The organism is Streptomyces sp. NPDC006643, assembly GCF_042870175.1.
In the GTDB taxonomy this organism is placed as follows: domain Bacteria; phylum Actinomycetota; class Actinomycetes; order Streptomycetales; family Streptomycetaceae; genus Streptomyces.
Genome location: NZ_JBIAHA010000008.1, coordinates 54,756 through 170,098, shown reverse-complemented (window position 1 = coordinate 170,098; position 115,343 = coordinate 54,756). Strand labels below are relative to the sequence as shown.

The window sequence follows — 115,343 nt, the reverse complement described above, 5'->3', positions numbered from 1 at the left end:
CTTTTGAGGTCATCAGCTCCTACCAGCCCAGCGGCGACCAGCCGACGGCGATCGCGGATCTGGAGCGCCGCATCCGCGCAGGTGAGCAGGATGTCGTCCTGCTCGGCGCGACGGGTACCGGCAAGTCGGCCACCACGGCCTGGATGATCGAGAAGCTTCAGCGCCCCACCCTGGTGATGGCTCCGAACAAGACGCTGGCGGCCCAGCTGGCGAACGAGTTCCGCGAGCTGCTGCCCAACAACGCCGTCGAGTACTTCGTCTCGTACTACGACTACTACCAGCCCGAGGCGTACGTCCCCCAGTCGGACACCTACATCGAGAAGGACTCCTCGATCAACGACGAGGTCGAGCGGCTGCGCCATTCGGCGACGAATTCGCTGCTCACCCGCCGTGACGTGGTCGTGGTCGCGTCCGTCTCCTGCATCTACGGCCTCGGTACGCCCCAGGAGTACGTGGACCGGATGGTGCCGCTGAAGGTCGGCGAGGAGTACGACCGCGACCAGCTGCTGCGCCGCTTCGTCGACATCCAGTACACGCGCAACGACATGGCGTTCACCCGCGGCACCTTCCGCGTCCGCGGCGACACCATCGAGATCTTCCCGGTCTACGAGGAACTGGCCGTGCGCATCGAGATGTTCGGCGACGAGATCGAGGCCCTGTCCACGCTCCACCCGCTCACCGGCGAGATCATCAGCGAGGACCGGGAGCTGTACGTCTTCCCGGCCAGCCACTACGTGGCGGGGCCCGAGCGCATGGAGAAGGCCGTCAACGGCATCGAGCGCGAGCTGGAGGAGCGCCTGGCCGAGCTGGACAGGCAGGGCAAGCTCCTGGAGTCCCAGCGGCTGCGCATGCGCACCACGTACGACATCGAGATGATGCGCCAGATCGGTTCCTGCTCGGGAATCGAGAACTACTCGATGCACTTCGACGACCGCTCGCCCGGCACCGCGCCCAACACCCTCCTCGACTACTTTCCCGAGGACTTCCTGCTGGTCATCGACGAGTCGCATGTCACCGTGCCGCAGATCGGCGCGATGTACGAAGGCGACGCGTCCCGTAAGCGCACCCTGGTGGACCACGGCTTCCGGCTGCCCTCCGCGCTGGACAACCGCCCGCTGAAGTGGGAGGAGTTCCAGGAGCGCGTCGGCCAGACGGTCTATCTGTCGGCCACGCCCGGCAAGTACGAACTCTCGCGCGGCGACGGGTACGTGGAGCAGATCATCCGCCCCACCGGGCTCATCGACCCCGAGGTCGTCGTCAAGCCCACCGAGGGCCAGATCGACGACCTGGTGCACGAGATCCGCGCCCGCACCGAGAAGGACGAGCGCGTCCTGGTCACCACCCTCACCAAGAAGATGGCCGAGGACCTGACCGACTACTTCCTCGAACTGGGCGTCCAGGTCCGCTATCTGCACAGCGACGTCGACACGCTGCGCCGTATCGAGCTGCTGCGCGAACTGCGCGCGGGGGAGTACGACGTCCTCGTCGGCATCAACCTCCTGCGTGAGGGTCTCGACCTTCCCGAGGTGTCGCTCGTGGCGATCCTCGACGCCGACAAGCAGGGCTTCCTGCGCTCGGGGACCTCGCTGATCCAGACGATCGGCCGCGCGGCGCGCAACGTCTCCGGCCAGGTGCATATGTACGCGGACAAGATCACCCCGGCGATGGAGCAGGCCATCGACGAGACCAACCGCCGCCGTGAGAAGCAGATCGCGTACAACACCGAGCGGGGACTCGACCCGCAGCCGCTGCGCAAGAAGATCAACGACATCGTGGCGACCATCGCGCGCGAGGAGGTCGACACCGAGCAACTGCTCGGCACGGGCTACCGCCAGGGCAAGGAGGGCAAGCAGGCGAAGGCCCCGGTGCCGTCCCTCTCCCGGTCGGGCCCGGCGGGCAAGCAGGGCGCGGTGGTCACCGACCGGCCCGCGGCCGAACTGGCCGGAATCATCGAGGAGATGACCGAACGCATGCGTGCGGCGGCGGCCGATCTGCAATTCGAGGTGGCCGCGCGGCTGCGTGACGAGGTGGGCGAACTGAAGAAGGAGCTGCGGCAGATGAGGGAAGTGGGGCTGGCCTGACGGCGCCGTACCTGGTGTGTTGCAAGACCGACACAAAAACGGCCGAAGTCTCCTGCGCTGTCAGTGCGACTGCGTAGGGTACGGGACAACCGCACACATGGACGGTTGCGGGGGAACTTCCGAGAGGGGACAGCGCGTGGTCGACGTATCCAAGGGCAGTGCCGGCGGCCCTGGGGTCAACCTGACCAAGGGGCAGGCCATCAGCCTGGAGAAGAGGGGCGGCGGCACCCTGACCGCGGTACGCATGGGGCTCGGCTGGCAAGCCGCCCCGCGTCGCGGCCTGTTCGGGTCGCGCACCCGTGAGATCGACCTGGACGCCTCGGCGGTGCTCTTCGCCGACAAGCAGCCGGTCGACGTGGTCTTCTTCCGCCACCTCGTCAGCGACGACGGCTCGGTGCGGCACACCGGTGACAACCTCGTGGGCGGCGCCGGACAGGGCGGCGACGACGAGGCGATCCTCGTCGACCTCCAGCGGGTCCCGGTGCACATCGACCAGATCGTCTTCACGGTGAACTCGTTCACCGGCCAGACGTTCCAGGAGGTGCAGAACGCCTTCTGCCGCATCGTCGACGAGACCAACGGCGACGAACTCGCCCGCTACACGCTCGACGGCGGCGGTCAGTACACCGCGCAGATCATGGCCAAGGTGCACCGCGCCGGCGCCGGCTGGCAGATGACCGCCCTGGGCAACCCGGCCAACGGCCGGACGTTCCAGGACCTGATGCCGGCGATCCTGCCGCACCTGTAGGCACGGCTCCCGCCAGCGCAAGCGCAGCTCCCGGAGGCAAGGCCGCCGGGAGCTGCACCGCTTGCCCAGGGCTTGTCGACAGACAGTCTCACCAGGCACCAGGCACCGGGCAGCGCCATCCGCACCACCCAGCAGCATCCAGCACCGGCCGAACGGTCTCACCGGGCGGTTCGGGCACGGCACCACAGAACGACATCACTACGGGGCACCGAAGCGGGACCGACGAGGGGACAGAGGCGATGACGGCCGAGCTGGTCCGGGGGCAGAACCATCCCTTGCCACACAGCCGACTGGAGATCCGGGTGACTGCCGGAGCACCGGTCCTGGCGTGCGCCACCCTCGGCGACGACCGCGGCACGGTCCTCGGCGTCGAGTGGATCGCCCACCCCGGTTCACCCACGCTGCCCGGCATCGAGGTGTCCCGGCAGGCCGCCGCCGGGCTGCGCTTCCATGTCGACCTGGGGGCCGTACCGGACCGCGCGCATCTGGTGCACGTCCTGCTCGCGCTCCCCGAAGGCGTCGGCGGACCGACCAGGTTCGGCACCACGGCGGCCCCGTTCGCGGCCGTCACCGCCACCGACGGCACCGAGATCGCCAGCTTCACCATCACCGGCCTCGAGGCGGAGTCCGCCGTCGTCGCCCTGGAGCTGTACCGCAGGCAGGGGGCCTGGAAGGTCCGCGCCGTCGGCCAGGGGTACGCGGGCGGGCTCGCCGAGCTGTTCGGCGACCAGGGCCTGCCGGGGGCCGTCGAGTTCGCCGCCGGGATCCAGGAGACGGTGGCCCGGCACATGGCCAGCGCGATCCAGACGCCGCTGACCGGCACACCGGACGGCGTACGTGTCCGCTCCGACCGGTCCGCCACGGCCACCCAGCCGGGCCAGACCGCGGGGGGCGCCGGGGGCGCCGCGGGCGCCGGCACCGGCGCGACGCCGCACCAGTTGCCGGGCACTCCCGGCCAGCAGCCCGCCGGTCCGGCGGACGGCCAGGGCCAGCAGCCCGCCGCCGCCTCCCACGGAGGCACCGCGGGCGGCCGGGTCAACTACACGCATCCGCGCCGGCAGACCACGGCTCCGCCCACCCCGCCGCCGCCCGCCGCCCCTCCGGCACAGCCCGGTCAGGCGCCCCGCCCGGTCGCGGGCGACGCGACCGGCTGGTCCATGGAGGAGCGCCTGTACAACCAGGTGTGGGGCATGTTCGAGGACCTGGCCCGCGCCACCGCCGCGTACCGCAGCGCCGTCGACTTCGCCGAGTCCCGCATGGATCAGGAGCTGGACCGGGTGCTGTCGGACCCGCGCAGCAGGATCGGCGGCACCGGTGACAGGGCCCGCGAGGTGGCCCGCGCCAAGCGCGACCAGCTCACCGACCAGGCCCGGGAGGCCCTCGACCGGGACCTCGGCCAGCTCGCCGCCGAGTCCGCGGTCGTCGAGCCCGCCCTGCCGCCCGCGTACGCCCGCTGGGACAACCCCGTCTGGCACGCCTACCGCGTCCCGATGGACAACCCGATGGCGCTGCGCCTCGGCGATCTCCATCTGCCCGAGCGCACCGACCTGCGGATCCCGATGCTGGTCAGGCTCCCGTTGGAGCGCGGCCTGTGGATCGACAGCGGCCGGTCGGGCTCGGAGGCCGCCCTGATGCTGGACGAGGGGCAGCTGCGCGCACTCGCCGTGGACAACGCGGTGAGTCATGCCGCACGCCTCCTCGCGGCGTACCCGCCGGGCGAGTTCACCGTGCATGTGATCGACGCCGCGGGCTCGGCAGCCATGTCCCTCGCCCCGCTGGTCGCCGCGGGCGTGCTGAACCAGCCACCGGCGCGCGGCGCCGCGGGTGTCTCCGCCGCGCTCGCGAAGCTCACCCAGCGGGTGGACCTCGTGCAGATGGCCATCAGGGGCGGCGCGGCCGACTCGCTGCCACCCGATCTCGACACCGGCGAGCAGTTGCTCATCGTCAACGACTTCCCGCACGGGTTCGACGACCGGGCGGTCACCCAGCTGCGCTATCTCGCCGACGAGGGCCCGGCCGTCGGTGTCCATCTGATGATGGTCGCCGACCGCGAGGACGCGAGCGCGTACGGCCCTGTGCTGGACCCGCTCTGGCGCTCGCTGCTGCGGATCACACCGGTCGCCGACGACCACCTCGCCGACCCGTGGGTCGGGCACGCGTGGACGTTCGAACCGCTGACGATGCCCCCGGGCAGCCAGATACTCCGGCAGGTGCTCGACCGGGTCGCCGAGGCGCGGCGCGCCTGGCGCCGTTGATCCACCCGTAGCCGGCCACATGGCAGCTGACCTGCACCTTGGCAACCGCTTGAACCGGGACTTTACCTTTTCTTGGTGTTTCCTGTACTCTCCATTGAACGGAGGGGAGTACTCCCGCACCGCGACGTACCCGTCAATACGGACCGCCATCGGTCCCGGGGCGTCGGCCCGCCGGCGCAGATGAGACGCTCGGGTGGAAGAGACCTCCGGCAGCGACGACGCTGATCAGTAGCCGTACGACGCCGGAGGCGCAGTGGACGTTTCATGGACTTTGTGGGCCCTGACCATTCTTGGTCTGTGTGCCCTGATCGCGGTCGACTTCCTCATCGGGCGCAAGCCCCATGACGTGTCGATCAAGGAAGCCGGTATTTGGACGATCGTCTGGATCGTTCTCGCCGTACTCTTCGGCATCGGCCTGCTGATCTTCGGCAACAGCCAGGCATCGGGCGAGTTCTTCGCCGGATTCATCACCGAGAAGTCGCTCAGTGTCGACAATCTCTTCGTCTTCATCCTGATCATGGCGAAGTTCTCGGTGCCCTCACACCTCCAGCAGCGGGTGCTGCTCGTCGGTGTGCTCATCGCCCTTGTTCTGCGTGCCATCTTCATCGCGGCCGGTGCGGCGATCATCGGCACCTTCTCGTGGGTCTTCTACATCTTCGGGGCGTTCCTGATCTACACCGCCTGGAAGCTCATCCAGGAGGCGCGCGCCGGTGAGGAAGAGGAGGAGATCGAGGACAATCGCCTGCTGAAGTCGGTCCAGAAGCGCTTCGGCGTCGCCGACAGGTACCACGGCACGAAGCTCTTCATCCAGAACAACGGCAAGCGCATCCTGACCCCGCTCATGGTGGTCATGATCGCCATCGGCACCACCGATGTGCTGTTCGCACTGGACTCGATCCCGGCGATCTTCGGTCTGACCCAGGACCCGTACATCGTCTTCACCGCCAACGCCTTCGCGCTGATGGGTCTGCGGCAGCTGTACTTCCTGATCGGCGGCCTGCTCAAGAAGCTGGTCCACCTCAGTTACGGCCTGTCGGTGATCCTCGGCTTCATCGGCGTCAAGCTGGTGCTGCACGCACTGCACGAGAACGGGGTGCATGTCCCGGAGATCTCCATCTCGTTCTCGCTCGCCGTCATCTGCGGTGTGCTGATCATCACCACGATCACCAGTCTGATCGCCTCCAGGAAGCAGTCGGAGCGCGAGGAGGCCGAGGGCAAGGTCGAGGGCAAGAACAGCGAGGGCAAGGCCGACATCGAGGCCTGACCGCGCCCCTCGTACGGGACACGACGTACGGGACGCGAGTACGAGACACCCGGACCGGGGCGAGTGGCTGCCAGCCGCTCGCCCCGGTCCCGTCCGTACGCCGGCCGGCCCCCGCGGTTCAGTAGGTGACGGTGACGCGCCGCGCCGGTCCGTCCACCCGCGCCGTACCGCCGTGGGGAATGACCAACTGCGGATCCGTGTGCCCGAAGTCCACGTCCAGGACGGCCATCGTGTCGGGGGCGTAGATGTCCAGTGCCCGCACCACCGCCGCGCGCTGGTCCCGCGCGTAGCGCGCCGACTGCTCCGGGCTGTTCCGCCGGTCCAGGGACCAGGTCTTGGGCCGTCCCATCAGCAGCGCGGGGAAGCGCCGCAGCAGCCCGCGCTCGCCCATGTCCCACAGCATCCGGAAGACCTCGTCGGCGTCCGGCAGTTCCTCCGAGGTCTCCAGCAGCAGCACACAGCCGTCGTACGCGCAGAGGTCGTGCTGGATCTCGCGGTCCGCCGTGAGCAGCCCGGACAGGGTCTCCAGATTTCCGCCCCAGGTCCGGCCCTCCACCACCCGCCGCGGCCCGTGCAGCGTCCATCCCGTGCCCGGCTGGGTCTGCGGCTCCGAGCGGAAGGTCTCCGGGTCGGCCCAGTCGCGGTCGGTGTCGCGAAAGCGTGTGGCGGGGGTGAGTTCGTACGGCCCCGAGGTGAAGAGCGCGGCGCGCAGCGACGCCTCCGTAAGAGGATCCATCGCGCCGGGCCGGCCCAGCTCGCACATCACGCTGCCGCCGTGGAAGGCGACGATCCCGGTGTTCCACAGATAGGCCAGCAGATTGGTGTTGTCGCTCCAGCCGAAGAACGGCTTGGGATGGGCGCGGATCAACTCGCGGTCCAGCAGCGGCAGAACGGTGATCTGGTCGTCGCCGCCGATGCTCGCGATGACGGCTCTGATCGTCGGATCGGCGAAGGCGGCGTGGATGTCGTCGGCCCGCTCGCGCGGTGTCGAGCCCATCTTCCGGGTGGTCGGATACTCCACCGGCACCAGGCCGAAGTCCTTCTCCAGCCGGGTCAGGCCGAGTTCGTACGGCAGCGGGAGCAGACCCGGCAGCCCGGACGAGGGGGAGAGCACGGCGATCCGGTCGCCGGGGCGGGGCTTCGGGGGATACGTCGGCGGCTGCATACGGCGGAGCGTAATGAGCGCGCCGAACGGGGCGCAGCCGGTTTTCCGGGCCCCGCCGACGCCCGCTACCAGCCGCGCTCGCGCCAGACGGGCAGCTGCGGGCGCTCGGCGCCGAGCGTGGTGTCGTCGCCGTGGCCGGGATAGACCCAGGTCTCGTCCGGCAGCCGGTCGAAGAGCTTCGTCTCGACGTCGTTGATCAGACTGGCGAAGGCGGCCGGGTCCTGGTGCGTGTTGCCCACGCCGCCGGGGAAGAGGCAGTCGCCCGTGAAGAGGTGCGGGTGGCCGTGCGGGTCGTCGTAGACCAGGGCGATCGAGCCCGGGGTGTGGCCGACGAGATGGCGCGCGGTCAGCTCGATCCGGCCGAACCCGATCGTGTCGCCGTCCTCGACCGGCACGTCGGTCGGGACGGGGATCCCCTCGGCGTCGTACCGCCCGGCGTAGGTCACGGCGCCGGTGGCGGCCACGACCTCGGCCAGCGCCTGCCAGTGGTCCCCGTGCCGGTGGGTGGTGACGACGGACACGATGCCGTCGTCACCGATCAGCGTCAGGAGCGTCGCCGCGTCGTTGGCCGCGTCGATCAGCAGCTGCTGCCCGGTGGCCCGGCAGCGCAGCAGATAGGCGTTGTTGTTCATCGCGCCGACGGCGACCTTGGAGATCATCAGGTCGGTCAACTCGTGCACATCGGCCGGTCCGTCGATCTTCACGGCTCCGCTGTATGTCATACGACTCAGCCTATAGCGGAGGCAGTACGGGCAGCGAGGAGTCCGATGTGCTCAGCGCCGATCCGTCGCGGCGGCCGGCGAGCCAGCCCATGAGGTCGGCCGCCGGGCCCGTGACGGTGGCCGGAGTGCCGTCGGCGCGGCCGGTGCGCCAGGTCCGTCCGTCGGGGGAGGTCAGGGCGAGCGGGGGTACGTCGGCGTGCCCGGCGAAGCGCTCGGTCAGGAAGTCGGTCTCGCGTTCGACGAAGTCGTCGGGGAGATCTTCGAGTTCCAGGCCGATGCCGAGGTCGACGTGGTGCAGCTGGACTTCTACGAGCCTGCGGAACGGGACCCGGGCGGCGACATCCGTCACACCGTTACGGAGTGCGACCGTGCGTGCCCAGTCGGCGGGGACGGCCGCCACCCGCAGGAAGCGCTCGGCGGTGGCGCGTACGTCCGCGACCTGGGCGTCCAGGGGGCGCGGGGCGTCCCGCTCGATGTCGGTGTCCCGGGTGACGGCGTCCGGGTACATGGGCCGGCCTTCGAGCACATTGACGAGCGCGTCGGCGTTCCTGGCCAGATGAGCCAGTACATGGCCACGGCTCCAGCCCGGCAGCCGTGACGGCTCGGCCACGGAGGCGTTGTCCAGTCGGGCGGCCGCGGAGAGAAGCCGCTCGGTCGCTTCACGCAGGGATTCCAGGTCGCGCACATGATCAAGCATGAGGGCGACGATAGTCCCACCACTCCTTCGGGTGAAGGCAGCGACAAGCAGCCGTAAATCGAATGCGCGTGCTATAAGCTCGGCGGAGGCATCCTGGTAAGGAGCCCTCGCAACCCGGTGCCCCAGTGACCCGGGTCATTCCTTCAGTCAGTCCATCGCTCTGGCGACCCCCATTACTCTGGGAAGGGGGCTCCGCCCCTGCTTCTCTCTAGAAAGGTGCGGACCGGCGTGGCCGACCGTCTCATCGTCCGTGGCGCTCGCGAACACAATCTCAAGAACGTCTCGCTCGACCTTCCCCGTGACTCCCTGATCGTCTTCACCGGGCTCTCCGGGTCGGGCAAGTCCTCCCTCGCGTTCGACACGATCTTCGCCGAGGGACAGCGTCGCTATGTCGAGTCGCTGTCCTCGTACGCCCGGCAGTTCCTCGGTCAGATGGACAAGCCGGACGTCGACTTCATCGAAGGCCTCTCGCCGGCCGTCTCCATCGACCAGAAGTCCACCTCCCGCAACCCCCGCTCGACGGTCGGCACGATCACCGAGGTCTACGACTACCTCCGGCTGCTCTTCGCCCGGATCGGCAAGCCGCACTGCCCCGAGTGCGGCCGGCCGATCACCCGCCAGTCGCCGCAGGCCATCGTGGACAAGGTCCTGGAGCTGCCCGAGGGCAGCCGCTTCCAGGTGCTGTCGCCGCTGATCAGGGAGCGCAAGGGTGAATTCGTCGACCTGTTCGCCGACCTCCAGACCAAGGGGTACAGCCGGGCGCGCGTCGACGGGCAGACCATCCAGCTGAGCGAGCCGCCGAAGCTCAAGAAGCAGGAGAAGCACACCATCGAGGTGGTCGTCGACCGTCTCACGGTGAAGGGCAGCGCCAAGCGCCGGCTGACCGACTCGGTCGAGACCGCGCTGGGGCTCTCCGGCGGCATGGTCGTGCTCGACTTCGTCGACCTCCCGGAGGACGACCCCGAGCGCGAGCGGATGTACTCGGAGCATCTGTACTGCCCGTACGACGACCTGTCCTTCGAGGAGCTGGAGCCGCGCTCCTTCTCCTTCAACTCACCCTTCGGCGCCTGCCCCGACTGCACGGGCATCGGCACCCGTATGGAGGTCGACCCGGAGCTGATCGTCCCCGACGAGGAGAAGTCGCTCGACGAGGGTGCCATCCACCCGTGGTCGCACGGCCACACACGGGAGTACTTCGGCCGGCTCATCGGCGGACTGGCCGAGTCCGTCGGCTTCCGTACGGACATCCCGTGGGCCGGGCTGCCGCAGCGTGCCAAGAAAGCCCTGCTGTACGGCCACAAGACCCAGGTCGAGGTGCGGTACAGGAACAGGTACGGCCGCGAGCGGGCGTACACGACCCCGTCCTTCGAAGGCGCCGTCTCCTTCGTCAAGCGGCGGCACTCCGAGGCGGAGAGCGACACCAGCAGGGAGCGCTTCGAGGGCTACATGCGCGAGGTGCCCTGCCCCACGTGCCACGGCACCCGGCTCAAGCCGCTCGTCCTCGCCGTCACGGTCATGGACAGGTCCATCGCCGACATCTCCGCGATGTCGATCAGCGAGTGCGCCGACTTCCTCGGCCAGATGACGCTGAACGCGCGGGACAAGAAGATCGCCGAGCGCGTCCTCAAGGAGGTCAACGAGCGGCTGAGGTTCCTGGTCGACGTCGGCCTGGACTATCTCTCGCTCAACCGCGCGGCCGGCACCCTCTCCGGCGGCGAGGCGCAGCGCATCCGGCTCGCCACCCAGATCGGCTCCGGGCTGGTCGGCGTGCTCTACGTGCTGGACGAGCCGTCCATCGGCCTGCACCAGCGCGACAACCACCGGCTGATCGAAACCCTCATCCGGCTGCGCGACATGGGCAACACCCTGATCGTGGTGGAGCACGACGAGGACACCATCAAGGTGGCCGACTGGATCGTCGACATCGGCCCCGGCGCGGGCGAACACGGCGGCAAGGTCGTCCACTCCGGGACGTTGAAGGAGCTCCTGGACAACGAGGAGTCCATCACCGGGCAGTATCTGGCCCGCAAGAAGGCCATCCCGACGCCGGACGTCCGCAGGCCGGGCGACCCCGGCCGGAAGCTCACGGTGCACGGCGCGCGGGAGAACAACCTGCGGGACATCGACGTGTCCTTCCCGCTCGGCCTGTTCACCGCCGTCACGGGTGTCTCCGGATCCGGCAAGTCGACCCTGGTCAACGACATCCTCTACACACACCTGGCCCGCGAGCTGAACGGCGCCAAGTCGGTGCCGGGGCGGCACACCCGGGTAGACGGGGACGACCAGGTCGACAAGGTCGTGCATGTCGACCAGTCGCCCATCGGCCGCACACCGCGGTCCAACCCGGCCACGTACACCGGGGTGTTCGACCATGTGCGCAAGCTCTTCGCCGAGACGATGGAGGCGAAGGTCCGCGGCTATCTCCCCGGGCGCTTCTCCTTCAACGTCAAGGGCGGACGCTGTGAGAACTGCGCGGGCGACGGCACGATCAAGATCGAGATGAACTTCCTGCCGGACGTGTACGTGCCGTGCGAGGTCTGCCACGGCGCGCGCTACAACCGGGAGACCCTGGAGGTCCACTACAAGGGCAAGTCCATCGCCGAGGTGCTGGACATGCCCATCGAGGAGGGACTCGACTTCTTCGAGGCCGTCCCGACGATCTCGCGCCACCTCAAGACGCTCAACGAGGTGGGCCTCGGCTATGTGCGGCTCGGACAGTCCGCGCCGACCCTCTCCGGCGGCGAGGCGCAGCGCGTGAAGCTGGCCAGCGAGCTTCAGAAGCGCTCCACGGGCCGCACGGTCTACGTGCTGGACGAGCCCACCACCGGGCTGCACTTCGACGACATCAGCAAGCTGATCAACGTGCTGTCGGGGCTGGTCGACAAGGGCAACACGGTGATCGTCATCGAGCACAACCTGGACGTCATCAAGACGGCCGACTGGGTCGTCGACATGGGTCCCGAGGGTGGCAACGGCGGCGGGCTCGTCGTCGCCGAGGGCACACCGGAGGAGGTGGCCGGGGTCGCGACCAGCCACACCGGGAAGTTCCTGCGGGAGATCCTCGACGCGGAGCGGATCAGTGACGCGGCTCCCTCGGGCCGGGCGAAGTCACCGGCCCGTAAGACGGCGGCCAGGGCGGCCGGCAAGACGGCCGGCAAGACGGCCGCCAAAACGTCGGCGAAGAAGACCGCGGCCACGAAGACCGCCGCCACCAAGACGGCGGCCCGGTCCCGGAAGGCCTGACACCGGTTCGGCCGGGGCGTCCCCCGGGGCGCCTCGGCCGAACGTATGCGCGGGATCTGGGTCAGAATGGTCACCTTCCATCAATCGGCAGGATGAGAGATGAAGGTGTCCGAGCAGCAGCGTGGCGACAGCGCTTCCGTCGTCCGGATCATGGCAGAGGTCCTCGGAGCCGATGAGTTGAAGCCCTCCGACAGCTTCTACGACTTCGGCGGCACATCCCTCCAAGCGGTACGCATATGCACCCGGGTCAAGAGAGAGCTGGGCATCCGGGTCTCTCCCGACACGGTCTTCGACAGCGAGACGGTCGCCGACTTCCAAGCCGCCGTGATCGCCCACGGCGAAGCCGTCTGACGGGGACGGAGACCGACTTCCCATGTCCCGCATGTCCCCCATGCCGCGCACGTCCGGCGCGCGGCTCATCCACGAGGCCGTCGCGCGGCAGGCCCGGCTCCGGCCGGACGCCACCGCACTCGTCTTCGCGGGCCGGTCCGTCAGCTACCGGACGCTCGACCTGGCGGCGGAGGCGTACGCCGTACGGCTCGGCGCGCTCGGGGTGGACCCCGGGCAGCTCGTGCCCGTACTGCTGCCACGCTCGCCCCAACTGGTGGCCGTGCTCCTCGCCGTACTCAAACGCGGCGCCGCCTACGCGGCGCTGGACCCGAAACTGCCCGCCGACCGCCTGCGGACCGTGCTCGACATGCTCGCGCCGCCGGTCGTCGTGGGCCCGTCGCGCGCACAGGACGCCGACGGCCGCGCCGTATGGGCGCCGCCCGCCGAGGAGTTGAGCGAGGCGGCCGGACGGGCCCCGGACCCGGCCCCGGGACCCACGCCCGATCAGGACGGGGCGGACGGGGCCGCGCCCGCCACCGTGTTCTTCACCTCGGGCACCACCGGCACCCCCAAGGGAGTTCTCTCGCCGCACCGTGCCACCACCCGGCTGTTCGGCCCGGACAGCTTCGCCGCCTTCGGCCCCGGCCGCGTGATGCCCCAGGCCGCACCCGTCTCCTGGGACGCGCTCACCCTCGAACTGTGGAGCATGCTGACCACTGGCGGCACGGTCGTGCTCGTCGACGGCGACTACTTCCTCCCCGACGACCTGGCCGAACTCGTCGAATCCACCGGCCTCGACACCGTCTGGCTCACCGCCGCCCTCTTCAACCTCTTCGTGGACGAGGACCCCGACTGCTTCACCGGACTGCGCCAGGTCTTCACCGGCGGCGAGCGGCTCTCCGCCCCGCACGTCAGGGCCTTCCTCGCCCGCCACCCGGGAATCACCCTGCTCAACGGTTACGGCCCGGTCGAGTGCTGTGTCTTCGTCACCACCCACCGGATCCGACCGGCCGACTGCGAGGCCGAGTACGGCATCCCGCTCGGCACACCGGTCCCCGGCACCGCCATTCATGTCCTCGACGGCGACACCGAGGTCCTGCCCGGCGCGCTCGGCGAGATCTGTGTCTCCGGGGAGGGCCTGGCCGACGGCTATCTCAACAACGAGCGCGCCACGGGGATGAGTTTCACCACATTCGACCCCGGCACCGGTCCCCTGAGGATCTACCGCACCGGTGATCTGGGCCGGCTCGACAGCCACGGCACACTGCACTTCCACGGCCGCGCCGACCGGCAGATCAAGATCTCCGGGCATCGCGTCGAGCCCGCCGAGACGGAGGCCGCGGCCCTGCGTCTGCCGGGCGTACGGGAGTGCGCCGTGCTTCCCGTAGCCGGTGAGAGCGGTGCGTACGAACGGCTCGCGCTGTTCTACACCGCGCAGCCGCTCGACGGGACGGACGGCGCGGTTGGCACCGTTGACGCCGACGACGCGGCGGACAGCGCGGCCGACACCGCGGCGGACGGCGCCGTACCGGAGCCGGACACCGTACGGAAATCGCTCGCCGCCGTACTGCCGCGCGCCCAGGTGCCGGACGAGGTCCGGCGGCTCCGGTCCTTCCCCCGGACCCCCAACGGAAAGATCGACATCGTCGCTCTGTTGGACCCACCGGGCCGATAGACGCATGATCGGTGTCTGAATATCGCCGCACCGGCCTCAGCCGCCACCCCCCAGAGGTCCGTCCCAGTCGTTCGCACCACGAAGCGAGAAGCGATGGAACCGCGCACCTACCCGATGTCGTTCGAGCAGGAGTCGATCTGGCTCAACGACCAGTATCAGCAAGGCACCTCGCGCTATCTGGAGTCGTGGGTCCACCGACTGCGCGGACGCCTCGACATCGTTGCCGTCGAGTCGGCACTGACCGGCATCGTGGCCCGGCACGAGGCGCTGCGCAGTCGGCTGACCCTGATGGACGGCGTTCCCCGGCAGATCGTCCTCCCGCCGATGCGGGTCCCCGTCGACGTACGGCGTGTCACGGCGGACCAGCGGGAGAAGGCGCTCAGGGAGGCCGTCACCCGGCAGACGGACCTGGCCGAACCGCCGCTGCTGAAAGCCACGTTGCTGGTGACCGCCGACGGCGCTCCCGGCGCGGACGAGGAGTCCGTCCTGGCCGTCGCGATCCACCACGCCGTGATCGACGGCTGGTGCTTCAGCCTCCTCGACCAGGAGTTCAGCGAGCTGTACAACGCCGAGGTGGCGGGCCGGAGCCCCCGGCTGCCCGAACTGCCCGTCCAGTCGGGGCCGTACGCCCAACGCCAGCGGAGCACCGGCGGCGAGTACCGCGCGCGGCTGGTCGAACACTGGCGGGCCGAACTGGCCGGCGCGCCCGACGAGTCGTCCTTCCCGGCCGACCGCCCCCGCCCACCGGCCCTCAGCCACCACGGCGGCCAGGTCGAGTTCCGCGTCGACGCCGCCACGGGCGCGCTGATACGCGGCCTCGCCGCCCGGCTGCGGACGACACGCTTCGTCGTGCTGGCCGCCGCGCTGACCGCGCTGATCGGCCGGCACACCGGCCAGGACGACCTCGTCATCGGTACGCCGGTGTCGCGCCGCGACGAGCCGGAGACCGAGGATCTCATCGCCTGTCTCACGGACGTGCTGCCGCTGCGCGGACGGCCGCGTCACGACCGGTCGTTCACCGACCTGGTCGGCGAGATGAAGCATCAGGTCCGGTCGACGGTCCGGCACAAGGACGTGCCGTACAGCCATCTGGTGCGCGAGCTGGGCGTCGAGCGCACGCTGAGCCGGTTCCCGCTGTTCCAGGTGGTGTTCGCGGTCGACGACGCGCCCCCGTCGGCGCTCTCGCTGCCCGGCGTCGCCGCCGAGCGCGTCCAGGTGCACGCCGGGACGGCCAAGTACGACGTCTTCCTGCATCTGATACCCGACGGGGACGGATACCGCGGGCTGTGGGAGTACTCGGCCGACCTCTTCGACCGTACGACGGTCGACAGCCTGGCCGCCCGTTTCCGTACGCTCCTCGCCGACGCCGTCGCCCGGCCCGGGACCGCGCTCGGGGACCTGGCCGTCATGCCGGCCGACGACGAACGGCGGATGCTCACCGAGTGGGCCCACGGCGCGCCGCCGCCCCCCGAAGTCCCCCTCGTGCACGAGGCGTTCGCGCGCTCCGCCCGGCTGACACCGGACGCGCCCGCCGTCGTCGCGGGCGGGCGGACCCTGTCGTACGCGGAGCTGGACGCCGCCGCCGGCCGGGTCGCCGCACTGCTGGTGGCGCGGGGCGCCGCACGCCGCCCCGTCGGCGTCTGCGTGGAGCGGACCGCGGACCTGCCGGTGGCCGTCCTCGGGGTGCTGAAGGCGGGCGGCAGCTGTGTGCCGATCGACCCGGAGCATCCGGCGGAGCGGATCGCGTTCACGGTGCGGGACAGCGGGATCGACGTCCTGCTCACGCAGCGCGGGTGCCGGCCGGCCGAACTGCCCGCCGGTGTCGAGGCGCTGCTCCTCGACGCCCTGCCGGATGTGCCGGATGTGCCGGGGCTTGGCGACGGCACCGGCCCCGTCGTCCCGGTGGGGCCCGACGATCTCGTGTACGTCATCTACACCTCCGGTTCGACGGGGCGGCCCAAGGGCGTCGCCATGGGACACGGCCCGCTCGCCAACCTCATCGAGTGGCAGCGCCGACGGTCGGAGACCGGGCGGGACCCGGCAGAGGGGGCGCGCACGCTTCAGTTCGCGCCCCTCGGTTTCGATGTCGCGTTCCAGGAGATCTTCGCCACCTGGGCGGCGGGGGGCGCGCTCGTCCTCGTGGACGAACACGTCCGCAGAGACCCGCACCAACTGCTCGACCTGATCGGGTCGGAACGGATCGAGCGGCTGTTCCTGCCGTTCGTCGCGTTGCAGCAACTGGTGGAGTACGCGTGCGCCACCGACCGCCGCTGCGACTCTCTCAAAGAGGTCCTCACGGCGGGCGAACAGCTCCATGTCACCCCCGCCCTGCGGCAGTTCTTCGGCTCGCTCACCTCCGCCACGCTGGAGAACCAGTACGGCCCCTCCGAGACCCACGTCGTGACGGCGGAACGGCTGGGCCCCGACCCGGCCGCCTGGCCCGATCTGCCGAGCATCGGACGCCCCGTCGACGGCGCGACCGTCCTGCTGCTCGACGAGCGGCTGCGGCCCGTGCCGGCGGGCGCCGTGGGGGAGATCTGCGTCGGCGGGCCGGTGATCGCGCGGGGCTACGCGGGACGACCGGAGCTGACGGCCGAGAAGTTCGTGCCCGGCACGATCCCCGGCACGGGCGCCGCTCCCGGCACGGTCACGGGCACGGACCCCGGAACGAGCGGCGCTCCCGGCACGGGCACGCCGCCGGGGAGCCGCTTCTACCGCACCGGCGACCTCGCCCGGCTGCTCCCCGACGGCCGGATCCAGTACATCGGCCGGAGCGACGGCCAGGTCAAGATCCGGGGCCACCGGGTGGAGACCGGCGAGGTCGAGGCCGCCGTACGCGCCCAGCCCGGCGTGGCCGACGCGGCGGTCGTCGCCCAGGACCTCGACCCGGGGGCCGGCAAGCGGCTCCTCGCCTTCTACATCGCGGGTGACCCGGACGCGGCCGGTCCCGAGGAGATACGGCGGCGGCTGCGCGCCCGGCTGCCCGGCCCGCTGGTCCCGGCCCGCTGTCTCCCGGTCGACCGCTTCCCGCTCACCCCGAGCGGCAAGGTCGACCGCGCCATGCTCGCCGAACGCGCCGGCCACGGCGCGTGGGACACCGGCCCGGCCGCCGACGGCTCCCGTACGGCCACCCAGGAGCGGATCGCCCATCTGTGGTCGGCGCTGCTCGGCGCCGGCACCATCGGCACCCACGACGACTTCTTCGCGCTCGGCGGCGATTCCCTGCTGGCGACCCGCCTCGTCCTCGCGCTCCGGGAGGAGCTGGACGTCACGCTCCCGCTCCGTTCGGTCTTCACCTCACCGACCGTCGCGGGCCTCGCCGCACTGGTGGACGCCGCCTCCGTAGGAGGACGTACGGAGGCCGCCCCCGACCTCACCGACGACATCAGGCTCGCCCCCGACATCGTTGCCGCCGACGAGGTCCGCACCGTCGTCCCCGACCCGCGGCACGTCCTCCTCACCGGGGCTACCGGCTTCCTCGGCGCCTTCCTGCTGAGGGAGCTGCTGCGCCGGACCGACGCCACCGTGCACTGCCTGGTGCGCGGCAGCGACCAGCTGAACGCCGAGAAACGGCTGCGTACGGCCCTGGAGTCGTACGGCCTCACGGACCCGTCCACCGACCACCGTGTCACCGTCGTCACGGGCGATCTGGCCCGGCCACGACTGGGCCTCCCGGTGGCCGGCTTCGACCGCCTCGCCCGCACCGTCGACGCCGTCTACCACTGCGGAGCCGCCGTCAACCTGGTCTTCTCCTACGAGCAGTTGAGAGACGCCAATGTGTACGGCACGCAGGAGATCCTGCGGCTGGCCGCCCTCCACCGCACCGTGCCCGTCCACCACATCTCCACCGTCGGTGTGTACGGGGGCGGCGCGGCCGAGAGCGCGTACGGCGCCGGCGAGGGGCCGGCCCGCCCCGTACGGCCGCAGGAGCCGACCGGACCGGTCGCCGCGCTCGAACACGGCTATACGCGCAGCAAATGGGCCGCGGAGCGGCTCGCCGAGGCCGCCCGCGCCCGCGGGCTGCCCGTCTCCGTCTACCGGCCCACCCGGATCACCGGCGAGTCGACCACCGGCGTCTGCCAGACGGGCGACTTCATGTGGCTGCTGCTGAAGGGCTGCCTCCAGGCGGGCGTGGCCCCGTCGGACGTCGACACGGCCTTCGACCTCGTACCGGTGGACTACGTCAGCGCCGCCGTGGTGGAGCTCTCCCGCCAACCGGGCGCGGCGGGGCGGACGTTCCACCTCGCGGGGGAGCGCACGCTGCGCATGGACACCGCCGTGGCGCGCCTGCGGGCACTCGGTCACACCCTCCGGGACGTCCCGGCCGCCGACTGGCTCGCCGCCACCGAGGCGGATCCCGGCAACGCCGCCTTCCCGCTGCTCCCGGCCATGGCCGCCGAGACGAGGGGCGGGGGCTCGGAGGGGAGCGTGATCTTCGACGCGGAGGAGACCCGGCGTGCGCTGGAGGGCACCGGGATCGGCTGCCCAGACATCGACGAACAGCTCTTCCGTACCTATGTCGCGTACTTCACCCGCACGGGCTTCCTGCCGCCGCCGTCCCGCGCGGCCGGCGCTCCCCAGCCGCCGTCCCCCTCGCCCTCCCGGCCGCCGTCCTCCGCTTCCGTACCGAGGCCGCAGCCGCAGCCGAAGACCCGGGCGACCCCGACACCTCCCCCCGCCGCGCCTCGGCCTCATAGAGAGGCTGAGCGCCGGTGCGGAAGCAGATGACGGCCGGGCGCCGGCGCCGCTCCCGGCTCCCGGGGAAGGCGGCCCAATCGCCACCGGTAGGGTCGGAGGCAGCGCCAGCCTTCTGACCAGTGGAGACACCATGCCCGCCCGGCCCACCCCCCGTCGTACCGTCCTGAAGGGCGTCGCACTCGCCGGTGCGGCCGGTGCCGGTGTGGCCGCCTGCTCCACCGAGTCGAAGCTGGGCCACGCCGAGGAGCCCACCCCCACCGCCCCCGTGGACCTCGGCGCGGCCGACGCGGTGCCGGTCGGCGGTGTGAAGCTCTACCGCGAGCAGCGACTGGTGGTGAGCTGTCCCGCCGAGGGCCAGTACAAGGCCTTCAGCGCGCAGTGCACCCACGCGGGCTGTGTGCTGGACAAGGTGGAGGGCACCGAGGGCAACTGTCCCTGCCACGGCAGCCGGTTCGACGTCACGACGGGCAGGGCGACAAAGGGCCCGGCGACGGTACCGCTGCCCGAGGTGCCGATCAGCGCGAAGGACGGCCGGCTCGTCGCGGGCCCCGGCGCCTGAGGACACCTGACGCGGCCACACTGTCGGTGCCCGCAAGTAGGGTGGAGGACATGGCCGACCCCTCCAGCTACCGCCCCAAGCCGGGACAGATCCCCGACTCCCCGGGGGTCTACAAATTCCGCGACGATCACCGCCGGGTGATCTACGTCGGGAAGGCCAAGAGCCTGCGCCCCCGGCTGTCCAGCTACTTCCAGGACCTGGCGAATCTCCACCCGCGCACCCGCACGATGGTCACCACGGCCGCCTCCGTCGAGTGGACCGTGGTGTCCACCGAGGTCGAGGCGCTCCAGCTGGAGTACTCCTGGATCAAGGAGTACGACCCCCGATTCAACGTCAAGTACCGCGACGACAAGAGCTATCCGTATCTCGCGGTCACACTGAACGAGGAATTCCCGCGCGTGCAGGTCATGCGCGGCGCCAAGAAGAAGGGCGTGCGCTACTTCGGTCCGTACGGCCACGCCTGGGCCATCCGCGAGACCGTCGACCTGATGCTCCGTGTGTTTCCCGTACGCACCTGCTCCGCCGGGGTGTTCAAGAACGCGGAGCGCACCGGACGCCCCTGTCTCCTCGGCTACATCGGCAAGTGCTCGGCGCCCTGCGTCGGCCGGGTCACGCCCGACGAGCACCGCCAACTGGCCGAGGAGTTCTGCGACTTCATGGCCGGCCGCACCGGCGCGTACATCCGCCGGCTGGAGCGGCGGATGACGGACGCCGCCGAGGACATGGAGTACGAGAGGGCGGGCCGGCTGCGCGACGACATAGGGGCGCTGCGCCGGGCGATGGAGAAGAGCGCCGTCGTCCTCGCCGACGCCACCGACGCCGACCTGATCGCCGTCGCCGAGGACGAGCTGGAGGCGGCCGTACAGATCTTCCACGTCCGCGGCGGCCGGGTCCGCGGCCAACGCGGCTGGGTCACCGACAAGGTCGAGGAGGTCGACACGGCGGGCCTGGTCGAGGACGCGCTTCAGCAGCTGTACGGGGAGGAGAGCGGCGACTCGGTTCCCAAGGAGGTCCTTGTCCCGGCCCTGCCGGACGACCAGGTGGAGACCGAGGCGCTCTCCCAGTGGCTGAGCGAGCGCCGGGGCTCACAGGTCTCGCTGCGCGTCCCGCAGCGCGGCGACAAGAAGGACCTGATGGCGACGGTGGGGCGCAACGCCCAGCAGTCCCTCGTCCTGCACAAGACGAAGCGCGCCAGCGACCTGACGACGCGCTCGCGCGCCCTGGAGGAGATCGCGCAGGCGCTCGGTCTGGACAGTGTGCCGCTGCGGATCGAGTGCTTCGACATCTCGCATCTCCAGGGTGACGACGTCGTCGCCTCGATGGTCGTCTTCGAGGACGGCCTGGCCCGCAAGAGTGAGTACCGCCGCTTCCAGATCAAGGGCTTCGAGGGCCAGGACGACGTCCGCTCCATGCACGAGGTGATCGGCCGGCGCTTCAAGCGCTACCTCGCCGAGAAGGAGCGCACGGGGGAGTGGACGGAGGAGAACGAGGGATCCGCCGCCCCCGAAGAGAACGGCCAGAACGGCCAGAACGGCCAGAACGGCGGGAACGGGCGGAACGGCGACGACACGGCCGACGACACGACCCCCCAGACCCCGGCCGCCCCCGGCGAGAACGGGCACGACGGCCACTCCGGCCCGTCGTCCCTCAAGGAGGACGACGGCCGGCCCAAGCGCTTCGCCTACCCGCCCCAGCTGGTCGTGGTCGACGGCGGACAGCCCCAGGTGGCCGCGGCCAAGCGGGCCATGGACGAGCTGGGCATCGACGACGTCGCCGTCTGCGGCCTGGCCAAGCGGCTCGAAGAGGTCTGGCTGCCCGACGACGACGACCCCGTGGTGCTCCCCCGCTCCAGCGAGGGCCTGTACCTTCTCCAGCGCGTACGTGACGAGGCCCACCGCTTCGCCATCACCTATCAGCGCGCCAAACGGGCCAAACGCATCCGGACCAGCCCCCTGGACGACGTCCCCGGCCTCGGCGAGACGCGGAAACAGGCGCTCATCAAGCATTTCGGCTCGGTGAAGAAGCTCCGGCAGGCCACAATCGAGCAGATCTGTGAGGTGCCCGGTCTCGGCCGCAAGACGGCCGAGTCCGTGGCCGTGGCCCTCGCCACGGCGGCACCCGCCGCGCCCGCTGTGAACACGGCGACAGGAGAGATCATGGAAGACGACGGGGGCAGCACGCATGACTGAGCAAGACCGGGACGGAGTGGCAGACGTGAGTACGGGTGAGCCCAAGGAGACCGTCGAGGGGGCAGCGGCTGCGGACGGCAGGACCACGGAGAGGACCGCCGGGGAGCCCGTCGAAGAGACGGTCCCCGAGCCCGCCATCCCCGAGCTGGTGATCATCTCCGGCATGTCGGGCGCGGGCCGCAGCACGGCCGCGAAGTGCCTGGAGGACCTCGGCTGGTTCGTCGTGGACAACCTGCCGCCCGCCCTGATCCCCACGATGGTGGAGCTGGGCGCCCGCTCGCAGGGCAACGTGGCCCGGATCGCCGTCGTCGTCGACGTCCGGGGACGCCGTTTCTTCGACAATCTCCGCGAGTCGCTGGCCGACCTCGACGCCAAGCAGGTCACCCGGCGCATCGTCTTCCTGGAGTCCTCCGACGAGGCCCTGGTCCGCCGCTTCGAGTCCGTGCGCCGCCCGCACCCCCTCCAGGGCGACGGCCGGATCGTCGACGGCATCGAGGCCGAGCGCGACCTGCTGCGTGAGCTGCGCGGCGACGCCGACCTGGTGATCGACACCTCCAGCCTCAACGTCCATGAGCTGCGCGCCAAGATGGACGCCCAGTTCGCCGGCGACGAGGAGCCGGAGCTGCGGGCCACCGTCATGTCGTTCGGCTACAAGTACGGCCTGCCGGTCGACGCCGACCTCGTGGTCGACTGCCGCTTCCTGCCGAATCCGCACTGGGTCCCCGAGCTGCGCCCCTTCACCGGCCTCAACGAGGAAGTGTCCGGCTATGTCTTCAACCAGCCGGGCGCCAAGGAGTTCCTGGACCGCTACACGGAGCTGCTGGAGCTGATCGCCGGCGGCTACCGCCGCGAGGGCAAGCGCTATGTGACCGTCGCCGTCGGCTGCACCGGCGGCAAGCACCGTTCCGTCGCCATGTCGGAGAAGCTGGGCGCCCGGCTCGCCGCCGAGGGGATCGAGACCGTGGTCGTCCACCGGGATCTGGGGCGCGAGTGACCGGACGCAACTTCCGGCTGCGGCGGTTGCGCAGGGCCACTCCCGCGCTGGCCGGCCGCGGCCGTGGCGCGCAGCCCAAGGTCGTCGCCCTCGGCGGCGGCATGGGGCTGTCCGCCTCCCTGACGGCGCTGCGCCGGATCACCGGCGATCTCACGGCGGTCGTCACGGTCGCCGACGACGGCGGCTCCAGCGGCCGGCTCCGTGAGGAGCTGGGCGTGCTGCCGCCCGGTGATCTGCGCAAGGCGCTGGCGGCGCTGTGCGGCGACGACGACTGGGGCCAGACCTGGGCCCGTGTCATCCAGCACCGCTTCCAGTCCAAGGGCGACCTGCACGAGCACGCGGTCGGCAATCTGCTGATCGTCGCCCTGTGGGAACAGCTCGGTGACCATGTCCTGGCCCTGGACCTGGTCGGCAAGCTCCTCGGCGCCCACGGCAGGGTGCTGCCGATGTCCGCGGTGCCGCTGGAGCTCCAGGCGCTCGTACGGGGCCACGACCCGGACCGCCCGGACGAGATCGAGACCGTACGGGGTCAGGCCACGGTCGCCCTGACCCGCGGCGAGGTGCAGTCCGTGCATCTCGTGCCGAACGACCCGCCGGCGGTCCCCGAAGCCGTCGCCGCGGTGCTCGACGCCGACTGGGTGGTGCTCGGTCCCGGCTCCTGGTTCTCCTCCGTGATTCCCCATCTGCTCGTGCCGGAGTTGCTCGACGCACTGGTCGAGACGAAGGCCCGGCGGGTCCTCTCACTGAACCTCGCACCACAACCCGGCGAAACCGATGGCTTCTCACCGCAGCGTCATTTGGAGGTTTTGGGACGACACGCCCCTAAACTCGCCCTGGACGTGGTGCTGGCCGACGAGGCCGCCGTGCCCGACAGCGAATCACTCTCCGATGCCGCGAAGCGGCTCGGTGCCGCGGTCGAGCTGGCTCCCGTGGCCCGACCCGATGGACTTCCGAAGCACGACCCGGAACTGTTGGCCGCCGCGTACGACCGTATTTTTCGGATGCATGGAAGGATCGGCCCATGGCGATGACGGCAGCGGTGAAGGACGAGATCGCCCGGCTTCCCGTCACCCGTACGTGCTGCAGGAAGGCGGAAGTCTCGGCGATTCTCCGGTTCGCGGGTGGCCTCCACCTCGTGAGCGGTCGCATTGTGATCGAGGCGGAGCTGGACACCAGCATCGCCGCGCGCCGGCTCCGCAAGGACATCCTGGAGATCTTCGGGCACAACTCCGAACTGGTGGTGATGGCTCCCGGCGGACTCCGCCGAGGCAGCCGCTACGTCGTACGGGTGATTACCGGCGGTGACCAGCTGGCCCGGCAGACGGGTCTGGTCGACGGCCGTGGCCGGCCGATCCGCGGACTGCCTCCCCAGGTGGTCTCCGGTGCGACCTGCGACGCCGAGGCGGCCTGGCGGGGCGCGTTCCTCGCGCACGGCTCGCTCACCGAGCCGGGGCGCTCCTCCTCGCTGGAGGTGACCTGCCCGGGGCCCGAGGCGGCCCTGGCGCTCGTCGGCGCGGCCCGCAGGCTCCAGATCCCGTCCAAGGCGCGCGAGGTGCGCGGCGTGGACCGGGTCGTCGTACGGGACGGGGACGCGATCGGGGCCCTGCTGACCCGGCTCGGGGCGCACGAGTCGGTGCTCGCGTGGGAGGAGCGGCGGATGCGTCGCGAGGTCCGCGCGACGGCCAACCGCCTCGCCAACTTCGACGACGCGAATCTGCGCCGCTCGGCCCGCGCGGCCGTGGCGGCCGGGGCCCGCGTCCAGCGGGCGCTGGAGATCCTCGGCGAGGAGGTGCCCGAGCATCTCGCCGCCGCCGGCCGCCTGCGGATGGAGCACAAGCAGGCGTCGCTGGAGGAGCTGGGCGCGCTCGCCGATCCGGCGCTCACCAAGGACGCGGTGGCGGGCCGGATCCGCAGGCTGCTGGCCATGGCCGACAAGAAGGCGCAGGACCTGGGCATTCCCGGGACCGAGTCGACGCTGTCGGAGGAGATGGCGGACGGCCTCGTCGGCTGAGTGACGCGCCTCCTCACGGAGGACACGGCGGCTCAGGCGCACGCGTCGCCCGCAGTACAGAGGTCAACGTGCCGCTGCCGGTACCCCGTTGGGGGCCGACAGCGGCATTTTGCATGACCTTGAGGTGCCCTTGACATGACCATGTGGGTTGGCAACTCTGTGCGCGTCCCGTCACGCCTGTGGCGGACCACAGCAAGGGGGGCACATGAGACGCGGAGCGAGAGCGATCCTCGCGGCGGGCGCACTGTTGCTGAGCGGAATCACGGCAGCACCCGGCGCCCAGGCCGAGCCGGCCACCGACACGTCCCCGGCAGCCGCCGGGGACACCCTGAAGGTCTTCGACGCCGACGTCACCGCCGAGCAGGTGCCACTGCTCCTGGCGGCCGGTCAGGACGCCCACGAACTGGGCGAATCAGTACCGAAGGGCGGCGCGGCGAAGGTCCAGCTGTTCCTCACCGACGACCAGGCGGACGGCCTGCGGAGCCAGGGCGTCGACATCACCGAGCGCACGATCTCCGCGCAAGCGGAATCCCGGCTGAAGGCGGCCGGGGACGGCGTCTACCGCCCGTACAGCGGTCCGGGCGGTCTCCAGGAGGAGATAACCGAGGCCGGCGCGGCCCACCCCGGGCTGACCAAGGTCGTCTCCATCGGCAAGACCGTCCAGGGCAAGGACATCCTGGCCCTCAAGCTCACCAAGGGCGCGGCCAAGGCGAAGGACGGCGCCAAGCCGTCCGTGCTCTACATGTCCAACCAGCACGCCCGGGAGTGGATCACTCCCGAGATGACACGGCGGCTGCTGCACCACTATCTGGACAACTACGGCAAGGACCCGAGGATCACGAAGATCGTCGACTCCACCGAGCTGTGGTTCGTCCTGTCCGCCAACCCCGACGGCTACGACTTCACGCACGCCGCCGACGTCAACCGTCTCTGGCGCAAGAACCTCCGCGACGTCAACGGCGACGGTGCCGTCAGCCGCGGTGACGGCATCGATCTGAACCGTAACTTCAGCTACAAGTGGGGCTACGACAACGAGGGTTCGTCTCCCAACTCCAGCAGTGAGACCTACCGGGGCGCCGGACCCGGCTCCGAGCCCGAGACCCAGGCGATCGACCGTCTCCAGAAGCGGATCGGGTTCGACTACGGCATCAACTACCACTCCGCCGCCGAACTGCTCCTGTACGGCGTGGGCTGGCAGGTCGCCACCCCGACCCCCGACGACGTCCTCTACCGCTCGCTCGCCGGCACCCCCGAGAACTCCGCCGTGCCCGGCTACTACCCGCAGGTCTCCTCCGAGCTGTACACCACCAACGGCGAGGCCGACGGACATGGTGCGAACGTCAACGGGATCATGATGTTCACCCCGGAGATGACCACCTGCGAGACGGTCTCCGACAGCATCCCCGACGACGCCTGGGAAGCGGACGACTGCCAGTCCGGCTTCAACTTCCCCGACGACGAGAAGCTGATCCAGGCGGAGTTCGCCAAGAACATCCCCTTCGCGCTCTCCGTCGCCGAGACCGCCGCCCACCCCGACCAGCCGTCGTCCTCGGTCGGCCTGAGCGCCCCCGACTTCACCCCCGACACCTTCACCACCTCCTACGGACGCGGCGCCGACCAGGAGGTCGCCGTCACCGCCCGCAAGTCGGTGCGGAACAAGGAGCTGAACTACCGGATCAACGGCGGCCGTACGCACGACGAGGACCTGCGCGCCTGGAAGGGCGGCGAGACCTACGGCGGCGAGGACAACCTCCACTTCGACGAGTACCGCGCCGAGATCGAGGACGCCGACCCGGGCGACCGCGTCGAGGCCTGGTTCACCGGCCGTACGAAGAGCGGCCGGCCCACCACCAGTGACCGCTTCACGTACACCGTCGCCGAGCGTCCCCGGGCCGACACCCTGGTGGTCGCCGACGAGGGCGCGCCCGCCCAGTACGCGCAGGCGTATGTCGACGCCCTGCGGGCCAACGGCCGTACCGCCGTCGTGTGGGACGTCGCCACCCAGGGAGCGCCGCACCCGCTGGGCGTGCTGAGCCACTTCTCCACCGTCGTCCACCACACCGGAGCCGGTACCTCGGACGGCGATACGCAGATCGCGGTGCGCGACTTCCTCAACGAGGGCGGCAAGCTGATCGAGGCGGGCGAGCAGGCCGGCGGGAACGCGCAGGTCGGCCGCACGCGGACGAACGACTTCAGCCAGTACTACCTCGGCGCCTACGGACGGACCTCCACGGCCGGCGCCACCGCCTTCACCGGGGCCGGCGCGCTCCTCGGGACATCGGGACCGCTCGGCGCCGTGCCGGGCAACCCGCTGGACCAGGCGGGCACGTACACCGTCACCTCCTCCGTACTGGCCCCGGACCTCTTCCCGCGGTTCACCAGCGCGGCTGCCGGGACGTACGACGTCGGCACCGGCGCGGCGGCGGTCACCACGAAGGACACCGTCCTGCTCGGCTTCGGGCTGGAGCAGATCACGGACGCGCAGCGGCGCGCGGCGGTGCTCGGCAAGGCGCTGCGGGCCCTGCGGCGCTGACCTCGCCGGCGCCGTGTGCCCGGCGTCAACCCTGCGGCGGCGTCCCGTACCCCTACCGGGCGGTACGGGGCGCCGCCCGCTCGTAGCGGCCACTCGATGTCACCGAGGCGCCTGGGGAGAGGTAGGGTCATAACTGGTCGGGGACATCCCATACGCACTCGCCGGCGTCGAAACCCGGCGTACCAACGAGGAGATCGGTTCGTGACGATCCGCGTAGGCATCAACGGCTTTGGCCGCATCGGTCGCAGCTACTTCCGCGCGCTGCTGGAGCAGGGTGCCGACATCGAGATCGTGGCTGTCAACGACCTGGGTGACACCGCGACCACCGCTCATCTGCTGAAGTACGACACCGTCATGGGTCGCCTCAAGGCAGAGGTGAGCCACACCGCCGACACCATCACCGTCGACGGCAAGACGTTCAAGGTGCTCTCCGAGCGCAACCCGGCCGACATCCCCTGGGGTGAGCTGGGCGTCGACATCGTCATCGAGTCGACCGGCATCTTCACCAAGAAGGCCGACGCCGAGAAGCACATCGCGGGCGGCGCCAAGAAGGTCCTCATCTCGGCTCCGGCCAAGGACGAGGACATCACCATCGTGATGGGCGTCAACCAGGACAAGTACGACCCGGCGACGCACCACGTCATCTCCAACGCCTCCTGCACCACCAACTGTGTGGCGCCGATGGCCAAGGTTCTCCTGGAGAACTTCGGCATCGTCAAGGGCATGATGACGACGGTCCACGCGTACACCAACGACCAGCGCATCCTGGACTTCCCGCACAAGGACCTGCGCCGCGCCCGTGCCGCCGCCGAGAACATCATCCCGACCACCACCGGCGCCGCCAAGGCGACCGCCCTGGTGATCCCGGAGCTTGAGGGCAAGCTCGACGGCATCGCGATGCGCGTCCCGGTCCCGACCGGCTCCGTCACCGACCTGGTGGTCGAGCTGGAGCGCGAGGTGACCAAGGACGAGGTCAACGCCGCGTTCCAGAAGGCCGCCGAGGGCCAGCTCAAGGGTCTCCTCGACTACACCGAGGACCCGATCGTCTCCTCGGACATCGTGAACTGGCCGGCGTCCTGCACCTTCGACTCCTCCCTGACCATGGTCCAGGGCAAGAGCGTGAAGGTCATCGGCTGGTACGACAACGAGTGGGGCTACTCGAACCGGCTGGTCGACCTGACCACCTTCATCGGCGGCCGGCTCTGACAGCGCTCGGCTAGCCAACTCCCGATGTGAACGACAGGGCTCGTGCGGCGCGACGTGGCGCTGACCGGGCCCTGTCGTCCGTGTGCAGTCCCTGTGCTGTGTGTGCTCGCTCTTTTCGTGTGCTCGCGGACGTCGCGGGACGTGGAGCCGCTCTCAAGGAGTCACTGATACATGAAGACGATCGACGAACTTCTCGACGAAGGGGTCGCCGGCAAGCGCGTCTTCGTCCGGGCCGACCTGAACGTGCCCCTCGACGGCACCACCATCACCGACGACGGCCGGATCCGTGCCGTGCAGCCGACCGTCGCCAGGCTCGCCGAGGCCGGCGCCCGGGTGATCGTGGCGTCCCACCTGGGCCGCCCGAAGGGCGCGCCCGACCCCGCTTTCTCGCTGGCGCCCGCCGCCGCCCGGCTCGGTGAACTCCTCGGCGCCGACGTCGCGTTCGCGACCGACACCGTCGGCGACTCGGCGAAGGCCGTCGTCGCCGCCCTCGGCGACGGGCAGGTCGCCGTCATCGAGAACCTGCGCTTCAACGCCGGCGAGACGTCGAAGGACGACGCCGAGCGCGGCGCCTTCGCCGACAGGCTCGCCGAGCTGGCCGACCTCTACGTGGGCGACGGCTTCGGCGCCGTCCACCGCAAGCACGCCTCGGTCTTCGACCTGCCGGCCCGGCTGCCGCACGCGGCGGGCGGTCTGATCGCCACCGAGGTCGGCGTGCTCAAGAAGCTCACCGACGACGTCGCACGGCCGTACGCGGTCGTCCTCGGCGGCGCCAAGGTCTCCGACAAGCTCGGTGTCATCGACCATCTGCTGGAGAAGGCCGACCGCATCCTGATCGGCGGCGGCATGGCGTACACCTTCCTCAAGGCCCAGGGCCACGAGGTCGGCGCCTCGCTGCTCCAGGAGGACCAGATCCCGGCCGTCCAGGAGTATCTGAAGCGTGCCGAGGCGCGGGGCGTGGAGTTCGTCCTGCCGGTGGACGTCCTGGTCGCGACCTCGTTCCCGGACCTGAAGACGAAGGCGCCGGCCGACCCGTCGACGGTCGCCGTCGACGCCATCCCGGCCGACGCGATGGGCCTGGACAACGGTCCCGAGACCAACCGGCTGTACGCGGCGAAGCTCGCCGACGCCGCGACCGTCTTCTGGAACGGCCCGATGGGTGTCTTCGAGCACCCCGACTACGCCGAGGGCACCCGGGCCGTCGCCCAGGCCCTGATCGACTCCGACGCCTTCACGGTCGTCGGCGGTGGCGACTCCGCCGCCGCCGTCCGGATCCTCGGCTTCGACGAAAACGCATTCGGCCATATTTCGACCGGTGGCGGCGCGAGCCTCGAATACCTCGAAGGCAAGACGCTTCCCGGCCTCGCCGCACTGGAGGACTGACCTACCGATGGCAGCTGAAACCCCGACCGAGAAGACCGCCCGCACCCCGCTCATGGCGGGCAACTGGAAGATGAACCTCAACCACCTCGAGGCCATCGCGCACGTCCAGAAGCTGGCCTTCGCCCTGACCGAGAAGGACCACGACGCGGTCGAGACGGCCGTCCTGGTGCCGTTCACCGATCTGCGGTCCGTGCAGACACTGGTCGACGGCGACAAGCTCAAGATCAAGTACGGCGCCCAGGACATCTCCTCGCACGACTCCGGCGCGTACACCGGCGAGGTCTCCGGACCGATGCTGGCCAAGCTGAAGTGCACGTACGTGGCCGTCGGTCACAGCGAGCGACGTCAGTACCACCTGGAGACAGACGAGGTCTGCAACGCCAAGGTGCGGGCCGCCTACAAGCACGGGCTGACGCCGATCCTGTGCATCGGTGAGGGCCTGGACATCCGCAAGGCCGGTGCGCAGGTCTCCTACACGCTCGCGCAGCTCGACGGCGGTCTCAAGGACATCCCGGCCGACCAGGCCGAGTCCGTGGTGATCGCGTACGAGCCGGTGTGGGCCATCGGCACCGGCGAGGTGGCCACCCCCGAGGACGCGCAGGAGGTGTGCGGGGCGATCCGCGCCCGGCTCGCGGAGCTGTACTCGCAGGAGCTGGCCGACCAGGTGCGTATTCAGTACGGCGGCTCGGTGAAGGCCGGGAATGTCGCCGCGATCATGGCGCAGCCGGATGTCGACGGCGCCCTTGTCGGAGGCGCGGCGCTGGACGCCGAGGAGTTCGTCAAGATCGTCAGGTTCCGCGACCAGTAAGTATGCGAGGGCGCGGATCCGTCGTACCCTGACGGGGGCCGAGTCGGCATCTCACACATGCCGCCGGCCCCCGTTGTCCATTGCAGTCCTGTTCAGTCCCGTTCAATCCCGATTAAATTCGAGAGAATTCCGGAAAGTAGGGTCCAGCCGTGATTATGGGGTTCTCGATCGCCCTGATCGTCTTCAGCCTGCTGCTGATGCTGCTGGTGCTGATGCACAAGGGGAAGGGCGGCGGCCTCTCCGACATGTTCGGTGGCGGCATGCAGTCGTCCGTCGGTGGGTCCTCGGTCGCCGAGCGCAACCTCGACCGCATCACCATCGTGGTCGGTATGGGATGGTTCGCCTGCATTGTCGTGCTTGGTCTGCTGATGAAGCTGGACAACTGACCAGTCGTACGTACGTCGCCGGGGGCGCGGCCTATCATGAGGCCCTGCGTCCCGGCGGTGGGGGTGTAACTCCACTCACTGGACGCGCGTTGGGCCATACGTAGACTGGGGCGCTCGACAGCGGAGCTGCCTCTCGACGCTTGATGCTTGCGGCACCATTCACGCAGGGAGTTACGACCGTGGCAAGTGGCAACGCGATCCGGGGAAGCCGGGTCGGAGCGGGGCCGATGGGTGAGGCCGAGCGTGGCGAGTCCGCGCCACGCCTGCGCATCTCCTTCTGGTGCTCCAACGGGCACGAGACGGTGCCGAGCTTCGCCAGCGACGCGCAGGTTCCGGACACGTGGGACTGCCCGCGCTGCGGATTCCCGGCCGGCCAGGACCGGGACAATCCGCCGGACCCACCGCGTACCGAGCCGTACAAGACCCACCTCGCCTATGTGCGCGAGCGGCGCAGCGACGCGGACGGCGAGGCGATTCTCGCCGAAGCCCTCGCCAAACTGCGTGGCGAGATCTAGACATTGATCCGGCCGGACACCCAAAGGTGTCCGGCCGGTGCCGCTTTCGCGGACGGCCGATTGTCAGTGGCATCCCATACGGTCCGAACAGGAAGACCGAAAGGGAGAGTTGTGACGACTGACGAGGCGACCGCCGAGACAGTGGCGGGTGAATCGGCGGCCGGTGGATCGGTGGCAGGCGAGCCGGCGGCAGGCGAGCCGGCGGCGCGGAAAGTGACGGCGCCCGCGTGGCGCGGGGGATTCGGCCGGCTGTGGGGCGCCGCCGTCATCTCCCGGTTCGGTGACGCGCTGCGTACCGCCGCGCTCCCGCTGCTCGCCGCCTCGCTGACCGACGACCCGCTGCTCATCGCCTCCGTGACCGCCTGCGGCTATCTGCCCTGGCTGCTGTTCGGACTCCTCGGCGGCGCCGTCGCCGACCGGGTCGACCAGCGCCGGGCGATGTGGGCCGTCGACCTGGTGCGCGGCGTCCTGATGGCGGGCTTCGCGCTCGCCGTCGCCCTCGGCCACGGCGCGATCGCGCTGCTGATCGCGCTCGCTTTCCTGCTGACCACCTTCCAGACGCTCTTCGACAACGCCGCCACGGCCCTGCTGCCCGCCGTGGTCCCCCGTGGCGCGCTGGCCGGTGCCAACGCCCGCCTCATGACCGGTCAGCAGGTCGCCGGCGGCTTCCTGGCGGCGCCGCTGGTGCCCGTGCTGCTGATCCTCGGCGCCTCCGCGCCGTTCGCCGTCAACGCCGCCACCTATGTCGTCGGCGCGCTGCTCATCGCCTCCCTGCGGACCGGAGCCCCGGCGAAGGCCCCGAAGACCGCGGGAAGCACCCTGCGCGCCGAGATGGCGGAAGGAATGCGCGCCCTTTGGCGGGACAGCGCGCTGCGCGGTCTGTCCGTGGCGACCGCCCTGACGAACATCGGCATGGGCGCCCTGATCGCGACCCTCGTCCTGCACATCACCGGCTGGCTGGACGCGGGCGACAGCGGCTTCGCGGCGGCGCTCACCGCGTTCAGCGTCGGTACCGTCGCCGGTGGACTGGTGGCGCCGCGGCTGGCCGTCCGGATCGGGCGAATACGGAGCGTGCTCCTCGCCTGCGTCGTCCAGACCTGCGCGCTCGTCGCGCTCGGCACCGTCCGTGAACTGTGGGCGGCCGTCGCCGCCATGGCGGTGTTCGGCGTCATGAGCATGGTCTGGAACGTGAACCAGGCGACGCTGGTCCAGGAGCGGAGTCCCGCCGAGATGCTGGGCCGGATCAGCTCCGCCTTCCGCACGCTCTCCATCGCCGGGGCGCCGCTCGGCGCGCTGCTCGGCGGTCTGGTCGCGGGCGCCTGGGGGCTCAACACGCCCGCGCTGCTGGCGGCCGGTACGTTCACGCTCGCCGTCGCCTCGCTCGGCGCCCTGATCAATTAGGTTGGGTGGGCAGCTGGGCACCGCACTCACGCAGGCACTCCCGTACGAGAAGAAGTGGGCTGAAGCAAGATGTCCGACAAAAAGGCAGAAGGCCGCGCCAGGCTCAACCGGACGCCGCAGTGGAACGCGCTGGGCAAGCATCGTGAGCAGCTGGGGGAGACGAGTCTGCGGGAGCTGTTCGCCGAGGACCCGGCGCGCGGCACCGGCTACACCCTCCAGGTCGGTGATCTCTATCTGGACTACTCGAAGCAACTGGTGACGGACGAGACGCTCACGCTGCTGCGTGAACTGGCCGAGGCCACCGGCGTCGCGGAGCTGCGCGACGCGATGTTCCGGGGCGAGAAGATCAACACCACCGAGGACCGGGCGGTGCTGCACACCGCGCTGCGTGCCCCGCGCGACGCCGTGGTGGAGGTCGACGGGGAGAACGTCGTGCCGGGCGTGCACGCCGTCCTCGACAAGATGGCCGCCTTCTCCGACCGGGTCAGGGCGGGCGAATGGCTCGGTCACACCGGCCGGCCCATCCGCAACATCGTCAACATCGGTATCGGCGGCTCCGACCTCGGCCCGGCGATGGCCTACGAGGCACTGAAGTCCTTCACCCACCGCGACCTGACGGTCCGTTTCGTCTCCAACGTCGACGGCGCCGACCTCCACGAGGCCGTACGCGATCTGGACGCCGCCGAGACGCTGTTCATCATCGCGTCCAAGACCTTCACCACCATCGAGACCATCACCAACGCCACATCGGCCCGCAACTGGCTGCTGACCGAACTCCAGAGCGGCCAGGAGGCCGTGGCCAAGCACTTCGTGGCGCTCTCCACGAACAGCGAGAAGGTCGCCGAGTTCGGCATCGACACCACGAACATGTTCGAGTTCTGGGACTGGGTCGGCGGCCGGTACTCGTTCGACTCCGCCATCGGTCTCTCCCTGATGATCGCGATCGGTCCCGACCGGTTCCGCGAGATGCTCGACGGCTTCCACCTCGTGGACGTGCACTTCCGCACCGCGCCCGCCGAGTCCAACGTGCCTTTGCTGCTCGGTCTGCTGGGGGTCTGGTACGGGGCGTTCTTCGACGCCCAGTCGCACGCCGTCCTGCCGTACAGCCACTACCTGTCCCGCTTCACCGCGTATCTCCAGCAGCTCGACATGGAGTCCAACGGCAAGTCCGTGGACCGCGACGGCGAGCCCGTGGAGTGGCAGACCGGGCCGGTCGTCTGGGGCACCCCCGGCACCAACGGACAGCACGCGTACTACCAGTTGATCCACCAGGGCACGAAGGTCATCCCCGCCGACTTCATCGGCTTCGCGCAGCCCGTGGACGACCTGCCGCACCAACTGGTCGCGCAGCACGACCTGCTGATGGCCAACTTCTTCGCCCAGACCCAGGCGCTGGCCTTCGGCAAGACGCCCGACGAGGTCCGCGCCGAAGGCGTCCCCGAGGAACTGGTCGCGCACAAGACGTTCCGGGGCAACCATCCGACCACCACGATCCTCGCCGAATCCCTGACCCCCTCCGTCCTCGGCCAGCTCATCGCGCTGTACGAGCACAAGGTCTTCGTCCAGGGCGCCGTGTGGAACATCGACTCGTTCGACCAGTGGGGCGTCGAACTCGGCAAGGTACTCGCCAAGGAGATCGAGCCGATCCTCACCCAGATCGACGGCGGACGCGACAGCTCGGACCACAAACCGCTGGACGCCTCCACCGCCGAACTGGTCTCGAAGTACCGGGCACTGCGGGGGCGTTGAGCCGATGACCGAGGGGGAGCGGCGGCTGAGGCCGCCCAACAACACGCTGAACGAGAGGGCGGTCGCCTGGTGGCGCGCGCAGTGGCTGCTGCTCACCCTCGCGCCGGTGGCCGTCCTCGCCGTTCTCGGCGCGCTCATAGCCCCGGCCCGTACCTGGCTGCTGGTCCCCGCCGCCGTCCTCGCGGTGCTCGGCCTGGCCTGCGCGGTGGTCATGCCGATCTGGTGGTTCCGGGTGCACCGCTGGGAGGTGACCGACGAGGCGGTCTACGTCCGTACCGGCTACTTCTGGCAGGAGTGGCGGATCGCGCCGATGTCCCGGATCCAGACCGTGGACACCGTACGGGGCCCGCTGGAGCAGTTGTTCAAGCTCTCCACCGTCATCGTCACCACCGCCTCTTCCAAAGGAGCGGTGCGGATCGAGGGGCTCGGCCATGAGCTGGCCGCCGAACTGGCCGAGCGGCTGACCCACATCACCCAGGCGACCCCCGGGGACGCGACGTGAGTACGGCCGCGACGCCCGCGCCCGGTGAGGAGTGGCGCAAGCTCGACAAGCGCACCCTGCTGGTCACCGCCGCCGTCATGACCGGCGTCGCGACGGGCGCGGGAGTGCCCACCACCATCGGTCTGTCCGGCGGCATGGGGGTAGGGCGCGCGCTCGCCTGGGTGCTGCCCCCGGCCCTGCTGCTGATCGTCTGCGGCACCGGCGCCGACTACATCCGCTGGCGCCGCACTCGCTACCGCATCGGCCCCGACCGGGCCGAACTCCACACCGGACTGCTGCTGGTCAAACGCCGCTCACTGGGCCGGGAACGGATCAGGACCGTCGACCTGACGGCCAACCTTCTGCTGCGGATACTCGGTCTGGTGAAGGTCCGGATCGGTACGGGTGAGCACACCGGCGGCGAATCCACGCTGGAACTCGACCCGGTCACCCGCGCGGAGGGCGAGCGGCTCCGTACGGAACTGCTGGGCCGCGCCTCGGCGGCCTCCGCCGCGCACCCGGACGGCATGCTGGCCGTCCTCGACCCGCGCTGGATCGGATACGCGCCCCTGTCCTTCCTGTCGCCCCTGCTGGGCGGCGCCGCGGCGGGCGGTGTGATGCAGGTCAGCGACTGGTTCGGAGTGCAGAACGAGGTGATCGACTGGATCGGCGACCAGTTCCGGGACACCTCGGTCCTCATGATCGTCCTGCTCCTCGCCGCCGCGGCGCTCCTCGCGGGCATAGTCGGCTCGCTCGGCCTCTGGGTCGAGATGTGGTGGAACTACCGGCTGGAACGCGAGCCCGGCGGCACCCTGCGGGTGCGGCGCGGGCTCTTCACATCACGGTCCGTCTCGATCGAGGAGCGCAGACTGCGGGGCGTGGAGCTGGTCGAGCCGCTGGGCGTGCGGCTGGTCGGCGCGGCGCGGGTCGACGCGGTCGCGACGGGGATCGCGGACGGCGACGAGGACAAGCACACCGACCTCAAGACGCTGCTGCCGGCCGCGCCGAAGGCGGCGGCGGACGAGGTGGCGGCGCAGGTTCTGCGGGAGCCGGTGTCGCCGACGAGCACGGCGGGAGCGTCGGGCACGTCGGCCCTTGTTCCGCACCCGCTGGCCGCGCGTGGGCGGCGGCTGCGCTGGGCGGTGGGCTCGGCGTTGGTGCCGGTGCTGATCCTGCTGCTCCTCGGCCTGTTGTTGGCGAGCGACGTGCTGCTGTCCGTCGCCGCGGGGTGCGCGGTGGTGCTGGTGCCCTGCGCGGTGGCGCTGGCGCTCGACGCGTACCGCGCGCTGGGGCACAGGCTCAGCGGGGACTATCTGGTGGCGCGGTCGGGGACGGTGCGGCGGTCCACGGTGGCGTTGCAGCGGGGCGGGGTCATCGGGTGGACGGTGAAGCAGTCGTACTTTCAGCGGCGGGTGGGGTTGGTGACGGTGACGGCGACGACGGCGGCGGGGGACGGGGCGTATCACGTCCGTGACGTGGGGGAGGGGGAGGGGCTGGGGTTCGCGGCGGAGGCGGTGCCGGGGTTGCTGGAGCCGTTCCTGGAGCGGTAGCGGGGGGCGGCTGGGGTGCGGGGGGCGCCTGCGGCGGGCCTGTTCCCCTACCCGCCCCTTCCCGAAACCGGGGCTCCGCCCCGGGCCCCGTACGGCCTCCGGCCGTGCCCTCAAACGCCGGGCGGGCTGAGATTCGGGGCTCCGCCCCGGGCCCCGCGCCTCAACGCCGGCGGGGCCCGGGGCGGAGCCCCGGGGTGGTGCGGTCAGGCCGAGCCCACCGGGTACAGCGAACGCGGCAGTTTGGACGCCGCCGGTTCGTCCAGGAGCCAGAGCGTGCGTGTGCGGCCGTACGCTCCCGACGCCGGGGACTGGACTTCGCCCGCGCCGGAGAGTGCGATCTCCGCCGCCTCCGCCTTGTCCTCGCCCGCCGCCAGCAGCCATACCTCGTGCGCCGCCCGGATCGCCGGGAGCGTCAGGGAGATCCGCAGCGGTGGCGGCTTCGGGGCGCCGTGGACCGCGATCACCGTGCGTTCCGTCTCCCGGACGCCCGGTAGCTCCGGGAAGAGCGAGGCCACGTGCGTGTCCGGGCCCACCCCGAGCATCAGGACGTCGAAGGACGGGACCCGGGCGTGGTCCTCCGGCCGTGCGGCGGCGGCGAGTTCCGTCTCGTACGCGGCGGCTGCCGCCTCGATGTCGGAGCCGTACGGGCCGTCGGAGGCCGGCATCGCGTGGACCCGCGAGGGGTCCAGCGGCACCGAGTCCAGCAGCGCCGCCCGTGCCTGGGTGATGTTGCGTTCCGGGTCGCCCTCCGGCAGGAAGCGTTCGTCGCCCCACCAGAGGTCGAGCCGGGTCCAGTCGACCGCGTCCCGGGCGGGCGCCTGCGACAGCGCGGCCAGCAGGCCGTTGCCGTTGCGCCCGCCCGTGAGGACGATCGACGCGGAGCCGCGCGCGGCCTGGGCGTCCACGATCTTCGTGATCAGCCGGGCCGCCGCGGCCTGCGCCATCAGCTCCTTGTCGCGGTGGACGACGAGCTGCGGAACGCTCACTTCGACGCCGCCTTCTTCGCGGCCGTCGTACGCGCCGGAGCCGCCTTCTTGGCCGCGGGAGCGCCGTCGCCGGACTTCTCCGGATTCGCGGCCTCCAGCCTCTCCACGCCGAACCGCAGCGTCGCCGCGTACGTGTCGTCCGGGTCCAGCCGGCGCAGTTCCTCGGCGATCAGCTCCGAGGTCTCGCGCCGGTTGAGCGCCACCGCCCGGTCCGGCTGGCCCTCGATGGACAGCGTCGCCAGGGAGCCGTCCGAGCGGCGCAGCTCGATCGGCCCGCAGTCGGTCTCCATCCGGACGGCCGTGAGACCGGGGCCGGCCGAGACCGCGCGGGTGACCGGGACATGCAGCCGGTGGGCCAGCCACATGCCGAGCAGCTCGCAGCTGGCGTTCAGCTCCTCGCCCTCCACCTGGACCGCGGTGACCTTGCAGTCGACCTGGTCCAGCGCGGCGGCCAGCATCGACCGCCACGGGGTGATCCGGCTCCACGCCAGGTCCGTGTCGCCGGGGGTGTAGACGGCGGCGCGGGCCTTGAGCTCCTCGATCGGGTTCTCGGCGGCGTACGTGTCGGTCACCCGCCGCTGGGCCAGTGTGCCCAGCGGGTCCTTCGCGGGGTTGTCCGGCGCGTTGGCCGCCCACCACACCACGACCGGCGCGTCGGGCAGCAGCAGCGGCAGCACGACCGACTGGGCGTGGTCGATGACATCGCCGTACAGCCGCAGGACGACCGTCTCGCCGGTACCGGCCTCCACACCCACCCGTACCTCGGCGTCGAGCCGCGCCTTGGACCGGTCGCGTGCCGAGCGGGAGACCCGCTTGACGACGACCAGCTTGCGTGACGGGTGCTCGCGGGACGCCTCGTTGGCGGCCTTGAGCGCGTCGTAGGCGTTCTCCTCGTCGGTAACGAGGACCAGCGTGAGGACCATGCCGACGGCCGGGGTGCCGATCGCCCGGCGCCCCTCGACGAGCGCCTTGTTGATCTTGCTGGACGTGGTGTCCGTAAGGTCGATCTTCATGGCCGACGCCAGCTCCGTCCGTGTCGTGCGAGCATTTCGTCCGCCTCGACCGGACCCCAGGTACCGGACTCGTACTGCGCGGGCTTGCCGTGCTTGTCCCAGTACTGCTCGATCGGGTCGAGGATCTTCCAGGACAGCTCGACCTCCTCCGTACGGGGGAAGAGGTTGGAGTCGCCGAGCAGCACGTCGAGCAGCAGTCGCTCGTACGCCTCGGGGCTGGACTCCGTGAAGGACTCGCCGTAGGCGAAGTCCATCGAGACGTCCCGCACCTCCATCGCCGTGCCGGGCACCTTCGAGCCGAACCGCATGGTCACGCCCTCGTCCGGCTGGACCCGGATGACCAGGGCGTTCTGCCCCAGCTCCTCGGTGGCCGTGTGGTCGAAGGGGGAGTGCGGGGCCCGCTGGAAGACGACCGCGATCTCGGTGACCCGGCGGCCGAGGCGCTTGCCGGTACGGAGGTAGAACGGGACGCCCGCCCAGCGGCGGTTGTCGATCTCCACCTTCACGGCGGCGTAGGTGTCGGTCTTCGACTTCGGGTCGATGCCGTCCTCCTGGAGATAGCCGACGGCCTTCTCGCCGCCCTGCCACCCGGCCGCGTACTGGCCACGCACCGTGTCCTTGCCGAGGTCGTGCGGCAGCCGTACGGCGCCCAGGACCTTGGTCTTCTCGGCGGCCAGCGCGTCCGCGTCGAAGGATGCGGGCTCCTCCATGGCGGTGAGCGCGAGCAGCTGGAGGAGGTGGTTCTGGATGACGTCACGCGCGGCGCCGATGCCGTCGTAGTAGCCGGCCCGGCCGCCGATGCCGATGTCCTCGGCCATGGTGATCTGCACATGGTCGACGTACGACCGGTTCCAGATCGGCTCGAAGAGGGTGTTCGCGAAGCGCAGCGCCAGAATGTTCTGGACGGTCTCCTTGCCCAGGTAGTGGTCGATCCGGAAGACCTCGTTGGACGGGAAGACCTCGTGCACGACCTTGTTCAGCTCCTGCGCGGAGACCAGGTCGTGGCCGAAGGGCTTCTCGATGACGGCGCGCCGCCAGGAGCCTTCTTTCTGGTCGGCCAGCCCGTGCTTCTTGAGCTGCTTGACGACCTTGGGGAAGAACTTCGGCGGTACGGAGAGGTAGAAGGCGAAGTTGCCGCCCGTGCCCTGCACCTTGTCGAGATCCTGGATGGTGGACTTCAGGTTCTCGAAGGCCTGGTCGTCGTCGAAGTCACCCTGGACGAAGCGCATCCCCTGGATGAGCTGCTGCCAGACCTCCTCCCGGAACGGCGTACGGGCGTGCGCCTTGACGGCGTCGTGGACCTCCTGCGCGAAGTCCTCGTCCTGCCACTCGCGACGGGCGTAGCCCACGAGGGAGAAGCCGGGCGGCAGCAGGCCCCGGTTGGCGAGGTCATACACGGCAGGCATCAACTTTTTACGGGACAAATCGCCCGTGACGCCAAAGATGACCAGGCCCGACGGCCCCGCGATACGCGGGAGCCGTCGGTCCGCGGCGTCACGAAGCGGATTCGCTCCGTGGGTTGCGGTCAAGGGTTCAGTCCTCCGAAGGGGCGAGGCGCTTGAGTTCCGCCTCGGTCGACTTGAGCAGGTCGGTCCAGGCCTTCTCGAACTTCTCGACGCCCTCGTCCTCCAGCACCTGGACGACGTCGTCGTAGGAGATGCCCAGCTTCTCGACGGCTTCGAGATCCGCGCGCGCCTGGTCGTACGTACCCTTCACGGTGTCACCGGTGACCGATCCGTGCTCGGCGACCGCGTCCAGAGTGGCCTCCGGCATGGTGTTCACCGTGTGCGGGGCGACCAGGTCGTCCACGTACATCGTGTCGCGGTACGCGGGGTCCTTGACGCCGGTCGAGGCCCACAGCGGACGCTGCTTGTTGGCCTGGACCCGGTCCAGTGCCGCCCAGCGGTCGCCGCCGAAGACGTCCTCGTACGCCTCGTAGGCCAGCCGGGCGTTGGCGACGGCCGCCTTGCCGCGCGCCGCCTTCGCCTCGTCCGTGCCCAGCGCGTCGAGCCGCTTGTCGATCTCGGTGTCCACACGGGACACGAAGAAGGACGCCACCGAGTAGATCTTCGAGAGGTCGAGGCCCGCGTCCTTCGCCTTCTCCAGACCCGACAGGTACGCGTCCATGACCTTGCGGTAGCGCTCCAGCGAGAAGATCAGCGTCACATTGACACTGATGCCCCGGGCAATCGTCTCGGTGATCGCCGGGAGTCCGGCCTCCGTGGCCGGGATCTTGATGAGGGTGTTCGGACGGTCCACCAGCCAGGCGAGCTGCTTGGCCTCGGCGACCGTCGCCCGTGTGTTGTGCGCCAGGCGGGGGTCGACCTCGATCGAGACACGGCCGTCCTGGCCCTGTGTCTCGTCGAAGACCGGCCGCAGGATGTCGGCGGCGTCACGGACGTCCGCCGTCGTGATCATGCGGACGGCTTCCTCGACGCTCACCCGGCGGGTCGCCAGGTCGGTGAGCTGGGTCTCGTAACCGTCGCCCTCCGAGATCGCCTTCTGGAAGATCGAGGGGTTGGTGGTCACGCCCACGACGTGCTGCTGGTCCATCAGTTCGGCGAGATTGCCTGATGTGATGCGCTTGCGCGACAGGTCGTCGAGCCAGATCGCGACGCCTTCGTCGGAGAGGCGCTTGAGTGCGTCTGTCATGAGAATTGCATCTCCTATGTCGTATACCTGCGTCAGCGCGCTACGGCGGCGAGAGATTCCCGAGCGGCGGACGCGACCGCGTCCGCGGTGAATCCGAACTCCTGGAACAGGACCTTGCCGTCGGCCGAGGCACCGAAGTGCTCCAGCGAGACGATGCGGCCGGCCTCGCCCACGAAACGGTGCCAGGTGAGCCCGATTCCGGCCTCGACCGCCACGCGTGCCCGCACGGACGGCGGCAGGACACTGTCCCGGTACGCCTGGTCCTGCTCCTCGAACCACTCGACCGACGGCATCGACACGACGCGCGTCGCGATGCCCGCGGCCTGGAGCTGCTCCCGTGCCTCGACGGCCAGTTGCACCTCGGAGCCGGTACCGATCAGCACCACCTGGGGCTCGCCGCCCTCGGCCTCGAACAGCACGTAACCACCCTTGGCCGCGCCCTCGTTGGCCTCGTACGTCGGCACGCCCTGACGCGTCAGCGCCAGCCCGTGCGGCGCGCCCTTGGCGTGCCGCTTGAGGATCTCGCGCCAGGCGATCGCCGTCTCGTTGGCGTCCGCGGGACGCACGATGTTGAGACCGGGAATGGCCCGCAGGACCGACAGGTGCTCGACCGGCTGGTGCGTCGGACCGTCCTCGCCGAGGCCGACCGAGTCGTGCGTCCAGACGTAGGTGACCGGCACCTGCATCAGCGCGGCGAGCCGCACGGCCGGGCGCATGTAGTCCGAGAACACCAGGAAAGTGCCGCCGTAGATACGGGTGTTGCCGTGCAGCGCGATGCCGTTCATCGTCGAACCCATCGCGTGCTCGCGGATGCCGTAGTGCACCGTGCGGCCGTAAGGGTCGGCCTCCGGCAGCGGGTTGCCCGCCGGGAGGAACGACGACGTCTTGTCGATCGTGGTGTTGTTGGACCCCGCCAGGTCGGCGGAGCCGCCCCACAGCTCGGGGATGACCTCGCCGAGCGCCTGGAGCACCTTGCCGGACGCGGCGCGGGTGGCGACACCCTTGCCGGTCTCGAAGACCGGCAGCTTCGACTCCCAGCCCTCGGGCAGCTCGCCCGCGCGGACACGGTCGAACGTCGCGGCACGCTCGGGGTTGGCCGTACGCCACGCGGCGAACGTCTTCTCCCACTCGGCGCGCGTCTCCCGGCCCCGGTCCAGCGCGTGGCGCGTGTGCGCCAGGACCTCGTCCGCGACCTCGAAGTTCTGCTCGGGGTCGAAGCCCAGCACCCGCTTCGTCGCGGCGACCTCCTCGTCGCCCAGCGCCGAGCCGTGCGCGGCCTCGGTGTTCTGCGCGTGCGGGGCGGGCCACGCGATGATCGAGCGCGCCGCGATGAACGAGGGGCGCTCGGTCTCGGCCTGCGCGTTCTTCAGCGCACGCGCCAGGCCCACCGGGTCGAGGTCGCCGCTCGGCAGCTGCTCGACGCGCTGGACGTGCCAGCCGTACGCCTCGTACCGCTTGAGGGTGTCCTCGGAGACGGCCGTCTCGGTGTCGCCCTCGATGGAGATGTGGTTGTCGTCCCACAGCAGGACGAGGTTGCCCAGCTTCTGGTGGCCGGCCAGCGACGACGCCTCACCGGAGACACCCTCCTGAAGACAGCCGTCACCCGCGATCACCCAGATGGTGTGGTCGAAGGGGGAGGTGCCGGGGGCCGCCTCCGGGTCGTACAGGCCGCGCTCGTAACGGGAGGCCATCGCCATGCCCACACCGTTGGCGACGCCCTGGCCGAGCGGCCCGGTGGTGGTCTCGACGCCGACCGTGTGGCCGTACTCCGGGTGGCCGGGGGTCTTCGAACCCCAGGTCCGGAACGCCTTCAGGTCGTCCAGCTCCAGCCCGTAACCCGCGAGATACAGCTGGATGTAGAGAGTCAGCGACGAGTGGCCCGCGGAGAGAACGAACCGGTCGCGTCCGGTCCACTGCGCGTCGGCCGGGTCGTGCCGCATCAGCTTCTGGAAGAGCACGTAGGCGGCGGGCGCCAGGCTCATCGCCGTACCGGGATGGCCGTTGCCGACCTTCTGTACGGCGTCCATGGCCAGGACTCGGACGGTATCGACCGCCTTGCGGTCCAGGTCGGTCCACTCTTCGAGATCTGTGGTGGTCGGCTTGGTGCTCACCCTGAGTCAGGGCTCCTCTCCACATGTCGAATCCCGGTGTCTGAGGGCGCACCGGTTCGTTGCCGAGCCTACCCTCGTGGCGGCGCGCGACCATTCCCGTCCACTTCCGTAAAGAAGAGACACCGTCAGGGTGCCGGGCAGGTGCCGGGCGGATGCCGGTGAAGTGTCCGGCGCGACCTCCGGGGGAGATCGGGCGGTCGACTCCCACCGCGTCCGACCGCCGTCGCGGCCACGCGCGCGGGGGCTCCGACCAGGCGTCAACACGAGCCCACCCCCGCGAAGAACGACGTATGGGCAACGTCTAGAGTGGCGTGGTACGCGCAAGACTTTATCGGGCCTTCACGCCCGGAGCTTGCTGGGATTTCTCTGTCTGGGGTGTACGTGACGGCCGTCGAGTCCCGACCCGCAGGGGTCGTCCTGACTCCGAGCCCGGGGGGCCATCGGCCGTTCGGGGCCCGCGTCAAAGCGTTCGTGGCGCTGACCAAACCACGGATCATCGAGCTGCTGCTCATCACCACCGTGCCGGTGATGTTCCTGGCCGCGCAAGGTGTGCCCGACATGTGGCTGGTGGTCGTCACCTGTGTCGGCGGCTATCTGTCCGCCGGCGGCGCCAACGCGCTGAACATGTACATCGACCGCGACATCGACGCGCTGATGGACCGCACGTCGCAGCGCCCGCTGGTCACCGGCATGGTGTCACCCCGTGAAGGGCTCGTCTTCGGGCTCTCCCTGGCCGTGATCTCGACGCTCTGGTTCGGTCTGCTCGTCAACTGGCTGTCCGCGGCGCTCGCGCTCGGCGCGCTCCTCTTCTACGTCGTCGTCTACACGATGATCCTCAAGCGGCGCACCTCGCAGAACATCGTCTGGGGCGGCATCGCCGGCTGCATGCCGGTCTTCATCGGCTGGTCGTCCGTCACCAACTCGCTGTCCTGGGCGGCCGTCGTCCTCTTCCTCGTGATGTTCTTCTGGACGCCGCCGCACTACTGGCCGCTGTCGATGAAGGTCCGCGAGGACTACGCGCGCGTGGGCGTGCCCATGCTGCCCGTCGTCGCCTCGAACCAGGTCGTCGCCCGCCAGATCGTGGTCTACAGCTGGGTGATGGTCGCGGTGTCGCTGCTGCTGACACCGCTCGGCTACACCGGCTGGTTCTACACGGCGGTGGCTCTGGTGGCCGGCGGCTGGTGGCTCTGGGAGGCGCACGGGCTCCAGTCGCGCGCCAAGTCCGGTGCGACGGGCGGCAAGCTGAAGGAGATGCGGCTGTTCCACTGGTCGATCACCTATGTGTCACTGCTCTTCGTGGCTGTCGCGGTGGACCCCTTCCTGCGCTAGGCCCTGTCCCACTGACGCGACAGGTCTACCCGTCGGTAGCATGTCGGTCATGGCAGAGACCGAGGTTGACGAGCAGGAGCAGAGCGGCGACGGCGAGCGTCCGAGCCGGCAGGCCGTACGGGACGAGCGGCGAGCCGCCCGACTGGCCAAGCAGATCGGCGCGTTCGCGCGCCGGCACGGCGGCGACGCGGAGGGACAACTCGCCAACCTGGGCCAGGCGGGCACCCGTATCGTGCTCGTGGCGCAGGACGGCGACTGGGGCGATCTGGTCGCCCCCTCGCACGACGTGGCGCTGAAGGCCGTGGAGAAGGCGGGCATCACCGTGCACGAGGCGTTCGACGGCGAGTTCGCCGCGAAGGTCCGCACCGGCCCGTACGAGTGGAGCCGCATGGCGGGCATCCAACTCGGCGGACCCGCCAACGGCTAGGGAATGTCTTGTCGATCAGGCCGGATCAGGGAGCGGGGGCCGGTCCGGCGCTCGATCGCGGGGAGAGCAACACCCGAGCGCGCCTTGCCCGTTAGGACTGTAGGGATACGGTCCACGACGGGAAGCGCCATGATCGAGACAACGACTCTGGTGGACCAGAACTGCCACGGCGTTCTCCGTACGGAACTGGGCCTCGGCACCTTCGAGGCCCAGCTCGGCAGGACCGCGGGCCCGCCCGCCGCCGGCACCACCTTCTTCGACACCCAGACCGGATTCGCCGTACGGCGCTGGTGCCCGCCGCTCCTCGGGCTGGAACCGCACACCTCGCCCGCCGGCTATCTCGCCCGGCGCCGGGAACTGGGCGTCCTGGAGGCCGGCCGGCGGCTCCTGCGCGGCACCGGCGTCACCACCTATCTGGTGGACACCGGGCTGCCCGGCGATCTGACCGGCCCCGAGGAGATCGCGGCGGCCGGCGCCGCCGAGGCCCGCGAGATCGTACGGCTCGAACTGCTCGCCCAGCAGGTGGCCGACACCTCCGGCACCGTCGACTCGCTGCTCGCCAACCTCGCCCACGCCGTGCACACGGCGGCCGGTTCGGCCGTCGCCTTCGTGTCCGTGACCGCCCTGCGCCAGGGCCCCGCCCCGGCGTCCGAGCCGCCCGGCCCCGGCGAGGTACGCACGGCGGCGGGACGCTGGCTCACCCGGCGGCGGGTGGGAGGCCGGCTCACCGACCCCGTACTGCTGAGACATCTGCTGTGGACCGCCGTCGCCACCGGGCTGCCGCTCCAACTGCACGCGGGCGGTGGCGGCGAGGGGTGCCGGGCAGGCTGCCCCGACGGCGGTCCGGCGCAGATCGCGGGCTTCGCGGCGGCCACGGCCGGGCTCGGCACCGATCTGGTGCTGCTGCACGGCAGGCCGTACCACCGGCACGCCGCGCGGCTCGCCGGGGCGTTCCCGCACGTGTACGTGGATCTCGGCCCGGCGCTCGCCCACAGCGGGGCCAGGGCGGCGGACGTCCTCGCGGAGGTGCTGGAGCTGGCACCGTTCGGGAAGCTGCTCTACTCCAGCGGCGCGCGCGGGCTGCCCGAACTGCACGTGGTGGGCGCGCGGGTCTTCCGGCAGGCGCTGGCGCGGGTGCTCGGCGGCTGGGCGGCGGACGGTTCATGGGCGCTCGCCGACGCGCAGCGCGTCGCGGAGATGATCGCCTCTGGCAACGCCCGCCGCGTGTACGGCCTGGACGGGCCCTGACGGTCGCCGCCGCCCCGAACCGCTGGGAGGCTCGGGCCGTTCAGGCCGCGGACAGCGCCGGGTCGGCCGGGTCCGCCTGCGCCGGGATCTCCGGGTCCCGCACCGGCCGCTCTCGCAGGCTCAACGCGAGGCGCAGCACCGCGATCCAGGTCAGCGCGGAGCCGAGCATATGGACGCCGACCAGGACCTCGGGCACATCGGTGAAGAACTGCACATAGCCCACCCCGCCCTGCGCGAGCAGGACGATCAGCAGGTCGCGCGCCCGCGCGCGGGTGTCGTCCGGTGCGTCCACGACGCGCAGCACCAGCCACATCGCGATCGCCAGCGCGCAGACCAGCCAGGCCGCCGCCGCGTGCACGTGCGCCGCGTCGATCCAGTCCCACGGCATGCGCGGCACCTCGCTGCTGTCACCCGCGTGCTTGCCGGAACCGGTCACCGTCGTGCCCAGGGTGACCAGCAGGACCGTCGTGACGATCAGCGCCCAGGACAGTTTCCGTACGGGGCGGGGGACCCGCGGCCGGGGCGTCGCGTCGCCCTCGCGGGTGCGCTGCCAGACGAGCACCGTGACGGTGAGCAGGGCATTGGCGAGCAGGAAGTGGACCGCCACCGTCCAGGGGTTCAGCTCCATGTGGACCGTGATGCCGCCCATGACGGCGTTCACCACCACCAGCCAGAACATGCTCCAGGCGAGCCGGGTGAGGCCGCGCCGCCGGGGCTTGACCGACCGGGCCGCGATGATCGCCCAGCCGACGGCGGCCGACAGGACGTACGTCAGCATCCGGTTGCCGAACTCGATCGCACCGTGCAGACCCTGCTCGGGTGTCGCGAACAGGCTGTCGTCCGTGCACTTCGGCCAGGTGTCGCAGCCGAGCCCGGAGCCGGTGAGCCGGACGGCGCCGCCGGTGACGATGATCACGACGGTCATCACGACGGCGGAGAGCGCGGCGCGGCGCAGGATCCGGGGGGAGGGTGTCCAGCGCTGGGCGATGTAGTCGAGGGGGTTCCACACGGCAACCATGGTAGGCGGGCGTTTGTGAACGCAGTCACGAGGGGTCCCCGCCCCGTCCCCGCGCAGGCCGGCGCCCTACTCCCAGCGGAAGAGGCGCGCCGCCGCCCCGAGCCCGAGCACCGCCCAGACGGCCAGCACCCCGAGATCGTCCCAGGGCATTCCCGCGCCGTGCTGGAGCACGTCCCGCAGCCCCTCGGAGAGGGCCGAGATCGGCAGCAGACCGAGCAGCGTCTGCGCCACCTCGGGGAACTTGTCCATCGGTACGATCACGCCGCCGCCCACGAGCAGCAGCACGAACACCAGATTCGCCGCGGCGAGCGTCGCCTCCGCCTTCAGCGTGCCCGCCATCAGCAGCCCGAGCCCGGAGAACGCGGCCGTACCGACAACGAGCAGCAGGGCCACGGCGAAGGGGTTGCCGTCCGGCGACCAGCCGAGCGCCAGCGCGATGACCGTCAGCAGCACGATCTGGAGCACTTCGGTGACCAGGACGGAGAGCGTCTTCGCCGTCATCAGGGCTCGGCGCGGCAGCGGTGACGCGCCGAGCCGCTTCAGTACCCCGTAACGCCGCTCGAAGCCCGTCGCGATGGCCTGCCCGGTGAAGGCCGTCGACATCACGGCCAGCGCCAGGACACCGGGGGCCAGGAAGTCGACCGACGCGCCCGAGCCGGTGTCGATGATGTCGACCGTCGAGAACAGCACCAGCAGCAGACTGGGGATGATCACGGTCAGCAGCAGCTGCTCGCCGTTGCGCAGCAGCATCTTCGTCTCGAAGGCCGTCTGTACGGCGATCATCCGCGACAGCGGCGCCGCGCCCGGGGCGGGCGTGTACGTGCCGGCGCCCGTCCGGGCACCGGTACCCGTCTGCGTATCGGTGCTCATGGGCGCAGCTCCTTGCCGGTCAGTTCGAGGAAGACGTCCTCCAGGGTGTGCCGCTCGACGGAGATCCTGTCCGGCATCACCCCGTGCTGCGCGCACCAGGACGTCACCGTCGCGAGCAGCTGCGGGTCGATCGTGCCGCCGATCCGGTAGGCGCCCGGTGTCAGCTCGGCGGCGGCCGATCCGTCGGGCAGCGCCTTGAGCAGCGAGCCGATGTCGAGTCCGGGGCGGCCGGTGAAGCGCAGGGTGTTCTCGGCGCCGCCCCGGCACAGCTCCTCGGTGGTGCCGTGCGCCACGACCCGGCCGGCGTCGACGATGGCGACGTCGTCGGCCAGTTCCTCGGCCTCGTCCATGAAATGCGTGGTGAGCACCGTGGTCACGCCGTCGGCGCGCAGCTCGCGCACCAGGTCCCAGGTGGAGCGGCGGGCCTGCGGGTCGAGCCCCGCGGTCGGCTCGTCCAGGAACACCAGCTCGGGGCGGCCGACGACCGCCATGGCGAGCGAGAGCCGCTGCTGCTGGCCGCCGGAGAGCCGGCGGTAGGGCGTACGGCCGCAGCCGCCGAGCCCGAGACGTTCGATCAGCGCGCTCACGTCCAGCGGGTGCGCGTGCAGTGCGGCCATGTGGCGCAGCATCTCCCCCGCGCGGGCGCCGGAGTACACGCCACCGGACTGGAGCATCACACCGATGCGGGGGCGCAGCCGCGCCGCGTCGGCCACGGGATCGAGCCCGAGGACGCGTACGGTGCCCTCGTCCGGCCTGCGATAGCCCTCGCAGGTCTCGATCGTGGTGGTCTTGCCGGCTCCGTTGGGGCCGAGGACCGCGGACACCGTGCCCGCCCGGAACGCCAGATCCAGGCCGTTCACGGCGGTCTTGGCCCCGTACCGCTTGACCAGACCCCGGACCTGGACCACCGGCTCTCCGACGACGCTGCGCATGCCGCGAGTCTAGGCAGCGGCGGTGGGGCCCCCGGTTCCGGGGGCGGTCAAACCGCTCGTTCGTGCGGTTGCCCACGACCTTCTTAGGTGACCCTAAGTGATGAAGGGCACGACTCATCGTTCCGGACGGCTGTTGTCACTCGCGAAGGAATTACGCAACAATGGCGTTGTGAAATACGTGGGCGAGGCTCCGCAGGAGGAACTCGCGACCGGTGAGCGCTCGACGCGCAACCGGGTCGCGCGCTCCATCCTGGACCACGGCCCGTCCACCGTCTCCGACCTCGCGGGGCGCCTCGGGCTCACCCAGGCCGCCGTCCGCCGCCATCTCGACGCGCTCGCGGCCGACTCCGTCGTGGAGCCGCGCGACCAGCGAGTCTACGGCTCACGCGGCCGTGGCAGGCCCGCCAAGGTCTTCGCGCTCACCGACTGCGGCCGGGACGCCTTCGACCAGTCGTACGACAAGCTCGCCGCCGACGCCATCGAGTGGATCGCCCGCGGCGCGGGCGGCGGCGCCAAGGGCGACGCGGCCGTCAGCGCCTTCGCGCGCGACCGCATCGCCACCCAGGCGGGGACGTACCGGGAAGCCGTCGAGGCCGCCGCGCCCGAGAAGCGTACGGAGGCGCTCGCCAAGGCGCTGAGCGCCGACGGGTACGCTGCTACGGCTCGTAGCGCACCGAACCAGCAGGGCGAGCAGCTCTGTCAGCACCACTGCCCGGTGGCCCACGTGGCCGAGAAGTATCCGCAGTTGTGCGAGGCGGAGACGGAGTTCTTCTCCGAACTGCTCGGGACCCATGTGCAGCGGCTGGCGACCATCGCCCACGGCGACGGCGTGTGCACGACGTTCATCCCCCACGGCGCCGGACACGGCGCGCCACCGGGTGCCCCGCAGGACGGCGCCCCACAGACCGACACACCGAAGATCAGCCAGCAGACCGATCATCACGCATCCGAAAGCACGGCCGGGAGGAACCCCGCATGACGCTCCCCACGGAGACCGCCCATCCTGAGCTCGACGGACTGGGCAAGTACGAATACGGCTGGGCCGACTCCGACACGGCCGGTGCCACCGCCAAGCGGGGTCTCTCCGAAGAGGTCGTCCGCGACATCTCGGCGAAGAAGAACGAGCCGGAGTGGATGCTCAAGCTCCGTCTCAAGGGCCTGAAGCTCTTCGGCAAGAAGCCGATGCCGAGCTGGGGCTCCGACCTGTCGGGCATCGACTTCGACAACATCAAGTACTTCGTCCGGTCGACGGAGAAGCAGGCGGCCTCCTGGGAGGACCTGCCCGAGGACATCAAGAACACGTACGACAAGCTCGGCATCCCCGAGGCGGAGAAGCAGCGCCTCGTCGCCGGTGTCGCGGCCCAGTACGAGTCCGAGGTCGTCTACCACCAGATCCGTGAGGACCTGGAGGAGCAGGGCGTCATCTTCAAGGACACGGACACCGCGCTGCGGGAGAACCCGGAGCTGTTCCAGGAGTACTTCGGCACGGTCATCCCGGTCGGCGACAACAAGTTCGCGTCGCTGAACTCGGCCGTGTGGTCCGGCGGTTCGTTCATCTACGTGCCGAAGGGCGTGCACGTCGAGATCCCGCTCCAGGCCTACTTCCGTATCAACACGGAGAACATGGGCCAGTTCGAGCGGACGCTGATCATCGTCGACGAGGACGCCTACGTCCACTACGTCGAGGGCTGCACGGCGCCGATCTACTCCTCGGACTCGCTGCACAGCGCCGTGGTCGAGATCATCGTCAAGAAGGGTGGCCGCTGCCGTTACACGACCATCCAGAACTGGTCGAACAACGTCTACAACCTCGTCACCAAGCGTGCCGTGGCCTACGAGGGCGCGACCATGGAATGGGTCGACGGCAACATCGGCTCCAAGGTCACCATGAAGTACCCGGCCGTCTATCTGATGGGCGAGCACGCCAAGGGCGAGACCCTGTCCATCGCCTTCGCGGGCGAGGGCCAGCACCAGGACGCCGGCGCCAAGATGGTCCACATGGCTCCGAACACCTCGTCCAACATCGTCTCCAAGTCGGTGGCGCGGGGCGGCGGCCGTACCTCCTACCGAGGTCTCATCGAGATCGGTGAGGGCGCGCCCGGCTCCAAGTCCAACGTGCTCTGTGACGCGCTGCTGGTCGACACCATCTCGCGCTCCGACACCTACCCCTACGTGGACGTCCGCGAGGACGACGTGTCGATGGGGCACGAGGCGACCGTCTCCAAGGTCTCCGAGGACCAGCTCTTCTATCTGATGAGCCGAGGGATGACCGAGTTCGAGGCCATGGCGATGATCGTGCGCGGCTTCGTGGAGCCGATCGCGAAGGAACTGCCCATGGAGTACGCCCTGGAGCTCAACCGGCTGATCGAGCTCCAGATGGAAGGCTCCGTCGGCTGACGCCTCCTTGAGAGGCAGCCGGCAGCAGCGACCGATTTCCCCAGAGGCAGAGAGAGAGCACGACGACAGCCATGGCTGAGGCTCAGAACATTCCGGTGGGTTCCACCACCGCCGGTTCGATCGCGGTGGCCGCCGAGTCGACCGTCGCCACGCGCATGAGCGCGCCGCCGTCCTACGACGTCGCGGACTTCCCCGTCCCGCACGGCCGCGAGGAGGAGTGGCGGTTCACCCCGCTGGAGCGGCTGCGCGGTCTCCAGGACGGTACGGCCGTCGCCGACGGCCGTATCCGTACGGAGGTGTACACCCCCGCCGGTGTCACCCAGGAGACCGTCGGCCGCGACGACCCGCGGGTGGGCAAGGCCGGTACGCCGGTGGACCGGGTGGCCGCCCAGGCGTACACCTCGTTCGAGAAGGCGTCGGTCGTCTCCGTTCCCAAGGAGACGGTGCTCACCGAGCCGATCCGCATCACCGTGCACGGCCAGGGCGGCACCGCCTTCGTGCACCAGGTGATCGAGCTGGGGGCCTTCGCCGAGGCGGTCGTGGTCATCGACCACACCGGTGACGCGGTGGTCGCCGCCAACGTCGACTTCCTCGTCGGCGACGGCGCCAAGCTGACCGTCGTGTCCGTGCAGGACTGGGACGCGAACGCCGTCCATGTCTCCCAGCACAACGCGCTGGTCGGCAGGGACGGCTCGTTCAAGTCGATCGTGGTGACCTTCGGCGGCGACGTCGTACGGCTCCACCCCCGGGTGGCGTACGCGGGCCCCGGCGGCGAGGCCGAGCTGTTCGGCCTCTACTTCACCGACAAGGGCCAGCACCAGGAGCACCGGCTCCTCGTCGACCACAACGCCCCGCACTGCAAGTCCAACGCCGTCTACAAGGGCGCGCTCCAGGGCGACGACGCGCACGCCGTCTGGATCGGTGACGTGCTCATCCGGGCCGCCGCCGAGGGCACCGACACCTACGAGATGAACCGTAACCTCGTCCTCACGGACGGCGCCCGGGTCGACTCCGTACCGAACCTGGAGATCGAGACCGGCGAGATCGCCGGCGCCGGTCACGCCTCGGCCACCGGCCGGTTCGACGACGAGCAGCTCTTCTACCTGATGTCGCGCGGCATCCCGCAGATCGAGGCCCGCCGCCTCGTCATCCGCGGCTTCTTCGCCGAGCTGGTCCAGCAGATCGGACTGCCCGACGTCGAGGAGCGCCTGATCGCCAAGATCGAGGCGGAGCTGGAGGCGTCCGTCTGATGGCCTTCGTCCGTGCATGTGGACTGACCGAGCTGGAGGACGGCACCCCCAAGCGGGTCGAACTCGACGGCATACCGGTCTCCGTCGTCCGTACCGAGGGCGAGGTGTTCGCGATCAACGACATCTGCTCGCACGCCAACGTCTCCCTCTCGGAGGGCGAGGTCGAGGACTGCTCGATCGAGTGCTGGCTGCACGGCTCCAGCTTCGACCTGCGGACCGGCAAGCCGAACGGCCTGCCCGCGACCCGCCCCGTCCCCGTATACCCCGTACAGATCCAAGGGGACGATGTGCTCGTCTCCGTCACCCAGGAGTCCTGAGACAGCCATGGCAACCCTTGAAATCAACGACCTGCACGTCACTGTCGAGGCGGAGGGCGGTGCCCGCGAGATCCTCAAGGGCGTCGACCTGACCGTCAAGCAGGGCGAGACGCACGCCATCATGGGCCCCAACGGCTCCGGCAAGTCGACCCTCGCGTACTCCATCGCGGGCCACCCCAAGTACACGATCACCGGTGGCACCGTGACGCTGGACGGCGAGGACGTCCTGGAGATGACCGTCGACGAGCGCGCCCGCGCCGGCCTCTTCCTCGCGATGCAGTACCCCGTCGAGGTCCCCGGCGTCTCCGTCTCCAACTTCCTGCGCACCTCCGCCACCGCCATGCGCGGCGAGGCACCCAAGCTGCGTACGTGGGTGAAGGAGGTCAAGGGCGCGATGGAACAGCTCCACATGGACCCGTCCTTCGCGGAGCGCAACGTCAACGAAGGCTTCTCCGGCGGCGAGAAGAAGCGCCACGAGATCCTTCAGCTCGAACTGCTCAAGCCCAAGGTCGCGATCCTCGACGAGACGGACTCCGGTCTGGACGTCGACGCGCTGCGGGTGGTCTCCGAGGGCGTCAACCGCGTCCGGGAGAGCGGAGAGGTCGGCACACTGCTGATCACGCACTACACGCGGATCCTCCGCTACATCAAGCCCGACTTCGTGCATGTCTTCGCGCAGGGCCGGATCGCCGAGTCCGGCGGCGCGGAGCTGGCCGACAAGCTGGAGAACGAGGGCTACGAGGCGTACGTGAAGGGTGGCGTATCCGCGTGACACAGCCGTCAGGCCTCCTCACCGGGTCGGGGCGACTCCTCGACGAGGCGGTCCGTAAGGACTTTCCCCTGCTGGACCGGCTGGTCCACGACGGGAAGAAGATCGTGTACCTGGACAACGCGGCGACGTCGCAGAAGCCGCGCCAGGTGCTCGACGCCCTCAACGAGTACTACGAGCAGCACAACGCCAACGTGCACCGCGGCGTCCATGTGCTCGCCGAGGAGGCCACGGCACTCTACGAAGGGGCACGCGACAAGGTCGCCTCCTTCATCAACGCGCCGAGCCGCGACGAGGTGATCTTCACCAAGAACGCCTCCGAGTCGCTCAACCTCGTGGCGAACATGCTGGGCTGGGCCGACGAGCCCTACCGCGTGGACCACGAGACCGAGATCGTCATCACGGAGATGGAACACCACTCCAACATCGTGCCGTGGCAGCTGCTCTCGCAGCGCACCGGAGCGAAGCTGAAGTGGTTCGGTCTCACCGACGACGGCCGGCTCGACCTGTCGAACATCGACGAGATCATCACCGAGAAGACGAAGATCGTCTCCTTCGTGCTGATCTCGAACATCCTCGGCACGGTCAACCCCGTCGAGGCGATCGTCCGCCGCGCCCAGGAGGTCGGCGCGCTGGTGCTGATCGACGCCTCGCAGGCGGCCCCGCACGTCGCGGTCGACGTGCAGGCGCTCCAGGCCGACTTCGTGGCCTTCACGGGCCACAAGATGTGCGGCCCGACCGGTATCGGTGTCCTGTGGGGCCGCCAGGAGCTGCTGGAGGACCTTCCGCCGTTCCTCGGCGGCGGCGAGATGATCGAGACCGTGTCGATGCACTCGTCGACGTACGCCCCCGCGCCGCACAAGTTCGAGGCGGGTACGCCCCCGATCGCCCAGGCCGTCGGCCTCGGCGCGGCCGTGGACTATCTGAGCGCGATCGGCATGGACAAGATCGCCGCGCATGAGCACGCCATCACCGAGTACGCGGTGCGGCGGCTGCTGGAGGTCCCCGACCTTCGTATCATCGGCCCGTCCACGGCCGAGGAGCGCGGCGCGACGATCTCCTTCACACTCGGAGACATCCACCCGCACGACGTGGGCCAGGTGCTGGACGAGCAGGGCATCGCCGTCCGGGTCGGTCACCACTGCGCACGGCCGGTCTGTCTGCGGTACGGAATTCCGGCGACCACGCGGGCGTCGTTCTATCTGTACTCCACGCAGTCCGAGGTCGACGCCCTGGTCGACGGGCTGGAGCACGTCCGTAATTTCTTCGGATGAGGGATTGACCGGTGAAGCTGGATTCCATGTACCAGGAAGTCATCCTGGATCACTACAAGCACCCCCACGGGCGCGGTCTGCGGGACGGCGACGCGGAGGTGCACCACGTCAATCCGACGTGCGGTGACGAGATCACGCTGCGCGTGAAGTACGACGGTTCGCGCGTCGCGGACGTGTCGTACGAGGGCCAGGGCTGCTCCATCAGCCAGGCCAGCGCGTCCGTGCTGAACGACCTGCTGGTCGGCAAGGAACTGGCGGACGCGCAGAAGATCCAGAGCACGTTCCTGGAGCTGATGCAGTCCAAGGGCAAGATCGAACCCGACGACGCGATGGAAGAGGTGCTGGAGGACGCCGTGGCGTTCGCCGGCGTCTCCAAGTACCCCGCCCGTGTGAAGTGCGCGCTGCTGAGCTGGATGGCGTGGAAGGACGCGACGGCCCAGGCACTGGGCGACACCGCGCAGAAGGAGACGGCATGAGCGAGAACGAGACCGTGATGATGAAGCCGGCCTCCGAGGAGGAGGTCCGCGAGGCGCTGTACGACGTCGTCGACCCCGAGCTGGGCATCGACGTCGTCAATCTGGGCCTGATCTACGGCGTCCACATCGACGAGTCCAACGTCGCCACCCTCGACATGACACTGACGTCGGCGGCCTGTCCGCTCACCGACGTGATCGAGGACCAGGCGAAGTCGGCGACGGAGGGCATCGTCAACGAGCTGAAGATCAACTGGGTCTGGATGCCGCCGTGGGGTCCGGACAAGATCACGGACGACGGCCGCGAGCAGCTGCGCGCGCTGGGCTTCAACGTCTGAGGTCGCCCTCGACGCCTGTACGTGAGCGGGCCCCACGATCCTGGTGATCGTGGGGCCCGCTCACGTATGCCCGAGGGTCAGGGAGAGCCGGGAGGCGGCGCTGTCGTGGCCGTGGCGGCCGTCGCTGCCGAGATCAGCGAAGGCGCCAGGTCCTCCTTACGGATGCGCTGATCGATGTAGAGCAGATTGAGCACCAGCTGCGGGAAGGTCGTCGAGAAGATCTGACTGATCAACTGGCCCACCAGCGCCAGCATCAGATAGCCGCTCACGGCGACGAAGATCTCGCCCATGGTCGGCTCGTAACTGAACCCGGCCGAGCGGAAGCTGTCGGGGAGCGCCCCCAGCACGTTGAGCACCTGCTGGAGCACCAGGCCCGCGATCGAGGCGATCACGAAGGCCAGCAGCGAGATGCCGCAGATACGCCACCAGGAACCGCGGACCAGTCCGGCCGAGCGGCGCAGGGCCTCGACCGGCCTCCGCGACTCGATGACGACGACCGCCGGGGCGAGGCTGAACCGCACCCAGAGCCAGATCGCCAGGGGCGCGAGGACCAGACCGCCGACGAAACCCAGCAGGATCAGCCAGGCGGCCGGATCCCAGCCGCCGGTGGCGATGACCGTGACCATCGTGGCGACCACGCCGGTGAGGAACAGCAGGACCGGGACCAGGGCGATCAGCCCGCTGAGGAAGACCGTCCCCATCACGGCCGGCACCCGGGGCAGCGCCCGCAGCAGGACCGTGCCGACCTTGACCTTGCCGCCGAGCACCGCCTCCTGGACGATCAGCGGGCAGCAGGTCTGCATCATCGCGGTGGCCACCATCAGCACCACCATCAGCAGGACCCACAGAGAGCCGAAGGCGACGATCAGGGGCTGGACGTCGTCCCACGCGGGCGTGTCCCGGCCCGGTGTGTCGACGACGGCCGACAGATGGTCTCCGACCACGGCGAAGGTGACGCCCAGCGCCCCGGCGCTCACCACGAACGCGGCGCCGTACACGACGAGGGCGACGCCGAGCACCTGCGCCCAGTACCGGCCCAGTGTGGAGAACGCGCCGCCGAGTATCTCGCCGAGATCGAGCGGGCTCAGCGGTATCACGCCGGGCTTGGGTCCGCGCGGGCGAGCCCAGCCGCCCCAGCCGGGCGGGGGGCCGCTTCCGTAAGGAGGAGGGCCACCGGCGTACGGGGGCGGCCCTCCGTAAGGAGGCGGGCCTCCGTAGGAAGGCGGGCCGTCTCCGCCGTACGGTCCGTGGCCGCCGTGCCGGCCGTCGCCCCACCCCGAGTGCTGCGTCACTGCTCTGCTCCGATGCGTTGTCGCCGACTCCGGCCGGGACACCGTAGCCGTCGGCGCGGCGGACAGGCATTCCGCCATCTTGTGTACGCGCGTACGCATCCATGTGTACCCTCGTACACATGGGACTGGGATACGCATTGCTCGCCGTCGCGATCGTGGCGGAGGTGGCCGGTACGACGGCCATGAAGTACAGCGAGGGCTTCACCAGGCTCTGGCCCTCACTGGGGGCCGTGGCCGGCTATCTGATCGCCTTCGCGCTGCTCGCGCAGACGCTCAAGACCCTCTCGGTGGGGACCGCGTACGCGATCTGGGCGGGCGTCGGGACCGCCGCCGTCGCCGCCATCGGTATGGTCTTCCTCAGCGAGGCGGCCACTCCGGCCAAGCTCGCCGGCATCGCGCTCGTCATCTGCGGTGTCGTCCTCCTCAATCTCGGAGGGGCCCACTGATGGTGCGGCGCTACGACCCCGAGCGGCGGCAGCGGATCATCGACGCGGCGATCCGGCTGGTCGGGCGCAGCGGGATCGCGGGGCTGAGCCACCGCACCGTCGCCGCCGAGGCCGATGTGCCGCTCGGCTCCACGACGTATCACTTCGCCTCGCTGGACGAGCTGTTGGTCGCCGCGCTGCGACAGGCCAACGAAGGCTTCGCCACCGCCGTCACGGAGAGCGGCGCCCTCGCCGACCCGGAGTGCGACATCGCCGAGGAGCTGGCGTGCATCACCGGGCGCTGGCTGACGTCGGACCCCACCAGCGTGGAGCTGGAGTACGAGCTGTACCTCGCGGCCCTGCGGCGCCCCGCGCTGCGCCCGGTGGCCGCCGAGTGGTGCGTCGGGGTCACGACGATCCTCGCCGACCGCGTGGACCCGGTCACCGCCCGTGCGCTGGTCGCGCTGCTCGACGGCATCTGCCTCCAAGTACTGCTCACGGGGCGGGAGTACGACGCCGGCTACACGCGCGAGATGCTCGGCCGGATCCTCGCGGCGGCGCCGTCGGCGGGGCCGGAAGCCGTCCCGAGTAGATTGAACGGATGAGCATTCCGCCCGCCCAGTCCGCGCCGGAATCCGGGCCGGAGCCCGCGCCGGAGCACATCCCGGAATCCGCGCCGGAGCCCGTGGCCGCCATAGGGCCCGAGATCACCTACGCGGAGTGCCGGCAGTGCGGCACGCTCATCGCCGGACTCGACGGCCGTTACAGCTGCGGAGTCTGCGGCTGGGTGAACCACCACTCCGAAGGACACCGGCTCCTGCCGCGCGCCGAGGACGACACCGGCCGCGCCCCCGGCGACAACGACGACAACCGGCTCGGCTGAACCGGCCCCGGCCCGGCACCCCGGGCACCCCCGGCAGCCCCCGAAAGGCGCGGCGCCGTGCTCGTACGCCGAGACCGGTTGGCCTCCGCGTACGGGTGCCCGTTAGGTTTCGCTCATGACCGACTCGACTGCTACTCGTACCACCGGCGCCGTCGCCGCCGGGCTCGCCACCGTCACCGAGGACGGCACCGTCCTCGACACCTGGTTCCCCGCCCCCACGCTCAGCGACGAGCCGGGCCCCGCCGGTACCGAGCGGCTCAGTGCCGACCGGGCCGCCGAACTGCTCGGCGACGCCGCGCGCAAGGCCGTCGGGCCCGACGCGCGCCGCGGGGTCGAGGTCGTCGCCGTTCGTACGGTCATCGCCTCGCTCGACGACAAGCCGCTGGACACGCACGACGCGTACCTGCGTCTGCACCTGCTCAGCCACCGCCTGGTGAAGCCGCACGGTCTGAGCCTCGACGGCCTCTTCGGCGTGCTCACCAACGTCGCCTGGACCTCGCTCGGCCCGGTCGCCGTCGACGCGCTGGAGACGGTGCGGCTGAACGCCCGCGCGGAGGGCCTGCACCTCCAGGTCGGCTCGGTCGACAAGTTCCCGCGTATGACGGACTACGTCGCCCCCAAGGGCGTGCGGATCGCCGACGCCGACCGCGTCCGCCTCGGCGCGCACCTCGCCGAGGGCACCACCGTGATGCACGAGGGCTTCGTCAACTTCAACGCGGGCACGCTCGGCGTCTCCATGGTCGAGGGCCGGATCTCGGCCGGTGTCGTCGTCGGCGACGGTTCGGACATCGGCGGCGGCGCCTCCACCATGGGCACCCTCTCCGGCGGCGGCACGGAGCGCATCGTGATCGGTGAGCGCTGCCTCATCGGCGCCGAGGCCGGTGTCGGGATCCCGCTGGGCGACGAGTGCGTCGTCGAGGCGGGCCTCTACATCACGGCGGGTACGCGCGTGACGCTGCCGGACGGGGAGATCGTCAAGGCCCGTGGGCTGGCCGGCGCGTCGAACATCCTCTTCCGCCGCAACTCGGTCACCGGCAAGGTCGAGGCCCGCCCGAACAACGCGGTCTGGGGCGGTCTGAACGACGTTCTGCACAGCAACAACTGACGACGCGTCGGCGCGTACACCGAGGGGGACGGGGATTCGATGACGAGGCGACACCGCCATGCCGCGCCGCTGGCCGGGGCGTTCGTCCTGCTGCTGGCGGCGGCGGGCTGTTCGGACCTGAAGGGCGAGATCGACGCGGAGCGGGGTGGTGGCGCCGCCCCGTCCGGGCCGGTGTCCCCCGAGCCGCTCTCGCCCTCCTACCAGCAGTACGGATCCCCGCCCCCGTCCGCGCCCCCGTCCGCCGGGGCGAAGGCCGCCGGCTGCCCGCCGTCCGGCCTCGACGCCGTGATCGGCGGCGAGAACGCGGCCATGGGCCTGCGCGTGATCACCGTCAAGCTCTGGAACTGCGGCGACAAGCCCTACCGGGTCAAGGGCTACCCGGGCATCGAACTCCTCGACGAGGGCCGTGAGCCGATCGACGTGACCATCACCCACGGCGAGGACCGGCCGCGGCAGCTGACCCTGGCCCCCAACGGCACCGCCCGCACCAATCTGGAGTGGAACAACCGCGTCACCTCCCTCGACGGAGCCCCCACCCCGGGCGCCCACATCCTCGTCACACCCGCTCCCGGCGAGGAGCCGATCTCCCTGCCGCTCGGCGTCGACCTCGGCTCGGAGGCCACCCTCGACGTGACGGCCTGGGCGGTCGATCCTGTCAGTGGTCGGTGATCCAATGGAGCGTATGAACACCGAACGTGCCGATCCCGCCGACCTCGACGCGCTCCGCGCCGCCTTCCCGCCCGAGATCCGCAGACCCCCGCTGGGCTGGGACACCGTCCACGCCTTCGAGCGTGAGCAGGGCGTCGTGCTGCCGGAGCCGTACCGCACGCTGGTCGCCGAGATATGCGACGGCAGCGGCGAGGGTCCCGCCGACGTCGACGGACTGATACCGCTGACGTCCCTGCCCGGTGACTGGGGCCCCGACGACGGACAGCGCGCCCCCGCGAAGGCGTTCCCGCTCACCGAGGCATGGGTGTGGGAGGACGACCCCCGGCCGTACGAGGAGATCGAGCCGCTGATCGACGAGGTCAGCAACGACGGGAGCGTCGTGCTGGGCACGGACGGCTGCGGGCTCTACTGGCATCTGATCGTCACCGGCGCGCAGCGCGGGCGGGTGTGGGCGGTCAGCGATGTCGGCGCCGCTCCCTTCGAGGAGATGCCGGGGGATCCCGGAGCGCCCGGTTTCGCCGGCTGGGTGGCGCGGTGGGCGAAAACGCGTTGACTTCAACCGCACTTCATATTTGAGCATGGTGAGCGAGCCGCACCACGGGGGTGCGGCGACGAGGAGGCTCACCATGTCCGTACAGGTCGGCACCGTCCCTGAGATCACCCGCCCCGGCGTGGGCGTCGTCAAGGTCAGCACCTGGCGGGTCGGTACGCCCGAGCGCCAGCGCGCGACGGTCGACGCGATCGGCAGGGCCTGGGGGAGCCGGGACTGGCCGGACGGCGGACTGCTCTCGTACAGCGTCATGACCGGGGAGGACGGGCAGACGCTGCTCCACTACTCGCAGTGGCGCGACGAGGCGGCGTACGAGGACTTCTTCCGGACCGGCCGGGACGCGCGCAACGCGGAGATCGACGCGGCCGTGCCGGGGATCGAGCGGGTCGGGCTCAACTCGTATCAGCTGTACCGCAGCGGGGAGCCCGCCGAGGGCGACACCCGGGTGCCCGGCTGCGTGGTGATCGTGGACGTCGAGTTCGACGGGCCCGACCCCGCCCGGCAGCGGGAGTGGACGGACGCCGTCTTCGCGGCGCTCGACAACGACCCGTACGAGCAGTCGGCCGGGATCGCCGCCCACTTCCACGCGAGCCTGGACGGGACACGGGTGCTCAACTACGCCGAGTGGGAGAACGCGGAGGGCCATATCGCGGCGCTCAACGCGCCCGGCGACGGGGTCGGTTCGAGCACGGAGCAGTGGCGGCGCGTCCGGAGCTTCCCGGGCCTCGCGGGCAGCACGGTGAACAGGTACACCCCCGCGATCAGCCTCACCGCGGGGTGAGAGCGCGGTGGCCCGGCCGTATGTGGGGTACGGCCGGGCCACCGCCGTTCAGGCAGACGCGCGCCCGGTCACGGGCGGAAGCGCAGCACCTGCGGGTCGTGGTCGCTGTTCTGGTCGGCGAACTCGGCGTTGATGTGGACGCTGTCGTAGTCGAAGTCGTCGATCGACGGGCTCGTGAGGATCTGGTCGAGGACCTGGCTGTTGCCCTGGTAGACGTACGAGTAACGCTCCGGCGCCGGCAGGGACTTGACCGCCGGGTAGAGCGCGCCGCCCGCGGTGAGCGTCTTCGTGGTCGTGGAGAACTCGAAGTCGTTGATGTCACCGACCACCAGGACGTCGGCGCTCCGCTGGATCGCCAGCAGGTCCTTCACGAAGGTGTTGAGGGACTTCGCCTGGAGGTGCCGCTGCGCCTCGGAGATCCGGCTCGGCGGCTGGTGGTGCGAGACCAGGCTCTCGTCGCCGCCCTTGGAGGCGAAGTGGTTGGCGATCACGATGACGGGCTTGCCGCGGAAGGTGAACTCACCGGCGAGCGGCTTGCGGCTGTTCTCCCAGGCGGCGTTCGACGGGTCGACCCGGCCGGGGGACAGGCTCAGCGCGGCCTTGCCGCCGGTCCGTACGGCCTCGGTCGCCGTCGTGGCGTCGCCGCCCGCGCGGTCGGTGAAGGAGACCCGCTCGGGGTTGAAGAGGAAGACCTGGCGGATGTTGCCGCCGGGCTCGCCGCCGTCCGTCTTGTCCTCGGGGTCGACGGTCCGCGCCTCGTACGCGGGGCCGCCGGCCGCCACGATCGCCGCCGTGAACTTGGCGATGGTCGCGTCGGCGGAGACGGTGCCGTCGTCCGTGGCGCCGTTGTCGTCCTGGATCTCCTCCAGGGCCAGGATGTCCGGCGACGACAGGTTGTCCACGACGGCGCCGGCGAGCGCGTCGAACTTCTCCTGCGGGTCGGACGGGTCGAGGTTCTCGACGTTGTACGTCGCCACGGCCAGCTCGTCGCGGCGCTGCTCACGGGTCTTCTCGGGCTTCGCGCCGTTGCCGGTGACCTTGCCGAGCGTGCGGGCGGTCAGCGTGTAGCCGCCGAACTGGTTGAAGTCCAGGGGGCCTTCGGTGTCGCCGGACAGGGTGTCGCCGACGTCCGCCTTCGGGAACGGCTGCTCGGCGACCGGGGCGAGCTGCTGGATCTGGAGCCGGCCGGTGTTCTGCTCGTCGTAGCCGCCGTAGACCGTGCCGCCGCGGCGGTTCTCGTTCTCGCTCGGCTTGACCGTGACCCACAGCTCCGAGTACGGGTCGGTGGCGCCGACCACGCGCGAGGTGCCGACGCGGACGTTCGTGCCCTCCAGCGACTCGTAGTAGTCCAGCGCGTAGCTGCGGGGCTTGAGCTTGAGGCCGTTGATGCTGCCGCCGGTCGCGGCCGTGCCCTTCGGGGCGTACGCCGCCGGGACGGACTTCGCGGAGATGGTCACCGGCGCGGGGACCTTGTTGCCGGAGGAGACGACCGTGATCTTCGGCGACGAGATCTGGGTGAGGGACTGGTTGCCGGAGGCGGCGCCGCCGGGGATGTACTCGGTGACCGTGCCGGACACCTTGATCGAGTCGCCCACGGCGACGGTCGGCACGGCGTTGGTGAAGACGAAGATGCCCTCGCTCGTCGCCGCGTCCTTGTCGGGGTTGGGGTCCTGGAACCAGAAGCCCCGGGAACCGTAGGTCCGTACGCCGGTGACGATGCCGGGGACGTCCGCCACCGGAGTACCCACGAGCGGCGATATCCGGCCACTGCCCTGGATACCGGAGATCCTGATGTCGGCGGCCGAGGCCGAGGAGGATCCGGCGAGCAGACCGGCGGCCAGCGCGGCGGCGACGAGGGCCGAGACCGCGGCCGTTCTCGGTACGGATGAAGGCATTACGGGACTCCGGAGGTGAGGAGGGGAGACGGAAGGGGGGCGGCGTGGATATGTAGTTCTACGCGCGTCAATCTCTTGCGTACGCCCATGTGTTGTCAAGGGAGTCCGGGTGTACACCCGTTGTCGGCCAAGTGAACCGGGTGGCATGGGGTGAAATACGTCTACGCTGGGGCGCCCTGGACCCCGTACGGCGCAAGGAGAATCACCAGATGTCCGGAGACCGCCCCACTCTGCCGCCGGTGCGGCTGCCCTCGGACGCGGAGCTGGCGCGGGACGCGCTCGCCGTACCGCTGCTCGCCAGGGCCGTACGCCTCGCCCGCTGGGCCGGGCCGGGGACGCGCGTCGGCGCGGGCGGTGAACTCGTCGACGAGCAACTCTCCGACGCCGCCGAGGCGCTGGGACTCCTCGGGGCCGAGAGCCCCGAGCCGACCGAGAGCGACGAGGCGCTCGCGGCCGAGGCGCGGGCGGCGGCCGAGGCCGACGCGAGCGAGGCGTGGCGGGTCGCCGTGGACACCGGGCTGCTGGAGGTCGAGGACCCGGAGGCCGACGGCGCCGACGCGGGCGACGAGGACGCGGACGGCACCGTGAGCGCCGGGGCCGCGCTCGAACTCATCACCTCCGGCAGCCCGCAGGACATCCTCTCCCTCTGGCTGGACGCCCTCGACGTCGTCTTCGCCGACGCGACGGCGCCCGTCCTGGAGGATCTGGCCGGCGCCATCGGCGACGACGGCGAGATCGACCTCGACGCGCTGGACTGGGACCCCGAGGTGGAGGCGGAGTTCCTGGAGGGCGTCCTCGGGAATCTGTATCTGCTCACCGTCGGCGAGGGCGGGACGGACCCCGTTCCCGTACCGCTGCCGGTGCTCGCCGCGTCGACGATCGTGCCCGACGACATGGGCGAGCCCACCGACGACGTCCTTGAGCAGGTGTCCGAGGCGATGATGCGGCTGGACGACCAGTTCGCGCTGCTGGAGCCGATCGGGCTCGTCACGTACGTACCGGTGGACGAGGCCCTGATGGTCGACGACGCCGAGGCAGGCTCGGACGCCCTGCCGTCCGGCGACGACGAGGACGTGTCCCGGTACGGCGTCGTCACGCTGACCCCGCTCGGTCTGCACGGCATCAGGTCCCGGATGCGGGACGCGGGCGTCGAGGCGCCCGTCGTCGGCGACCTCGCCGAGAAGGGCGCCGACGCGCTGCTCGACGGCGTCGCGCACTTCCCGGAGCCGGCCGCGCGCGCGGAGACGGAGGCGTGGCTGGCCCGCCGTGAGCCGGCTGCGGCGGCGCGTGAACTCCTGCGCGCCGCCAAGGGAACCGACCCGGGCGCCCCGCTGCGCCGGCTGCACTGCCAGCAGTCCCTGGCCCTCGTCGGCGTCGAGGCCGAGCCCGCGGTGCGCGAGGTCCTGGACGATCCGGAGCTGGGCGGCCTCGCCCGCGTCTGGCTCGCCGAACTGGGGGCCGCGGACGTGCCGCCGCCGCCCGAGTCGATGATCTTCTGGCTGGCGATCGACACGATCGCGGCCCAACTCGACGCCGAGGGCGAGCCGGTGGAACTCCAGGAACTGGTGGAGGGCCTCGTCGGCCAGCACAGCGGCTTCTTCGACGCGGCCTGGCGGGTGGACCACCCGGCGACGGCGGACGTCCTGGAGGCGATGGGCCGTCTGCACCAGGACCGCAAGTCGGCGAAGGAGGCCCGCAAGGCGGCGTTCAAGGCGAGGTCGCGCAGCGGGGGTTGAGGGAGCCGGGAGGGTGGGCCGCGTGGCCCCGGGCCGGGGCGGGGCGCGTGTGCGCGTACACCACCAGCCCGGTACGGGCGACGGGGCGTGTCCGGTGGCCGGGGCGTGCGTTCGGTGCGCGACACAGGCGCCGCCGCCCTGGGCCGGCACCGTGCGCGCCCGCCGGCCGGCTGACGCGGAGGCGGGCGCGGACGCGGACGTACGGCACGACGTACGCATCAACGCAGAGTGCTTTCCGGCGCGTTGACCACACGGTGGCAGCGCGCGGGCCGCACTCGGCGCCGGACGTGAGTCAACCCGTCCGGCGCGTAAGTGCGAATACGGGCCGGGGCCGGAGCGTCCCGCTCACCCGCACCGCCCATACGGGCCGGGGCCGGAGCGCCCCGCCGAGGCCGCCGTCGGGGGCCGTGAGGGCAGCGCCCGCGAGGGCGCGTACGGGCGCCTGTCGAGCCGGGCCGGGCCGGTGGAGGCCCGGGGTCTCTCAACTCCGCAGGTACGACGCCCCGTTGAGGTCCAGGATTGTGCCTGACGACCATTCCGCCTCGGGGGAGGCCAGCCACAGCACCGACGAGGCGATCTCGGCCGCGCTCGCCACCCGGCCGAACGGGCTCTGTGACCGGATCGCGGCGCCCTCCGGGCCGGTCAGGCGGTCGGCCACGCGTTCCGTGTCGAAGAAGCCCGGGGCGACGGAGGCCACGGCGATGCCGTGGGGTGCGAGGGACACCGCGAGGGACTGGCCCAGCGCGTGGACCGCCGCCTTCGTGGCGCCGTACGCGGGGTGGTCCGGTTCGCCGCGGAACGCGCCGCGGGAGCCGATGTTGACGATCCGGCCGCCCGTGCCGCCGTCGATCATGGACCGGGCCGCGCGGTGGCTGAGCAGCGCCGTGCCGAGGAGGTTCACCGAGAGATGGCGCTGCCAACTCGCCGCCCAGTCCTCGTACGAGGTCGTGGGCAGCGGATGGCGCTCGTTCACCGCCGCGTTGTTCACGAGCACGTCGATGCCGCCCAGCGCGTCCCGCGCCGTGTCGGCGATCCGCGCCGCGCCCTCGGGATCCGACACGTCGCCGCCCACCAGCACGTGGCCATCACCGGCGAGGGATTCCAGGGTGCGGCGCGCGTCGGCCTCGCGGGTGCCGTAGTGGACGGCGACGCGGTCGCCGTTGGCGGCGAAGGCGCGTGAGACGGCGCGGCCGAGTCCTCGTGAGGCGCCGGTGACCAGGACCCGGCGGCCGGTCGGGGGGAAGTTCATGGGCGGTCCCTTCGGACGGGGGCGGCGCGGACGCGTCAGCCGTCGTGGTTGTGGCGGTAGTTGTACGCGCGTACCTCCGACGTGCCGATCCGGCCGTACCAGCCCGACGCGTCGGACGCCAGCTCATCGATGATGCCAGGCAGCGTCCAGGTGCGCCGCGGCGTGCCGTCGGCGAGGCGCAGGGCGGTGCAGACGTCGCCCGACGCCGCGAGGACCGTGTCGCCCCTGACGACCGGTGGCACCTTCGCGATGCCCGGCAGCCGCCGCGTCCAACGCGCCTTGCCGGACCTGAGATCGACGGCCTCCAGGGTGTCGGCCTTCGACCAGTGCAGTACGAGACCGCCCGCCGAGACCGGGCCGCGCACCCCGCCCGTCCGTCGCCGCCAGCTCGTCTCGACGCCGAGTGTGGGGCGTGCGGGCCAGAGCGGCTTCCCGTCGGCGGGGTCGAAGCCGTGCAGCCGGCCCGCCGTGGCCAACAGGCCCGTACCACCCGCCCCGCCTCCCGCCCCGCTCCCCGCCGCGCCGACGGCCGTGGCGCCCGGGGTCACGCCGTACGTGTCCGCCGCGACGGCGACGCGCTGCCCGTCACGGGCGCGGACGATGTGCAGCTCGCCCCCGGTGGTGAGTACGGCGAAGTTCCCCGCGTTCGGCAGCGCGGTGGTGGCGAGGGACTGGTCGGAGCCGTCCTTCAACCCCTCGTACGTCCACAGGGTCTTGGCGGACCCGGCGTCGACGGCGCTCATCCGCCAACCGAGTTCGGCCGCCAGCAGCATCGTGCGGCCGAGCACCGCCGGCGGCTGCGTCCCGCCCAGCTCCATCGCCCAACGGGCCGCCCCGGTGCGCGGATCGACGGCCTCCAGCTCCTTCTCGTCGTCCTCGTCCTCGTACGACGAGACCATCGTGCCGTCGACGACGGCGACCCACCGGGCCGGCAACCTCCCCACAGCGTCGGCCTCGACGCGTGACTTCCCCGAGCCGACGTCCACGACGGGCAGACCGGCATCGGGCGCCACGAGATCTCCGTCCACGACACCCCACATGTGCGGCACCTCCGCCGCGGCCTCCCGCTCCCAGCGGCGAGCCCCGTCGGAGGCCGCGCAGGCGCGGACGTAGCCCGTGGAACCCCCGGTGAGTGTTCCGTGCAGCAGCAGTGTGCCGCCGCTCGGTATCAGCGCGTCCATGGCCTCGAACTCCGTGGTGAGACTCCAGCGGAGCGCGCCCGCCTCCGCCGAACCCTTCTTGAGGCTGAGCTGTGCGCCTTCCGCGCTGTCGGTGCCGTCGGTGCCGTCGGTGCCGTCGCCCGGACCGGAGCTTCCCCATCCGCGTACGACGGAGACGCCGAACAGCCCGGTCAGGGTCGCGGCGCCGGCCACCAGCACTCCCCGGCGCGCCAGCAGGCGGCGGCGCTCGGCGTCGCGGCGGCGTTCGACGTCGCGGCGGGGGCGCGGTGCCGGGGCGGGCGCCACCGTCACCCGCTTCGTGGGAACCACCGCCGTGTGCTCGCGCGGCCGGTCCTCCTCGTCGCCCCGGATCAGGCTCCGCAGCGGTTCCTCGCGCCACCACAGCGGTGCCTCGGGATCAGCCGTCCGCTCCAGCACCTCGCCGACCGAAGGCCGCCGACCGGGCTCCTTGTTCAGACAGTCGGCGACCAACTCCCGTATCCCCAGGGGCACATCATCGACGTCGGGCTCCTCGTGCACGGCCCGGTAGAGCAGGATCGCCACCGTCCCGTCCCCGAAGGGATTACGGCCGGCGGCGGCGAAAGCGAGGACCGCGCCCAGCGCGAACACGTCCGCCGACGCGGTCACCGGAGAGTCGCCCGTGATCTGTTCGGGCGCGATGAAGCCGGGTGTCCCGACGACATCCCCGGCCGCGGTCATGCCGTGGTCGCCGAGGGCGCGCGCGATCCCGAAGTCGATGACGCGCGGCCCTTCGGCCGTGACGAGCACGTTGGACGGCTTGAGGTCGCGGTGGACAAGTCCCGCGCCATGAATGCTGGTCAGCGCCTCGGCGAGCGCCGCGCCCAGCGACCGTACGACCGGCACGGCCAGCGGCCCGGCGGCGGCGACCGCGCGCCGCAGCGTGACGCCCGGCAGATACGCGGTGGCCAGCCAGGGCACGGGGGACGCGGGATCGGCGTCGAGCACCGCCGCTGTGTGAGCCCCCGTCACGGCGCGGGCGGCGGCGGCCTCGCGCCGGAACCGCTCGCGGAAGTGCGGCTCGGCCGCGAGGTGCGCGTGGACGGTCTTGACGGCGACCAGCCGGCCACCGGTCGTACGGCCCAGATACACCCGGCCCATCCCACCGGCGCCGAGCCGGCCGAGCAGCCGTACGGAGCCGAGTCTGTCGGGGTCGCCGGGCAGCAGGGGATCGGTCATGACGGCTCCGGTGCGGCGTAGGTGGTGAGGACGCCTCCCGACGCCACATGGACAAGACCGGATCTCCCACCGGCACCGGCACCCGCACTGTCGCCGTCGCCGCCGTCGCCGCCCGCCCCGACGACCACCGCGCTCGCCTCACCGGTCTCGGCCGCCCACACGAGATCGCCCGTCGCCGCGTCCCGCGCGTGCACCCCCCAGTCGGGGCGCCGCCCGGGTGTCTCCTCGCCGTCGGGCGCCCTTCCCCGGCCGTAGACGAGCCCGTCGGCCACCACCAGGGGCAGACCGATGTCCGTACGGCTCCAGCGGATCCGGCCGGTGTCCGCGTCGAGGGCCCGCACCGTGCCGTACGTGGCGGTGTGCACCAGCCCGGCGGTGGCCGTTGGGGTGACGGTGGTGTCCTCGGTCTCGTCCTCGGGCAGGTCGCGGGTCCACCGGGTGCGCCGGGTCGCGAGGTCGACGGCCTCCAGCCGTCCGGCCGTCGCGTAGTAGCGGATGCCGCGGGAGCCGAGGTACGACTCCGCGTACGCCGCGCCTCCCGGTATCTCGCGGTCGAGTGTGCCGTCGGCGGCGCGCAGCACGGTCAGTGGTTCGGCCGCCTCGCTCCCGGCGCCGTTCTCGCCGGGGGAGACGGTTCCGGTCGCCACCCCGATCAAGTCGTCCGTCCGGTGAAGTGCCGCCACCTGCGCCGGCGCGCCCTGGTGGAACCAGAGGGGGGCGCCGGAGCGCGGCTCGTAGCCGTAGGCGCGCCAGGGGCTCGCGCGGTTGGTACGGCGCTCCCACGCGGTCGCGTACGAGGCATAGGTGACGACACACAGGACGTCCTCGGAGACGGCGAGCGTGCTGCGGTTCCCGTCGACCGAGACGGTCGCCTCGGCCCCGCGCAACTCCGCAGGGCGACGGGGGTTGTTGACCATGGGGTCGGCGGACCACTTCGCGACCCCGGTCGCCGCGTCCAGGGCCACGATCTCGGTCGAGAACGCCAGCCGGTTGGACAGCACGTGGACCAGTTCGTCACCGACGGCGACATCGGTGATGTCGCCCTCGACCGGGTGATTCCAGGTGACGGTCCCGGTCCGGGCGTCGAGGCGGGTCAGCCCGTCCCCGGCCCGCAGATAGAGGGCCTCGCCGTGCCGTATCGGCAGTGCCTCGCCGATGTCGCGGGTCCACAGGGCGCGGCCCCGGGTGTACGGGCCCGGTGTGCCGGAGGAGCCGGAACCGGTGCCTTCGTCGTCGTGGCCGGTGAGTGAGGAGAGCCAGGCGACGGTGCCGACCGTCGCGCCGCCGGCGAGGGCCGCGCCGCCCCAGCGCAGGAGGCGTCTTCGGGACGTGCCCCGACCCGCGCCGACGACTGTGGCGGCGTCGGCGCGGGGGGCGAACGTCGTACCGGGGGAGTGGCCGACCGCCGTGGTGCCCGGTGTGCCCGGTGCGTCGGCGGGCCGGCCGGTGTGTCCGCCGGCGAGGGCGTCCGGGTGGGAGCCCGTCGGACCGGCCGCCCCCGCCGCCGGCCGCCTCTCCGCCGTCGCCGTCCCTGTCTGCGGCGCCGCCTCCGTCCCCGCCGCGTTCGCCACCAGCGCCGCGATTTCCTCCTCGCGGCGCCGGATCAGACCGGCCACCGCCTCCCGCTCCCACCAAGGAGCGCCGTCGCCCCCGGTCCACGCCGCGCACGCGGTCAGCACCTCGGCCACGGTCGGCCGGTCGCCGGGCTCCTGAGCGAGACAGCTCCCGAGCAGTTCCCGCCATCCCTCCGGCACCCCGTCGAGGTCCGCCGGGCCGTGCATGGTCCGGTACAGCACCTGGTGCACTGGACCGGTGCCGAACGGGGGACGGGCTGTCGCCGCGTACGCGAGCAGCGCCCCGAGCGCGAACACGTCGACGGCCGGGCCGGGTTCACCCGCCCCGCTGAGCAGTTCGGGCGCGATGAAGCCGGGGGAGCCGACGACCTCGCCGCTGTCGGTCAGGCTCTCCTCGGCGGTGGTCCGCGCGATGCCGAAGTCGATGACCATCGGGCCGTCGCGCGTCACGACGATGTTCGACGGCTTCAGGTCGCGGTGGACGAGGCCCGCGGCGTGCACGGCGGCGATCGCCTCGGCCAGCGCGGCGCCGAGCGCCGCGAGTTCGCCCGAGGCCAGTGGCCCGAGGGCCGAGACCGCCCCGGTGAGGGTGGGGCCCGTGCAGAACTCGGTGGCCAGCCAGGGGCGTACGGCCGCCGGATCGGCGGCCAGCACGGCGGCCGTGAACGGTCCCGCCACCGAGCGGGCGGCGGCGGCCTCGCGCCGGAACCGCTCCCTGAACCGCGGATCGGCCGCGAGGTGTTCGTGCACCGTCTTGACCGCCACCAGCCGCCCCGAGGCCGCCCGGCCGAGATGGACCCGGCCCATGCCGCCCTCACCGAGCAGCGCGACCAGTCGGTATCCCCCGACCTCTTCCACTGTGTCCCCCTCCGGTCCCGCCGCCCGTAACACGACAGCCGATCACTGCGACGCGCAAAGCGCGCCGCGAGGTTGCGGCGCCCCTCGCGCCCCTCGCCCGGCCACCCCCCCCCCGCACCTTCCTTATCATCCCCGCACCTTCGTACCGGCGGGCGATAAACACGTGGCAGCCCGTCGCCCGCTCTTCTAAAGTTATTTCCGTCCAGGTGTGGAGACGGGATTTCCACCGGTCCTGAACTCTGGACTTCTCATCGAATTCGGGGGAATTCTCATGGCACGCTTCAACAATCGCCTTTTCCTGGTCCGCGGCACCTCGCCGGTGCGGTCGACCGGTTCCACCACCCGCACCCACCAGGGCGGCGTCGGACATCTGCGCGACGCGAAGTCCGAGCTGTTTCTGCTGGCCGTCGCCAACTTCGTTTCCCAGCAGACGTTCTACGAGTCCGGGGACGACCGCGACGACCGGTTCGCCTCCCTCGTACGCAAGCTCGCCGTCGAGGAGCCGTCGTGGACGGCCGCTCTGCTGAGCTGGCTGCGCCGCGAGGGGAACATGCGGACAGCAGCGATCGTCGGCGCCGCCGAATATGTCAAGGCGCGTCTCGAACTGGGCGTCGGCACGGGCCCGTCGAACCGCCAGGTCATCGATTCCGTACTGCTGCGTGCCGACGAGCCCGGTGAAATGCTCGGATACTGGACGTCCCGTTATGGGCGCGGAATTCCCAAGCCGGTCAAGCGGGGCACGGCCGATGCCGTACGGCGGCTCTACAACGGAAAGTCGCTGTTGAAGTACGACACCGCGTCGAAGGGTTATCGCTTCGGGGACATTCTCAATCTCGTGCACGCCTCGCCCGACCCCGGGAAGGCGTGGCAGGGGGAGTTGTTCCGTTACGCCCTGGACCGCCGGCACCACCCCGACAGCGCTGTCGCGCCCGCGTCGAACCGCACGCTCGTCGCGCACCGGGAGCTGATGGAGCTGCCCGTCGCCGAGCGGCGCGCGGCCGTCACGGCTCCCGGCGCCGCCGAGCGGCTGGCGGAGGCGGGTATGACGTGGGAGGCGCTGGCGGGCTGGCTCCAGGGGCCGATGGACGCGGCGGCGTGGGAGGCCGTCATCCCGTCCATGGGGCCGATGGCGCTGCTGCGCAACCTGCGGAACTTCGACGAGGCCGGGGTGAGCGACGAGGTCGCGGCCACGGTCGCCGCCGAGCTGGCGGACCCGGCGGTGGTCGCCCGGTCGCGGCAGTTCCCGTTCCGCTATCTCGCCGCGTACCAGCACGCGCCGTCGCTGCGCTGGTCCCACCCGCTGGAGCGGGCGCTCGGCCACTCGCTGGCCAATGTGCCCGCGCTGTCGGGGCGGACGCTGATCCTGGTCGACCGCTCGGGCTCGATGTGGTCGCCGCTGTCGGACCGCTCGCGGCTCAACCGGGCGGACGCCGCGGCGGTCTTCGGTACGGCGGTGGCGATGCGCGCGGCCGACGCGGACCTGGTCGAGTTCGGCTCGGGCAGCGGGAAGGTGGTCTGTCGCCGGGGTGAGTCCGTGCTGAAGGTCCTGGGGCGCTTCGGCAACCTGGGCGGTACGGACACGGCCGGGGCGGTACGGGCCCACTACCGCGGCCAGGACCGGGTGCTCATCGTCACGGACGAGCAGGCGTCGTACAGCCGCTTCGGCGACCCGACCCGGCAGGTCCCGCAGAGCGTTCCCGTCTACACCTGGAATCTGGCGGGGTACCGGGCCGGGCACGGGCCGTCGGGTACGCGGAACCGGCACACGTTCGGGGGTCTCTCGGACGCCGCGTTTCGCATGGTTCCGCTGCTGGAGGCCGGTCGGGACGCCGACTGGCCGTGGGCGGGCTGACCTTCACCACGGGGGTGTGAAGGGGGGCCGTGGGGTCACTGGGGAACGAGTGATCCCGCGGCCCGTCGGCCGTCGGGCATGGCGCGTCGGGGGCCGTTGGGCGCATACTCCAGGTAATGACAAAGTCAGCCGGTTCCCGGCGCCACCTGCCGTCCAGTCCCTTCAACCGCCAAGGCCCGGCCTCACCTCCGCCCGAGCACTTCGACGTGGGAGACCGTGTCTCCCATGATCAGTTCGGGTTGGGCAGAGTCATCGGAGTCGAGGGCGAGAACGCTGTGCTCATCGACTTCTCGGGCCGCCAGGGTCGAATCCTGAGCCCTTTCTCCAAACTGACCAAGCTCTGAAGACCCAATGCCCCGGGCCGCCGCGATCCCCGTGACCGCGGCGGCCCGTACAGGCATGTTCCGGCCAGCCACGTGCCGGCCAGGCAATTCCGCGGTGGGACTCAGAGGGACTTGGCCGCGGGCTTGACCATGCCGCGGACCGTGCGGGACTTCACGAACTCGCCGACGGCCGTCATCTCCCACTCGCCGGAGAACTGCTTGATCAGCTTCGCCATGATCACGCCGGTCTGCGGCTCGGCGCCCGTCAGGTCGAAGCGGACGAGTTCCTCGCCGGTCCGCGCGTCGAGCAGCCGGCAGTAGGCCTTCGCGACCTCGTTGAACTTCTGGCCGGTGAACGAGTTGACCGTGAAGACCAGGCCCGTGGCCTCGGCCGGCAGCCGGCCGAGGTCGACCACGATCGTCTCGTCGTCGCCCGCGCCCTCACCCGTGAGGTTGTCACCGGAGTGCTTGACCGAGCCGCCGAGGATGGCCAGCTTGCCGAAGTAGCAGCTGTCCAGGTGGTTGCGGTTCGGTCCGTAGGCGATCACGGAGGCGTCGAGGTCGATGTCCTTGCCGCGGAACGCGGGCTCCCAGCCGAGGCCCATCTTGACCTGGGACAGCAGCGGGGCGCCGCCCTTGACGAGCGACACCGTCTGGTTCTTCTGGAGGTTGACGCGGCCCTTGTCGAGATTGATCTTCCCGGTGCCCGCGGCGGCGGCCGGGGGAGCCGAGGGCGGTACCGGCGCGGAGGGGGTGACCGGGGCCGCGATCCGGGGGTCGGCCAGTGAGGGCGTCGGCGCGGAGGGCGGTACGGGCGGGGCGGGCGGCACCGGTGCCGCCGGCGCCACGGGGGCCTGCGGCGCCTGGGGGGCTGCCGCCGCGGGCGCGGCGGGCTCCTCGACCGAGACGCCGAAGTCGGTGGCGATGCCCGACAGCCCGTTCGCGTACCCCTGGCCGACCGCGCGGACCTTCCAGGCGCCGTTGCGCAGATAGACCTCCACGACCACCAGGGCGGTCTCCGCGCCCAGATTCGGCGGGGTGAAGGTGGCGAGCGCGCCGCCGTCGTCGGCGTTGCGGATGGTCGCTGTGGGCTCGATGCCCTGGAAGCTCTGGCCCGCGGCGTCGGGGCTGGCCGTGACGACGATCTTCTCGATACCGGCGGGGACGGCGGACGTGTCCACCACGATCGCGTCCGGAGCCGTACCGCCGCCGGACCGGTAGGTCACACCCGGGCCCGTCGGCTGGTTGTAGAAGATGAAGTCGTCGTCGGAGCGCACCTTGCCGTCGGCGGTGAGCAGCAGGCCCGATACGTCGAGCCGCACCGGGGCGGCGACGTCCACCGCCACGCGGGTGGCGGAGAGAGGGATGTTCGAGCCGGGGGTCATAGCTGTCATGCCAGACGTAACGAACGACCCCTCTTTGCCGTTCCCTTACCCTGCCGCCCCTCGCCCGTACGGGTCAGTACGGCCGCCGCTCAGTACGGCCACTGCGGCGGGTGGGTGCAGAAGTGGCCGCCCAGGTTGGCGTGGTCGGGGTTCTCCGGGTCCAGTTCGCCCTGTTCGGCGACGAGTTTGTCCGCGTACTGCTCGGAGTCGTCCTGCGGCTCGTACCCCAGCGCCCGCGCCGTCGAAAGGTCCCACCACAGGCGTGTGTTGGCGGACGAGCCGTAGACGACGGAGTGCTGGACGTCCTCGGCCGTGAGCGCGGCGTGGAAGAGGCGCGCGCCGTCGCCGGGGCTCATCCAGACCGACAGCATCCGTACGGAGGTCGGCTCCATGAAGCACGACCCGATCCGTACGGAGACGGTCTCCAGTCCGTGCAGGTCCCAGTAGAGCTGCGCCAGATCCTCGCCGAAGCACTTGGAGAGGCCGTAGAACGTGTCGGGGCGGCGCGGGGTCCCGATCGGGATCAGCGCCTCGGAGTCGAGCGGATAGGTGCCGTGCGGCCGGGGGGTGAAGCCGACGGCGTGATTGCTGGACGCGAAGACCACCCGCCCGGTGCCCTCCTCGCGGGCCGCCTCGTAGAGGTTGTACGTCCCCTCGATGTTGGCCCGCAGGATCTTGTCGAAGGACGCCTCCAGCGAGATGCCGGCGAGGTGGATGATCGCGTCGACGCCCCTGACGGCCTCACGCAGCGCGTGCTTGTCGCCGAGGTCGGCCGTGATCGCGTCCGGCTCCCCTTCGATGGGAGTGGCGTCGAAGAGCCGGAGTTCGTACCCGTAGGCGGGCAGCAGGCCGCGCATCAGGGTGCCGAGGCCGCCCGCTGCGCCGGTGAGCAGGACGGTTCGCGGTTGGGGCATGGGCGTGGCTCTCCTCGTACGTACGCGGGTGGATCCGGGACGGCTCAGCGGTCGCCCGGATCGGGGATATGTTCGTGGACAGGATTCATATGCGTGGACACGCTAAGGAGCGTCGCCGTCACCGTCAAGTGTCGCGCGGAGGCGGTCAATCCGCTCCTGGGTTGCGGCTTTCCGTCTTGACCGGCGCCGCACGGCTGGCCTAGCGTGGCGGCGTTCAGAAATATGGACGCCGATCAGAATTGTGCACGAGCGTGAGTGCTCGCCGCACGGCCCAGGGAGCGCCAGTGACCTCAGCCCCGCTCGCCGCCCGCCTCACCCGAGTCGCCGGGCCGTTGTTCTTCCCCGTCACCGCGTACGGCCCGGACGGCGCCCTCGACCTCGACGCCTTCCGCGCGCACGTCCGAAGCGGTGTCGACGCGGGAGCCGCCGCGGTCTTCGCCTGCTGCGGCACGGGCGAGTTCCACGCGCTCACACCGGAGGAGTTCGGCGACTGCGTACGGGCGGCCGTGGAGGAGACCGCGGGGGCGGTCCCCGTCGTGGCAGCCGCCGGTTACGGTACGGCAATCGCCGTCCAATACGCCGAGATCGCCGAGGCCGCCGGAGCCGACGGGCTGCTCGCCATGCCGCCCTACCTGGTCGTCGCCGACCAGGACGGCCTGCTCCGCCACTACGCGGCGCTCGCCGCGGGCACCGGCCTGGAGATCATCGTCTACCAGCGCGACAACGCCGTCTTCACCCCCGAGACCGTCGTCGAACTCGCCAAGGTGGACGGCATCATCGGCCTCAAGGACGGTTACGGCGACCTCGATCTGATGCAGCGCATCCTCAGCGCCGTACGTACCGAGGAGCCCGGCCGCGACTTCCTCTACTTCAACGGCCTGCCCACCGCCGAACTCACCGGCCTCGCCTACCGGGGCATCGGCATCAGCCTCTACTCCTCCGCCGTCTTCGCCTTCGCGCCCGAGATCGCCCTCGCCTTCCACCGCGCCCTCACCTCCGGCGACGACACAACCGTGAACAGGCTCATCGACGGCTTCTACCGGCCGCTGGTCGAACTGCGCTCCAAAGGACGCGGATACGCCGTCTCGCTCGTCAAGGCGGGCGTCAGACTGCGCGGTCACGACGTCGGCGAGGTACGCACCCCCCTGAGCGAACCGCAGCCCGCGCACATCAAGGAACTCACCGAGATCATCGAACGCGGCTACGCGCTGCTCGGCGACCCGGAGCAGGGGGCGACCGCGTGAAGACCTCCGCCTTCCTCTACCCGTGGGACGTCGTGGGCGACCCCGACGCGCCCGCGCGCGTCGCCGACCTCGGTGTCCGTCAGGTCACCCTCGCCTCCGCCTACCACTCCACCCGCGCCCTCACCCCGCGCCACCCGCGCCACCGCGTCGTCACCGCCGAACACGCCGCCGTGCTCCACCCGTTGGACGAGGCGCGCTGGGCGGACGCCGAGCTGCGCCCGTACGCCGCCGGCGACTGGGCCCCCGGCGACGCCTACGGCGAGGCCGCCGCCGCGCTCGCCGGCGCCGGACTCGACGTGCACACCTGGGTCGTCCTCGCGCACAACTCCCGGCTGGGCGCCGAACATCCGGACACCTCCGTGGTGAACGCCTACGGCGACCGCTACCCCTGGGCCCCGTGCGTCGCCCGCCCCGCCGTCCGTACCTATCTCGTCTCGCTCGCCGCCGAGTCCGCCGTACGGCCCGGCGCGGCCGGCACCGAACTGGAATCCCTCGGCTGGTACGGGGTCGGGCACCTGCACGCCCACGACAAGATCGGCGGCGTGCCGCTCGACGAGGCCGCGCAGTACCTGATGTCGCTCTGCTTCTGCTCCGTCTGCCGCGCCGGATATCTGTCGCTCGGCCTGGCCGCCGACGAGCTGAAAGCCGCTGTCAGACGCGCCCTGGAGCCCGTCTGGAGCGGCGCCGGGACCCCCGGCGGCCTGTCGGGCCGCGCGGCCGTCGAGAAGCTCCTGGGCAAGGATCTGACGGCCGCCACCCTCAACTGGCGCGTGCGGACCGCCCGTACGCTCCAGGAGGCCGCCGTCGCCGCCGTACGCGCGCAGGCGGGCCCCGGTTTCCAGGTGCTGCTCCACGCCGACCCGCACCCCCATCGCACCGGGGCCAACGCCGGGGTCGACCCCGCGCACATCCTGGACACCGCCGACGGCGTCGTCCTGCCGTGCGGCGGCGGCGCGGCCGAGGCGATGCTGACACCGTTCGCCCCGCACCGCCGCGAATCCACCGTGCTGGCCGCCAACTTCACCGTGGTGAAGGGCATGGGCGGCAGCCCCGACACCCTCGCCGACGACGCGGCGTACGCGCGCTCGCTCGGCGCGACCGAACTGCGGCTGTACCACGCGGGCCTGGCGTCGGACGCGGATCTGACCACCGTCGCCGCCGCGCTCTCACGCCTCGGCTGAGGCGACGCGGGGCAGCCCTCCGTAGAAGGCGAGGCCCGCCGCCGTCAGCAGACCGATCACCCCGGTGACCGGCAGCAGCACCGTGATGTCGACGAACGCGATCAGTCCCGCGCCGAGCGCGAGGGACAGCGCGTTCGGCACGTAGATCAGGGTGTTGGCGGTGGCGGCGGTCCGCCCGAGCACGGCGTCCGGCGTCTCGCGCTGCACCGCCGTCAGCGCGACGATCAGCACGCACGGCAGGCCGATCCCGACCGCCACCGCGCTCGCCAGCACCACGGCGTCGTACGGCAGCGCGCGCAGCCCCACGGCGGCGGCGAAGAGCGCGATGCCACCGGCGGCGAACACCCGCTCCGGCATCCTGCGCATCAGCGGACCCGCCAGCAGCCCGACGGCGACCGAGCCGACGCCCTGAAGTGCGTAGAGCAGACCCACGTACGTAGGAGAGTGCCCGAGGCCCTTGTCGACCACCGCGTAGATCGCGGCGCCGTTGAGTCCCGCGAGCAGCATCGTGAGGGACCCCGCCAGGACGAGCGGGCCAAGGACCGGCGAGCGCCGCAGCACGCGCGCCCCCTCCGCCGTCCGGGACAGCCAACTTCCCGTACGGTCCGGTGCCGGCTTCTCCTCCCGCACCCGCATCAGCGCGAACAGGCCGGCGGCCAGCGCGAACGTCACGGCGTCCAGCAGGGCGACCGTCCCGCCGCCGTACGCCGCGTAGAGACCGGCGCCCGCGAGCGGCGCGAGGAGCTTCATGCCCTCGTTGGCCGTCATCCGCAGTCCGTTGAAGTCACCGAGCAGCCGTTTGTCGATCGCCGTGGCGACCAGGGCCGCTTCGGCGGCGTCCTGGACGACACCGCTGACGCCGTACACGAACAGCACGGCGAACAGGATCCAGATCCGGCTCTCCGAGTCGACCACGAGCAGCAGGGGCAGCAGCGCGGCCATGACGAGATTGCAGAACACCAGCAGCGGTCTGCGCCGCCACCGGTCGGCGACGGCCCCCAGCAGCGGGCCCACCAGCGTCGGCGCCCACATCATGAAGACGGTCAGGGCCGCCAGACTGTCCGACCCGGTCAGCGACTTGACCCAGATGCCGCCGACCAGCCACATCGCCGACGTACCGAAACCGGAGACGACGACACCGGACAGATACAGCCCCGCGTTACGGTCCCGAAGGACCGTGCCTATCGCCCAGCTCCGCCTGGCGTTTGTGTCGGCCTGCCCGGCGCTTTTCCCCGCGCTCTCCCCGGCCGGCTTCCCCGGCCGCCTCCCCGTGCCCATCGGCACATCCTGGCACGGGCCCACCGGGAGCCCCAGGGGTCAGCGCACGGCCGCCTCCATCATCTTCTTGGCGATCGGGGCCGCCAGGCCGTTGCCGCTGACCTCCGAGCGTGCCGCGCCCGAGTCCTCGACCACCACGGCCACCGCCACCTCCTTGCCCGTCGACGCGTCCTTCGCGTACGAGGTGAACCAGGCGTACGGCGTGCTGCTGTTGTCCACGCCGTGCTGGGCCGTGCCCGTCTTGCCGCCGACCTCGGCTCCGTCGACACGGGCGTTCGTCCCCGTGCCCTCTTCGACCACCGTCACCATGGCGTCGCGCAACTGCTCGGCCGTCGACGACGAGACGATCCGGCGCGACGGTTCGTCCTCGTAAGAGGTGAGCGTGTCGCCGCCCGCGTCCACCACCTCGGACACCATGTGCGGCGACCGCAGGATGCCGTCGTTCGCCAGCGCGGAGGAGACCATCGCCATCTGGAGCGGTGTGGCGGTGACCTCGAACTGGCCGATGCCCGTCAGCGCCGTCTGCGCGTCGTCCATGCCGGACGGATAGACACTCTCGGCGGCCCGCACCGGCACGTCCCGCTCGGCGTCGCCGAAGCCCATCTTCGACGCCATCGCACCCACCTTGTCCTCGCCGAGGTCGGCGGCCATCTTGGCGAAGACGTTGTTGCACGAGTACCGGAGCGCCGTGCGGATCGTCGCGTCCTCGCAGGGCGCCGACGCGTTCTCGTTCGGAAGGACCGTGCTCGTGCCGGGCAGCGTGAACGGGTCCGGGCTCTGGGTCCGGGTGTCCACCGATCCGTACAGCCCGTCCTCCAGCGCCGCCGCCGCGACCACCAGCTTGAACGTCGAACCGGGCGGCAGCGGCTGCCGCAGCGCCCGGTTGACCATCGGCTTGTCCGGGTCGTCGTTCAGCCGCCGCCAGGCGTCGCCGTCGTCCGTGCCGCTGATCTCCGAAGGGTTGTACGACGGGGTGCTGACCATTCCGAGGATCTTCCCCGTCGCCGGGTCGATCGCGACGGCCGCGCCCTTCTTGTCGCCGAGCGCGTCGAAGGCGGCCCGCTGCACCGCCGGGTCGATCGTCGTCAGGACACCCCCGGGCGCGGCCTGCTCGCCGGTGAGCGCGTCCAGCGGGTTCTTCAGCCGGGAGTCCGTGCCGTCGAGGACGTGCGAGTAGATGCCTTCGAGCTGCGTGGAGCCGTACGCCTGCGAGCTGTAACCGGTCACCGCCGCGTACAGCTCACCGTCCGTGTACGTCCGCTTGTACTTCAGGTCGTCACTGCTCGACGTCCTGGCGGAACCAGTGACGGGGGAGCCGGCCACGACGATGTCGCCCAGCGGCTGGGCGTACTGGTCGATGAGCGTGCGTCGGTTGCGTTCGTTGTCCGCGAGGGCCTTGCCCTGGTACGCCTGCACCCAGGTGACCCGCACCAGCAGGGCGAGCACCATGAGCAGACAGACGACCGCGGTGCGCCTGATTGTCTTGTTCATCCCATCCCGTCCGTCCTGTCTGAAGGACGAACGGGACAGGACGCCGCGTTCCGCCGGGCACCCCTTCTCAGAAACTCTTCATACCGGGCACGCCTCCTGGGGAGGCGGTGTCACCGCGGGCTGATGAACCCCGATTCGTACGCCGCGATCACCGCCTGCGTACGGTCCCTGACCCCCGTCTTCGCCAGCACCGACGCGACGTGCGACTTCACCGTCGCCGCCCCGACACCGAGCCGCCGCGCGATCTCCGCGTTCGTCAGACCGGTCGCCATCAGCCGCAGCACCGCCGCCTCGCGCTCGGTGAGCCGGCTCGCCCAGCGCGGCGGTTCGGGGCGTCTGCGGGCGTGCTCCGCCGCCAGGGTCCGCAGCGCGGCCGGGAAGAGCAGCGAGTCGCTCCGCGCCACCAGCCGGACCGCCCGCACCAGGTCCTCGGCCGCCGCCCGCTTCAGCAGGAACCCGGAGGCGCCGACGCGCAGCGCGTCGTACACATAGCTGTCGTTCTCGAAGGTCGTCACCACGACGACGCGCGGGAGCGGGTCGAGACCGGGCGGCCCGAGGATCTGCTCCGTCGCGCGGATGCCGTCTATCTCCGGCATGCGTACGTCCATCAGCACGACGTCCGGGCGCACGGCACGCACCACGGACACCGCCTCCGCGCCGGTCGCCGCCTCGCCGACGACCGTCAGGTCCGGCTCCGCCTCCAGGATGACGCGCAGCGCCGTACGGACCATCCGCTCGTCGTCGGCGAGCACCACCCTGATCCCCGTCACGGCCGCCACCGCGCGGGGCCGCCGGCGGTCAGCGGGAGGGCGACGGACAGCCGCCACAGCGTCCCGTCCCGTCCGGCCTCGGCGTGCCCGCCGAGCAGTGTGGCCCGCTCGGCGACGCCGCGCAGCCCGCGCCCGCCCCCGGGCCGTACGACCGGCGGTACGACCGGCGCCGTGCCGGGCAGCGGATTCTCCATCGTTATCTCCAACTTCTCGGTGTCCAGGGCGGCATGGAGGGTGACGGGCGCGGCCCCGCCGTGCCGCAGGGCGTTGCTCAGCCCTTCCTGCACGATGCGGTACGCCTCGCGCGACACCGGCTCCGGCACGCGTCCGACGTCCCCGTCGACGGTGAGCGTGACGCGTACGCCGCAGTGGGCCAGCAGCACGTCCAGCGCCTCCAGCGTCGGGCCGGAAGGCACCGGTCCCGAAGGCTTCGGGCCCGCAGACCCGTCCGTGGCCGGCGGATCCTCGTCGTCCCGGCGCAACAGGCCCAGCACGGAGTCCAGTTCACCCACCGTGCGCCGGGTGGTCTCCTCGATCGCGGTCAGCGCCTCCCGTACGAACTCCATGTCCTTCGGCGCGTCACTGTCCAGGATCCGGCGCGCGGCGCCCGCCTGGAGCGTCACCGCGCTCAGCGCGTGGCCGACCGAGTCGTGCAACTCGCGGGCCAGCCTGTTGCGTACGGCGAGATCCGCCGCGCGGCGTTCGGCCGCGGCCAGCCGGTCGGACGGTGTGGGCCCCAGCAGCACGGGCGCCAGACGGGCCAGCAGCGTGCTCGCCGCCGCCGCGCACGTGGCCAGCGCGAAGAGCGACAGGACCCCGCCGAGCGGGGCGAGAGCGAGCCCCCAGCCGTGGTCGAAGGCACCGGGCATGGTCCGCCAGGACTCCCGCATCGCGGGCGACAGCGGCAGCACCATCAGCGCCACCGCGAACGGCGGCAACGCCAGCGACATGCCGCTGATGATCCCGCCGAGCCCGACATGCAGGGTGAACCAGCCGGTCGTGCGCACCCTGGCCGCACGCGAGCGCGCGGGGCCGTCCGCCAGGGCGCCCTCCGGGATCCCGCACAGCGTCCGCGCCGCCGCCACCGACAGCGGCCGTACGAGCGGGAACAGCGCGCTCACGGCGGCCAGCGGCAGAGCGACCGCGTACGCGCCGAACTGAAGCGCGAGGGAGTCGGCGAACATGCCGTCGGTGCCGATGAGCGGACCGACGACCACCGTGCCGAGCAGCCAGTACGGCATCAACAGGGCGCCGCCGAGGACCAGATGTGTCCAGCGCAGCCACGCCCGGCCGCCGAAGAGGGGGCGCAGGAAGGCCGAGGCCGACCGCCGGAGCAGGGCTGTCATACGGCGCGGCGCCTCAGTACGGAGACGACACCGCGGAACAGCAGGGACCCGGCGACCATCGACACAGAGTAGGTCAGCACCATCAGCCCGGCGGCCCGCTGGTCCGGATCGCTCGGCAGCGCCGTGACGAGGAAGAGGAAGCCGCCCCAGCAGCCGAGCGTCGCCGACCCCACCCACGCCGCCGCGAGCGGCCACCGCGGCGACGGCGCGACACCGCCGCGGAACGGGAGGACGAGCAGCAGCGTGCCCACCACCCCGACGACGGCGAACAGGCCGTTGACGCCCTCCACCAGATAGAAGTCGGTCGACCTGCCGTCGATCCGGTCGGCGCTCAGCCCCGTCGTCGCCCCCGCCGCCCAGAGCAGATGCATCACGGCGGGCAACAGCGCCAGCAGCGAACCGGCCGCGACGGTCGCCCGGGTCGCGGCCGTCACCGGCGGATCCCCGACCGCACCCCGCCAGAGGTGGCCCCAGCGGCGCCGCGCGTAGCGCACGAAGAGTGCGCCCAGGGCGAGGCCCTGGAGGATGAAGCCCGAGTAGACGACGCCGAAGACCCACGCGTCGAGGAACGGCTCCGAGTTCGACGGCGCCGGGCGGGAGCCGTCCACCACGGAGGCCGCCAACTGGAGCGGATAGCCGGTCATGACCGGCGCGAGCAGCCCCGCCGCCACCCAGATGGGAAAGGCGAGCAGCCACGCCGGGACCCGCCGCCCCCAGGGCCGCGTCAGCAGCAGCGCGAGGACCACGACGGCGGCGTCCAGGACGACGGACACGCCGTTGGCGAGAGCCATCCTGACCCGCTGGTCGAGGAGCGTGCTGCCGTCGGGGATTCCGGTGCGGTCACCGGCGATCCACAGGATCTTGAGCGTGATGTACGGGAGGCAGGAGGCGATGGCGACGGCGCGCAGCGCCCGCACCCCCCGGCCGAGGGGCGGCGCGGTGTCGGCCGCGGCGGCGGATGTCTGCGTCATACCGACCACGCTCCCGGCCGGCGGGCCGCCGCACCTCATGCGCCCCGACGATCCGTCTCCCCCGCATGGGGGAGGGCGGCGCCGTACGGGGTCGTCAGAGCCGGCGCGTGGCCAGCGTCAGCCGGTCGCGCGCGTCGAACAGCGCGTCCTTGATCATCTGTTCGTGCGCGGGCGTCAGCCGCGCCACCGGCACCGAACAGCTGATCGCGTCGCGCGCCGGGGTCCGGTACGGGATCGCGATACCGAAGCAGCGCAGCCCGAGCGTGTTCTCCTCGCGGTCCACGGCGTAGCCCTGCTCGCGGATCGTGTTGAGTTCCTCGATCAGCTTCTCGCGGTCGGTGATGGTGTGCTCGGTCAGCGACGACATCGTCTCGGGGAGCATCTTGCGCACCTGCTCGTCGCTGTGCGTCGCGAGCAGTGCCTTGCCGAGCGAGGTGGAGTGCGCGGGCAGCCGCCGTCCGACCCGGGTGAACGGGCGCAGATAGTGCTGCGACTGGCGGGTGGCGAGATAGACGACGTTCGTGCCGTCGAGGCGCGCCAGGTGGATGGTCTCCGTCGTGTCGTCGGAGAGCCGGTCCAGGGTCGGGCGGGCGGCGGCCACCACCTCGTCACCGTCGATGTACGACGTGCCGACCAGCAGCGCCCGTACGCCGATGCCGTACCGGGTGCCCGTCGCGTCCGTCTCCACCCAGCCCAGCTCGACCAGGGTGCGCAGCAGCATGTAGAGGCTGGACTTGGGGTAGCCGACCGCTTCCTGCACGGCGGCGAGCGAGTGCATGCCGGGGCGTCCGGCGAAGTACTCCAGCAATTCCACCGTCCGCACAGCGGACTTGACCTGTGCACCACCGGTTTCCGCAGCCGACATCGTTCCTCGCCCCTATCTTGACCACTCTTGACCACACAGAACGCACGGAAATAGAGTTCCCATAGATTCATCATCAGGAACTTTGTTCAGAATACCGAACAGCGCCTCGGTGATGACAGCGGACGGCACAGGAATTGGGAAGGAAGCCGCGGTGGCAGCAGCACCAGTCTGGAGTGTCGACCCCCGAACCGGGAAGCCGCGTGAGCAGGTCGCGGTCGAGGCCACGGCCGAGGAGGTCGACCGCGAAGTACGACGCGCGCACGCCACCCGGCCCGCGCTCGCCGACCGTACCGCGCGTGCGGCGCTTCTGCGTACGGCGGCGGACCTCCTCGACGAATCCGGCGCGTACCTCATCGAGGCGGCGGACGCCGAGACCGCGCTGGGGCCGGTCCGGCTCACCGGCGAACTCGCGCGCACGACAGCCCAGTTGAGAGCGTTCGCCGAGGTCGTCGACGAGGGCGCCTTCCTCGACGTACGCATCGACCACGCCGACGGCGACCGGACCCCGCCCTGGCCCGACCTGCGGCGCTGGAAGGTGCCGCTGGGAGTCGTCGCCGTCTACTCGGCCAGCAACTTCCCCTTCGCCTTCTCCGTCCCGGGCGGCGACACGGCGAGCGCGCTCGCCGCCGGCTGCCCCGTGGTCGTCAAGGCGCACCCCGACCACCCCGCCACCTCCGAGATCTGCGCCGCCACCCTGCGCAGGGCGGCGGCACAGGTGGGCCTGCCCGAGGACGTCGTGGTCCTGGTGCACGGCTTCGAGGCCGGTGTGGAGCTGGTGAAGCACCCGCTGGTGGCCGGGGCCGGGTTCACCGGTTCCGTACGCGGCGGACGCGCCCTCTTCGACGCGGCGGCGGCCCGGCCCACCCCGATCCCCTTCCACGGCGAACTCGGCTCGCTCAACCCCGTCGTGATCACCGAGGCCGCCGCCGCCGAGCGCGCCGAGCAGATCGGCGCCGGTCTGGCCGGCTCGATGACGCTCGGCGAGGGCCAGTTCTGCACCAAGCCCGGCTTCGTGCTCGTCCCGGCGGGCGACGCCGGCGACACCCTGCTCAAGTCGCTGACGACGGCCGTCAGCCAGACCGAGCCGGGCGTGATGCTCGACCACCGGATGCGGGACGCGTTCGTGGCCGGCGTACGCGAACGGGCCGAACTGCCCGACGTGGCCGCCCCGATCACCCCGGGCGCCGGCGGCGAGCACACCGTCAGCGCGGGCTATCTGACCGTACCGGCGGGACGTCTCGCCGCCGACGGGCCGCACGACCTCCTTCTGGAGGAGTGCTTCGGCCCCGTCACCGTCGTCGCCCGCTACGGTTCCGACGCCGAGATCGGCGCCCTCCTGGCCCGCCTCCCCGGCAACCTCACCGCCACGCTGCACCTCGCCGACGGCGAGGCCGAGGACTCGGACTCCGGCGCCGCGCGGCTGCTCGCCGAACTGACGCCGCTTGCCGGCCGTGTCCTCGTCAACGGCTGGCCCACCGGCGTCGCCGTCGCCCCCGCGCAGCAGCACGGCGGCCCCTACCCGGCGTCCACCTCCACCTCGACGTCCGTCGGCGCCACCGCGATCGAGCGCTGGCTGCGGCCCGTCACCTACCAGTCCACGCCCGCCGCGCTGCTCCCGCCGGAGCTGCGTGACGACAACCCGGCGGGGCTGCCACGCCGCGTGGACGGCCGCGCGGAGCCGGCGACCGCCTCGTAGGCGCGGGCGACCACCTCCTGAAGAAGCGGCGACCGCCCGCGTCAATCCCGTACGACACCGACCCCGAACCGCCCGGTAAATCGCTTGCCGGGCGGCTCGGGGTTTGCTGTACTCCCCGACGTCGGCCGACCGGGCCGACCGTCCAGCAGTCGAGGAGCCGTCATGCGCCGAGCGTCGATGTCCATCCAGCGGAAGGGAATTCCAGCCTATTCAAGGGACATGACGCTCAGTGAGTACGCGTACGCTCAACCTCGGCATCCTGGCGCACGTAGACGCCGGTAAGACCAGCCTGACCGAGCGGCTGCTGCACGCCGCCGGAGTCATCGCCGAGATCGGCCGCGTCGACGAGGGGAACACCCAGACCGATTCACTGGCCCTCGAACGCCAACGCGGCATCACCATCAAATCCGCCGTTGTGTCGTTCGCCGTCGACGACATCACCGTCAATCTGATCGACACCCCCGGCCACCCGGATTTCATCGCCGAGGTGGAGAGAGTGCTGAGCGTGCTCGACGGCGCCGTGCTGGTCGTGTCGGCCGTCGAAGGCGTCCAGGCGCAGACGCGCGTCCTGATGCGGACGCTGCGCCGGCTGCACATTCCCACGCTGGTCTTCGTGAACAAGATCGACCGGGCCGGGGCCCGCCCCGACGGTCTGCTGCGCGACCTGGCCCAGAAGCTGACGCCCGCGATCGTCCCGATGGGATCGGTACGCCGACCCGGCACGCGCGAGGCCGACTTCACCCCGTACGACGGGACGGACCCCGCCTTCGCCGCGACCGGACCCGTGGCCGAGCGGCTGGCCGAGAACGACGACGCCTTCCTGGCCGCGTACGTCGAGGACCCGGCCCGTCTCACGTACGACACGCTCCGCCGTGAACTGGCCGCACAGACCGGGCGCGCGCTCCTCCACCCGGTGTACTTCGGCTCCGCCGTGTCCGGCGCGGGCGTCGACACGCTCACCGGCGCGATCAGGGAGCTGCTGCCCGCCACGGCGGGCGACGAGCGCGGCCCGCTCTCGGGCACCGTCTTCAAGGTCGAGCGCGGCGCGGCGGGCGAGAAGATCGCGTACGTACGGATGTTCTCCGGCACGCTGCGGGTACGCGACCGGCTGCCGGCCGGCGACGGCACCGAGGGCAAGGTCACCGCGATCAGTGTCTTCGACGACGGCTCCTCGGTACGGAGCCCGTCCGTCGGCGCGGGCCGGATCGGCAGGCTGTGGGGGCTCGGTGACATCCGGATCGGCGATGTGATCGGCGACCCGGCCACGGCCACCGCCGCCCGGCACCACTTCTCCCCACCGACCCTGGCCACCGTCGTCGTCCCCGGCGAGGGCACCGCCAAGGGCGCGGTGCACGCGGCACTCACCCAACTCGCCGAGCAGGACCCGCTGATCAATCTGCGGCAGGACGAGATCCGGCAGGAGATCTCGGTGTCGCTCTACGGAGAGGTCCAGAAAGAGGTCATCCAGGCGACACTCGCCGACGAGTACGGCGTCGACGTCACCTTCCGTGAGACGACGACGATCTGTATCGAGAGGGTCGCCGGTACGGGGAGTGCCGCCGAGGTCATGGGCAAGGAACCCAACCCCTTCCTCGCGACCGTCGGACTACGGGTGGAGGCGGCGCCGCCCGGCAGCGGCGTGGAATTCCGGCTGGAGGTCGAACTCGGCTCCATGCCGTACGCGTTCATGAAAGCCGTCGAGGACACCGTCCGCGCCACCCTGCGCGAAGGGCTGTACGGCTGGACGGTCCCCGACTGCGCCGTCGTACTGACCCGCGACGGCTACGCGCCGGAGACCACGGCCGCCGACTTCCGCCTGCTGACCCCGCTGGTGCTGATGGCGGCCCTGAAGGACGCGGGCACGATCGTGTGCGAACCGATGCACCACTTCCGCCTGGACGTCCCCGCCGACACCCTCGGCACCGTCCTGCCCGCCCTGGCCCGGCGCCGCGCCGTACCGCACGCGCCGTCGGCGCACGGGGCGTCGTACGTGGTGGAGGGCGAGATCCCGGCGGCCCAGGTGCACGCGCTGGAGCAGCAACTCCCGACGCTCACGAGCGGCGAGGGCGTCCTGGAGGCGTCGTTCGCCCACCACCAGCCCGTCCAGGGCACCCCGCCGACCCGCCCGCGCACGGACCACGACCCGCTCCACCGCAAGGAGTACCTGCTGAGCGTGGTGCGCCGGGTGTCGACGGGGGCGCGGTGAGACGGGCTCGGGCGGCCGGGAATGAGGGGCGCGGCGGCGGGGTTGCGCCTGATAGCGGAGGCAGGCTCCGTACTGGTCCTGGCTGGAGAGAGGCAGACACATGCGCGTGGAGATCTGGAGCGACATCGCCTGTCCCTGGTGCTACATAGGGAAGGCCCGGTTCGAGAAGGGGCTGGAGTCCTTCGCGCACCGGGACGACGTCGAGGTGGTGCACCGGTCGTTCGAGCTCGACCCCGGGCACGCCAAGGACGAGGTCGGCTCGGTGGTCGAGATGCTCGCCACCAAGTACGGGCGCTCCCGGCAGGAAGCGCTCGCCATGGAGGAGCAGGTCGCCTCGCAGGCGCACTCCGAAGGGCTCGGCTACCGCGTCGGCGACCGGGACCACGGCAGCACCTTCGACATCCACCGGCTGCTGCATCTGGCCAAGGCGCGCGGCCGGCAGGACGCGTTGCTGAACGTCCTCTACCGGGCGAACTTCGCCGAGGAGCGCTCGGTGTACGACACCGAGACGCTGGTCGATCTCGCGGTGGAGGCGGGCCTCGACGAGGCCGAGGCGCGCGTGCTCCTCGCCGACCCGGACGCGTTCGCCGACGACGTCCGGACCGACGAGCGCGAGGCGGCCGAGCTGGGCGCGACCGGTGTGCCCTTCTTCGTCCTCGACCGGCGCTACGGCGTCTCCGGCGGCCAGCCCGCCGAGGTCTTCACCCAGGCGCTGGAGCAGGCCTGGCAGGGGCGCGCGATCACGCCGGTGGGCGACGACGCGGCGGTCGTCTGCGACGCGGACGGGGCCTGCGACATTCCGGGGGCCCACACCCACTCGTCCCACACGCACGCATAAGGAATCCTTGGGTGTTCCCCCGGAACATACGCGATTGACGAGGGGGAACACCGGTCCCAAGGTGAAGCCATGGACACTTTGGGTGGCGCCGAGTTCGTGCCGGAGACGACGTATCTGAACACATCGAGCAGTGGCCTGCTGCCGCGCCGGGCCGTCGAAGCGGTGCGGGCGCTGGCGCTGAGCAGTGCGACCGGACAGCCGGACGGGACGGGCGACTTCGACGTGGTCGAGGGCGCCCGCGCCTCGTTCGCACGGCTCGTGCGCGTGCCGCCGGCGCGGGTCGCCGTCGGTACGGCCGTGGCGATCCACGTCGGACTGATCGCGGCCTCCCTGCCCCCGGGCAGTGAAGTCCTGCTGCCCGAAGGGGACTTCAGCTCGCTCGTCACTCCCTTCGCCGTACGCGGTGATCTCAGGCCCCGGTACGTGCCGCTGGAGAAGCTGGCCGACGAGGTGCGTCCGGAGACGGCGCTGGTGGCGTTCTCCGCGGTCCAGTCGAGCGACGGCCGCACCGCCGATCTCACCGGGGTACGGGCCGCGGCGGCGGCGCACGGCGCCCGTACGCTGCTCGACGCCACCCAGGCGGCGGGCTGGCTGCCGATCGACGCGGGGGACTACGACTACACGGTCACCGGCGCCTACAAGTTCCTCGTCTGCCCGCGCGGCACCTCGTTCCTCACCGTCGGCGAACAGGCCCAGGAGTCCCTGGTGCCGATCCTCGCGGGCTGGGTCGCGGGCGAGGACATCTGGGCGAGCACCTACGGCCCCGTCGAGGAACTGGCCCACTCCGCCCGGCGGTTCGACCAGCCGGTGCCCTTCCTCGCCTACCACGGAGCCGAGCGTTCCCTGCCGCTCCTGGAGGAGATCGGCGTCGACACGATCCACGCCCACAACACCGCGCTCGCCGCCCGCTTCCGGGCGGGGCTGCGGGAGATCGGGCACGAGCCGGCCGGCACGGGGCACGCGGACGAGTCGGCGGTCGTCGCCGTCGCGGGGCTCGGCGACCGGCAGGAGACGCTCGCGCGGGCGGGGGTCGCCGTCTCGGTGCGCGCGGGCAATCTGCGCGCCGCCTTCCATCTGTACAACTCCACGGCGGACGTGGACCGCGCGCTCGACGTCCTGGCGGGCTGAACCTCTCAAGTAGGCGGGGCCGGTCGCCATGACCGGCCCCGCCTCCTTACGTACGACGCGTCCTCAGCGGACCGGCGTGAAGTCCCTGGAGCCGATGAACGACGGCCGCGGGGCGGGGGCCGCGAACGGGTCGACCGCCGCGTTCTCCACGCTGTTGAACACGATGAAGACGTTGCTGCGCGGGAACGGGGTGATGTTGTCACCCGAGCCGTGCATGCAGTTGCAGTCGAACCACGTCGCCGCGCCGGCCTTGCCGGTGAACAGCTTGATGCCGTGCTGCTCGGCGAAGCCGGTCAGGGCCTCGTCGGACGGCGTACCGGCGTCCTGCATCTTCAGCGACTGCTTGTAGTTGTCCTTCGGCGTCTCGCCCGCGCAGCCCAGGAAGGTCTTGTGCGACCCGGGCATGATCATCAGGCCGCCGTTGGTGTCGTAGTTCTCGGTCAGCGCGATCGACACGGAGATGGTCCGCATGTTCGGCAGACCGTCCTCCGCGTGCCACGTCTCGAAGTCCGAGTGCCAGTAGAAGCCCGAGGCGCCGAAGCCCGGCTTCACGTTGATACGCGACTGGTGGACGTACACGTCCGAGCCGAGGATCTGCCGCGCCCGCCCCACCACACGCTCGTCACGGACCAGACCGGCGAAGACCTCGCTGATCTTGTGGACCTCGAACACCGACCGTACGTCCTGCGACTTGGGCTCGATGATCGAGCGCTCGTCCGCCCGGATCGCCGGGTCGGTGATCAGCCGGTCCAGCTCGGCGCGGTAGATCGACACCTCGTCGGGGCTGATCAGCTGGTCGACGGTGAGGAACCCGTCCCGCTCCAGACCCTGGAGGTCGGCCGCGTCGACCGGGCCCGGCGTGCCGGGCGGCGACCAGACGACGGGGTCCTGGCGCGGGGTGGTCACCTCACCCACGCCACGGGTGGGGTACAGATCGGTGCGTGCAGGGGCGGTGGTGGTCATGGGATTCAGCCCTCCTCGGTCAGCAGCGGGTATACGCCGTTCTCGTCATGGTCCTCCCGCCCTGTCACCGGCGGGTTGAAGACGCAGACACATCGGAAGTCGGTTTTCGGCCGGAGCGTGTGCTTCTCGTGGCCGTTGAGCAGATACATGGTGCCGGGGGCGATCCAGTGGGTCTCGCCGGTGTCGTCGTTGGTGAGTTCGGCCTCGCCCTCCACGCACAGCACGGCCTCGATGTGGTTCGCGTACCACATCGATGTCTCGGTGCCCGCGTAGAGGATGGTCTCGTGCAGGGAGAAGCCGACCTTCTCCTTGGCGAGCACGATGCGCTTGCTCTCCCAGGTGCCCGACGCGGATTTCACATGGCGGTCGGTGTTCTCGATGTCCTGGAACGATCGGACGATCACGGTGACTCGGACCCTTCTGTGCGGTGGTGCTGCGTTCCTGCGGTGGTACGGGGTGATGCGGTGGTGCCTGTACGGGTGCCCCCCGGGGGCCGGGTCAGACGTGGGTCCGGCCCGGCCCCCGAGGGGGACCTGAGGGATCAGGCGGTCTCGCGTACGGCGCGGGCCAGGGTGCGCAGGCCCTCGTCCAGTTCCTCGGGCGTGACGGTCAGCGCGGGCAGCAGCTTCACGACCTCGCTCTCCGGGCCGGAGGTCTCCAGCAGGAGCCCCAGCTCGAAGGCGCGACGGCAGATCGCGGTCGCACGCGGCTTGTCCTGGAACTCCATGCCCCAGACCAGACCGCGGCCCCGGAAGCTGACGCTGTCCGGCTCGCACTCGTCGACGATGGCCAGCAGCGCGCGCTCGACCTGCTCGCCGCGCGCCAGGGTCTGCTTCTCCATCTGGCCGTCGGCCCAGTAGGTGTTCAGCGCGGCGGCGGCCGTCACGAAGGCCGGGTTGTTGCCGCGGAACGTGCCGTTGTGCTCGCCGGGCTCCCAGATGTCCAGCTCCGGCTTGAAGAGCGTCAGCGCCATCGGCAGGCCGTAACCGCTGATCGACTTCGACAGCGTGACGATGTCCGGGGTGATGCCGGCCTCCTCGAAGGAGAAGAACCCGCCGGTGCGCCCGCAGCCCATCTGGATGTCGTCGACGATGAGCAGCATGTCCTGGCGCTCGCACAGCTCGGCGAGCGCGCGCAGCCACTCGGCGCGGGCGACGTTGATGCCGCCCTCGCCCTGCACCGTCTCGACGATGACGGCCGCGGGCTTGTTGAGACCGGAGCCCTGGTCGCCGAGCAGCCGCTCGAACCACAGGAAGTCCGGGACCTGCCCGTCGAAGTAGTTGTCGAACGGCATCGGGGTGCCGTGCACCAGCGGGATGCCGGCTCCGGCCCGCTTGAACGCGTTGCCGGTGACGGCGAGCGAGCCCAGCGACATGCCGTGGAAGGCGTTCGTGAAGGAGACGATCGCCTCGCGGTTCTTCACCTTGCGGGCCAGCTTGAGGGCCGACTCGACGGCGTTGGTGCCCGTGGGGCCGGGGAACATCACCTTGTACGGCAGGTCACGGGGGCGCAGCACCACGCTCTGGAACGACTCCAGGAACGCGCGTTTCGCGGTGGTCGCCATGTCCAGGCCGTGGGTGATGCCGTCGCGCTCGATGTAGTCGATCAGGGCGCGTTTCAGTACGGGGTTGTTGTGCCCGTAGTTGAGTGATCCCGCGCCGGCGAAGAAGTCGAGGTAGCTGTGGCCGTCCTCGTCGGTGAGCCGGCTCCCCTGCGCGCGGTCGAACACGGCCGGCCAGCCGCGGCAGTAGCTGCGCACCTCGGATTCAAGGGTCTCGAAGACACTCAGGACAGGCGGGGTGATGGTCATGACGTCTCCTGAAGGGTGTGGGAGAAGAGGAGTGAGGATCGGGGTGGGGGGTGGCGCCGCTCAGGTCGTGAGCGGGCCGATCCGGTACAGCACCTCGGGCTGGTGGCCTTCGTCCGGGAAGAGGTCTCCGTCGAAGAGCACTTCGCGCTCCAGGGTCGCGCCATGACGCTCGGAGTAGGCGTGGAACATACGGTCCGACGCGGTGTTGTCGGGGGTGACGGTCGTCTCGACGGCGGTGACCCCCTGTTCCTCGGTGACCCGCCGGGTGAGTGCGTCCAGGAGGGTCCCGGCGAGACCCTTGCCCCGGTGGGCACGGTCGACGGCCACCTGCCAGACGACCAGGGCCTCGGGCCGCTCGGGCCTGATGTACCCCGTGACGAAGCCGATGGGGGCTCCGTCGCTGTCGGGGGTCCCGTCGGCGCCGGACGAGGTGTCGCGGGCCACGACGGAGGTCGCGGCGAAGTCACGACACCACAGCAGATAGCTGTACGAGGAGTTCAGGTCCAGCACCCCGGAATCACGGGCGATGCGCCAGATCGCGGCTCCGTCCGCCACTCGTGGGGCGTCGATCCTGATGGATCGCGTGAATTCGCTTCGGACACCTGCAAGGTCTGCTTGGGCGGCAGTCATGTCTATTGAATTTACCGAGCTAATTCTGAAATCGCATCGTCGGCAGGGGTTGGGCAGCGACCTGATCTGTGTTATCACGCGGGCGCGGGCGCCGTGTGAGCGAGTGGTGCTCTGTGGCGGTTTGTCCGGTAGATTTGGGGCAAGGCGGGCGTGCTTGTGTACTCGGTCACATATGCGTAACGCTCTCGACCCGTGCCAGAATTACGCGGTAGCCGTTGTTGAAACCTTGGTGTTTAGGATCAGAAAAAGCGGGCAGACGAATACGGGAAGCTGTGCGTGATGCAATACATTCCCGTGTTCTCGAATTAACGCCTGCTTTGTATTCAAGATGCGTTCTCGGGGAAAGCGTCGGATACTGCCGCGTCGGCAGCCGCGAGATTCACATCGGCACCCGACGCGGCGAGCGCGGCGCCCAGTGCGGCGACCGAGGACCGCACCGCCTCGGCGGTGGCGTCGGAGCCGTAGTGGTTGACCCGGATCATCTCCTTGGCCAGTGCCCCGCCCCCGGCGATCAGCGGCAGCGAGGGATGGGCCGCCAGGACCCGTGCCACCAGTGCGCCGGCGTCCACCCCGGCGGGGGTGCGCAGCGTCGTCGCCACCGGCGCGGCGTCCCGCTCGGAGTACACGTACGGCTCAATCCCGCCGCCCAGCGCGAGGGCGCCCGCGCGGGTGGCCGAGGCCGCCGAGGCGTGTGCCGCCATTCGGGTGGCGAGCCCCTCCTTCTCGATGCGCTCCAGGCACGCGTCCAGGGCCAGCATCTCCAGCTGGGCGGGGGCGTGCGGCAGCGCCTTGCGGCCGGTGTCGATCCAGCGCTCCTTCCAGTCGAGGAGCGAGAGGTACGAGCGGCGCGGCGCCCCCGGGTTCGCGGCCAGCCGCTCCCACGCGCGGGCGCTCACCGACACGGCGGAGACACCGGCGGGCCCGCCCATGGCCTTCTGCGCGCCGATCACGCACAGGTCCACGCCCCAGGCGTCGGGCAGCAGCGGCTCGGCCGCCACGGACGCGACGGCGTCCAGCATGAACAGGGCCCCGTGGGCGCGGACCGCCTCACCGATCTCGGCCACCGGGTTGGTGTTGCCGGTGGCCGCCTCCGCGTGGACCAGCGACACGAAGTCGATCTCCGGGTGCTCCGCCAGCGCCCGCTCGACCTGCTCGGCGGTGGCCGCCGCGTGGAAGGGCACCTTCAGGTCCACGACCGTCGCGCCGCAGTCGCGCAGCCAGTCGCCGAAGGTCTGGCCGTACGGCCCCGTCACGACGTTCAGCGCGGTCGAACCGGCGCGGGCGCCGCCCCGGACGCAGCCCTCCAGAGGAAGCAGCGCCTCGCCCTGCGTGATCACCACGTCCTGCTCGGTGTCGAGCAGGGCGGCGACGCGTCGCTCGACGGCGGCGAAGTGGGCGGCGGTCAGGGGGGCGAGGTCCAGCAGCGGGTGGGTCACGGGAGGTGCTCTCTTCGGTAGGCCGGTGGTTCGGTCGGGCTGGTGTCGTGCGTGTGTTGTACGTGGGACTGTCGTGCGCCTTGCTGTTGTCGTACGCCGGGCTGTCGTACGGGGGTGTGCGCGGCGCTCGAACGGTGTTCGGACACGCCCTCGTCGAGGGTACTCAGCGCCTCGTAAAGTTCGGCCCATGAGCGATCACGCGGTGCTGCATGTGAAGGGGCGGGTGCTCGTCGGCCCTGACGAGGTCAGGGACGAGTTGTGGGTCGTGGACGGGCGGACGAGTTACGAGCGTCCCTCCGGCGCGCGTGACGTCCGCACCGTCGCCGGCTGGGCCGTGCCCGGCCTCGTCGACGCCCACTGCCACGTCGGTCTGGACACCCACGGGCCGGTCGACGAGGCGACGAGCGAGAAGCAGGCGCTCGTGGACCGGGAGGCGGGCACCCTGCTGCTGCGCGACGCGGGTTCGCCGTCCGACACCCGCTGGATCGACGGCCGCGCCGATCTGCCGAAGATCATCAGGGCGGGCCGGCACATCGCGCGGACCCGCCGCTACATCCGTAACTTCGCCCACGAGATCGAGCCCGGCGACCTCGTCGCCTTCGTCGCCCAGGAGGCCCGGCGCGGCGACGGCTGGGTCAAGCTCGTCGGCGACTGGATCGACCGCGAGGCGGGGGATCTGACCGCGTGCTGGCCGCGCGGCGAGGTCGAGGCGGCGATCGCCGAGGCGCACCGGCTCGGCGCCCGCGTCACGGCGCACTGCTTCGCCGACGTCGCGCTGCGCGATCTGGTCGAGGCGGGGATCGACTGCGTCGAGCACGCGACGGGGCTCACCGACGAACTCATCCCGCTCTTCGCCGAGCGCGGCGTCGCCATTGTCCCGACGCTGGTCAACATCGCCACCTTCCCGGCCCTCGCCGCCGGCGGCGAGACCAAGTACCCGCGCTGGTCGGCCCATATGCGACGGCTGCACGAGCGCCGTTACGACACGGTGCGCGACGCGTACGACGCGGGGATCCCGGTCTTCGTCGGCACCGACGCGGGCGGCTCCCTGGCGCACGGTCTGGTGGCCGACGAGGTCGCGGAGTTGGTGAAAGCCGGTATTCCGCCGCTGGAGGCCCTGTCGGCGACCACATGGCATGCGAGGGCCTGGCTGGGCCGTCCGGGGCTTGAGGAGGGCGCCCCGGCCGATCTGGTGGTGTTCGACGAGGACCCGAGGGCGGATGTGCGGGTGCTGGCGGAGCCGCGGCGGATCGTGCTGAACGGGCGGGTCGTGGGCTGACATCGGACGGTTCGGCTCGCCGGGTTGACGGTTCCGCGGGTGTCGGCGCACGCCGTACGCCTGCCGGAACGGGCCGATGCGCGACCTCACGCCCCCCGTGCGGGTGGCCGGAAGGAACGCCCGTACCCGCAGATTCGAACGCCGACACGGAAACCTCACTTTGGAGTGAACTCACCGCAGGTGTCCGCCAGTTCACTCTCGGTGCGTAAGGATTCCGGTGTCTCGGTCGCCTCCGCCGCCCACGTGTCCCCGTGCCGGCCGGTGGGCGACGTCGCAACTCTGTGGGGGTTCCACCATCTTGAACAGCAATGTCTTCCGCATGCCCGCACGCCGCTCCGCCGCACTGGCCGCCGCGGTGGCGCTGGTCGCGGGGCCCGCCGTGCTCGCCGCCCCGGCGCAGGCCACCGGCGGCACCGGCGGCACCGGAGTGACCACCGGAAAGGGCAAGGCGGGCGCGGTCGTTCTGCGTACCGGCCTCGACGTGTCCCTGCTCAACAAGTCGGTCAACGTGCCGCTGCGGGCGGCGCTCAACGAGGTCCAGGCTCCGGCCGACGCCGACAAGACCGCGCTGACCGTCGAACTCGACGGGGTCGACCAGGGCAGGCCGTTCACCGTGCTGCGCGCCGACGTCGCCACCGCGCGGGCCACCGTCGACGAGCACAAGGCCGAGGGGTACGCCAACATCGCCCATGCCAAGGTGCATGTCCCCGGGCTGCCGTTGCTCTCACTCATCGAGGTCCAGGAGGTCACCTCCAAGGCGGTCTGCGCGGCGGGGAGGAAGCCCGTCGCCGAATCGAATCTGCTGGGCACCGTCACCGTCCTCGGTAAGAAGGTCACGCTCTCGGCGGCCGGGCCGACCCGCGTCGAGGTCCCGGGCGTCGGCGAGGTGACGCTCGACCTGTCGAAGACGCGGACCACGTCCCGTACGGCCGCCGCGACCGCGCTCGAACTGAAGGTCGCGGTGAACCCGCTCAAGCTGAACGTCGCCGACGTCCAGGGCACCCTCACACTCGCCGAGGCGACCTGCGAGGCGCCCGACGAACCGGTGAAGCAGACCGAGCCGGAGCCGGAGAAGGAGGGCGTCGAGCCGCAGACCGTGACGCCCGAGACCGAGAACCTCGCGGAGACGGGCGGCAGTTCCATGACGCCGTACCTGGCAGGCGGTGCCGTGCTGCTGCTCGCGGTGGGCGGCGGCGCGCTGGTGCTGGTGCGGGCGCGCGACAGGAGCTGACGGCGCGGAGCCGGAGCCCCGTTGCTCCCGAGCGCCGGGCGGGCCGGATGTCCGCCCGGCGCACGGCAGCGAACCGGTCACCGGGCAGAGGCGCGCCGCCCGCCCCTCAGGCGCGGACCGCCGACAGGGCCTCGTCCAGCGCCCGGAGGAAGCGGTTCGTCGTCGCCCGGTCCCGGACCGCGAGCCGTAGCCACCGAGTGCCGAGCCCCGGGAACGTGTCACCGCGCCGCGCCGCGAAGCCCAACGCGCGCAGGCGTTCGCGTACGGCGTCGGCCTCCGCCATCCGTACGAGGACGAAGGGGCCCGCCGCCGGCTCCACGGCGTGGACACCCTCGAACCGGGCCAGTCCGGCCAGCAGATGGGCCCGCTCCGCCGCCGTACGCAGCGCGGCCGAGCCGGCCTCCGCGAGCGCGGCGGGCGTCATGCACGCCTCGGCGGCGGCCAGTGCCGGCGTCGAGACCGCCCAGAGCGGCTGGGCGGCGGCGAGAGCCCTGACGGTCGCCGGATCCGCCAGCACATAACCGATCCGCAGACCGGCGAGCCCCCACGTCTTGGTCAGGCTGCGCAGCACCACCAGTCCCGGCACGTCGCGGCGCCCCGCCAGTGCCTCCGGCTCCCCGGGCACCGCGTCCATGAACGCCTCGTCCACCACCAGCGTCCGCCCCGGACGCGCCAGTCGGACGAGATCGGCGGCCGGGTGCAGGACCGACGTCGGGTTGGTCGGATTGCCGATCACCACCAGATCCGCGTCCTCGGGAACGGCGGCCACGGCCGCCGGACCCAGCCGGAAACCGTCACCGGGATCGAGCAGCACGCGCCGTACCGGGCGCCCGGCATCCAGCAGCGCCGCCTCCGGCTCCGTGAACTGCGGATGGACCACGACCGGTCGGCGCGCCTCAAGGGCGCGGGCGAGCAGGACGAACGCCTCCGCGACACCCGCCGTCAGCAGGACGCGCTCCACCGGCAGCCCGTGCCGCGCGGCGACGGCGGCCCGCGCCGCGCGCCCGTCCGGATAGGCCGCGAGACCGGTGAGCGACGCGGCGATCCGCTCCCGCAGCCAGTCCGGCGGCGTGCCGGGGCGGACGTTGACCGCGAGGTCGGTCAGGTCCGCGCCGTCGTCCCGTACCTCGGCGTCGCCGTGGTGCCGCAGGTCGTGGGCGTCAGCGCGCGTGCGCATGACTGCCGTGGCCGTGCCCGTGGTGATGCCCGTGCCCGCCGTGGTCATGACCGTCGTCGTCCGGGTGGAAGTGCGGCTGCTGCGGCGCCCCCACCTTGTCCTCGAAGCCGGGCAGCGCGACGCGGTAGACACAGGAGTCGCAGTTCATCCGCAGATCGCCCCGGACCGCCTCGTGGTAGCGCTCCATGACCAGATCCAGCAACTCCTCGGTGGGCCCCACCACATCGGCCGACGCCACCTCGGTCTCCGGATGCGCCGCCGCCCACTCGTCCGTCTGGCGCACCACGCGCTCCGGCAGGATCCCGGTGAAAAGGAAGTACGGCAGCACCACGATCCGGCGCGCCCCGAGCCGTACACAGCGGTCGAGACCGCTCGGCACGTCCGGCGCGGCCAGTGACACGAAGGCCGTCTCCACCCCCGCGTAACCGCGCCCCTCCCAAAGAAGCCGCGCCGCCTTCAGCACCTCCGCGTTGGCGTCGGGGTCGGTCGAGCCACGCCCCACGAGCAGCACGGTCACCTCCGACCGGTCGACGTCGCCCGTCAGCTTCGCCATCGCCTCGTCCAGGCGCCGTTCGAGGACACCGAGCAGGGCGGGGTGCGGGCCGAGCGGACGGCCGTAGGTGTACGAGACGCCCGGGTGGCGCTCCTTCTCGCGCTTCAGGGCGGCCGGTATGTCGCCCTTGGCGTGCCCGGCGGACACCAGCATCAGCGGGACGGCGGCGAAGCGTGTGACGCCCCGCTCGACGAGTTCGGTCACGGCGTCGCCGAGGGGCGGCGCCGACAGCTCGATGAAGCCGCCTGCGACGGGCAGTTCGGGGTGGAGCCTGCCCAACTCCCGTACGAACTCGCGGAAGGCTTCGGCGCCCCCGTTGTCCCTGGTGCCGTGGCCGGCGATGAGCAGTGCGGGGCGAGGGGTGGTCACGCGTTCTCCTTGGGAGGGGTGTGCGGGTGGTACAGCAGGGCGTTCAGCGCGGCGGCGGCCACGGCGGAGCCGCCCTTCTCCGAGATGTTGGACACGGCGGGAAGGCCGCTCTCGCGCAGCGCGGCCTTGGACTCGACGGCGCCGACGAAGCCGACCGGGAGCCCGATCACCAGCGCCGGGGCGGCGTCCAGGAGCAGCAACTCCTCCAGTGCGGTGGGCGCGCAGCCGACGACCCAGACCGCGCCGGGTCCCACCTGCTCGTACGCCAGGCGCACCGCGTGCGCGGAACGGGTCAGCCCCGGCCCCGACACGGCCTCCTTGAGACGGCACACCGCGGTGCGGCGGGTGATCCCGGCGGCGACCATCTCCACGTCGGCGACGACCGGCGCCCCCGCGTGCAGCGCGCCGTGCGCGGCGGCCAGTGTCGGTTCGTCGCAGACCAGATCGGTCAGATACGCCGGATCGGCCGCCGAGTGGATGACGCGCTCCACGACCGCGCGGGTCAGCGGCGCGAGGTACGAGGTGTCGACGCGGGCGCGCAGCCTGCGGAACGACTCCTCCTCGATGGGATGGACGACACGGTCCTCGCGGTTCACCGGGCTCCCTCCGACTGCCACCGGTAGCCCCGTGGCGTCACCATGCGGCCCGCGATCTCACGCGTGGCCGTGTTGCCCACCGTCACCACCGTCATCATGTCCACCGTCGCCGGGTCGAGCCGGGCGAGTGTGGTGAGGTGGCTGGTGCCGTCGGGGCGGGACGCGTTGCGTACGACTCCGACGGGGGTCGTCGCCGTACGGTGCTCCGCCAACAGGGCCAGCGCCTTGGGCAGTTGCCAGTCCCGGCTGCGACTGCGCGGGTTGTAGAAGGTCACCACGATGTCCGCCTCGGCCGCCGCGCGGACGCGGCGCTCGATGACCTCCCACGGCGTGTGCAGGTCGGACAGGCTGATCGAGACATGGTCGTGCCCGAGGGGCGCGCCGAGGATCGCGGCGGCGGCGAGCGCGGCCGTCACACCCGGTACACCGACCACCTCGATGTCGTCGGCCGCCTCGGCGAGCGCGGGCGAAGCCATCGCGTACACGCCCGCGTCGCCGCTGCCGATGAGCGCCACGGCGTGGCCGGCCTGGGCCTCGGCCACCGCAGTGCGGGCGCGTTCCTCCTCGCGCCCGAGCCCCGACTCGATCACGCGCGTGCCGGGCCGCAGCAGGTCCCTGATCTGGTCGACGTACTGGTCGAGCCCGACGAGCACCGACGCCCGCCGCAACTCGGCCGTGGCACGCGGCGTCACCAGATCCCGCGCCCCGGGCCCGAGCCCGACGACGGCGAGCCGCCCGCGCGGGGCCCGGCGCACGACGGCGCAGGTGGCCATCGCGGGGCGCCCCTCGGGGCCGGACTTCCGCTTCGGCACGAGGAGTTCACCACCGGGACCGGCGGCGGTGAGCGCGGCGGCCTCGGCGACGGACGGGGTGCCGACGGCCGCGAGCGGGGCGTCCGACGGGTTGGGCACGTCGACCGCGGCGAGCACGCCGGCCGCGTACGTCCGGACGGGCACCCCGAGCCTGCCGGCGGCCCCGACGATGCCGGGCTCGTCCGCCTTGGCGTCGACGGTCGCCAACTCCACGACGCTGAGCGCCGAGAGCCCGGCGTCACGCAGGGCGTCCAGTACGAGCCCGTACACCTCGTCGACACCGACGCCCCGGCTGGCGCCGACACCGACGACGAGGGACGGCGGACGCAGAACGACGTCGGTGGGCCCGAGGGGGACGGTGCGGTCGGTGACGAGGACGGTGGGGGTGGGTCGCGTGTCGTCGGCGGTCGGTGTTGACGGCGACGTGGCGGTGGTCTCGGCCGGGCCTTCCGGCGGTTCCTGGTTCTCGGCCGGGCCGGTCGGGGCGTGGCCGTGGGGCGGCGCGGTGGCATCGTGCGGCGCGTCGCACGGGCGCGGTGCCAACTCCGCCGTCACGTTCGGCGGCAGCGGCGGCAGTGGCCAGACCGCGTCCGCCCGCAGTGTCACCGGCGCGCCGTCGAGAATCGCGCGTGTCACCCGGGGCAGCGCGCCCTCCGCCGGCAGGCCCAGCGTGTCGAGACCGGGGATGCCCGTAGCGTCCGTCGCCGTCGTGATCACCGGGGTCGCGGACAGCGTCGAACCGACCTCCGCCGCCAAGGCGTTGGCGCCGCCGCCGTGGCCGCCGAGCAGCGACACCGCGTACCGGCCGGCCTCGTCCACACACACCACGCCCGGGTCCGTCGCCTTGTCGGCCAGCAGCGGGGCCAGCAGCCGTACCGTCGCCCCCGTGGCCAGGAAGCACACCAACTGGTCGCACTCGGCGAACGCGCGCTCCATCGCCTCCGGTACCGGTCCTTCGTAGACGCGCGTACGGTCCGGCCAGGCCCTGGCCAGGCGGTCGCGGGCCGAGGCGCCCGCCGCCGTCGCGGAGATCAGGCCGATCACTGGGTCGCTCCTCGCAGAGGGTGGGAATCCGCGGGGCGGTCGCCCCACAGCAGGAAGACGGGGTTCGTGCCCGCGAGCCGGGTCACGTCGCCGGGCAGCGGGGCGAGCCGGGAGGAGTGCAGCAGTACGCCGCCGGTGCTGAACCCGGCCTCGGAGAGCGCCTGGCGCACCGCCGGGACCCGGTCCAGCGCGGCCACCGACACCACCACCGTTCTCATCGTCCGGCGCGCGCACGCCGCGACGACGGCGGGCAGCTCACGGCCCCCGCCGCCGACGAACACGGCGTCCGGGTCGGGCAGTCGGGTCAGTGCCGCGGGCGCGGACCCGTGCACTGTCTGGACGTCCACGCCGTGCGCCAGCGCGTTGGCGCGGACGCGCTCGACACCGTCGGGCGACTTCTCCACGGCGATCGCCGCCGCGCCGAACCGCGCGCACTCCACGGCCACCGACCCCGAGCCCGCGCCGACGTCCCACACCAGATCGCCCGTCCTCGGCCCGAGCCGCGCCAGCGCCAGCGCTCGCACCTCGAACTTGGTGATCATCGAGTCGCGGTGCGCGAACTCCTCCTCGCCCAGCGCCCAGCGCGCGGGCCCCGGCGCGTGGCCGGCCAGCGTGCGCGGCACGGGGGCGTGCGCCCGCGCCCGTACGTCGTCCAGGCACAGCACCACGCTCAGCGGCTCCGGCCAGTCGCGGGCAGCCGCGTCGGCGGGGGACAACTGCTCGACCCGCTCGGAGTCCGGGTCGCCCAGCGCGGACGCGACGACGAGCGTGCGCGGCAGCCCGGTGTCCGCGAGCGCGGCACCCAACTCGGCCGGACCCGCACCGGGGCCGGTCAGTACCGCCACCTTGGGGTGCGCGCGGCAGACGTTGACCGCCGTACGGAGGTCACGTCCATGGGCGCTGACCACGACCGCGTCGTCCCACGGCAGACCGACCCGGGCGAACGCCACCGCGACGGACGGCGCGGCCGGCCGTACGTCCAGGGCCCCCGGCCCGAAGCGCCCGGCCAGCGCCCGTACGATCCCGAACAGCCCCGGATCGCCCGAGGCCAGCACCACGACACGGCCCGCGCTCCCGTCGGCGCGATGCCGCGCGATCACGTCCAGCGCCGGTGCCAGCGGCCCGAGCACCACCCGTGAGACCCGCTCGGGCAAGGCGGCCCCCGACGCGGCCTCCTGAAGATGCCGACGACCGCCGACGACCAGCGTCGCCTCGGCCACGGCCCGCAGGGAGTCGGCGGACAGCGGCGTCCCCGTCCCCGTACCGATGACCGTGATCACCGCGCGGCACCCCGCGTCCGCTCCTCGCGCAGAGACTCCCGCAGCGCCTTGCGGGCGGCCGGATCGGCCCGCCGGAAGCCGTGGAAGTGCCCCGGGTGGTAGAGGTGCGAGCGCGTCCCCGACGCGGCCAGCGCGGGCCCCACCAGGAACAGCGTGTGCTTCCAGAGCTTGTGCTCCTTGACGGTCTCCTCCAGCGTGCCGAGGGTGCACCGCACGACAAGCTCCTCCGGCCAGGTCACCTGGTGGGCGACGACGACGGGCGTCGACGTCGGATAGCCGCCCTCCAGCAGTTCCTGGGTGAGCTGCCCCGACCGCGCGGCCGACAGGAACACGGCCATCGTCGTACCGTGCCGGGCGAACTCCCGTACCTCCTCACCCGGCGGCATCGGCGTCTTGCCGCCGCCCAGCCGGGTCAGGATCACGGACTGCGCGACCTCGGGAATCGTCAACTCCCGCCCCGCGACGGCGGCGACGGCGGAGAACGACGAGACCCCCGGCACGATCTCCACCTCCAGGCCGAGCGCGTCGCAGCGGTCGACCTGCTCCTGCGTACCGCCCCACAGGGCCGGGTCGCCGGAGTGGATCCGGGCGACCTTCAGGCCCTCGCGCGCCGCCCGTTCGTACACGGCGACGACGTCCTCCAAAGAGAGCGCGGCCGAGTCCAGGATCTCGGCGCCCACGCGCGCGTGGTCGAGCACCTCGGCCTGCACCAGGCTGGCCGCCCAGATGACGACGTCGGCGGCGCCGATGGCGCGCGCGGCACGGAAGGTCAGCAGGTCGGCGGCGCCGGGGCCCGCGCCCACGAAGGTCACCTTGCCGGCGGTGGGGCCGGTCATGGCGGTGGTGTCGGTCATGAGCGGCGGTCCTCGCGGGTCAACGGGGCGGGGGAGCGGAAGGGGTGAACATGAATGTGCGGACCAGGGGTCCGATCGGCTAGCAAGGGCGCATGGCGGTGTTCGTCGCGCTCGGCGCGTTCCTCATGACGCTCTTCGGCGGCTGGACGGCGCAGCGCGTCACCGACCGCCGCCATCTGGTACTCGGCCTGGCCGGCGGGCTGATGCTCGGCGTGGTCGGCCTTGAGCTGCTGCCCGAGGCCATGGAGGCGGCCGGCGAGGACTTCCTCGGCGTCCACCGGGCGCTGCTGCTGTTCGTCGGCGGATTCCTCTTCGCGCACGTCGTGGAGCGGCTGCTGGCCGTACGCAGGGCCGCACACGGCGCGGCGGACGCCGACGACCCGCACCACCACGGCCGGGACGCCGGACGGCCCGAACGGGCGCCCGAGGTGGGCCTGACGGCCGCGGCGGCGATGGTTCTGCACAGCCTGATGGACGGCATCGCGCTCGGCGCCGCGTTCCAGGTCGGCGGCGGCATGGGCGCGACCGTCGCGCTGGCCGTCATCACCCACGACTTCGCCGACGGGTTCAACACGTACACGCTCACCAGCCTCTACGGGAACGACCGCCGCAGAGCCTTCGCGATGCTCCTCGCCGACGCGGTCGCGCCCGTCGTCGGCGCCGCGTCCACGCTGCTGTTCACCCTTCCGGAGGAACTTCTCGGCAGCTATCTCGGGTTCTTCGGCGGCGCGCTGCTGTATCTGGCCGCCGCCGAGATCCTTCCCGAGGCGCACCACGAGCACCCGGCGCTGTCGACACTGCTGTGCACCGTCGGCGGCGTGGGCTTCATCTGGCTGGTGGTGGCGCTGGCCGGCTGACCCGGGCCGGACCGCCGGGCGGACGCTCACAGCTTGCCCCCGCGCCCGCCGTCGCGCCGAGCGGGTGCGATGAGTGTCGAGAGATACGGCAACGTCCCCTGGTCCAGTTCGGACGCGGGCCGGATCGACTCCTCCGGCAGCCCGAGCGCCGAGCCCCACACCGCACCCTCCGTACGGCCTGTCTCGCGCAGCGCCGTCGCGACCTCGCCCGCCAGCCGCCCGAACTTGTACGCCACGACGGTGCCCGGACCGTTCAGCGCGTCCTTCAGTACGGAGGCGCCCGCCGTCACCGGCACCAGCGTCAACGGCTCGGTACCCTCGGCCAGTACGGCGCCACCGCGCGCGGCGAGATCCTGCATGGCGGTGATGCCGGGCACGGTCTCCACGACCGTCCCGGGCACCAACTCGCCGATCGTCTGCGCGAGATAGGTGAACGTCGAGTAGACGTTGGGGTCGCCGATCGTCGCGAACGCCACGCTGCCGCCAGGGTGCGCGCGCAGCAGCTCGGCGACCCGCTCGCCCGCCGCGTCCCAGGCGGCCTCACGGCGGGCCCGGTCGCCGCGCTCGTTGAGCGCGAAGACGATGCGTACGACCTTCTCGGCCCCGACGTAGTGCAGCACGGTCGCCTCGGCCCGGCCGGGCTCGCCGCCGTCCGTGCCGTCGGCCGCCGCCATGACGGGCACGACGACCACATCGGCCTCCCGCAGGCACCGCACACCCTTCACCGTCACCAGCTCCGGGTCACCGGGCCCCACACCGATCCCGACGAGTCTGCCGCTCATGCCGTGCACCTTTCGACGAATCTCCGTGCCATACCGGGCGCCGCCGCCCAGTGCGTGTGCAGATAGCTGGCGTGCACGCCCTGTTGTACGAAGCCCTCCACCCGGCGCTCGGGCCGCACCAGCCCCCAGGCGGGCTCCGCACCGGCCCCCGGCTCCAGCACCGTCCGGTGGAACTCGTGCCCCCGCAGCCGGGTACCGGCCGCCGCGAGGACGCTGTCGCCGACGGCGACGGCTTCCCGGTAGCCGAGCGTCAGCCGCTCCGACATCCGCGCGTCGGCGTCGAGCACGCCGCACATGGGCGCACCGTCGAGCGACCGCGCGAGATAGAGCAGCCCGGCGCACTCGGCGGCCACGGGGGCGCCGGAGTACGCCAGTTCGGCGACGGCCTTGCGGAGCGGCTCGTTGGCGCCCAACTCGGCGGCGTACACCTCGGGGAAACCGCCCCCGACGACCACCCCGCGGGTCCCGGGCGGCAGTTGCTCGTCCCGGAGAGGATCGAAGACGACGACATCGGCGCCGGCGGCGCGCAGCAGCTCGGAGTGCTCGGCGTAGGAGAAGGTGAAGGCGGCCCCACCGGCGACAGCCACTCTCGGCCCCGCCGAGGTTCGAGGCGCGGGACCGGGCATCTCCAGCCCCTCCGGCGTTTGAGGAGCGGAGCCCCGAATCTCAGCCCGCCCGGCGTTTGAGGGCACGGCCGAAGGCCGTACGGGGCCCGGGGCGGAGCCCCGGTTTCGGGAAGGGGCGGGTAGGGGAACAGCCCCGCAGGCGCCACCCCCCACCTCCCGCACCGCGTCCCACACCCCCACCTCCAGAGCAGGCGCACTGCGCGCCAACGCCAGCAACCCCTCCACGTCACACCCCACCCGCACCCGCTCCGCCAACCCCCGCACCACCGCGACCGCGTCCCCCCGCCGCTCCGCCACCGGCACCAGCCCCAGATGCCGCGACGGCGTCTCGATCTCCGCGGCACGCCGCAGCGCACCCAGCACCGGCACCCCCGACTCGTCCAGCGCCGCACGCAGCAGCGCCTCGTGCCGGTCCGAGCCGACCTTGTTGAGGATCACCCCGCCGATCCGCACCTCCGGGTCCCACGACGCGAAGCCGTGCACCAGGGCCGCCACCGACCGGGACTGCGACGACGCGTCCACGACGAGCACCACCGGCGCCCGCAGGAGCTTCGCCACCTGCGCGGTGGACGCGAGTTCGCCCTGCCCGGCGGCGCCGTCGTACAGCCCCATCACGCCCTCGACCACGGCGATGTCGCAGCCCGCCGCTCCGTGCGCGAAGAGCGGGCCGATCAGCTCCGTACCGCACAGGTACGCGTCGAGATTGCGGCCGGGCCGCCCCGTCGCGAGCGCGTGGTAGCCCGCGTCGATGTAGTCGGGCCCGACCTTGTGCGGGGAGACGTCGAGGCCGCGCGCGGCGAGGAGCGCCATCAGGCCGGTGGCGACGGTGGTCTTGCCGCTGCCGGAGGCCGGCGCGGCGACGACCAGACGCGGCACCGTCACGCGCGAAATGGGGGAAATCGGGGCGGCGTTCACCACTCGATGCCCTTCTGCCCCTTCTGCCCCGCGTCCATCGGGTGCTTGACCTTCGTCATGTCGGTGACCAGATCGGCGAGTTCGACCAGCGCCTCGGGCGCGTTCCGCCCGGTGATCACGACATGCTGGGTCCCCGGCCGGTCCCGCAGCACGCGCACGACCTCGTCGGTGTCCACCCAGCCCCAATGCATCGGGTACGCGAACTCGTCCAGCACGTACAGCTGGTACGTCTGCGCCGCCAGGTCCCGCTTGACCTGCTCCCAGCCCTCGCGCGCCGCGTCCTCGTTGGAAAGCTGCTTGTCGCGCTGCACCCAGGACCAGCCCTCGCCCATCTTGTGCCAGGCCACCGAGCCGCCCTCGCCGCTCGCCCCCAGCACCTTCAGCGCGTGCTCCTCGCCGACCTTCCACTTCGCCGACTTGACGAACTGGAACACCCCGATCGGCCAGCCCTGCGTCCAGCCGCGCAGCGCGAGCCCGAAGGCGGCCGTCGACTTGCCCTTGCCGACGCCCGTGTGGACGACGACGAGCGGGCGGTTACGGCGCTGCCGGGTGGTGAGCCCGTCGTCCGGCACCACGGCCGGCTGTCCCTGTGGCATCAGGCCACCCTCCTGTGTCCGCCGGAAGCGACCTGTACGTCCCTGACCAGCCCCGCGATGCTGTCCGCGCGCAATTCGTCGAGCGTGACGGCCGTACCGCCCAGCTCGCCCGCGAGCGCGCCCGCGAGACCGAGCCGTACCGGCCCCGACTCGCAGTCCACGACCACCGACGCGATGCCCTCGGCGGCGTGCAGCCGCGCCGCGCGCGTCCCCAGCGCCACCGGATCGGGTCCGCCGGTCGCCCGCCCGTCCGTGACCACGACGAGCAGCGGACGCCGCGCGGGATCGCGCATCCGTTCCACCCGCAGCACGTCGTGCGCCTTCAACAGCCCGGCGGACAGCGGGGTGCGCCCGCCGGTGGGCAGGGTCTCCAGCCGTACGGCCGCCGCGTCGACGGACGAGGTCGGCGGCAGCGCCACCGTCGCGTCCTTCCCACGGAAGGTGATCAGCCCGACCTTGTCGCGCCGCTGGTACGCGTCCAGGAGCAGCGACAGCACCGCGCCCTTCACCGCCGACATGCGCTGCCGCGCGGCCATCGACCCGGAGGCGTCCACCACGAAGAGCACCAGATTGCCCTCACGGCCCTCGCGGGTCGCCTGCCGCAGGTCGTCCCGCCGCACCACCAGCCCGCGCCCCGAACGCCCGCGTGCCCGCTGGTGCGGGGCGGCGGCCTGGACGGTGGCCGCCAAGTGCAGCTTGGTGAGCGCCCCTTGGGGTCGCCGTGACCCGGTCGTCCGCCCGTGTTCGGTCCGGGCCCGGGAGCGCCGCCCGGCGGCACCCTCGCCGATCCCCGGCACGCTCAGCACCTTCGTACGGAAGGGCTCGGCGGCCCGTACGGCGGACTGCTCACCGCCCCCGGCGGGCCTGGCTCCCTGCGCCTCCTCGGGCTCCTCGGGCCGCGCGGGGGAGTCCTGCGGGGCCTCCGGAGGCCCGTCCTGGGGCGACTGCCCGCCACCCCCGGGCCCGTCCGGGTCCGGATCGTCGTCCGGGGAGTCGTCCCGGTCGCCGTCACCGTCGCCGTCCCCGCCGCCGAACTCCTCCAGCGTGTCGTCCAGCTTCTCCTCGTCCAGCCCCGGCGCGTCGAAGGGATTGCGCCTCCGACGGTGGGGGAGCGCCAGCAGCGCCGCCTGCCGTACGTCCTCGGCCAGTACGACCGTGCGCCCCGCCCACGCGGCGAGCGTCGTCGCCGTCCGCGCCATCACGATGTCGGCGCGCATGCCGTCCACCTCGAACGCGGCGCACGTCGCCGCGATCTGCCGCAGGGCGGCGTCCCCGAGGCGTACCTCCGGCAGCAGCGCCCGCGCGGCCACGATGCGCGCCCGCAGTTCGTTCTCCTCCTCGGCCCAGCGCGCGGCGAACGCGGTGGGGTCGTCGTCGTAGGCGAGCCTGCGCCGTACGACCTCCACCCGCAGATCGGGCTCGCGCGACGCGGCGACCTCGACGGTCAGCCCGAACCGGTCGAGCAACTGCGGTCGCAGCTCGCCCTCTTCGGGGTTCATCGTCCCGACGAGCAGGAAGCGGGAGGCGTGCCGTACGGAGACACCCTCGCGTTCTACGTAGGAGGCGCCCATCGCGGCGGCGTCCAACAGAAGGTCCACCAGGTGGTCGTGGAGGAGGTTGACCTCGTCGACGTACAGCAAGCCCCGGTGCGCGTCGGCGAGCAGCCCCGGTTCGAAGGCCTTCACGCCCTCGGCCAGTGCCCGCTCGATGTCGAGCGCGCCGACCAGCCGGTCCTCGGAGGCGCCGACGGGCAGTTCGACCATCCGCGCGGGGCGCGCCGCGCCGGAGCCCGCCTCGTGCGGCCCGTCGGGACACGCCGGGTCGGGAGCGGCCGGATCGCACGAGAACCGGCACCCGACGACGACGGATACCTCCGGTACGAGAACCGAAAGGGCACGCACGGCCGTGCTCTTCGCAGTGCCTTTCTCGCCGCGTACCAGCACACCGCCCACGGCGGGGGACACGGCGTTGAGCAGCAGCGCGAGCCGCAGATCGTCCTGCCCGACGATCGCGGTGAAGGGGTACGGCGTACTCACAGTGCCTCCAAGGCATGGATCAGCGTGTTCGGCAGGTCCGGAGCCGGCGGGCCGGCAATCAGCGGGCCGGGAATCAACGGGCCCGCAGTCGGCAGTCCCGCGGCCCGAGCGCTTCGAGCGGCCCGAACGGCCCCAGTGCTTCGAGCCGTCATTCGCCGCCCCCCTCCAGATCGCCCTCCAGCTCCAGATACGTCGCCCGCAGCCGCTCCAGCGTCTGCTCGTCCGGCTCCGCCCACAGCCCCCGCTCCGCCGCCTCCAGCAGCCGCTCCGTGATCCCCCGCAACGCCCACGGGTTGGACTGCCGCATGAACTCCTGGTTCTCCGGCGCGAAGACGTACTCGGCCGACAACTTCTCGTACATCCAGTCGTCCACGACCCCGGCCGTCGCGTCGTACCCGAACAGGTAGTCCACGGTCGCCGCCATCTCGAACGCGCCCTTGTAGCCGTGCCGTCGCATCGCCGCCATCCAGCGCGGGTTGACCACCCGCGCCCGGAACACCCGGTGCGTCTCCTCGCCGAGCGTGCGCGTCTTGATCTGGTCCGGCGTCGCGCTGTCACCCACGTACGCCTCGGGCGACTCGCCCGTCAGATGCCGCACCATCGCGACCATGCCGCCGTGGTACTGGAAGTAGTCGTCCGCGTCGACCAGATCGTGCTCCCGCGTGTCGACATTCTTCGCCGCCACCTTGATCCGCCGGAACGCCGTCTCCATGTCGCCGCGCGCCGCGCGCCCCTCCAGCCCGCGCCCGTACGCGTAACCGCCCCACACCGCGTACACCTCGGCGAGGTCGGCGTCGGACTGCCAGTTCCGCGCGTCGATCAGCGGCAGCAGGCCCGCCCCGTACGCGCCCGGCTTCGACCCGAAGATCCGCGCGGTGGCCCGGCGCCGGTCGCCGTGCTCCGCCGTGTCCTGATCGGCGTGCGCCCGTACGTAGTTGGCGTCGGCCGGCTCGTCCAGCTCCGCCACCGCCCGTACCGCGTCGTCGATCAGTCCCACCACATGCGGGAAGGCGTCGCGGAAGAAGCCCGAGATCCGCACCGTCACATCGATCCGGGGCCGGCCCAGCTCCGCCGCCGGCACGATCTCGAAGCCGCTGACCCGCCGCGACGCGTCGTCCCACACCGGCCGGCAGCCCAGCAGCGCCAGGATCTCGGCGATGTCGTCGCCCTGGGTGCGCATCGCGGACGTGCCCCAGACGGTCAGGCCCACCGACGCCGGGTAGGCGCCGGTGTCGGCCAGATACCGGGCGACCAGCGAGTCGGCGAGCGCCTGGCCGACCTCCCAGGACAGGCGTGACGGAATGGCCTTGGGGTCGACGGAGTAGAAGTTGCGGCCGGTCGGCAGGACGTTGACGAGCCCGCGCGTCGGCGACCCGGACGGGCCCGCCGGGACGAAGCCGCCGTTCAGCGCGCGCAGGATGTTGTCGATCTCGTCCGTCGTACGGGCCAGCCTCGGCACGACCTCCGTACAGGCGAAGCCCAGCACGGCCACCGCGGACGGCAGTTGGTGCCCCAGCACCTCACCGACCAGGGGGGCCGCCGCCGACAGCTCCCATCCCTGCTCCTCCATGCCCTCGGCGAGCCGCCGGCAGAGCTGCTCCAGCAGATCGATGGCGTCCGCCGCCGACCGCGCCGGGCCCGCCACCAGGTCTGTCAGCTCGACCGGCACCTTCACCGGGGCGCCGGGCTCGCCCAGCAGTTCCTTCTCGACCAGCCCGAAGTGCTCGGCGAGCGCGGCCCGCAGACCCGGCAGCGCGTTCGCCGTGCCGCCCCAGACCTGCGAGGCGCGCAGTACGGCGAGCACCAGGTTGACCCGGGCCCCGCCCTCGGGGCCGCCGCCGAGAATATGCAGGCCGTCCCTGATCTGGACGTCCTTGATCTCGCAGAGATAGCCGTCGACATGCATGACGAACGAGTCGAAGTCGTCGTCGCCCGGCTGCTCGTCCACATGCAGGTCGTGGTGGAGTTCGGCGGCCTTGACGAGCGTCCAGATCTGGGCGCGCACGGTCGGCGCCTTCGTCGGGTCGAGATCGCTGACCAGCGCGTACTCGTCGAGCAGTTGCTCCAGTTTGGCCAGGTCCCCGTAGGTGTCGGCGCGTGCCATCGGCGGCACCAGATGGTCCACGACCGTGGCGTGGCCGCGCCGCTTGGCCTGGGTGCCCTCGCCGGGGTCGTTGACGATGAACGGGTAGATCAGCGGCAGTTCGCCGAGCACCGCGTCCGGGCCGCAGCCCGCCGACAGGCCGAGGCCCTTGCCGGGCAGCCACTCCATCGTGCCGTGCTTGCCCATGTGGATGATCGCGTCCGCGCCGAAGCCGTTCCGGTCGGCGGCCGTCTCCAGCCAGCGGTACGCCGCCATGTAGTGGTGCGACGGCGGCATGTCCGGGTCGTGGTAGATCGCGATCGGGTTCTCGCCGAAGCCGCGTGGCGGCTGGATCATCACGACGACATTCCCGAACCGCAGCGACGCCAGCACGATGGCGTCGCCGTCCACGTAGAGCGAGCCCGGCGGCTCGCCCCAGTGCTCCAGCATGCTCGCGCGCAGTCCCGGCTCCAGCTTGTCGAACCAGGCGCGGTAGTCGGCCAGCGGCACCCGCGCGGGCGCCACCGCCAACTGCTCCTCCGTCAGCCACTCCACGTCGTGGCCACCGGCGTTGATGAGCCTGTGGATCAGCTCGTCGCCGTTGTCGGGGTGCGCGTCCGCACCGTCCCCCACCGCGTAACCGGCGTCGCGCAGGGCGTCCAGCACCCGCACGGCGGAGGCGGGGGTGTCGAGGCCGACCGCGTTCCCGACGCGTGAGTGCTTCGTCGGGTACGCGGTGAAGACCACGGCCAGCTTCTTCTCCGCGTTCGGCTTGTGCGCCAGCCGGGCGTGCCTGACCGCGATCCCGGCCACCCGGCCGGCCCGCTCGGGGTCGGCGACATAGACGGGGACCCCGTCCGGGCCCTCCTCCTTGAAGGAGAACGGGACGGTGATCAGCCGCCCGTCGAACTCCGGGATCGCGACCTGCATCGCCGCGTCCATGGGGGACAGCGCGGCGTCCGACGCGTCCCACGCCGCCCGTGACGAGGTCAGACAGAGCCCTTGCAGGACCGGCACGTCCAGATCGGCCAGCGCCCCGATGTCCCACGCCTCCTCGTCGCCGCCCGCCGACGCGTCCGAGGCGACGGTGCCGCCGGCCGCCAGCACGGTCGCGATCAGGGTGTCCGCCGAGCCGAGCCGTTCGTAGAGGGCGGGATCGGCGCCGCGCAGCGAACCGCAGTACACCGGAAGGGCGTTGGCGCCCCGCTCCTCGATCCGGTCGCACAGCACGTCCACGAAGGAGGTGTTCCCCGACAGCTGGTGCGCGCGGTAGAAGAGGACCCCGACCGTCGGTCGTCCTTCCACGAAGGCGCGCTCGCCGTGCACCCCCCACTCGGGCATGGCGCGCGGCGCCTCGAACCCCTCGCCGGTCAGCAGCACGGTGTCGGAGAGGAACCGCGCCAGCTCCGCGAGATTCTCCGGCCCGCCCTCGACCAGATAGCGCAGCGCCTCGGCCACCACACCGGCGGGCGCCGACGAGTCGGCCATCAGCTCCGCGTCCGGTACGGACTCGCCGCCCAGCAGCACGGTGGGTATGCCGGACGCGGCGAGCGCGGCGAGACCGTCCTCCCAGGCGCGTTTGCCGCCCAGGAGACGTACGACGGCGATCCGGGCCCCCGCGATCAGCGCGGGCAGGTCGTCGGTGGCGTCGACGCGCGTCGGGTTGCCGATCACGTACGGCGCCCCGGAGGCGCGGGCCGCCAGCAGATCCGTATCGGCGGTGGACAACAACAGCACGGTCGGCGAAGGGCTGTTGACTGGCACGGTGGTCATGGCGCTCCAGGTGCGATGAAGGGAAGTCCTGACGGGGCGCCCGACTCGATCAGCCGCAGCAGCGCGTCCGTGTCCGCGTGTTCTTCGATCAGATCGCCGAGGAGGTCGAGCTGCTCCTCGCGGAGGGTGGCGAAAGACGTGTCCGGGGCGGGGACGAAGCGGCGTCCGGCCGCCGCGGCGACCTCGCGCAGGAACGCGCGCCGGAAGCCGTCGCTCTCCAGCGAGCCGTGCCAGTGCGTCCCCCACACCGGCCCGGCGCGTGTGCCGTCCAGCCGGCGGCCACCGCCGTCGACCAGGAACGGATCGCCGCCTTCCACCGAAGCGACGCCGTGGTGGATCTCGTACCCCTCGACGCGCTCGCCCAGCGCCTCGCCGACGGGCCGCGCCAGTGTCTTCTCGCGGGCGAACTCGACGCGTACGGGCAGCAGTCCGAGCCCGTCGACCGAGCCGGCGCGGGACTCGACATCGTCCTCGATGTGCTCGCCGAGCAGCTGGTAGCCGCCGCAGATCCCGAGGACGGGGCGGCCCTCGGCGGCGCGCCGCGACAGCGCGTCCGCCAGCCCGCGCTCGCGCAGCCAGGCCAGGGCCCGCACCGTGCCGCGCGTACCGGGCACGATCACCAGGTCCGCGTCCCCGATCTCGTCGGGGCGGTCCACGAACCGCACCACCACGCCCGGTTCGGCCGCCAGCGCGTCCACGTCCGTGAAGTTG

At 71.4% G+C, this 115,343-nt stretch carries 93 protein-coding genes and 1 pseudogene (2 of these 94 cut by a window edge); 53 read left to right on the top strand and 41 right to left on the bottom strand.

The window, feature by feature from the left end; genetic code table 11:
- From uvrB to ACFYNU_RS13430, 4 genes are all read left to right on the top strand, one after another.
- Positions 1 to 2,081, top strand: partial view of an excinuclease ABC subunit UvrB gene (gene uvrB, locus ACFYNU_RS13445; protein ID WP_356585935.1) — the 3' portion only. 37 nt of this gene lie to the left of the window's left edge; the window shows 2,081 of its 2,118 coding nt (coding positions 38–2,118); its start codon lies off the left edge, out of view; it ends in the stop codon at positions 2,079 to 2,081.
- Positions 2,082 to 2,262: 181 nt separating this feature from the next.
- On the top strand, positions 2,263 to 2,829 hold the full coding sequence (locus tag ACFYNU_RS13440) for a TerD family protein (RefSeq protein WP_031231966.1): 567 nt from the start codon (positions 2,263 to 2,265) through the stop codon (positions 2,827 to 2,829).
- Between the two features lie 239 nt (positions 2,830 to 3,068).
- Positions 3,069 to 5,084 (top strand): TerD family protein, encoded by a 2,016-nt coding sequence (locus ACFYNU_RS13435; protein ID WP_356585937.1) that lies wholly within the window; start codon positions 3,069 to 3,071, stop codon positions 5,082 to 5,084.
- Positions 5,085 to 5,337: 253 nt separating this feature from the next.
- Entirely contained in the window at positions 5,338 to 6,348 is a 1,011-nt protein-coding gene (locus ACFYNU_RS13430; protein ID WP_356585939.1) for a TerC family protein, read from the top strand.
- 118 nt (positions 6,349 to 6,466) lie between these two features.
- On the opposite strand, the gene ACFYNU_RS13425 is transcribed toward ACFYNU_RS13430, so the two are convergent.
- From ACFYNU_RS13425 to ACFYNU_RS13415, 3 genes are all read right to left on the bottom strand, one after another.
- Positions 6,467 to 7,513 carry a S66 peptidase family protein gene (locus tag ACFYNU_RS13425; RefSeq protein WP_356585941.1) on the bottom strand — a complete coding sequence of 349 codons (1,047 nt, stop codon included), beginning with the start codon at positions 7,511 to 7,513 and terminating at the stop codon, positions 6,467 to 6,469.
- Positions 7,514 to 7,578: 65 nt separating this feature from the next.
- Complete coding sequence (locus ACFYNU_RS13420) at positions 7,579 to 8,235, bottom strand: MBL fold metallo-hydrolase (RefSeq protein WP_356585943.1); 657 nt, start codon at positions 8,233 to 8,235, stop codon at positions 7,579 to 7,581.
- Between the two features lie 10 nt (positions 8,236 to 8,245).
- Positions 8,246 to 8,932 carry a maleylpyruvate isomerase family mycothiol-dependent enzyme gene (locus ACFYNU_RS13415; RefSeq protein WP_356585945.1) on the bottom strand — a complete coding sequence of 229 codons (687 nt, stop codon included), beginning with the start codon at positions 8,930 to 8,932 and terminating at the stop codon, positions 8,246 to 8,248.
- 228 nt (positions 8,933 to 9,160) lie between these two features.
- On the opposite strand from ACFYNU_RS13415, the gene uvrA reads away from it, so the two are divergent.
- From uvrA to ACFYNU_RS13320, 19 genes and pseudogenes are all read left to right on the top strand, one after another.
- The gene (gene uvrA / locus ACFYNU_RS13410) at positions 9,161 to 12,175 is read left to right on the top strand and encodes an excinuclease ABC subunit UvrA (protein ID WP_356585947.1); all 3,015 of its coding nucleotides are present in this window, start codon (positions 9,161 to 9,163) and stop codon (positions 12,173 to 12,175) included.
- A gap of 99 nt (positions 12,176 to 12,274) precedes the next feature.
- On the top strand, positions 12,275 to 12,526 hold the full coding sequence (locus tag ACFYNU_RS13405) for an acyl carrier protein (RefSeq protein ID WP_023542500.1): 252 nt from the start codon (positions 12,275 to 12,277) through the stop codon (positions 12,524 to 12,526).
- A 22-nt stretch (positions 12,527 to 12,548) separates the two neighbouring features.
- Positions 12,549 to 14,180: an amino acid adenylation domain-containing protein gene (locus ACFYNU_RS13400; protein WP_356585950.1), complete on the top strand. Its 1,632-nt coding sequence runs from the start codon at positions 12,549 to 12,551 to the stop codon at positions 14,178 to 14,180.
- Between the two features lie 93 nt (positions 14,181 to 14,273).
- Positions 14,274 to 18,908 carry an amino acid adenylation domain-containing protein gene (locus tag ACFYNU_RS13395; RefSeq protein ID WP_356585952.1) on the top strand — a complete coding sequence of 1,545 codons (4,635 nt, stop codon included), beginning with the start codon at positions 14,274 to 14,276 and terminating at the stop codon, positions 18,906 to 18,908.
- 100 nt (positions 18,909 to 19,008) lie between these two features.
- Positions 19,009 to 19,437 carry a Rieske (2Fe-2S) protein gene (locus ACFYNU_RS13390; RefSeq protein WP_356585954.1) on the top strand — a complete coding sequence of 143 codons (429 nt, stop codon included), beginning with the start codon at positions 19,009 to 19,011 and terminating at the stop codon, positions 19,435 to 19,437.
- Between the two features lie 50 nt (positions 19,438 to 19,487).
- Positions 19,488 to 21,626: an excinuclease ABC subunit UvrC gene (gene uvrC, locus ACFYNU_RS13385; RefSeq protein ID WP_356585956.1), complete on the top strand. Its 2,139-nt coding sequence runs from the start codon at positions 19,488 to 19,490 to the stop codon at positions 21,624 to 21,626.
- A complete protein-coding gene (rapZ, locus tag ACFYNU_RS13380; RefSeq protein WP_356585958.1) occupies positions 21,619 to 22,620 on the top strand; it encodes an RNase adapter RapZ in 1,002 nt (333 codons plus the stop codon). The genes uvrC and rapZ overlap by 8 nt, the downstream gene beginning before the upstream one ends.
- Positions 22,617 to 23,651, top strand: coding sequence for a uridine diphosphate-N-acetylglucosamine-binding protein YvcK (gene yvcK, locus ACFYNU_RS13375; RefSeq protein WP_356585960.1), 1,035 nt, complete (start codon positions 22,617 to 22,619; stop codon positions 23,649 to 23,651). The genes rapZ and yvcK overlap by 4 nt, the downstream gene beginning before the upstream one ends.
- Positions 23,642 to 24,631, top strand: a complete 990-nt coding sequence (gene whiA / locus ACFYNU_RS13370) for a DNA-binding protein WhiA (protein WP_023542507.1) — start codon at positions 23,642 to 23,644, stop codon at positions 24,629 to 24,631. Before yvcK ends, whiA begins: the two co-directional genes overlap by 10 nt.
- Before the next feature lie 205 nt (positions 24,632 to 24,836).
- Positions 24,837 to 27,032: pseudogene (locus tag ACFYNU_RS13365) on the top strand (M14 family metallopeptidase); the annotation flags it as partial.
- Between the two features lie 333 nt (positions 27,033 to 27,365).
- A complete protein-coding gene (gene gap / locus ACFYNU_RS13360) occupies positions 27,366 to 28,370 on the top strand; it encodes a type I glyceraldehyde-3-phosphate dehydrogenase (protein ID WP_356585965.1) in 1,005 nt (334 codons plus the stop codon).
- Positions 28,371 to 28,541: 171 nt separating this feature from the next.
- A complete protein-coding gene (locus ACFYNU_RS13355) occupies positions 28,542 to 29,753 on the top strand; it encodes a phosphoglycerate kinase (protein ID WP_356585967.1) in 1,212 nt (403 codons plus the stop codon).
- Between the two features lie 7 nt (positions 29,754 to 29,760).
- Positions 29,761 to 30,561, top strand: a complete 801-nt coding sequence (gene tpiA, locus ACFYNU_RS13350) for a triose-phosphate isomerase (RefSeq protein ID WP_356585969.1) — start codon at positions 29,761 to 29,763, stop codon at positions 30,559 to 30,561.
- Between the two features lie 149 nt (positions 30,562 to 30,710).
- Complete coding sequence (gene secG / locus ACFYNU_RS13345) at positions 30,711 to 30,947, top strand: preprotein translocase subunit SecG (RefSeq protein WP_063889525.1); 237 nt, start codon at positions 30,711 to 30,713, stop codon at positions 30,945 to 30,947.
- Positions 30,948 to 31,126: 179 nt separating this feature from the next.
- A complete protein-coding gene (locus ACFYNU_RS13340) occupies positions 31,127 to 31,462 on the top strand; it encodes an RNA polymerase-binding protein RbpA (RefSeq protein ID WP_078077905.1) in 336 nt (111 codons plus the stop codon).
- A 171-nt stretch (positions 31,463 to 31,633) separates the two neighbouring features.
- A complete protein-coding gene (locus ACFYNU_RS13335) occupies positions 31,634 to 32,863 on the top strand; it encodes an MFS transporter (protein ID WP_388766172.1) in 1,230 nt (409 codons plus the stop codon).
- Between the two features lie 69 nt (positions 32,864 to 32,932).
- Positions 32,933 to 34,612: a glucose-6-phosphate isomerase gene (pgi, locus tag ACFYNU_RS13330; protein WP_356585972.1), complete on the top strand. Its 1,680-nt coding sequence runs from the start codon at positions 32,933 to 32,935 to the stop codon at positions 34,610 to 34,612.
- Between the two features lie 4 nt (positions 34,613 to 34,616).
- A complete protein-coding gene (locus tag ACFYNU_RS13325) occupies positions 34,617 to 35,114 on the top strand; it encodes a PH domain-containing protein (RefSeq protein ID WP_356585974.1) in 498 nt (165 codons plus the stop codon).
- Positions 35,111 to 36,643, top strand: a complete 1,533-nt coding sequence (locus tag ACFYNU_RS13320) for a PH domain-containing protein (RefSeq protein WP_388766109.1) — start codon at positions 35,111 to 35,113, stop codon at positions 36,641 to 36,643. The genes ACFYNU_RS13325 and ACFYNU_RS13320 overlap by 4 nt, the downstream gene beginning before the upstream one ends.
- Positions 36,644 to 36,846: 203 nt before the next feature.
- On the opposite strand, the gene pgl is transcribed toward ACFYNU_RS13320, so the two are convergent.
- From pgl to tkt, 5 genes are read right to left on the bottom strand one after another with little or no spacing between them, the layout of a single operon-like run.
- The gene (gene pgl / locus ACFYNU_RS13315) at positions 36,847 to 37,629 is read right to left on the bottom strand and encodes a 6-phosphogluconolactonase (RefSeq protein WP_356585977.1); all 783 of its coding nucleotides are present in this window, start codon (positions 37,627 to 37,629) and stop codon (positions 36,847 to 36,849) included.
- Positions 37,626 to 38,642, bottom strand: a complete 1,017-nt coding sequence (opcA, locus tag ACFYNU_RS13310) for a glucose-6-phosphate dehydrogenase assembly protein OpcA (RefSeq protein WP_356585979.1) — start codon at positions 38,640 to 38,642, stop codon at positions 37,626 to 37,628. The genes pgl and opcA overlap by 4 nt, the downstream gene beginning before the upstream one ends.
- Positions 38,639 to 40,171, bottom strand: coding sequence for a glucose-6-phosphate dehydrogenase (zwf, locus tag ACFYNU_RS13305; RefSeq protein WP_356585981.1), 1,533 nt, complete (start codon positions 40,169 to 40,171; stop codon positions 38,639 to 38,641). Before zwf ends, opcA begins: the two co-directional genes overlap by 4 nt.
- Positions 40,172 to 40,175: 4 nt before the next feature.
- Positions 40,176 to 41,294 carry a transaldolase gene (gene tal, locus ACFYNU_RS13300; protein ID WP_356585983.1) on the bottom strand — a complete coding sequence of 373 codons (1,119 nt, stop codon included), beginning with the start codon at positions 41,292 to 41,294 and terminating at the stop codon, positions 40,176 to 40,178.
- A 32-nt stretch (positions 41,295 to 41,326) separates the two neighbouring features.
- Positions 41,327 to 43,405 (bottom strand): transketolase, encoded by a 2,079-nt coding sequence (gene tkt / locus ACFYNU_RS13295; protein WP_356585985.1) that lies wholly within the window; start codon positions 43,403 to 43,405, stop codon positions 41,327 to 41,329.
- 381 nt (positions 43,406 to 43,786) lie between these two features.
- Here tkt and ACFYNU_RS13290 point away from each other — a divergent pair, with 381 nt between their 5' ends.
- From ACFYNU_RS13290 to ACFYNU_RS13280, 3 genes are all read left to right on the top strand, one after another.
- Positions 43,787 to 44,734 carry a heme o synthase gene (locus tag ACFYNU_RS13290; protein WP_356586181.1) on the top strand — a complete coding sequence of 316 codons (948 nt, stop codon included), beginning with the start codon at positions 43,787 to 43,789 and terminating at the stop codon, positions 44,732 to 44,734.
- Positions 44,735 to 44,783: 49 nt separating this feature from the next.
- A complete protein-coding gene (locus tag ACFYNU_RS13285; protein WP_356585987.1) occupies positions 44,784 to 45,161 on the top strand; it encodes a hypothetical protein in 378 nt (125 codons plus the stop codon).
- A gap of 129 nt (positions 45,162 to 45,290) precedes the next feature.
- Positions 45,291 to 46,409, top strand: coding sequence for an amidohydrolase family protein (locus ACFYNU_RS13280; RefSeq protein WP_356585989.1), 1,119 nt, complete (start codon positions 45,291 to 45,293; stop codon positions 46,407 to 46,409).
- 40 nt (positions 46,410 to 46,449) lie between these two features.
- Here ACFYNU_RS13280 and ACFYNU_RS13275 read toward each other — a convergent pair whose 3' ends face one another.
- The 3 genes from ACFYNU_RS13275 to ACFYNU_RS13265 all read right to left on the bottom strand — a co-directional run bounded on the left by ACFYNU_RS13275 (position 46,450) and on the right by ACFYNU_RS13265 (position 49,229).
- The gene (locus ACFYNU_RS13275) at positions 46,450 to 47,427 is read right to left on the bottom strand and encodes a COX15/CtaA family protein (RefSeq protein WP_356585991.1); all 978 of its coding nucleotides are present in this window, start codon (positions 47,425 to 47,427) and stop codon (positions 46,450 to 46,452) included.
- A gap of 66 nt (positions 47,428 to 47,493) precedes the next feature.
- A complete protein-coding gene (locus ACFYNU_RS13270) occupies positions 47,494 to 48,297 on the bottom strand; it encodes an ABC transporter permease (RefSeq protein WP_356585993.1) in 804 nt (267 codons plus the stop codon).
- Positions 48,294 to 49,229 (bottom strand): ABC transporter ATP-binding protein, encoded by a 936-nt coding sequence (locus tag ACFYNU_RS13265; RefSeq protein WP_356585995.1) that lies wholly within the window; start codon positions 49,227 to 49,229, stop codon positions 48,294 to 48,296. The genes ACFYNU_RS13270 and ACFYNU_RS13265 overlap by 4 nt, the downstream gene beginning before the upstream one ends.
- Positions 49,230 to 49,398: 169 nt before the next feature.
- Here ACFYNU_RS13265 and ACFYNU_RS13260 point away from each other — a divergent pair, with 169 nt between their 5' ends.
- The 8 genes from ACFYNU_RS13260 to ACFYNU_RS13225 all read left to right on the top strand — a co-directional run bounded on the left by ACFYNU_RS13260 (position 49,399) and on the right by ACFYNU_RS13225 (position 56,047).
- Positions 49,399 to 50,208: a metalloregulator ArsR/SmtB family transcription factor gene (locus ACFYNU_RS13260; protein ID WP_356585997.1), complete on the top strand. Its 810-nt coding sequence runs from the start codon at positions 49,399 to 49,401 to the stop codon at positions 50,206 to 50,208.
- Positions 50,205 to 51,626: a Fe-S cluster assembly protein SufB gene (sufB, locus tag ACFYNU_RS13255; protein WP_356585999.1), complete on the top strand. Its 1,422-nt coding sequence runs from the start codon at positions 50,205 to 50,207 to the stop codon at positions 51,624 to 51,626. Before ACFYNU_RS13260 ends, sufB begins: the two co-directional genes overlap by 4 nt.
- Positions 51,627 to 51,697: 71 nt before the next feature.
- Positions 51,698 to 52,876 carry a Fe-S cluster assembly protein SufD gene (sufD, locus tag ACFYNU_RS13250; protein ID WP_356586001.1) on the top strand — a complete coding sequence of 393 codons (1,179 nt, stop codon included), beginning with the start codon at positions 51,698 to 51,700 and terminating at the stop codon, positions 52,874 to 52,876.
- Positions 52,876 to 53,193 carry a bifunctional 3-phenylpropionate/cinnamic acid dioxygenase ferredoxin subunit gene (locus ACFYNU_RS13245; RefSeq protein ID WP_356586003.1) on the top strand — a complete coding sequence of 106 codons (318 nt, stop codon included), beginning with the start codon at positions 52,876 to 52,878 and terminating at the stop codon, positions 53,191 to 53,193. Before sufD ends, ACFYNU_RS13245 begins: the two co-directional genes overlap by 1 nt.
- A gap of 7 nt (positions 53,194 to 53,200) precedes the next feature.
- Positions 53,201 to 53,965 (top strand): Fe-S cluster assembly ATPase SufC, encoded by a 765-nt coding sequence (sufC, locus tag ACFYNU_RS13240; RefSeq protein WP_023542534.1) that lies wholly within the window; start codon positions 53,201 to 53,203, stop codon positions 53,963 to 53,965.
- Positions 53,962 to 55,236, top strand: coding sequence for a cysteine desulfurase (locus ACFYNU_RS13235; RefSeq protein WP_356586006.1), 1,275 nt, complete (start codon positions 53,962 to 53,964; stop codon positions 55,234 to 55,236). Before sufC ends, ACFYNU_RS13235 begins: the two co-directional genes overlap by 4 nt.
- Before the next feature lie 11 nt (positions 55,237 to 55,247).
- A complete protein-coding gene (sufU, locus tag ACFYNU_RS13230) occupies positions 55,248 to 55,712 on the top strand; it encodes a Fe-S cluster assembly sulfur transfer protein SufU (protein ID WP_023542536.1) in 465 nt (154 codons plus the stop codon).
- Positions 55,709 to 56,047: a metal-sulfur cluster assembly factor gene (locus tag ACFYNU_RS13225; RefSeq protein WP_023542537.1), complete on the top strand. Its 339-nt coding sequence runs from the start codon at positions 55,709 to 55,711 to the stop codon at positions 56,045 to 56,047. The genes sufU and ACFYNU_RS13225 overlap by 4 nt, the downstream gene beginning before the upstream one ends.
- Before the next feature lie 77 nt (positions 56,048 to 56,124).
- Here the strand turns inward: ACFYNU_RS13225 and ACFYNU_RS13220 are convergent, their stop codons facing one another.
- Positions 56,125 to 57,144 (bottom strand): oxidoreductase, encoded by a 1,020-nt coding sequence (locus ACFYNU_RS13220; protein WP_356586009.1) that lies wholly within the window; start codon positions 57,142 to 57,144, stop codon positions 56,125 to 56,127.
- A 314-nt stretch (positions 57,145 to 57,458) separates the two neighbouring features.
- Here ACFYNU_RS13220 and ACFYNU_RS13215 point away from each other — a divergent pair, with 314 nt between their 5' ends.
- The 7 genes from ACFYNU_RS13215 to ACFYNU_RS13185 all read left to right on the top strand — a co-directional run bounded on the left by ACFYNU_RS13215 (position 57,459) and on the right by ACFYNU_RS13185 (position 61,752).
- On the top strand, positions 57,459 to 57,785 hold the full coding sequence (locus ACFYNU_RS13215; protein ID WP_356586011.1) for a multidrug efflux SMR transporter: 327 nt from the start codon (positions 57,459 to 57,461) through the stop codon (positions 57,783 to 57,785).
- A complete protein-coding gene (locus ACFYNU_RS13210) occupies positions 57,785 to 58,369 on the top strand; it encodes a TetR family transcriptional regulator (RefSeq protein WP_356586013.1) in 585 nt (194 codons plus the stop codon). The genes ACFYNU_RS13215 and ACFYNU_RS13210 overlap by 1 nt, the downstream gene beginning before the upstream one ends.
- Positions 58,366 to 58,647 (top strand): hypothetical protein, encoded by a 282-nt coding sequence (locus ACFYNU_RS13205; protein WP_356586015.1) that lies wholly within the window; start codon positions 58,366 to 58,368, stop codon positions 58,645 to 58,647. The genes ACFYNU_RS13210 and ACFYNU_RS13205 overlap by 4 nt, the downstream gene beginning before the upstream one ends.
- Positions 58,648 to 58,762: 115 nt before the next feature.
- On the top strand, positions 58,763 to 59,752 hold the full coding sequence (gene dapD, locus ACFYNU_RS13200) for a 2,3,4,5-tetrahydropyridine-2,6-dicarboxylate N-succinyltransferase (RefSeq protein WP_356586017.1): 990 nt from the start codon (positions 58,763 to 58,765) through the stop codon (positions 59,750 to 59,752).
- A 39-nt stretch (positions 59,753 to 59,791) separates the two neighbouring features.
- Positions 59,792 to 60,421 (top strand): DUF4232 domain-containing protein, encoded by a 630-nt coding sequence (locus ACFYNU_RS13195; protein ID WP_356586019.1) that lies wholly within the window; start codon positions 59,792 to 59,794, stop codon positions 60,419 to 60,421.
- 13 nt (positions 60,422 to 60,434) lie between these two features.
- Complete coding sequence (locus ACFYNU_RS13190) at positions 60,435 to 60,974, top strand: SMI1/KNR4 family protein (protein WP_356586021.1); 540 nt, start codon at positions 60,435 to 60,437, stop codon at positions 60,972 to 60,974.
- Between the two features lie 73 nt (positions 60,975 to 61,047).
- Positions 61,048 to 61,752: an antibiotic biosynthesis monooxygenase gene (locus ACFYNU_RS13185; RefSeq protein ID WP_356586023.1), complete on the top strand. Its 705-nt coding sequence runs from the start codon at positions 61,048 to 61,050 to the stop codon at positions 61,750 to 61,752.
- Positions 61,753 to 61,820: 68 nt separating this feature from the next.
- Here the strand turns inward: ACFYNU_RS13185 and ACFYNU_RS13180 are convergent, their stop codons facing one another.
- Positions 61,821 to 63,647, bottom strand: a complete 1,827-nt coding sequence (locus ACFYNU_RS13180; RefSeq protein WP_356586025.1) for an endonuclease/exonuclease/phosphatase family protein — start codon at positions 63,645 to 63,647, stop codon at positions 61,821 to 61,823.
- Positions 63,648 to 63,856: 209 nt separating this feature from the next.
- On the opposite strand from ACFYNU_RS13180, the gene ACFYNU_RS13175 reads away from it, so the two are divergent.
- Positions 63,857 to 65,383, top strand: a complete 1,527-nt coding sequence (locus ACFYNU_RS13175) for a hypothetical protein (protein WP_356586027.1) — start codon at positions 63,857 to 63,859, stop codon at positions 65,381 to 65,383.
- A 481-nt stretch (positions 65,384 to 65,864) separates the two neighbouring features.
- Here the strand turns inward: ACFYNU_RS13175 and ACFYNU_RS13170 are convergent, their stop codons facing one another.
- Genes ACFYNU_RS13170 through ACFYNU_RS13160 form a run of 3 tightly spaced genes read right to left on the bottom strand, consistent with a single transcriptional unit; the run spans position 65,865 to position 71,442 of the window.
- Positions 65,865 to 66,632, bottom strand: coding sequence for an SDR family oxidoreductase (locus tag ACFYNU_RS13170; RefSeq protein ID WP_356586029.1), 768 nt, complete (start codon positions 66,630 to 66,632; stop codon positions 65,865 to 65,867).
- A gap of 35 nt (positions 66,633 to 66,667) precedes the next feature.
- Positions 66,668 to 69,010, bottom strand: a complete 2,343-nt coding sequence (locus ACFYNU_RS13165; RefSeq protein WP_356586031.1) for a protein kinase — start codon at positions 69,008 to 69,010, stop codon at positions 66,668 to 66,670.
- Entirely contained in the window at positions 69,007 to 71,442 is a 2,436-nt protein-coding gene (locus tag ACFYNU_RS13160) for a protein kinase (protein ID WP_356586033.1), read from the bottom strand. The genes ACFYNU_RS13165 and ACFYNU_RS13160 overlap by 4 nt, the downstream gene beginning before the upstream one ends.
- A 271-nt stretch (positions 71,443 to 71,713) precedes the next feature.
- Here ACFYNU_RS13160 and ACFYNU_RS13155 point away from each other — a divergent pair, with 271 nt between their 5' ends.
- Positions 71,714 to 73,294: a TROVE domain-containing protein gene (locus tag ACFYNU_RS13155; RefSeq protein WP_356586035.1), complete on the top strand. Its 1,581-nt coding sequence runs from the start codon at positions 71,714 to 71,716 to the stop codon at positions 73,292 to 73,294.
- Positions 73,295 to 73,410: 116 nt separating this feature from the next.
- Positions 73,411 to 73,638, top strand: coding sequence for a hypothetical protein (locus ACFYNU_RS13150; protein ID WP_037784015.1), 228 nt, complete (start codon positions 73,411 to 73,413; stop codon positions 73,636 to 73,638).
- Positions 73,639 to 73,739: 101 nt separating this feature from the next.
- Here ACFYNU_RS13150 and ACFYNU_RS13145 read toward each other — a convergent pair whose 3' ends face one another.
- Both ACFYNU_RS13145 and ACFYNU_RS13140 read right to left on the bottom strand, forming a co-directional pair.
- Complete coding sequence (locus ACFYNU_RS13145) at positions 73,740 to 75,011, bottom strand: TerD family protein (protein WP_356586038.1); 1,272 nt, start codon at positions 75,009 to 75,011, stop codon at positions 73,740 to 73,742.
- 80 nt (positions 75,012 to 75,091) lie between these two features.
- Positions 75,092 to 75,916, bottom strand: coding sequence for an NAD(P)-dependent oxidoreductase (locus ACFYNU_RS13140; RefSeq protein WP_356586040.1), 825 nt, complete (start codon positions 75,914 to 75,916; stop codon positions 75,092 to 75,094).
- Between the two features lie 284 nt (positions 75,917 to 76,200).
- Here ACFYNU_RS13140 and ACFYNU_RS13135 point away from each other — a divergent pair, with 284 nt between their 5' ends.
- Both ACFYNU_RS13135 and ACFYNU_RS13130 read left to right on the top strand, forming a co-directional pair.
- Positions 76,201 to 77,160, top strand: a complete 960-nt coding sequence (locus ACFYNU_RS13135) for a 5-dehydro-4-deoxyglucarate dehydratase (RefSeq protein WP_356586042.1) — start codon at positions 76,201 to 76,203, stop codon at positions 77,158 to 77,160.
- Complete coding sequence (locus tag ACFYNU_RS13130; RefSeq protein ID WP_356586044.1) at positions 77,157 to 78,341, top strand: hypothetical protein; 1,185 nt, start codon at positions 77,157 to 77,159, stop codon at positions 78,339 to 78,341. The genes ACFYNU_RS13135 and ACFYNU_RS13130 overlap by 4 nt, the downstream gene beginning before the upstream one ends.
- Here the strand turns inward: ACFYNU_RS13130 and ACFYNU_RS13125 are convergent.
- The 6 genes from ACFYNU_RS13125 to ACFYNU_RS13100 all read right to left on the bottom strand — a co-directional run bounded on the left by ACFYNU_RS13125 (position 78,327) and on the right by ACFYNU_RS13100 (position 85,062).
- Complete coding sequence (locus ACFYNU_RS13125) at positions 78,327 to 79,619, bottom strand: MFS transporter (protein ID WP_356586046.1); 1,293 nt, start codon at positions 79,617 to 79,619, stop codon at positions 78,327 to 78,329. The two genes, ACFYNU_RS13130 and ACFYNU_RS13125, sit on opposite strands and share 15 nt — an antisense overlap.
- Before the next feature lie 39 nt (positions 79,620 to 79,658).
- Complete coding sequence (locus tag ACFYNU_RS13120) at positions 79,659 to 81,110, bottom strand: penicillin-binding transpeptidase domain-containing protein (protein WP_356586048.1); 1,452 nt, start codon at positions 81,108 to 81,110, stop codon at positions 79,659 to 79,661.
- 110 nt (positions 81,111 to 81,220) lie between these two features.
- Entirely contained in the window at positions 81,221 to 81,841 is a 621-nt protein-coding gene (locus ACFYNU_RS13115) for a response regulator (RefSeq protein WP_388766169.1), read from the bottom strand.
- Positions 81,842 to 81,876: 35 nt separating this feature from the next.
- Entirely contained in the window at positions 81,877 to 83,226 is a 1,350-nt protein-coding gene (locus ACFYNU_RS13110; protein WP_356586052.1) for a histidine kinase, read from the bottom strand.
- On the bottom strand, positions 83,223 to 84,197 hold the full coding sequence (locus tag ACFYNU_RS13105) for a hypothetical protein (protein WP_356586054.1): 975 nt from the start codon (positions 84,195 to 84,197) through the stop codon (positions 83,223 to 83,225). Before ACFYNU_RS13105 ends, ACFYNU_RS13110 begins: the two co-directional genes overlap by 4 nt.
- A gap of 94 nt (positions 84,198 to 84,291) precedes the next feature.
- Positions 84,292 to 85,062, bottom strand: coding sequence for an IclR family transcriptional regulator (locus tag ACFYNU_RS13100; protein ID WP_356586056.1), 771 nt, complete (start codon positions 85,060 to 85,062; stop codon positions 84,292 to 84,294).
- A gap of 151 nt (positions 85,063 to 85,213) precedes the next feature.
- On the opposite strand from ACFYNU_RS13100, the gene ACFYNU_RS13095 reads away from it, so the two are divergent.
- The 4 genes from ACFYNU_RS13095 to ACFYNU_RS13080 all read left to right on the top strand — a co-directional run bounded on the left by ACFYNU_RS13095 (position 85,214) and on the right by ACFYNU_RS13080 (position 90,930).
- Complete coding sequence (locus ACFYNU_RS13095) at positions 85,214 to 86,758, top strand: aldehyde dehydrogenase (NADP(+)) (protein WP_356586058.1); 1,545 nt, start codon at positions 85,214 to 85,216, stop codon at positions 86,756 to 86,758.
- Positions 86,759 to 86,987: 229 nt separating this feature from the next.
- Positions 86,988 to 88,964 (top strand): translation factor GTPase family protein, encoded by a 1,977-nt coding sequence (locus ACFYNU_RS13090; RefSeq protein ID WP_356586060.1) that lies wholly within the window; start codon positions 86,988 to 86,990, stop codon positions 88,962 to 88,964.
- Positions 88,965 to 89,064: 100 nt separating this feature from the next.
- Complete coding sequence (locus tag ACFYNU_RS13085) at positions 89,065 to 89,802, top strand: DsbA family oxidoreductase (protein ID WP_356586062.1); 738 nt, start codon at positions 89,065 to 89,067, stop codon at positions 89,800 to 89,802.
- Positions 89,803 to 89,871: 69 nt separating this feature from the next.
- The gene (locus tag ACFYNU_RS13080) at positions 89,872 to 90,930 is read left to right on the top strand and encodes an aminotransferase class V-fold PLP-dependent enzyme (protein WP_356586064.1); all 1,059 of its coding nucleotides are present in this window, start codon (positions 89,872 to 89,874) and stop codon (positions 90,928 to 90,930) included.
- Between the two features lie 63 nt (positions 90,931 to 90,993).
- On the opposite strand, the gene thpD is transcribed toward ACFYNU_RS13080, so the two are convergent.
- The 5 genes from thpD to ACFYNU_RS13055 form a co-directional block, all read right to left on the bottom strand.
- Positions 90,994 to 91,893, bottom strand: a complete 900-nt coding sequence (gene thpD, locus ACFYNU_RS13075; RefSeq protein ID WP_356586066.1) for an ectoine hydroxylase — start codon at positions 91,891 to 91,893, stop codon at positions 90,994 to 90,996.
- Between the two features lie 5 nt (positions 91,894 to 91,898).
- The gene (locus tag ACFYNU_RS13070; protein ID WP_356586068.1) at positions 91,899 to 92,297 is read right to left on the bottom strand and encodes an ectoine synthase; all 399 of its coding nucleotides are present in this window, start codon (positions 92,295 to 92,297) and stop codon (positions 91,899 to 91,901) included.
- 137 nt (positions 92,298 to 92,434) lie between these two features.
- Positions 92,435 to 93,703 carry a diaminobutyrate--2-oxoglutarate transaminase gene (gene ectB, locus ACFYNU_RS13065; protein WP_356586070.1) on the bottom strand — a complete coding sequence of 423 codons (1,269 nt, stop codon included), beginning with the start codon at positions 93,701 to 93,703 and terminating at the stop codon, positions 92,435 to 92,437.
- 60 nt (positions 93,704 to 93,763) lie between these two features.
- On the bottom strand, positions 93,764 to 94,333 hold the full coding sequence (gene ectA, locus ACFYNU_RS13060) for a diaminobutyrate acetyltransferase (RefSeq protein WP_356586072.1): 570 nt from the start codon (positions 94,331 to 94,333) through the stop codon (positions 93,764 to 93,766).
- Positions 94,334 to 94,656: 323 nt separating this feature from the next.
- A complete protein-coding gene (locus ACFYNU_RS13055) occupies positions 94,657 to 95,769 on the bottom strand; it encodes an aminotransferase class V-fold PLP-dependent enzyme (protein WP_356586074.1) in 1,113 nt (370 codons plus the stop codon).
- A 187-nt stretch (positions 95,770 to 95,956) separates the two neighbouring features.
- Here ACFYNU_RS13055 and ACFYNU_RS13050 point away from each other — a divergent pair, with 187 nt between their 5' ends.
- Positions 95,957 to 97,048: an amidohydrolase family protein gene (locus ACFYNU_RS13050; RefSeq protein ID WP_356586076.1), complete on the top strand. Its 1,092-nt coding sequence runs from the start codon at positions 95,957 to 95,959 to the stop codon at positions 97,046 to 97,048.
- Between the two features lie 319 nt (positions 97,049 to 97,367).
- Positions 97,368 to 98,279 carry an SCO1860 family LAETG-anchored protein gene (locus ACFYNU_RS13045; protein WP_356586078.1) on the top strand — a complete coding sequence of 304 codons (912 nt, stop codon included), beginning with the start codon at positions 97,368 to 97,370 and terminating at the stop codon, positions 98,277 to 98,279.
- Positions 98,280 to 98,385: 106 nt separating this feature from the next.
- Here ACFYNU_RS13045 and cobC read toward each other — a convergent pair whose 3' ends face one another.
- The 6 genes from cobC to cobM are packed head-to-tail and all read right to left on the bottom strand — an operon-like array spanning position 98,386 to position 104,946.
- Positions 98,386 to 99,504: an Rv2231c family pyridoxal phosphate-dependent protein CobC gene (gene cobC, locus ACFYNU_RS13040; protein WP_388766084.1), complete on the bottom strand. Its 1,119-nt coding sequence runs from the start codon at positions 99,502 to 99,504 to the stop codon at positions 98,386 to 98,388.
- Positions 99,440 to 100,378: a sirohydrochlorin chelatase gene (locus tag ACFYNU_RS13035; protein ID WP_356586082.1), complete on the bottom strand. Its 939-nt coding sequence runs from the start codon at positions 100,376 to 100,378 to the stop codon at positions 99,440 to 99,442. The genes cobC and ACFYNU_RS13035 overlap by 65 nt, the downstream gene beginning before the upstream one ends.
- Complete coding sequence (locus tag ACFYNU_RS13030; protein WP_356586084.1) at positions 100,375 to 100,974, bottom strand: precorrin-8X methylmutase; 600 nt, start codon at positions 100,972 to 100,974, stop codon at positions 100,375 to 100,377. Before ACFYNU_RS13030 ends, ACFYNU_RS13035 begins: the two co-directional genes overlap by 4 nt.
- Complete coding sequence (gene cobJ / locus ACFYNU_RS13025) at positions 100,971 to 102,830, bottom strand: precorrin-3B C(17)-methyltransferase (protein WP_356586086.1); 1,860 nt, start codon at positions 102,828 to 102,830, stop codon at positions 100,971 to 100,973. The genes ACFYNU_RS13030 and cobJ overlap by 4 nt, the downstream gene beginning before the upstream one ends.
- Complete coding sequence (gene cbiE, locus ACFYNU_RS13020; protein WP_356586088.1) at positions 102,827 to 104,110, bottom strand: precorrin-6y C5,15-methyltransferase (decarboxylating) subunit CbiE; 1,284 nt, start codon at positions 104,108 to 104,110, stop codon at positions 102,827 to 102,829. Before cbiE ends, cobJ begins: the two co-directional genes overlap by 4 nt.
- Positions 104,107 to 104,946, bottom strand: a complete 840-nt coding sequence (gene cobM / locus ACFYNU_RS13015) for a precorrin-4 C(11)-methyltransferase (RefSeq protein ID WP_388766166.1) — start codon at positions 104,944 to 104,946, stop codon at positions 104,107 to 104,109. Before cobM ends, cbiE begins: the two co-directional genes overlap by 4 nt.
- A 110-nt stretch (positions 104,947 to 105,056) precedes the next feature.
- Here cobM and ACFYNU_RS13010 point away from each other — a divergent pair, with 110 nt between their 5' ends.
- Positions 105,057 to 105,821: a ZIP family metal transporter gene (locus ACFYNU_RS13010; RefSeq protein ID WP_356586092.1), complete on the top strand. Its 765-nt coding sequence runs from the start codon at positions 105,057 to 105,059 to the stop codon at positions 105,819 to 105,821.
- Between the two features lie 26 nt (positions 105,822 to 105,847).
- On the opposite strand, the gene cobI is transcribed toward ACFYNU_RS13010, so the two are convergent.
- The 6 genes from cobI to ACFYNU_RS12980 all read right to left on the bottom strand — a co-directional run.
- Positions 105,848 to 106,603, bottom strand: coding sequence for a precorrin-2 C(20)-methyltransferase (gene cobI / locus ACFYNU_RS13005; protein WP_356586094.1), 756 nt, complete (start codon positions 106,601 to 106,603; stop codon positions 105,848 to 105,850).
- Complete coding sequence (locus tag ACFYNU_RS13000) at positions 106,600 to 108,120, bottom strand: cobyrinate a,c-diamide synthase (RefSeq protein WP_388766163.1); 1,521 nt, start codon at positions 108,118 to 108,120, stop codon at positions 106,600 to 106,602. Before ACFYNU_RS13000 ends, cobI begins: the two co-directional genes overlap by 4 nt.
- 20 nt (positions 108,121 to 108,140) lie before the next feature.
- On the bottom strand, positions 108,141 to 108,740 hold the full coding sequence (cobO, locus tag ACFYNU_RS12995; RefSeq protein ID WP_356586098.1) for a cob(I)yrinic acid a,c-diamide adenosyltransferase: 600 nt from the start codon (positions 108,738 to 108,740) through the stop codon (positions 108,141 to 108,143).
- On the bottom strand, positions 108,740 to 110,776 hold the full coding sequence (locus ACFYNU_RS12990; protein ID WP_356586100.1) for a putative cobaltochelatase: 2,037 nt from the start codon (positions 110,774 to 110,776) through the stop codon (positions 108,740 to 108,742). The genes cobO and ACFYNU_RS12990 overlap by 1 nt, the downstream gene beginning before the upstream one ends.
- A 148-nt stretch (positions 110,777 to 110,924) precedes the next feature.
- Positions 110,925 to 114,632 carry a cobaltochelatase subunit CobN gene (gene cobN, locus ACFYNU_RS12985; protein WP_356586102.1) on the bottom strand — a complete coding sequence of 1,236 codons (3,708 nt, stop codon included), beginning with the start codon at positions 114,630 to 114,632 and terminating at the stop codon, positions 110,925 to 110,927.
- Positions 114,629 to 115,343: the 3' end of a cobyric acid synthase gene (locus ACFYNU_RS12980; RefSeq protein WP_356586104.1), read on the bottom strand. 848 nt of this gene lie beyond the right edge of the window; 715 of the gene's 1,563 nt are visible here — the last part of the coding sequence; the start codon falls outside the window, past its right edge; its stop codon occupies positions 114,629 to 114,631. Before ACFYNU_RS12980 ends, cobN begins: the two co-directional genes overlap by 4 nt.

Excerpts from the sequence above, each read along its gene's own strand:
- ACFYNU_RS13435 (WP_356585937.1), top strand. The coding sequence starts at position 3,069 with ATGACGGCCGAGCTGGTCCGGGGGCAGAACCATCCCTTGCCACACAGC.
- ACFYNU_RS13425 (WP_356585941.1), bottom strand. The coding sequence starts at position 7,513 with ATGCAGCCGCCGACGTATCCCCCGAAGCCCCGCCCCGGCGACCGGATC.
- ACFYNU_RS13420 (WP_356585943.1), bottom strand. The coding sequence starts at position 8,235 with ATGACATACAGCGGAGCCGTGAAGATCGACGGACCGGCCGATGTGCAC.
- ACFYNU_RS13415 (WP_356585945.1), bottom strand. The coding sequence starts at position 8,932 with ATGCTTGATCATGTGCGCGACCTGGAATCCCTGCGTGAAGCGACCGAG.
- ACFYNU_RS13405 (WP_023542500.1), top strand. The coding sequence starts at position 12,275 with ATGAAGGTGTCCGAGCAGCAGCGTGGCGACAGCGCTTCCGTCGTCCGG.
- ACFYNU_RS13400 (WP_356585950.1), top strand. The coding sequence starts at position 12,549 with ATGTCCCGCATGTCCCCCATGCCGCGCACGTCCGGCGCGCGGCTCATC.
- ACFYNU_RS13395 (WP_356585952.1), top strand. The coding sequence starts at position 14,274 with ATGGAACCGCGCACCTACCCGATGTCGTTCGAGCAGGAGTCGATCTGG.
- ACFYNU_RS13390 (WP_356585954.1), top strand. The coding sequence starts at position 19,009 with ATGCCCGCCCGGCCCACCCCCCGTCGTACCGTCCTGAAGGGCGTCGCA.
- uvrC (WP_356585956.1), top strand. The coding sequence starts at position 19,488 with ATGGCCGACCCCTCCAGCTACCGCCCCAAGCCGGGACAGATCCCCGAC.
- rapZ (WP_356585958.1), top strand. The coding sequence starts at position 21,619 with ATGACTGAGCAAGACCGGGACGGAGTGGCAGACGTGAGTACGGGTGAG.
- whiA (WP_023542507.1), top strand. The coding sequence starts at position 23,642 with ATGGCGATGACGGCAGCGGTGAAGGACGAGATCGCCCGGCTTCCCGTC.
- ACFYNU_RS13355 (WP_356585967.1), top strand. The coding sequence starts at position 28,542 with ATGAAGACGATCGACGAACTTCTCGACGAAGGGGTCGCCGGCAAGCGC.
- tpiA (WP_356585969.1), top strand. The coding sequence starts at position 29,761 with ATGGCAGCTGAAACCCCGACCGAGAAGACCGCCCGCACCCCGCTCATG.
- pgi (WP_356585972.1), top strand. The coding sequence starts at position 32,933 with ATGTCCGACAAAAAGGCAGAAGGCCGCGCCAGGCTCAACCGGACGCCG.
- ACFYNU_RS13325 (WP_356585974.1), top strand. The coding sequence starts at position 34,617 with ATGACCGAGGGGGAGCGGCGGCTGAGGCCGCCCAACAACACGCTGAAC.
- opcA (WP_356585979.1), bottom strand. The coding sequence starts at position 38,642 with ATGAAGATCGACCTTACGGACACCACGTCCAGCAAGATCAACAAGGCG.
- tal (WP_356585983.1), bottom strand. The coding sequence starts at position 41,294 with ATGACAGACGCACTCAAGCGCCTCTCCGACGAAGGCGTCGCGATCTGG.
- ACFYNU_RS13285 (WP_356585987.1), top strand. The coding sequence starts at position 44,784 with ATGGCAGAGACCGAGGTTGACGAGCAGGAGCAGAGCGGCGACGGCGAG.
- ACFYNU_RS13280 (WP_356585989.1), top strand. The coding sequence starts at position 45,291 with ATGATCGAGACAACGACTCTGGTGGACCAGAACTGCCACGGCGTTCTC.
- ACFYNU_RS13275 (WP_356585991.1), bottom strand. The coding sequence starts at position 47,427 with ATGGTTGCCGTGTGGAACCCCCTCGACTACATCGCCCAGCGCTGGACA.
- ACFYNU_RS13270 (WP_356585993.1), bottom strand. The coding sequence starts at position 48,297 with ATGAGCACCGATACGCAGACGGGTACCGGTGCCCGGACGGGCGCCGGC.
- ACFYNU_RS13265 (WP_356585995.1), bottom strand. The coding sequence starts at position 49,229 with ATGCGCAGCGTCGTCGGAGAGCCGGTGGTCCAGGTCCGGGGTCTGGTC.
- sufB (WP_356585999.1), top strand. The coding sequence starts at position 50,205 with ATGACGCTCCCCACGGAGACCGCCCATCCTGAGCTCGACGGACTGGGC.
- sufD (WP_356586001.1), top strand. The coding sequence starts at position 51,698 with ATGGCTGAGGCTCAGAACATTCCGGTGGGTTCCACCACCGCCGGTTCG.
- ACFYNU_RS13245 (WP_356586003.1), top strand. The coding sequence starts at position 52,876 with ATGGCCTTCGTCCGTGCATGTGGACTGACCGAGCTGGAGGACGGCACC.
- sufC (WP_023542534.1), top strand. The coding sequence starts at position 53,201 with ATGGCAACCCTTGAAATCAACGACCTGCACGTCACTGTCGAGGCGGAG.
- ACFYNU_RS13225 (WP_023542537.1), top strand. The coding sequence starts at position 55,709 with ATGAGCGAGAACGAGACCGTGATGATGAAGCCGGCCTCCGAGGAGGAG.
- ACFYNU_RS13215 (WP_356586011.1), top strand. The coding sequence starts at position 57,459 with ATGGGACTGGGATACGCATTGCTCGCCGTCGCGATCGTGGCGGAGGTG.
- ACFYNU_RS13210 (WP_356586013.1), top strand. The coding sequence starts at position 57,785 with ATGGTGCGGCGCTACGACCCCGAGCGGCGGCAGCGGATCATCGACGCG.
- ACFYNU_RS13205 (WP_356586015.1), top strand. The coding sequence starts at position 58,366 with ATGAGCATTCCGCCCGCCCAGTCCGCGCCGGAATCCGGGCCGGAGCCC.
- dapD (WP_356586017.1), top strand. The coding sequence starts at position 58,763 with ATGACCGACTCGACTGCTACTCGTACCACCGGCGCCGTCGCCGCCGGG.
- ACFYNU_RS13195 (WP_356586019.1), top strand. The coding sequence starts at position 59,792 with ATGACGAGGCGACACCGCCATGCCGCGCCGCTGGCCGGGGCGTTCGTC.
- ACFYNU_RS13190 (WP_356586021.1), top strand. The coding sequence starts at position 60,435 with ATGAACACCGAACGTGCCGATCCCGCCGACCTCGACGCGCTCCGCGCC.
- ACFYNU_RS13185 (WP_356586023.1), top strand. The coding sequence starts at position 61,048 with ATGTCCGTACAGGTCGGCACCGTCCCTGAGATCACCCGCCCCGGCGTG.
- ACFYNU_RS13180 (WP_356586025.1), bottom strand. The coding sequence starts at position 63,647 with ATGCCTTCATCCGTACCGAGAACGGCCGCGGTCTCGGCCCTCGTCGCC.
- ACFYNU_RS13175 (WP_356586027.1), top strand. The coding sequence starts at position 63,857 with ATGTCCGGAGACCGCCCCACTCTGCCGCCGGTGCGGCTGCCCTCGGAC.
- ACFYNU_RS13170 (WP_356586029.1), bottom strand. The coding sequence starts at position 66,632 with ATGAACTTCCCCCCGACCGGCCGCCGGGTCCTGGTCACCGGCGCCTCA.
- ACFYNU_RS13165 (WP_356586031.1), bottom strand. The coding sequence starts at position 69,010 with ATGACCGATCCCCTGCTGCCCGGCGACCCCGACAGACTCGGCTCCGTA.
- ACFYNU_RS13155 (WP_356586035.1), top strand. The coding sequence starts at position 71,714 with ATGGCACGCTTCAACAATCGCCTTTTCCTGGTCCGCGGCACCTCGCCG.
- ACFYNU_RS13150 (WP_037784015.1), top strand. The coding sequence starts at position 73,411 with ATGACAAAGTCAGCCGGTTCCCGGCGCCACCTGCCGTCCAGTCCCTTC.
- ACFYNU_RS13145 (WP_356586038.1), bottom strand. The coding sequence starts at position 75,011 with ATGACAGCTATGACCCCCGGCTCGAACATCCCTCTCTCCGCCACCCGC.
- ACFYNU_RS13140 (WP_356586040.1), bottom strand. The coding sequence starts at position 75,916 with ATGCCCCAACCGCGAACCGTCCTGCTCACCGGCGCAGCGGGCGGCCTC.
- ACFYNU_RS13125 (WP_356586046.1), bottom strand. The coding sequence starts at position 79,619 with ATGGGCACGGGGAGGCGGCCGGGGAAGCCGGCCGGGGAGAGCGCGGGG.
- ACFYNU_RS13120 (WP_356586048.1), bottom strand. The coding sequence starts at position 81,110 with ATGAACAAGACAATCAGGCGCACCGCGGTCGTCTGTCTGCTCATGGTG.
- ACFYNU_RS13115 (WP_388766169.1), bottom strand. The coding sequence starts at position 81,841 with ATGGTCCGTACGGCGCTGCGCGTCATCCTGGAGGCGGAGCCGGACCTG.
- ACFYNU_RS13110 (WP_356586052.1), bottom strand. The coding sequence starts at position 83,226 with ATGACAGCCCTGCTCCGGCGGTCGGCCTCGGCCTTCCTGCGCCCCCTC.
- ACFYNU_RS13105 (WP_356586054.1), bottom strand. The coding sequence starts at position 84,197 with ATGACGCAGACATCCGCCGCCGCGGCCGACACCGCGCCGCCCCTCGGC.
- ACFYNU_RS13100 (WP_356586056.1), bottom strand. The coding sequence starts at position 85,062 with ATGTCGGCTGCGGAAACCGGTGGTGCACAGGTCAAGTCCGCTGTGCGG.
- ACFYNU_RS13085 (WP_356586062.1), top strand. The coding sequence starts at position 89,065 with ATGCGCGTGGAGATCTGGAGCGACATCGCCTGTCCCTGGTGCTACATA.
- ACFYNU_RS13080 (WP_356586064.1), top strand. The coding sequence starts at position 89,872 with ATGGACACTTTGGGTGGCGCCGAGTTCGTGCCGGAGACGACGTATCTG.
- thpD (WP_356586066.1), bottom strand. The coding sequence starts at position 91,893 with ATGACCACCACCGCCCCTGCACGCACCGATCTGTACCCCACCCGTGGC.
- ectB (WP_356586070.1), bottom strand. The coding sequence starts at position 93,703 with ATGACCATCACCCCGCCTGTCCTGAGTGTCTTCGAGACCCTTGAATCC.
- ectA (WP_356586072.1), bottom strand. The coding sequence starts at position 94,333 with ATGACTGCCGCCCAAGCAGACCTTGCAGGTGTCCGAAGCGAATTCACG.
- ACFYNU_RS13050 (WP_356586076.1), top strand. The coding sequence starts at position 95,957 with ATGAGCGATCACGCGGTGCTGCATGTGAAGGGGCGGGTGCTCGTCGGC.
- ACFYNU_RS13045 (WP_356586078.1), top strand. The coding sequence starts at position 97,368 with ATGCCCGCACGCCGCTCCGCCGCACTGGCCGCCGCGGTGGCGCTGGTC.
- cobC (WP_388766084.1), bottom strand. The coding sequence starts at position 99,504 with ATGACCACGGCGGGCACGGGCATCACCACGGGCACGGCCACGGCAGTC.
- cobM (WP_388766166.1), bottom strand. The coding sequence starts at position 104,946 with ATGACCGGCCCCACCGCCGGCAAGGTGACCTTCGTGGGCGCGGGCCCC.
- ACFYNU_RS13010 (WP_356586092.1), top strand. The coding sequence starts at position 105,057 with ATGGCGGTGTTCGTCGCGCTCGGCGCGTTCCTCATGACGCTCTTCGGC.
- cobI (WP_356586094.1), bottom strand. The coding sequence starts at position 106,603 with ATGAGCGGCAGACTCGTCGGGATCGGTGTGGGGCCCGGTGACCCGGAG.
- cobO (WP_356586098.1), bottom strand. The coding sequence starts at position 108,740 with ATGCCACAGGGACAGCCGGCCGTGGTGCCGGACGACGGGCTCACCACC.
- cobN (WP_356586102.1), bottom strand. The coding sequence starts at position 114,632 with ATGACCACCGTGCCAGTCAACAGCCCTTCGCCGACCGTGCTGTTGTTG.